The sequence below is a fragment of the Xylophilus ampelinus genome, from assembly GCF_003217575.1.
Taxonomy (GTDB): domain Bacteria; phylum Pseudomonadota; class Gammaproteobacteria; order Burkholderiales; family Burkholderiaceae_C; genus Xylophilus; species Xylophilus ampelinus.
Map to the genome: position 1 here is coordinate 1 of NZ_QJTC01000003.1, position 112037 is coordinate 112037.

Annotated in this window: 101 protein-coding genes and 2 tRNA genes (1 of these 103 running past the window's edge); 48 read left to right on the forward strand and 55 right to left on the reverse strand. The window is 69.2% G+C overall.

Features of this window, described 5'->3' with window-relative positions; all coding sequences use genetic code 11:
• Positions 1 to 25 precede the first annotated feature (25 nt).
• The 4 genes from DFQ15_RS02930 to DFQ15_RS02945 form a co-directional block, all read right to left on the reverse strand.
• Positions 26 to 226, reverse strand: a complete 201-nt coding sequence (locus tag DFQ15_RS02930) for a hypothetical protein (RefSeq protein ID WP_110464544.1) — start codon at positions 224 to 226, stop codon at positions 26 to 28.
• A 30-nt stretch (positions 227 to 256) separates the two neighbouring features.
• On the reverse strand, positions 257 to 766 hold the full coding sequence (locus tag DFQ15_RS02935; RefSeq protein WP_110464545.1) for a hypothetical protein: 510 nt from the start codon (positions 764 to 766) through the stop codon (positions 257 to 259).
• A 279-nt stretch (positions 767 to 1045) separates the two neighbouring features.
• Positions 1046 to 1122: transfer RNA gene (locus tag DFQ15_RS02940), tRNA-Pro, on the reverse strand.
• A 35-nt stretch (positions 1123 to 1157) separates the two neighbouring features.
• Complete coding sequence (locus DFQ15_RS02945; protein WP_110464740.1) at positions 1158 to 2087, reverse strand: polyprenyl synthetase family protein; 930 nt, start codon at positions 2085 to 2087, stop codon at positions 1158 to 1160.
• Between the two features lie 255 nt (positions 2088 to 2342).
• Between DFQ15_RS02945 and rplU the strand changes: the two genes are divergently transcribed.
• From rplU to proB, 4 genes are all read left to right on the forward strand, one after another.
• Complete coding sequence (gene rplU, locus DFQ15_RS02950) at positions 2343 to 2654, forward strand: 50S ribosomal protein L21 (protein WP_082448461.1); 312 nt, start codon at positions 2343 to 2345, stop codon at positions 2652 to 2654.
• A gap of 12 nt (positions 2655 to 2666) precedes the next feature.
• A complete protein-coding gene (gene rpmA / locus DFQ15_RS02955; protein WP_055840147.1) occupies positions 2667 to 2924 on the forward strand; it encodes a 50S ribosomal protein L27 in 258 nt (85 codons plus the stop codon).
• A gap of 111 nt (positions 2925 to 3035) precedes the next feature.
• Positions 3036 to 4133: an Obg family GTPase CgtA gene (cgtA, locus tag DFQ15_RS02960; RefSeq protein ID WP_110464546.1), complete on the forward strand. Its 1098-nt coding sequence runs from the start codon at positions 3036 to 3038 to the stop codon at positions 4131 to 4133.
• A 61-nt stretch (positions 4134 to 4194) separates the two neighbouring features.
• A complete protein-coding gene (gene proB, locus DFQ15_RS02965) occupies positions 4195 to 5346 on the forward strand; it encodes a glutamate 5-kinase (protein WP_110464547.1) in 1152 nt (383 codons plus the stop codon).
• 48 nt (positions 5347 to 5394) lie between these two features.
• On the opposite strand, the gene DFQ15_RS02970 is transcribed toward proB, so the two are convergent.
• Positions 5395 to 5931, reverse strand: a complete 537-nt coding sequence (locus DFQ15_RS02970) for a CNP1-like family protein (protein WP_110464548.1) — start codon at positions 5929 to 5931, stop codon at positions 5395 to 5397.
• Entirely contained in the window at positions 5918 to 6580 is a 663-nt protein-coding gene (locus DFQ15_RS02975; RefSeq protein WP_110464549.1) for an RNA pyrophosphohydrolase, read from the reverse strand. Before DFQ15_RS02975 ends, DFQ15_RS02970 begins: the two co-directional genes overlap by 14 nt.
• A 143-nt stretch (positions 6581 to 6723) precedes the next feature.
• On the opposite strand from DFQ15_RS02975, the gene DFQ15_RS02980 reads away from it, so the two are divergent.
• The 6 genes from DFQ15_RS02980 to DFQ15_RS03005 all read left to right on the forward strand — a co-directional run bounded on the left by DFQ15_RS02980 (position 6724) and on the right by DFQ15_RS03005 (position 15171).
• The gene (locus DFQ15_RS02980; RefSeq protein WP_110464550.1) at positions 6724 to 8469 is read left to right on the forward strand and encodes a proline--tRNA ligase; all 1746 of its coding nucleotides are present in this window, start codon (positions 6724 to 6726) and stop codon (positions 8467 to 8469) included.
• Positions 8466 to 9131, forward strand: a complete 666-nt coding sequence (locus tag DFQ15_RS02985; RefSeq protein ID WP_110464551.1) for a lytic transglycosylase domain-containing protein — start codon at positions 8466 to 8468, stop codon at positions 9129 to 9131. The genes DFQ15_RS02980 and DFQ15_RS02985 overlap by 4 nt, the downstream gene beginning before the upstream one ends.
• A 206-nt stretch (positions 9132 to 9337) precedes the next feature.
• Positions 9338 to 11575, forward strand: coding sequence for a putative bifunctional diguanylate cyclase/phosphodiesterase (locus DFQ15_RS02990; RefSeq protein WP_110464552.1), 2238 nt, complete (start codon positions 9338 to 9340; stop codon positions 11573 to 11575).
• A gap of 25 nt (positions 11576 to 11600) precedes the next feature.
• Positions 11601 to 13655, forward strand: coding sequence for a sensor histidine kinase (locus DFQ15_RS02995; protein ID WP_146228635.1), 2055 nt, complete (start codon positions 11601 to 11603; stop codon positions 13653 to 13655).
• 122 nt (positions 13656 to 13777) lie between these two features.
• Positions 13778 to 14056, forward strand: coding sequence for a hypothetical protein (locus DFQ15_RS03000; RefSeq protein WP_110464554.1), 279 nt, complete (start codon positions 13778 to 13780; stop codon positions 14054 to 14056).
• Positions 14057 to 14136: 80 nt separating this feature from the next.
• Positions 14137 to 15171, forward strand: coding sequence for a tRNA dihydrouridine synthase (locus DFQ15_RS03005; protein ID WP_233504244.1), 1035 nt, complete (start codon positions 14137 to 14139; stop codon positions 15169 to 15171).
• Between the two features lie 43 nt (positions 15172 to 15214).
• Here DFQ15_RS03005 and DFQ15_RS03010 read toward each other — a convergent pair whose 3' ends face one another.
• From DFQ15_RS03010 to hemA, 6 genes are all read right to left on the reverse strand, one after another.
• Positions 15215 to 16603 carry a hemolysin family protein gene (locus DFQ15_RS03010; protein WP_110464742.1) on the reverse strand — a complete coding sequence of 463 codons (1389 nt, stop codon included), beginning with the start codon at positions 16601 to 16603 and terminating at the stop codon, positions 15215 to 15217.
• Positions 16604 to 16777: 174 nt separating this feature from the next.
• Entirely contained in the window at positions 16778 to 17812 is a 1035-nt protein-coding gene (locus DFQ15_RS03015) for an AAA family ATPase (protein WP_110464555.1), read from the reverse strand.
• Between the two features lie 168 nt (positions 17813 to 17980).
• Entirely contained in the window at positions 17981 to 18307 is a 327-nt protein-coding gene (grxD, locus tag DFQ15_RS03020; protein ID WP_110464556.1) for a Grx4 family monothiol glutaredoxin, read from the reverse strand.
• Positions 18308 to 18368: 61 nt separating this feature from the next.
• Positions 18369 to 19241, reverse strand: a complete 873-nt coding sequence (prmC, locus tag DFQ15_RS03025; RefSeq protein ID WP_110464557.1) for a peptide chain release factor N(5)-glutamine methyltransferase — start codon at positions 19239 to 19241, stop codon at positions 18369 to 18371.
• An 87-nt stretch (positions 19242 to 19328) separates the two neighbouring features.
• On the reverse strand, positions 19329 to 20414 hold the full coding sequence (prfA, locus tag DFQ15_RS03030) for a peptide chain release factor 1 (RefSeq protein ID WP_110464558.1): 1086 nt from the start codon (positions 20412 to 20414) through the stop codon (positions 19329 to 19331).
• 128 nt (positions 20415 to 20542) lie between these two features.
• Positions 20543 to 21844, reverse strand: coding sequence for a glutamyl-tRNA reductase (gene hemA / locus DFQ15_RS03035; protein WP_110464559.1), 1302 nt, complete (start codon positions 21842 to 21844; stop codon positions 20543 to 20545).
• A 114-nt stretch (positions 21845 to 21958) separates the two neighbouring features.
• Between hemA and DFQ15_RS03040 the strand changes: the two genes are divergently transcribed.
• Positions 21959 to 22231, forward strand: coding sequence for a hypothetical protein (locus DFQ15_RS03040; RefSeq protein WP_055840478.1), 273 nt, complete (start codon positions 21959 to 21961; stop codon positions 22229 to 22231).
• Here DFQ15_RS03040 and ugpQ read toward each other — a convergent pair.
• From ugpQ to ugpB, 5 genes are all read right to left on the reverse strand, one after another.
• Entirely contained in the window at positions 22228 to 22995 is a 768-nt protein-coding gene (gene ugpQ, locus DFQ15_RS03045) for a glycerophosphodiester phosphodiesterase (protein WP_110464560.1), read from the reverse strand. The genes DFQ15_RS03040 and ugpQ overlap by 4 nt on opposite strands.
• Positions 22996 to 23000: 5 nt before the next feature.
• Positions 23001 to 24017, reverse strand: coding sequence for a sn-glycerol-3-phosphate import ATP-binding protein UgpC (locus DFQ15_RS03050; protein WP_110464561.1), 1017 nt, complete (start codon positions 24015 to 24017; stop codon positions 23001 to 23003).
• Between the two features lie 132 nt (positions 24018 to 24149).
• Positions 24150 to 25001 carry a sn-glycerol-3-phosphate ABC transporter permease UgpE gene (ugpE, locus tag DFQ15_RS03055; RefSeq protein ID WP_110464562.1) on the reverse strand — a complete coding sequence of 284 codons (852 nt, stop codon included), beginning with the start codon at positions 24999 to 25001 and terminating at the stop codon, positions 24150 to 24152.
• Positions 25001 to 25882 (reverse strand): sn-glycerol-3-phosphate ABC transporter permease UgpA, encoded by an 882-nt coding sequence (gene ugpA, locus DFQ15_RS03060; RefSeq protein WP_110464743.1) that lies wholly within the window; start codon positions 25880 to 25882, stop codon positions 25001 to 25003. The genes ugpE and ugpA overlap by 1 nt, the downstream gene beginning before the upstream one ends.
• A gap of 195 nt (positions 25883 to 26077) precedes the next feature.
• Positions 26078 to 27388, reverse strand: a complete 1311-nt coding sequence (gene ugpB / locus DFQ15_RS03065; protein WP_110464563.1) for a sn-glycerol-3-phosphate ABC transporter substrate-binding protein UgpB — start codon at positions 27386 to 27388, stop codon at positions 26078 to 26080.
• A gap of 262 nt (positions 27389 to 27650) precedes the next feature.
• Between ugpB and serA the strand changes: the two genes are divergently transcribed.
• The 12 genes from serA to aspS all read left to right on the forward strand — a co-directional run bounded on the left by serA (position 27651) and on the right by aspS (position 42787).
• Positions 27651 to 28880, forward strand: coding sequence for a phosphoglycerate dehydrogenase (gene serA, locus DFQ15_RS03070; RefSeq protein WP_110464564.1), 1230 nt, complete (start codon positions 27651 to 27653; stop codon positions 28878 to 28880).
• 154 nt (positions 28881 to 29034) lie between these two features.
• Positions 29035 to 32988: a DUF3683 domain-containing protein gene (locus DFQ15_RS03075; RefSeq protein WP_110464565.1), complete on the forward strand. Its 3954-nt coding sequence runs from the start codon at positions 29035 to 29037 to the stop codon at positions 32986 to 32988.
• 44 nt (positions 32989 to 33032) lie between these two features.
• A complete protein-coding gene (locus DFQ15_RS03080; RefSeq protein ID WP_110464566.1) occupies positions 33033 to 33494 on the forward strand; it encodes an HIT family protein in 462 nt (153 codons plus the stop codon).
• Between the two features lie 35 nt (positions 33495 to 33529).
• Positions 33530 to 33946, forward strand: a complete 417-nt coding sequence (locus DFQ15_RS03085) for a gamma-butyrobetaine hydroxylase-like domain-containing protein (protein ID WP_110464567.1) — start codon at positions 33530 to 33532, stop codon at positions 33944 to 33946.
• A 198-nt stretch (positions 33947 to 34144) separates the two neighbouring features.
• Complete coding sequence (gene ubiE / locus DFQ15_RS03090) at positions 34145 to 34876, forward strand: bifunctional demethylmenaquinone methyltransferase/2-methoxy-6-polyprenyl-1,4-benzoquinol methylase UbiE (RefSeq protein ID WP_110464568.1); 732 nt, start codon at positions 34145 to 34147, stop codon at positions 34874 to 34876.
• 82 nt (positions 34877 to 34958) lie between these two features.
• Positions 34959 to 36008: a Tim44 domain-containing protein gene (locus DFQ15_RS03095; RefSeq protein WP_110464744.1), complete on the forward strand. Its 1050-nt coding sequence runs from the start codon at positions 34959 to 34961 to the stop codon at positions 36006 to 36008.
• Positions 36009 to 36099: 91 nt separating this feature from the next.
• The gene (locus tag DFQ15_RS03100) at positions 36100 to 36675 is read left to right on the forward strand and encodes a ubiquinone biosynthesis accessory factor UbiJ (RefSeq protein ID WP_110464569.1); all 576 of its coding nucleotides are present in this window, start codon (positions 36100 to 36102) and stop codon (positions 36673 to 36675) included.
• Between the two features lie 18 nt (positions 36676 to 36693).
• Entirely contained in the window at positions 36694 to 38259 is a 1566-nt protein-coding gene (ubiB, locus tag DFQ15_RS03105) for a ubiquinone biosynthesis regulatory protein kinase UbiB (protein ID WP_110464570.1), read from the forward strand.
• Between the two features lie 78 nt (positions 38260 to 38337).
• Positions 38338 to 39783 carry a sodium:solute symporter family protein gene (locus DFQ15_RS03110; protein WP_110464571.1) on the forward strand — a complete coding sequence of 482 codons (1446 nt, stop codon included), beginning with the start codon at positions 38338 to 38340 and terminating at the stop codon, positions 39781 to 39783.
• A 119-nt stretch (positions 39784 to 39902) separates the two neighbouring features.
• A complete protein-coding gene (locus DFQ15_RS03115; RefSeq protein WP_110464572.1) occupies positions 39903 to 40283 on the forward strand; it encodes an FmdB family zinc ribbon protein in 381 nt (126 codons plus the stop codon).
• Positions 40284 to 40293: 10 nt separating this feature from the next.
• A complete protein-coding gene (locus DFQ15_RS03120; RefSeq protein WP_110464573.1) occupies positions 40294 to 40947 on the forward strand; it encodes a DUF502 domain-containing protein in 654 nt (217 codons plus the stop codon).
• Between the two features lies 1 nt (position 40948).
• Positions 40949 to 42787, forward strand: coding sequence for an aspartate--tRNA ligase (aspS, locus tag DFQ15_RS03125; RefSeq protein ID WP_110464574.1), 1839 nt, complete (start codon positions 40949 to 40951; stop codon positions 42785 to 42787).
• A gap of 88 nt (positions 42788 to 42875) precedes the next feature.
• Here aspS and DFQ15_RS03130 read toward each other — a convergent pair whose 3' ends face one another.
• A complete protein-coding gene (locus DFQ15_RS03130; protein WP_110464745.1) occupies positions 42876 to 44540 on the reverse strand; it encodes a tetratricopeptide repeat-containing response regulator in 1665 nt (554 codons plus the stop codon).
• Between the two features lie 124 nt (positions 44541 to 44664).
• On the opposite strand from DFQ15_RS03130, the gene folE reads away from it, so the two are divergent.
• The 3 genes from folE (at position 44665) to DFQ15_RS03145 (ending at position 46821) form a co-directional block, all read left to right on the forward strand.
• Positions 44665 to 45381 carry a GTP cyclohydrolase I gene (folE, locus tag DFQ15_RS03135; RefSeq protein ID WP_199399802.1) on the forward strand — a complete coding sequence of 239 codons (717 nt, stop codon included), beginning with the start codon at positions 44665 to 44667 and terminating at the stop codon, positions 45379 to 45381.
• 63 nt (positions 45382 to 45444) lie between these two features.
• Entirely contained in the window at positions 45445 to 45870 is a 426-nt protein-coding gene (locus DFQ15_RS03140; RefSeq protein WP_110464576.1) for a BLUF domain-containing protein, read from the forward strand.
• A 51-nt stretch (positions 45871 to 45921) separates the two neighbouring features.
• Entirely contained in the window at positions 45922 to 46821 is a 900-nt protein-coding gene (locus tag DFQ15_RS03145; protein WP_110464577.1) for a DUF429 domain-containing protein, read from the forward strand.
• 58 nt (positions 46822 to 46879) lie between these two features.
• Here the strand turns inward: DFQ15_RS03145 and DFQ15_RS03150 are convergent, their stop codons facing one another.
• Positions 46880 to 47668, reverse strand: coding sequence for an EAL domain-containing protein (locus tag DFQ15_RS03150; protein ID WP_110464578.1), 789 nt, complete (start codon positions 47666 to 47668; stop codon positions 46880 to 46882).
• Positions 47669 to 47813: 145 nt separating this feature from the next.
• On the opposite strand from DFQ15_RS03150, the gene DFQ15_RS03155 reads away from it, so the two are divergent.
• The 3 genes from DFQ15_RS03155 to DFQ15_RS03165 all read left to right on the forward strand — a co-directional run bounded on the left by DFQ15_RS03155 (position 47814) and on the right by DFQ15_RS03165 (position 50134).
• Positions 47814 to 48056 carry a hypothetical protein gene (locus DFQ15_RS03155; RefSeq protein WP_233504245.1) on the forward strand — a complete coding sequence of 81 codons (243 nt, stop codon included), beginning with the start codon at positions 47814 to 47816 and terminating at the stop codon, positions 48054 to 48056.
• 108 nt (positions 48057 to 48164) lie between these two features.
• On the forward strand, positions 48165 to 49385 hold the full coding sequence (locus DFQ15_RS17660; RefSeq protein ID WP_110464579.1) for a Yip1 family protein: 1221 nt from the start codon (positions 48165 to 48167) through the stop codon (positions 49383 to 49385).
• A 23-nt stretch (positions 49386 to 49408) separates the two neighbouring features.
• Complete coding sequence (locus tag DFQ15_RS03165; protein ID WP_259292606.1) at positions 49409 to 50134, forward strand: histidine phosphatase family protein; 726 nt, start codon at positions 49409 to 49411, stop codon at positions 50132 to 50134.
• On the opposite strand, the gene DFQ15_RS03170 is transcribed toward DFQ15_RS03165, so the two are convergent.
• Positions 50038 to 51438, reverse strand: a complete 1401-nt coding sequence (locus DFQ15_RS03170) for a tetratricopeptide repeat protein (RefSeq protein WP_110464580.1) — start codon at positions 51436 to 51438, stop codon at positions 50038 to 50040. The genes DFQ15_RS03165 and DFQ15_RS03170 overlap by 97 nt on opposite strands.
• 231 nt (positions 51439 to 51669) lie before the next feature.
• On the opposite strand from DFQ15_RS03170, the gene DFQ15_RS03175 reads away from it, so the two are divergent.
• The gene (locus DFQ15_RS03175) at positions 51670 to 52029 is read left to right on the forward strand and encodes an RNA recognition motif domain-containing protein (protein ID WP_110464581.1); all 360 of its coding nucleotides are present in this window, start codon (positions 51670 to 51672) and stop codon (positions 52027 to 52029) included.
• A 98-nt stretch (positions 52030 to 52127) separates the two neighbouring features.
• Here DFQ15_RS03175 and DFQ15_RS03180 read toward each other — a convergent pair whose 3' ends face one another.
• The 5 genes from DFQ15_RS03180 to DFQ15_RS03200 all read right to left on the reverse strand — a co-directional run bounded on the left by DFQ15_RS03180 (position 52128) and on the right by DFQ15_RS03200 (position 57485).
• Complete coding sequence (locus tag DFQ15_RS03180) at positions 52128 to 53618, reverse strand: ABC transporter substrate-binding protein (protein WP_110464582.1); 1491 nt, start codon at positions 53616 to 53618, stop codon at positions 52128 to 52130.
• Positions 53619 to 53682: 64 nt separating this feature from the next.
• Positions 53683 to 54567 carry an ATP-binding cassette domain-containing protein gene (locus DFQ15_RS03185; RefSeq protein WP_110464583.1) on the reverse strand — a complete coding sequence of 295 codons (885 nt, stop codon included), beginning with the start codon at positions 54565 to 54567 and terminating at the stop codon, positions 53683 to 53685.
• A gap of 9 nt (positions 54568 to 54576) precedes the next feature.
• Positions 54577 to 55566 (reverse strand): ABC transporter ATP-binding protein, encoded by a 990-nt coding sequence (locus DFQ15_RS03190; protein WP_110464748.1) that lies wholly within the window; start codon positions 55564 to 55566, stop codon positions 54577 to 54579.
• A 109-nt stretch (positions 55567 to 55675) separates the two neighbouring features.
• Positions 55676 to 56542 carry an ABC transporter permease gene (locus tag DFQ15_RS03195; RefSeq protein ID WP_110464584.1) on the reverse strand — a complete coding sequence of 289 codons (867 nt, stop codon included), beginning with the start codon at positions 56540 to 56542 and terminating at the stop codon, positions 55676 to 55678.
• Positions 56535 to 57485 (reverse strand): ABC transporter permease, encoded by a 951-nt coding sequence (locus tag DFQ15_RS03200; RefSeq protein WP_110464585.1) that lies wholly within the window; start codon positions 57483 to 57485, stop codon positions 56535 to 56537. The genes DFQ15_RS03195 and DFQ15_RS03200 overlap by 8 nt, the downstream gene beginning before the upstream one ends.
• A 198-nt stretch (positions 57486 to 57683) precedes the next feature.
• Between DFQ15_RS03200 and DFQ15_RS03205 the strand changes: the two genes are divergently transcribed.
• Positions 57684 to 57941, forward strand: a complete 258-nt coding sequence (locus tag DFQ15_RS03205) for a YfhL family 4Fe-4S dicluster ferredoxin (protein WP_110464586.1) — start codon at positions 57684 to 57686, stop codon at positions 57939 to 57941.
• Between the two features lie 201 nt (positions 57942 to 58142).
• On the opposite strand, the gene DFQ15_RS17665 is transcribed toward DFQ15_RS03205, so the two are convergent.
• The 14 genes from DFQ15_RS17665 to DFQ15_RS03270 form a co-directional block, all read right to left on the reverse strand.
• Positions 58143 to 58283, reverse strand: coding sequence for a hypothetical protein (locus DFQ15_RS17665; RefSeq protein WP_233504246.1), 141 nt, complete (start codon positions 58281 to 58283; stop codon positions 58143 to 58145).
• Positions 58229 to 59575, reverse strand: a complete 1347-nt coding sequence (locus DFQ15_RS03210) for an ABC transporter ATP-binding protein (RefSeq protein ID WP_233504247.1) — start codon at positions 59573 to 59575, stop codon at positions 58229 to 58231. Before DFQ15_RS03210 ends, DFQ15_RS17665 begins: the two co-directional genes overlap by 55 nt.
• Positions 59576 to 59624: 49 nt before the next feature.
• A complete protein-coding gene (locus tag DFQ15_RS03215) occupies positions 59625 to 60464 on the reverse strand; it encodes an ABC transporter permease (RefSeq protein ID WP_110464587.1) in 840 nt (279 codons plus the stop codon).
• A 127-nt stretch (positions 60465 to 60591) separates the two neighbouring features.
• Positions 60592 to 61557 (reverse strand): ABC transporter permease, encoded by a 966-nt coding sequence (locus tag DFQ15_RS03220; protein ID WP_110464588.1) that lies wholly within the window; start codon positions 61555 to 61557, stop codon positions 60592 to 60594.
• Positions 61558 to 61735: 178 nt separating this feature from the next.
• The gene (locus DFQ15_RS03225; protein ID WP_110464589.1) at positions 61736 to 63283 is read right to left on the reverse strand and encodes an ABC transporter substrate-binding protein; all 1548 of its coding nucleotides are present in this window, start codon (positions 63281 to 63283) and stop codon (positions 61736 to 61738) included.
• A gap of 250 nt (positions 63284 to 63533) precedes the next feature.
• Positions 63534 to 65687, reverse strand: a complete 2154-nt coding sequence (locus DFQ15_RS03230; protein ID WP_110464590.1) for a TonB-dependent siderophore receptor — start codon at positions 65685 to 65687, stop codon at positions 63534 to 63536.
• A gap of 113 nt (positions 65688 to 65800) precedes the next feature.
• Positions 65801 to 66157 carry a hypothetical protein gene (locus tag DFQ15_RS03235; RefSeq protein WP_110464591.1) on the reverse strand — a complete coding sequence of 119 codons (357 nt, stop codon included), beginning with the start codon at positions 66155 to 66157 and terminating at the stop codon, positions 65801 to 65803.
• Positions 66158 to 66243: 86 nt separating this feature from the next.
• Entirely contained in the window at positions 66244 to 66852 is a 609-nt protein-coding gene (gene pth, locus DFQ15_RS03240; RefSeq protein ID WP_110464592.1) for an aminoacyl-tRNA hydrolase, read from the reverse strand.
• A 144-nt stretch (positions 66853 to 66996) separates the two neighbouring features.
• The gene (locus DFQ15_RS03245) at positions 66997 to 67653 is read right to left on the reverse strand and encodes a 50S ribosomal protein L25/general stress protein Ctc (protein WP_110464593.1); all 657 of its coding nucleotides are present in this window, start codon (positions 67651 to 67653) and stop codon (positions 66997 to 66999) included.
• 91 nt (positions 67654 to 67744) lie between these two features.
• A complete protein-coding gene (locus tag DFQ15_RS03250) occupies positions 67745 to 68725 on the reverse strand; it encodes a ribose-phosphate pyrophosphokinase (RefSeq protein WP_110464594.1) in 981 nt (326 codons plus the stop codon).
• A gap of 59 nt (positions 68726 to 68784) precedes the next feature.
• A tRNA-Gln gene (locus tag DFQ15_RS03255) sits at positions 68785 to 68861 on the reverse strand.
• Between the two features lie 25 nt (positions 68862 to 68886).
• Entirely contained in the window at positions 68887 to 69750 is an 864-nt protein-coding gene (gene ispE, locus DFQ15_RS03260; RefSeq protein WP_110464595.1) for a 4-(cytidine 5'-diphospho)-2-C-methyl-D-erythritol kinase, read from the reverse strand.
• 14 nt (positions 69751 to 69764) lie between these two features.
• Positions 69765 to 70139: a lipoprotein insertase outer membrane protein LolB gene (locus DFQ15_RS03265; RefSeq protein ID WP_158528997.1), complete on the reverse strand. Its 375-nt coding sequence runs from the start codon at positions 70137 to 70139 to the stop codon at positions 69765 to 69767.
• 131 nt (positions 70140 to 70270) lie between these two features.
• Positions 70271 to 72046 carry a tetratricopeptide repeat protein gene (locus tag DFQ15_RS03270; RefSeq protein WP_233504248.1) on the reverse strand — a complete coding sequence of 592 codons (1776 nt, stop codon included), beginning with the start codon at positions 72044 to 72046 and terminating at the stop codon, positions 70271 to 70273.
• A 168-nt stretch (positions 72047 to 72214) separates the two neighbouring features.
• On the opposite strand from DFQ15_RS03270, the gene mutM reads away from it, so the two are divergent.
• Genes mutM through mutY form a run of 3 tightly spaced genes read left to right on the forward strand, consistent with a single transcriptional unit; the run spans position 72215 to position 76090 of the window.
• A complete protein-coding gene (gene mutM, locus DFQ15_RS03275; RefSeq protein WP_110464598.1) occupies positions 72215 to 73030 on the forward strand; it encodes a bifunctional DNA-formamidopyrimidine glycosylase/DNA-(apurinic or apyrimidinic site) lyase in 816 nt (271 codons plus the stop codon).
• Positions 73031 to 73082: 52 nt separating this feature from the next.
• On the forward strand, positions 73083 to 75038 hold the full coding sequence (locus DFQ15_RS03280; protein WP_146228636.1) for a dynamin family protein: 1956 nt from the start codon (positions 73083 to 73085) through the stop codon (positions 75036 to 75038).
• Positions 75035 to 76090: an A/G-specific adenine glycosylase gene (gene mutY / locus DFQ15_RS03285; RefSeq protein WP_110464600.1), complete on the forward strand. Its 1056-nt coding sequence runs from the start codon at positions 75035 to 75037 to the stop codon at positions 76088 to 76090. The genes DFQ15_RS03280 and mutY overlap by 4 nt, the downstream gene beginning before the upstream one ends.
• A gap of 41 nt (positions 76091 to 76131) precedes the next feature.
• On the opposite strand, the gene rapZ is transcribed toward mutY, so the two are convergent.
• The 3 genes from rapZ to DFQ15_RS03300 all read right to left on the reverse strand — a co-directional run bounded on the left by rapZ (position 76132) and on the right by DFQ15_RS03300 (position 79660).
• Positions 76132 to 76992: an RNase adapter RapZ gene (gene rapZ, locus DFQ15_RS03290; RefSeq protein ID WP_110464749.1), complete on the reverse strand. Its 861-nt coding sequence runs from the start codon at positions 76990 to 76992 to the stop codon at positions 76132 to 76134.
• Between the two features lie 77 nt (positions 76993 to 77069).
• On the reverse strand, positions 77070 to 78764 hold the full coding sequence (recN, locus tag DFQ15_RS03295) for a DNA repair protein RecN (RefSeq protein WP_110464601.1): 1695 nt from the start codon (positions 78762 to 78764) through the stop codon (positions 77070 to 77072).
• A 2-nt stretch (positions 78765 to 78766) separates the two neighbouring features.
• The gene (locus tag DFQ15_RS03300; protein ID WP_110464602.1) at positions 78767 to 79660 is read right to left on the reverse strand and encodes an NAD kinase; all 894 of its coding nucleotides are present in this window, start codon (positions 79658 to 79660) and stop codon (positions 78767 to 78769) included.
• 106 nt (positions 79661 to 79766) lie between these two features.
• Between DFQ15_RS03300 and hrcA the strand changes: the two genes are divergently transcribed.
• From hrcA to ntrC, 11 genes are all read left to right on the forward strand, one after another.
• Positions 79767 to 80771 carry a heat-inducible transcriptional repressor HrcA gene (hrcA, locus tag DFQ15_RS03305; protein ID WP_110464603.1) on the forward strand — a complete coding sequence of 335 codons (1005 nt, stop codon included), beginning with the start codon at positions 79767 to 79769 and terminating at the stop codon, positions 80769 to 80771.
• Between the two features lie 59 nt (positions 80772 to 80830).
• Complete coding sequence (locus tag DFQ15_RS03310) at positions 80831 to 81586, forward strand: 16S rRNA pseudouridine(516) synthase (protein ID WP_110464604.1); 756 nt, start codon at positions 80831 to 80833, stop codon at positions 81584 to 81586.
• A gap of 267 nt (positions 81587 to 81853) precedes the next feature.
• Complete coding sequence (locus tag DFQ15_RS03315; protein ID WP_233504258.1) at positions 81854 to 82768, forward strand: YncE family protein; 915 nt, start codon at positions 81854 to 81856, stop codon at positions 82766 to 82768.
• Positions 82755 to 83597, forward strand: a complete 843-nt coding sequence (locus DFQ15_RS03320) for a polysaccharide deacetylase family protein (protein WP_110464605.1) — start codon at positions 82755 to 82757, stop codon at positions 83595 to 83597. Before DFQ15_RS03315 ends, DFQ15_RS03320 begins: the two co-directional genes overlap by 14 nt.
• A gap of 53 nt (positions 83598 to 83650) precedes the next feature.
• On the forward strand, positions 83651 to 84679 hold the full coding sequence (locus DFQ15_RS03325) for a sterol desaturase family protein (protein ID WP_110464606.1): 1029 nt from the start codon (positions 83651 to 83653) through the stop codon (positions 84677 to 84679).
• A gap of 85 nt (positions 84680 to 84764) precedes the next feature.
• Positions 84765 to 85658: an EI24 domain-containing protein gene (locus DFQ15_RS03330; RefSeq protein WP_110464607.1), complete on the forward strand. Its 894-nt coding sequence runs from the start codon at positions 84765 to 84767 to the stop codon at positions 85656 to 85658.
• Between the two features lie 19 nt (positions 85659 to 85677).
• Entirely contained in the window at positions 85678 to 86499 is an 822-nt protein-coding gene (locus tag DFQ15_RS03335) for a competence/damage-inducible protein A (RefSeq protein WP_233504259.1), read from the forward strand.
• Between the two features lie 224 nt (positions 86500 to 86723).
• A complete protein-coding gene (gene glnA, locus DFQ15_RS03340; RefSeq protein WP_110464609.1) occupies positions 86724 to 88139 on the forward strand; it encodes a type I glutamate--ammonia ligase in 1416 nt (471 codons plus the stop codon).
• Positions 88140 to 88305: 166 nt separating this feature from the next.
• Positions 88306 to 88821, forward strand: coding sequence for a hypothetical protein (locus DFQ15_RS03345; protein ID WP_110464610.1), 516 nt, complete (start codon positions 88306 to 88308; stop codon positions 88819 to 88821).
• Positions 88818 to 89909 (forward strand): nitrogen regulation protein NR(II), encoded by a 1092-nt coding sequence (gene glnL / locus DFQ15_RS03350; protein WP_110464611.1) that lies wholly within the window; start codon positions 88818 to 88820, stop codon positions 89907 to 89909. The genes DFQ15_RS03345 and glnL overlap by 4 nt, the downstream gene beginning before the upstream one ends.
• 37 nt (positions 89910 to 89946) lie before the next feature.
• The gene (gene ntrC / locus DFQ15_RS03355; RefSeq protein WP_110464612.1) at positions 89947 to 91527 is read left to right on the forward strand and encodes a nitrogen regulation protein NR(I); all 1581 of its coding nucleotides are present in this window, start codon (positions 89947 to 89949) and stop codon (positions 91525 to 91527) included.
• A gap of 137 nt (positions 91528 to 91664) precedes the next feature.
• Here ntrC and xth read toward each other — a convergent pair whose 3' ends face one another.
• The 3 genes from xth to xopN all read right to left on the reverse strand — a co-directional run bounded on the left by xth (position 91665) and on the right by xopN (position 95603).
• Positions 91665 to 92438, reverse strand: coding sequence for an exodeoxyribonuclease III (gene xth / locus DFQ15_RS03360; RefSeq protein WP_110464613.1), 774 nt, complete (start codon positions 92436 to 92438; stop codon positions 91665 to 91667).
• Between the two features lie 315 nt (positions 92439 to 92753).
• Positions 92754 to 93395 carry a TetR/AcrR family transcriptional regulator gene (locus tag DFQ15_RS03365; protein ID WP_110464614.1) on the reverse strand — a complete coding sequence of 214 codons (642 nt, stop codon included), beginning with the start codon at positions 93393 to 93395 and terminating at the stop codon, positions 92754 to 92756.
• A gap of 45 nt (positions 93396 to 93440) precedes the next feature.
• Positions 93441 to 95603: a type III secretion system effector XopN gene (gene xopN, locus DFQ15_RS03370; protein ID WP_110464615.1), complete on the reverse strand. Its 2163-nt coding sequence runs from the start codon at positions 95601 to 95603 to the stop codon at positions 93441 to 93443.
• 402 nt (positions 95604 to 96005) lie between these two features.
• On the opposite strand from xopN, the gene DFQ15_RS03375 reads away from it, so the two are divergent.
• Positions 96006 to 98501, forward strand: a complete 2496-nt coding sequence (locus DFQ15_RS03375; protein ID WP_110464616.1) for a DEAD/DEAH box helicase — start codon at positions 96006 to 96008, stop codon at positions 98499 to 98501.
• A gap of 246 nt (positions 98502 to 98747) precedes the next feature.
• On the forward strand, positions 98748 to 100874 hold the full coding sequence (locus DFQ15_RS03380) for a LamG-like jellyroll fold domain-containing protein (protein WP_110464617.1): 2127 nt from the start codon (positions 98748 to 98750) through the stop codon (positions 100872 to 100874).
• Between the two features lie 75 nt (positions 100875 to 100949).
• Here DFQ15_RS03380 and DFQ15_RS03385 read toward each other — a convergent pair whose 3' ends face one another.
• The 4 genes from DFQ15_RS03385 to ppsR form a co-directional block, all read right to left on the reverse strand.
• Positions 100950 to 101432, reverse strand: coding sequence for a dihydrofolate reductase (locus DFQ15_RS03385; protein ID WP_110464618.1), 483 nt, complete (start codon positions 101430 to 101432; stop codon positions 100950 to 100952).
• The gene (locus tag DFQ15_RS03390; protein ID WP_110464619.1) at positions 101429 to 102286 is read right to left on the reverse strand and encodes a thymidylate synthase; all 858 of its coding nucleotides are present in this window, start codon (positions 102284 to 102286) and stop codon (positions 101429 to 101431) included. Before DFQ15_RS03390 ends, DFQ15_RS03385 begins: the two co-directional genes overlap by 4 nt.
• Before the next feature lie 76 nt (positions 102287 to 102362).
• The gene (locus tag DFQ15_RS03395) at positions 102363 to 102641 is read right to left on the reverse strand and encodes a DUF2798 domain-containing protein (protein ID WP_110464620.1); all 279 of its coding nucleotides are present in this window, start codon (positions 102639 to 102641) and stop codon (positions 102363 to 102365) included.
• 114 nt (positions 102642 to 102755) lie between these two features.
• Entirely contained in the window at positions 102756 to 103577 is an 822-nt protein-coding gene (ppsR, locus tag DFQ15_RS03400) for a posphoenolpyruvate synthetase regulatory kinase/phosphorylase PpsR (protein WP_110464621.1), read from the reverse strand.
• A 301-nt stretch (positions 103578 to 103878) separates the two neighbouring features.
• On the opposite strand from ppsR, the gene ppsA reads away from it, so the two are divergent.
• Positions 103879 to 106290 carry a phosphoenolpyruvate synthase gene (ppsA, locus tag DFQ15_RS03405; protein WP_110464622.1) on the forward strand — a complete coding sequence of 804 codons (2412 nt, stop codon included), beginning with the start codon at positions 103879 to 103881 and terminating at the stop codon, positions 106288 to 106290.
• 98 nt (positions 106291 to 106388) lie between these two features.
• Here ppsA and DFQ15_RS03410 read toward each other — a convergent pair whose 3' ends face one another.
• The 6 genes from DFQ15_RS03410 to DFQ15_RS03435 form a co-directional block, all read right to left on the reverse strand.
• Positions 106389 to 106748, reverse strand: coding sequence for an FKBP-type peptidyl-prolyl cis-trans isomerase (locus DFQ15_RS03410; RefSeq protein WP_110464623.1), 360 nt, complete (start codon positions 106746 to 106748; stop codon positions 106389 to 106391).
• Between the two features lie 138 nt (positions 106749 to 106886).
• The gene (locus DFQ15_RS03415) at positions 106887 to 107198 is read right to left on the reverse strand and encodes a winged helix-turn-helix transcriptional regulator (RefSeq protein ID WP_110464624.1); all 312 of its coding nucleotides are present in this window, start codon (positions 107196 to 107198) and stop codon (positions 106887 to 106889) included.
• A 159-nt stretch (positions 107199 to 107357) separates the two neighbouring features.
• Complete coding sequence (locus DFQ15_RS03420) at positions 107358 to 108332, reverse strand: Bug family tripartite tricarboxylate transporter substrate binding protein (RefSeq protein WP_110464625.1); 975 nt, start codon at positions 108330 to 108332, stop codon at positions 107358 to 107360.
• A gap of 41 nt (positions 108333 to 108373) precedes the next feature.
• The gene (locus tag DFQ15_RS03425; RefSeq protein ID WP_110464626.1) at positions 108374 to 110047 is read right to left on the reverse strand and encodes a UxaA family hydrolase; all 1674 of its coding nucleotides are present in this window, start codon (positions 110045 to 110047) and stop codon (positions 108374 to 108376) included.
• A 38-nt stretch (positions 110048 to 110085) separates the two neighbouring features.
• Positions 110086 to 111219 (reverse strand): lactonase family protein, encoded by a 1134-nt coding sequence (locus DFQ15_RS03430; RefSeq protein ID WP_110464627.1) that lies wholly within the window; start codon positions 111217 to 111219, stop codon positions 110086 to 110088.
• A gap of 28 nt (positions 111220 to 111247) precedes the next feature.
• Positions 111248 to 112037, reverse strand: the 3' portion of a protein-coding gene (locus tag DFQ15_RS03435) for a TRAP transporter large permease (protein ID WP_110464628.1). 506 nt of this gene lie beyond the right edge of the window; only the last 790 of its 1296 coding nucleotides appear in the window; its start codon lies off the right edge, out of view; the stop codon is at positions 111248 to 111250.

Below are 112037 nucleotides of genomic sequence, written 5' to 3' on the forward strand. Positions count from 1 at the left end.
CTGCTCGGCCGCTTCGGGCTACGCCCTACGCGTCCGAGCAGCGCAATGAAGAAGACCCGGGTGGGTCAGATTTACTTCGGCGATTCGACGGGAAGTGGGTCAGATTTAAATCGGCGTTGACAGACTCGATTGCCGCCCACAACGACGGGTACTCCCCACGGTGCTCCTGCACCATCCTCACCGCACGCTCACGGACCTCGGGCGAGAACTTGTTCGACTTGTTCATGGCTTCATCTTCTCAAGAGTTTAAGCCTCCTCAAAACTCGGGGCGGTTCACCACAACATCAAGTCGGTCGGTGATGCAGCTCTCAATGTCGACGGTCGTGATGTCGGCGAGCGGCTTGTGAATCCAAGTCAGCTCGTCGCTGCTTTTGCGCATCTGAAACTTGCGCTCGCGCACCGGTCGGTCGCGGCGATGCAGTTCTTGGTAGTACTCCTCAACCAGGGGCACTCCAGCGGGTCCGCTGTCGGCCAGCCAGCCTTCAATGGAGTAGGCCAGCACTTGGCGGCTCTTGTGTCGGGGCGCCTCGTCCAGCAGGTAGCGCACCATGAGCTGTGCGAGCGTGACCTTGTGCGAGATGGTGTAGTCCGTGAACAAGCCTCGGCTGCGTTCTTCCGTGGTGCGCCGGACGTAGCCCTCCGCCTCCTTGCGGCTGTTGAAGGTGATGCTCAGTGGCTTGTGGCCCTTCTCGCGGATGCGGACCAGCCAACTGTCTTCAAGCTGCTCCACGCGCGGCTTGAGGTGCTGCGCGCGCAGTTCGACCATGCAGGCCTAGACGGCATCGAGCTTGTTGAAGGGGAAGAGAGCCGTGAGGTCGTCGCGGTTCTTGACGCTGACGCAGTAGCGGCTGCGGTTCGTGATGTCTGCCAAGGAAGTGCTCCTGTTGAGGGAGACTCCTGTAGCGAGCAGATTGGGTCTCTTGCCTTGGCCTATATCTGTTCCACCAAGTCTGTTCTTGTGGAACAGATTTGGAACAGCGCCATCCAGAAACGACAAAGCCGCGTTACCGCGGCCTGTGCATGTCCTTGATTTTCAAGGAAATTCTGGTCGGGGTGAGAGGATTCGAACCTCCGGCCTCTACGTCCCGAACGTAGCGCTCTACCAGGCTAAGCTACACCCCGAAATATGCGGCAGGGCACCCGGAGTACCAGGGATCTCAGGCGCGCCGCGTCAGCAGTTGCGCGGCCAATTGTAATAGGCCGCGGGTGCAGGCGTTGGCGGGCAGCACGGCGATCGCGTCGATCGCGCGTTGCGCCTCGGCGGCCGCTGCGTCGCGGGTGGCGTCGAGGGCGCCGGTCTCGCGGACGATGTCCACGATGCGGCCCATGTCGGCCAGGTTGCCGGTCTCGATCGCCTCGCGGATCACGCGGGTCTGCGCTTCCGAGGCCCGTTGCATGGCCACGATCAGCGGCAGGGTGACCTTGCCTTCGCGCAGATCGTCGCCCAGATTCTTGCCCATCTCCTGGGTGTCGCCGTCGTAGTCGAGCAGGTCGTCGATTACCTGGAAAGCGGTGCCGAGCGCCTGGCCGTAGGTGGCGCAGGCGGCCTCGATCCCGGGGGGCGCGCCGGCCAGCAGCGCGCCGATGCGGGCGCTGGCCTCGAACAGCTTGGCGGTCTTGGAACGTATCACGCGCAGATAGCCGGCCTGGTCGAGGCCCGCGTCGTGCATGTTCATCAGCTGCAGCACTTCGCCCTCGGCGATGATGTTGGTGGCTTCGGCCAGCGTCTCCATGATCCGCATGTCGCCCGCCTCGACCATCATCTGGAAGGCGCGTGAATAGAGAAAGTCGCCGACCAGAACGCTCGCGGGGTTGCCGAAGATCTCGTTGGCGGTGGCGCGGCCGCGGCGCAGGGTCGAGTCGTCCACCACGTCGTCGTGCAGCAGCGTGGCGGTGTGGATGAATTCCACCACCGCGGCCAAGTCGAAGCGCCGCGGGTCGTCGCAACCGAGCGCGCCGCAGGCGAGCAGCAGCAGCGCGGGCCGCAGGCGCTTGCCGCCGCCCGCGATGATGTAGCGCGCCACCTCGCCGACCAGCGGCACGCCGGAATCGAGCCGGGTGTTGATGGCGACATCCACGACGCGCATGTCGTCGGCGACGAGGGCGATCGTGTCGGCCGTCGTGGCGGCGGGGGCGGAGAGGGCGGCGATGGGTGTCAAGGGAGGCGGGTCCGGGCGCTGGCGGAAAAGCTGGCGGATTATAGGAATGGTGCCGGTCCGCGCAGGCGCAGCGAGGCTCCGTTGCGCGAAAAATAGGCAGGTCCGATCGCAACTGCTATAATTATGGGCTCTGCGGAAATCCGTCTGCGGAACTCAGCTCTTCGAGAGTACCAAGAGGTTTACATGTACGCGGTCATAAAAACCGGTGGCAAGCAGTATCGCGTTGCTTCCGGCGAAAAAATCAAAGTAGAACAGATTGCTGCGGACGTAGGCCAGGAAATCGTGATCGACCAGGTTCTGGCCGTCGGAAACGGCGCTGAACTCAAGGTCGGAACGCCCCTGGTGTCCGGCGCAACCGTGACAGTCACCGTACTGTCCCACGGCAAGCACGACAAGGTTCGCATCTTCAAGATGCGCCGTCGCAAGCATTATCAGAAACGTCAAGGCCATCGCCAGCAGTTCACCGAACTGCAAATCGGCGCGATCGCCGGTTAAGGAGCACAGGTCATGGCACAGAAAAAAGGCGGCGGCTCTACGCGAAACGGGCGCGATTCCAAGCCCAAGATGCTCGGCGTGAAGGCTTTCGGCGGTGAACTCATCACCGCCGGCTCGATCATCGTGCGCCAGCGCGGTACGCGCTTCCATGCCGGCGCCAATGCCGGCGTGGGCAAGGACCACACCATCTTCGCGCTCGTCGACGGCCACGTGTCGTTCGGTGTGAAGGGCCCGCTGAACAAGCAGGTGATCAACGTCACGCCAGCGTAAGCTTCGTTTCGACGTCCTCAGAAGCCCCGCTCGACGGGGCTTCTTGTTTTCCGGATCTGTGGCTCGCCCCGAGGCGCCCGCCGGCTCCGCTCCTTTGTAGACTGCAGCACCATGAAATTCGTTGACGAAGCCTTTATAGATGTGGCCGCTGGCGACGGAGGCAACGGTTGCGTGTCGTTCCGGCACGAGAAGTACAAGGAGTTCGGCGGCCCCAACGGTGGCGACGGCGGGCGGGGCGGGCATGTGTACGCGGTGGCCGACCCGAACCTCAACACTTTGGTCGACTTCCGCTATTCGCGGCGGCACGACGCCAAGCGCGGCCAGCACGGCATGGGCTCGGACATGTTCGGCGCCGCGGGCGACGACATCACCCTGAAGATGCCGGTCGGCACCATCGTCACCGACGCCGAGACCGGCGACGTGCTCTACGAACTGCTGGTGCCCGGCGAGACCATCACCATCGCCAAGGGCGGCGACGGCGGCTTCGGCAACATGCGCTTCAAGAGCGCGATCAACCGCGCGCCGCGGCAGAAGACGCCGGGCTGGCCCGGCGACAAGAAGAGCCTGAAGCTCGAACTGAAGGTGCTGGCCGACGTCGGCCTGCTCGGCATGCCCAACGCCGGCAAGTCGACCCTGATCGCCGCCATCTCCAACGCCCGGCCGAAGATCGCCGACTATCCCTTCACCACCCTGCACCCCAACCTGGGCGTGGTGCGGGTCGCGCCCGAGCAGAGCTTCGTCGTGGCCGACATCCCGGGCCTGATCGAAGGCGCGTCCGAAGGCGCCGGCCTGGGCCACCTGTTCCTGCGCCACCTGCAGCGCACCCGGCTTCTGCTGCACGTGGTCGATTTCGCGCCGTTCGACGACACGGTGGACCCGGTCGCCCAGGCCAAGGCCATCGTCGGCGAGCTGAAGAAGTACGACACCGCCCTGTACGAGAAGCCGCGCTGGCTGGTGCTCAACAAGCTCGACATGGTGCAGGACGATGCGCGGGCGGCGCTGGTGAAGGATTTCGTCAAGCGCTACAAATGGAAGGGGCCGGTCTTCGAGATCTCGGCCCTGACCCGCGAAGGCTGCGAGCCGCTGATCAAGGCGATCTACCGCCACGTGAAGGCCGAGCAGATCGCCAGCCAGCCGCCGGCCGAGGTCGATCCGCGCTTCGCCGATGCGCCGGCCGCCGCCGCGCCCGGCACCGACAGCGCAGACTGATATCCATATGCTACAAAAATAATAGCTAACAGCCGGCGAACGGCAAGGGCTGCAGGCAACCATGACGAACGAAAGTGCATCGAACCCGCTGCGCACCGCCCGGCGCATCGTGGTCAAGGTCGGCTCCAGCCTGGTGACCAACGAGGGCCGCGGGCTCGACGAGGCGGCCATCGGCGAATGGTGCCGGCAACTGGCGGCGCTGGTTCGCGGCGGCGACGGCATGCCGAAGCGCGAGGTCATCATGGTGTCGAGCGGCGCCATCGCCGAGGGCATGAAGCGGCTCGGCTGGGCGACCCGCCCGCATGCGGTGCACCAGCTGCAGGCCGCCGCCGCCGTGGGCCAGATGGGCCTGGCCCAGATGTACGAGACCAAACTGCGCGAGAAGGGCGTCGGCAGCGCCCAGGTGCTTCTGACCCACGGCGACCTGGCCGACCGCGAGCGCTACCTCAACGCTCGCTCGACCCTGCTGACGCTGCTGCAGCTGGGCGTGGTGCCAGTGATCAACGAGAACGACACCGTCGTCAACGACGAGATCAAGTTCGGCGACAACGACACGCTCGGCGCGCTGGTGGCCAATCTGGTCGAGGCCGACGTGCTGGTGATCCTCACCGACCAGAAGGGCCTCTTCACCGCCGATCCGCGCAAGGACCCGGCCGCCACCTTCGTGCACGAGGCCCGCGCCGGCGACCCGGCGCTGGAGGCGATGGCCGGCGGCGCCGGCAGTACGCTGGGCCGCGGCGGCATGCTGACCAAGATCCTCGCGGCCAAGCGGGCGGCCGGCTCGGGCGCTTCCACCGTCATCGCCTGGGGCCGGGAGCCCGACGCGCTGCTGCGGCTGGTGGCTGGCGAATCGATCGGCACCCGGCTGGTAGCGCAGACGCAAAAACAGCAGGCGCGCAAGCAGTGGATCGCCGACCACCTGCAACTGCGCGGTGCGGTGACGGTCGATACCGGCGCCGTCGCCAAGCTGCGCGACGAAGGCAAGAGCCTGCTGCCGATCGGCATGGTGGCGGTGGAGGGCGAGTTCTCGCGCGGCGACGTGATAGCGGTGCGCGACGCGGCCGGCTCGGAAATCGCACGCGGCCTGGCCAACTACGCGAGCGCCGAGGCACGGCTGCTGTGCCGCAAGGCGTCGTCCGAGATCGAGAAGCTGCTGGGCTATGCGGCGGAGCCCGAGATGCTGCACCGGGACAACCTGATCCTCACCCGTTGATTCCACCCGGCCACCGCCTCTGCGCGGCGGGCCGGCATCAGGCGCCGTTCAGGGCGTGCCGCGGTTCGGGTCGCCGCGCATGTCGAGCAGGATCTGCTGCGGGCTGAGGTTGGCCGATGCGTCCTTGCAGACGCCCGCCTTGGCGATCGCCAGCGAGGTTCGGGCACGCGGCTCGTACAGCGATACCCAGGTCGGCGTTTCCTGCGGCTGCCACTCGCCCTCGGCGTAGTGGCGGGCGTACAGCTTGACCTCGGCGGTGCTGCAGCGGATGCCTTCGTAGGTCGCGTTCACCGCGGTGCCGGCCAGGCTGCGGGCGACGGATACATAGCGGACGATGCCGTCGCTCAGGATGCTGATCGAGGCCGGGTCCACCCCGATCGCCACGGCCGACTGGGCGGGCGCGACGACCTGCACCAGCTTGTCGGTGCGCAGGGCGGGAAGCGAGGGCGGGGGAAGCTCGACCCGGCCGCCTTCCGGCTCGCCGATCCCCAGCAGGCCGGCCGACGCGGGTGCGGCCGCGGCCAGGGCCAGCAGTGCGCCGGCGGCGGCTGCACAGGCACGACGCCCGAAACTACGATCCGGCATGCGGACCCTCCTTGTCTGCCACTGCCGAGGCCGTGGCCATCGAGGGATCGGGTTCGAAAGTGGCGCCCGGCGGCAGCTCGAAAGGTGCCGCACCGGTGAAGCCCGCGTGCATGCCGCCGCCGTCGTGCTCGCGCATCGGCCGCATGCTGCTGCGCAGGAAGCGGTTGCGCTGCTCGTAGCGGGGCAGGAAGCGGGAAAGCTCGGTCAGCGCCATCTCGTAGACGCCGCGCTTGAACTCCACCACCACGTCCAGCGGCACCCAGTAGTCGTTCCAGCGCCAGGCGTCGAACTCGGGGTGATTGGTGGCGCGCAGGTTCAGGTCCCAGTCGTGGCCGGTGAGCTGCAACAGGAACCAGATCTGCTTCTGGCCTTTGTAATGTCCGCGCGCGTCCCGGCGGATGTACCGGTCGGGCACCTCGTAGCGCAACCAGTCGCGGGTTCGGGCCATGATGCGCACGTGCTCCGGCTGCAGACCTACCTCTTCGTGTAGTTCCCGGAACATCGCCTGCTCGGGCGTTTCGCCCCGGTCGATGCCCCCTTGCGGGAATTGCCAGCTGTGGGTCCGGATGCGCTTGCCCCAGAAAACCTGGTTCTTCTGGTTGAGCAGGATGATGCCGACGTTGGGTCTGAACCCGTCCCTGTCGAGCATAATCAAACCCCAATTTTTTAAACTGAGTCCATTATGCACGCCGCTCCCGGCGCGACAAGGACCCGACCCCCGGCACCCGCGGATTCGCTCCGTTCGGGCCGCCCGGACAGACCTTCCCACCCCGTGTTCCGAGTGCGCCGCCCATGAAAGCTTCCCAGTTCTTCGTCTCCACCCAGAAGGAGGCCCCCGCCGATGCCGAGGTCGCCAGCCACCGGCTGATGATGCGCGCCGGCCTGATCAAGAAGCTGGGCGCCGGCATCTACAGCTACATGCCGATGGGCCTGCGGGTGATCCGCAAGGTCGAGGCGATCGTGCGCGAGGAGATGAACCGCGCCGGCGCGGTCGAGGTCGCCATGCCGGTGGTCCAGCCCGCCGAACTCTGGCAGGAGACCGGTCGCTTCGACAAGATGGGCCCCGAGCTGCTGCGCATCCGCGACCGCCACGGCCGCGACTTCGTGGTGCAGCCCACCAGCGAGGAAGTGGTGACCGACATCGCCCGCCAGGAGCTGCGCAGCTACAAGCAGCTGCCGAAGAATTTCTACCAGATCCAGACCAAGTTCCGCGACGAGCGCCGCCCGCGCTTCGGCCTGATGCGCGGCCGCGAGTTCACGATGAAGGACGCCTACAGCTTCGACCGCAGCCCCGAGGCGGCCCAGGCGAGCTACGAGGCGATGTTGGATGCCTACCGCCGCATCTTCGACCGCTTCGGCCTGCGCTACCGCGCCGTGGCCGCCGACAGCGGCGCCATCGGCGGCGACCTGAGCCAGGAATTCCAGGTGATCGCCGCCACCGGCGAGGACGCGATCGTCTACTGCCCGGGCAGCGACTACGCCGCCAACATGGAAAAGGCCGAGGCGCTGGCGCCGGCCGGCGCGCGTCCCGCCGCTGGTCAGGCATTGACCCACACGCCCACCCCCGGCAAGAGCACCTGCGCCGACGTGGCCGCGCTGCTGGGCGTGCCGCTCGCGACCACCGTCAAGTCGCTGGTCCTGGCCACCGACACCACCGACGAGCAGGGCGAGATCGTCCAGAGCCAGGTCTGGCTGCTGCTGCTGCGCGGCGACCACGACATGAACGAAGTCAAGGTCGGCAAGGTGCCGGGGCTGGACGCGGGCTTCCGCTTCGCGACGGTGCCCGAGATCGAGGCGCACTTCGGCTGCAAGCCCGGCTACCTCGGGCCGCTGAACCTGGTGCGGCCGGTCCGGCTGGTCGCCGACCGCGAAGTGGCCGCCATGGCCGACTGGATCTGCGGCGCCAACCAGCAGGGCGTGCACCTGACCGGCGTCAACTGGGGCCGCGACCTGCCCGAGCCCGATCTGGTGGCCGACATCCGCGACGTGGTGGCGGGCGATCCCTCGCCCGACGGCCGGGGCGTGTTGGCGATCGAGCGCGGCATCGAGGTCGGCCATGTGTTCTTCCTCGGCACCAAGTACAGCGCCGCGATGAACGCCACCTTCCTCGACGAGACCGGCAAGCCCCGGCACTTCGAGATGGGCTGCTACGGCATCGGCATCACCCGGCTGCCGGCCGCAGCGATCGAGCAGAACCACGACGAGCGCGGCATCCTGTGGCCCGACGCGATCGCCCCTTTCACCGCCGTGGTCTGCCCGATCGGCATGGACCGCAGCGAGGCGGTGAAGACGGCCGCGCTGCAGCTGCACGCCGACCTGCAGGCCGCCGGCGTCGACGTGCTGCTGGACGACCGCGGCGAGCGCCCCGGCGCGATGTTCGCCGACTGGGAACTGATCGGCGTGCCGCACCGTGTGGTGCTCTCCGACCGGGGCCTCAAGGAGGGTCAGGTCGAGTATCAGCACCGCCGCGACACCGCCGCGACCACCGTCGCCCTGTCGGACATCCTGGCCCACGTGAAGGGCCGCCTGTCGGCATGAGCGCTCAGGTACGTCCGCCACCGGCTGCGGGCGATTTCTCACGCCGAAAGTGGCTGTTGTCGGTGCCCGCTGCCGGCCTCATGCTATCTTTTTCGCAGCAAGTCGCGGCGGGCTCGCAGCTGGAAGAGCCGCTGGCCGATGCGGTGCGCACCGCGCTCAGTTCGGCCATCGCCCAGCAGGCGCCGCCGGTGCCGGAATTTCCCACCACCGTCGCCCGCATGGCCTACCTGCGCTGGCTGGCGGCGATGGCCGAGCGGCTGCACAAGCGGGTGCCCGACCGCGACACCCGGGTCGAATTCCTGCGCACCGTCTGGTACGAGGCGGGGCGCGCGGGCCTCGACGTGTCGCTGGTGCTGGGCCTGGTGCAGGTGGAGAGCGCGTTCCGCAAGTACGCCGTTTCCAGCGTCGGCGCCCGGGGCTACATGCAGGTGATGCCCTTCTGGACCCGCACAATCGGCGACGGCGACGCCGGCCGGCTGTTCCACATGCAGACCAACCTGCGCTTCGGCTGCGTGATCCTGCGCCACTATCTGGAGCGGGAGCGGGGCGACGCCTTCATGGCGCTCGGCCGCTACAACGGCAGCCGCGGGCGGGCGCCGTACCCGAACGCGGTGTTCGGCGCGCAGCGCAACTGGACCTTCGCCGACCCGGGCGCGGGCTAGATCCAGGCGTCCGGGCGCCTGGGCGGCGGAGGCGCCGCCCTCCGTGCCGACGCCGCCTCGTCACGACCGTCCGATACCGCCGGCACCGCCTTCCAGCCGCCTGTCGGGGATATCCGCTCTTGCGAAAGCCGGCTTGCTTTACAGTGGCGCCCAAAGCGCATCACAATGTAACAGGACTGCACGCCGCAGTCCGTCAAGGAAGCGGGATGGCCCAGGTAGACGATGAATTCGTGTTTGCACCGGAATCCGAAGGCGCGCCTGCGGCCGCTGACACGACCGCCGGCACCGGCCTCACGGTGCTCACCGTCGACGACGACCGGCAGTTCCAACATGCGCTGCACCAGGCCCTGACCGGTTTTCGCTACCAAGATGCGCCGGTCCAGCTCAAGAGCGCCCACTCCGCCGCCGAAGCCGCCCGCTACCTCACCGCCCATCCCGACGTCGCGGTGGTGTTCCTCGACGTGGTGATGGAGACCGACGACGCCGGCCTGCGGCTGGTGCGCAGCGTGCGCGAGCTGCTCGGCAATTCCGAGGTTCGGATCGTGCTGCTCACCGGCCAGCCGGGCATGAGCAACTTCAAGGACTCGATCGACCGGCTCGACATCAACGACTACTGGCTCAAGACCGAGCTGACCCACGAGCGGCTGCACGGCATCCTGGCCGGCAACCTGCGCGCCTGGGAGCAGATCCATGCGCTCAACCGGGCGCGTCAGGGGCTGCAGACCATCGTCGAGGCCAGCAACTTGCTCAACCGCGCCCGCAACCTGCAGGAGTTCTCGGCCCATGTGATCCGGGAGCTGTCGCGGCTGCTGGGTCTGGCGCCCGAGAGCGTCGTCTGCGTGCAGGAGACCGGCCGCGGCGGCGAAGGCGATCCGGGCCGCGCGATGGTGGTCGGCGCCGCCGGCCGCTTCGAGCCCGAGGTATCGCGCCAGTTGCACAGTTTCGCCGACGAGGGCATCCGCGAGTTGCTGGTCCGGAGCCTGTCGCGCCAGCAGCCGATCGAGACCGACACCAGCCAGGTGCTTTTCTTTCCCGGCACCCCCAAGAGCCCGCGCGCCGCGGTGTACCTGGCCACCCGCCGCCCGCTCGACGAGACCGAGCGCGAACTGCTCGGCGTGTTCTGCACCAACATCCAGTCGGGGCTGATCAACGTGTCGCTCACCAGCCGGCTCAACCGGATGGCGCTGGAGGACAGCCTTCTGTCGCTGCCCAACGGCAATGCGCTGATGCGCTGCATCGACACCATCCTCGACATGCACGCGCCGCGCGACCGGGCGCTGCTGCTGATCGACCTGAACCAGTATTCGCAGGGCTGCCTGGCCCTCGGTATCGACCAAGGCGACCTGATGCTCAAGCGCATGGCGGCCCGGCTCGCCAACGTGTTCCCGCCGCCCTGCCTGGTGGCGCGGCTGCACGACGACACCTTCGGCATCGTCGGCCCCGGCACGATGGTGGACGAGGTCCATATCGACGCGCTTGAGACGGCCGACCCGAGCGACGAGGACTTGCCGCCCTTCATCGGCGTCTGCGCGGCGCGGATGGACCTCGACAGCTTCCGCGGCAGCGGCCGGGGCGCGATGGCCGCCGCCATGCTGCTGCTGCGCCGCGCACGGTCGCAGGGGCTGCGGCGGCTGGTCGAGTACGCGCCCGGCATGGAGCGCGAGAACGACCAGCACTTCACCCTGTCGCGCCAGCTCTACCACGGCCTGCGCGAGCACCAGTTGCGCATCGAGCTGCAGCCGCAGATCGCGCTGGCGACCGGAGCCATCGTCGGTGCCGAGGCGCTCGCCCGCTGGACCCTGCCCGACGGCACGCCGATCGCGCCCAACGACTTCGTGCCGGTCGCCGAGGCCAGCGGCCTGGTGGTGCATCTGGGCCGGCAGGTGATCGAGCTGGCCTGCCGTGCGCTGGTGCGACTGGCCGAGGCGGGATTTCCGCAGATCTCGGTGGCGGTGAACGTCTCGCCGCATCAGCTGGCGCGCCGTACGTTCGTGGCCGAGCTGATGGCCGCGCTGGAGCGCTACGACATCGCGCCCTCGCGGCTCGATCTGGAGATCACCGAGTCGGCCATGATGGGCGACCACCAAGCCAACATCGCGGTGCTGCACGAACTGCGCGACCGGGGATTCATGGTGGCGGTGGACGATTTCGGCACCGGCCATTCGTCGCTCGCCTACCTGCAGGACCTGCCGCTCGGCATGCTGAAGGTCGACCGCAGCTTCATCCAGGACATCGGCGTGCCCGGTGCCTCGGCCCGCCGTGCGCCGATCGCCGGGCTGGTGGTCGACCTGGGTGCCCACCTGGGCCTGAAGGTGCTGGCCGAGGGCGTCGAGAACGCCGCCCAGGCCGACTGGCTGCGGGCCCGCGGCTGCTCGCTGGCGCAGGGCTATTTCTTCGCCCGACCCGAGCCGCTGGAGGCGTTCATCACGCGGCTCCGGGCCTAGCGCCGCGACACCGCGTGGCCGCCCGATGACGTCGCATCCCCACCCCCCCCGGCTCGCCGCCGTACCGGTGACCGCCATGGACACGCCGGCACTGCCACTGCCCGCCACCGCGCCGCTGCAGGACATGCTGCGGCCGCGGCGCCATCCGCTGCGGCGGCACCTGCGGCTGGCGCTCCTGCTGCTGCCCTGGCTGCTGGCGATGGGGCTGGGCTTTCCGCTGCTGTGGCAGCAGATGCGCCAGACGTTCGACAGCCCGGTGCAGCGGGCGCGCGACCTGGCGCTGTTCCAGGCCGCCAGCGTGGCCGGACGGGTGATCGACAGCCTGCGCAACGACGTGCGTTTCCTGGAGGCCGTCTCCACGCTCGACGAGGCTGCCGCCGCACTCTCGTCGGATTCCGACACCGCGCGGCTGATGCTGGCCTTCGCGCGGGGCGCGCCGTCGTACGACCACCTGCGGCTGGTCGACGCGGACGGGCGCGAACGGCTGCAGGTCGCCTACACCGCCGGCCCGTCGCCCGGCCTCTATGCCGCGCGGGGCATGGTGGCCGAGCGCAAGCGCACCCTGGCGCCTCCCGACCGGCTGCAGAACGCGCGCAATCACATCGACTTCGACCGGGTGTCGCACCTGCCTCAGGGCGAGGTGTACCTCTCGGGTCTCGAGCTGCGGCCGTCGGCCGACGGCCGGCCGCCGCAGCCGGTGCTGCGCGCCACCGCGGCCCGGTTCGACGGCGCGACCCTGCGCGGGGCGGTGTCGCTCGAGCTGCTGGCCAACGATCTGCTGGAGCGGATCGTGGCGCTCGGCCGGTCGCACCATGTGGAGCTGCTCGTGGCGCATCCCGACGGCCGCTGGATCCGCGGGCCGGCGGCCGGGCGCGACTGGTCGGACACCGTGGCCGCGACCGACCCCGGTCTGTGGGCGGCGATGCAGGCGCAGGCGGACGGCCTCTACCGTGGCGCCGAGAGCGGCGGAGAATGGACCTTCCGCCGCATCGGCCTGGCGCGCGAGCTGGGCGCCGCCGCACCGCCCGGGCGCGCGTCGCCCGGGCCCGGGCTGCTGCTGGCGGCGCGGGCGGACCGACAGTCGGCCGCCTGGGCCCGCTGGCGCTGGCAGCTGCCGCTGGCGGCCTGCATGGCGGCCGCCTTGTTCGCGGCGGTGGTGCTCAGCGCCCAGCTGCTGCGCAGCCTGCGGGCCGATGCCCGCCACACCCGGGCGCTGCACGAGGCCAACCGGGCCCTCACCATCGCCAACGACAACCTGCGCAGCGTGCAGGGCGACCTGGCCCGCGCCGCCCGGCTGTCCTCTCTCGGGCTGATGGTGGCCGGCGTGGCGCACGAGCTGAACAACCCGCTCGGCAGCGCCACCCTGGCACTCAGCACCGCCCGGCAGGAGCTGGACATGCTCGCCGCGCGGCTGCGGCAGGGCCTGCGCCGCTCCGACCTGGACCGCTACGTCGCGATGAGCGACGGCGCGATGCAGACCGTGGCCGATGCGGTGCGCCGCGCCGCCGGCTTGGTGCAGCGCTTCAAGCAGGTGGCGGTCGACCGGACCAGCATGCAGCGCAGGGTGTTCGACCTGGGGCAGATCGTGCTCGATGCGGACCCGCGGCTGCGCCACTGGCCCGCCGACGGCACCGTCGACCTGCGACTGCTGCTGCCGCCCGGCCTGGAGATGGACAGCTACCCCGGCCCGCTGGAGCAGGCGGTGTCGAACCTGCTCGACAACGCGGTGCTGCACGCCTTCGGCGCGCAGGCCGCCGGCGCCATCGTGGTCGAGGTGGCGGCGGACGGGCCCGACCATGTCCTGGTCCGGGTGGCCGACGACGGCGTCGGCATTCCGGCGGCCGACCTGCCGCAGGTGTTCGAGCCGTTCTTCACTACCCGGCGCCATGCCGGCGGCACCGGCCTGGGCCTGCACATCGTCCACCAGATCGTGGCCGACGTGCTGGGCGGCACGCTGTGGGCCGAGAGCCCGGTGCCCGCCGGCGTGCCGGTGCCCGGCCGCGGCACCGTCTTCACCCTGCGATTGCCGCGCCGGGCGCCGGAGCGGCCGGAGGCGGCGGTGCCGGTCGCGGACGGTTGACGCTGCTCGACAGGCGGCAGGGCACGGGCGCTGGGAGCGGGCTCCGGCACAGGCTGTCACAGCCGCAGCAAGCCGTCGCCGCAGACTGGTGGTCCGATCCGTACCTGCGCCCGTCCACCGCCATGACCAGCACCTCGACCTTCGCATCGTCCTGCTCTTCTTCTGCTAAAAAATCCGGCGCCAAGCCGAAGAAGGGGCTCTACGCCAACATCCGGGCCAAGCGCCGCCGCATCGCCGCCGGTAGCGGCGAGACGATGCGCGAGCCGCACTCCGAAGGCGCCCCGACCGACGCGTCGTTCCGCGACTCGGCCAGGACCGCCAAGAAGCCCAAGACCACCCGCCACCACCGCGGCCGCCGGGCCAAGGCCCGCGCCGGCCGCAGCCGCAGCCGTTCGCGATAAAAAAAGGGCTGAAGCCTTCGTCCCGCGCCGACCACATGCTATTAATTTAGTAGCACTGGGTCCGGCACAATAGCGGCCCGATGATGCTGCCGACGCCGACACCCGCCCCGATACTGCTGGCCCCGATGGAGGGGCTGCTCGATTTCCTGCTGCGCGACATGCTGACCCGGGTGGGCGGTATCGACCGCTGCGTGTCGGAGTTCATCCGCGTCTCCGACACGGTGCTGCCCGACCGCGTTTTCCGCCGCTACGTGCCCGAGCTGCGCAACGGCAGCCGTACCCCCGCCGGCGTGCCGGTGCGGCCGCAGCTGCTCGGCTCCGACCCGGCCTGCATGGCCGCCAACGCGGCCGCCCTGTCGCGGCTGGCGCCGGCGGGCATCGACCTCAACTTCGGCTGCCCGGCGGCGATCGTCAACCGCCACGGCGGCGGCGCCGCGCTGCTCGACACGCCGGAGCTGCTGCACGCCATCGTCTCGGCGGTGCGCAGGGCGGTGCCCGCCCACATCCCCGTCTCGGCCAAGATGCGGCTGGGCGTGCGCGACGGCAACGGCGCGGTCGAATGCGCCCTGGCGCTGGCCGAGGCGGGCGCCTGCGAACTGGTGGTGCATGCCCGCACCAAGACCGACGGCTACCGGCCGCCGGCCTACTGGGAGCGCATCCCGGCGATCCGCGCGGCGGTGGCGATACCGGTGGTCGCCAACGGCGAGATCTGGACGGTGGAGGACGCGCTGCGCTGCCGCGACCGGTCGGGCGGCACCGCGCTGATGCTGGGCCGCGGCATCGTCGCCGACCCGGGCCTGGCCTGGGCGATCCGCGCGGCCGACGGCGAGCCCGGCACGCCGCCCCCGGTCGGCTGGCCGCGGGTGCGGCTGCAGGTCGCGGCCTTCTGGATCCGGATCAGCGCCTGCTTTCCGGGCCGGCAGCGGGTGGGTCGTCTCAAGCAGTGGCTCAACCTGCTGCGCCGTCGCTTTCCCGAGGCCGAGGCGGCCTTCCAGACGGTGCGCACGATGACCGAGCCCGAGCAGGTGAATGCGTGGATGGCGGCATTGCATGCCGGCGATGCGGTGCCGGCGGTGCCGCCGCCGCGGGCGGAAGCGCCGGTCGCCCTGGCCTGAGCCGTCCGACGGATGCGGCGGGCCGGGCGTCGCCGCCCGCGCCTCAGCCCGGCGGCAGCGCTTGCGCCGTCCGTGCCGCAGCGGTGCTTCCGGTGCCGGTCGCCGCGCCCGCACCGGTGCCTATGCCGGTGCCGGTGCCGGTGCCGGCGCGCGACACCAGCACCTGGTCGATGCGGTAGCTGTCGACGTCCATCACCTCGAACTTGTAGCCGCCCCAGCTGACGCTGTCGGTGCGGCGCGGCACCCGGCGCAGCATCACCATCAGGAAGCCGGCCAGCGTCTCGTAGTCGTCGGGGTGGGGCAGGTCGTCCACCAGGCCGAGCGCGTGGCGCACGTCCTGGATCGGGGTGACGCCGTCGATCAGCCACGAGTCGGCGTCGCGGCGCACGATCTGCTCTTCGTCGAGCGGCGAGATCAGGTCGCCCATCACCGTGCTCATCACGTCGTTGAGCGTCACCACGCCCACCACCAGGCTGTACTCGTTGACGATGACCGCGAAATCCTCGCCCACCAGCCGGAACTGGTCGAGCACCTCGGCGAGCGACAGCCGGTCGGGCACGATCAGCGCCTTGTGCACCAGGCCGGCGTCTGCGAAGTTGATCGGCAGGTTGTTGAGCGCCCGCTGGAACAGGTCCTTGGCATCGACATAACCCAGCACATGGTCGATGTCGCCGTCGCAGACCGGATAGGTCGAGAACGGCTCGGCCGCGATCCGGGCGCGGATCACCGGGTCGGGGTCGTCGCGCAGGAAGTAGGCGATACGGTCGCGCTGGGTCATGGCGCTGGCGACGGTGCGGGTGTCGAGCGAGAAGACATTGGCGATCACCTGCTGCTCGCTGGCCAGCAGCACGCCGGCCAGGGCGCCGGCCTCGGTCATCGCCAGGATGTCCTGCGAGGTGATCCGGTCGTCGCGCTGCGCCGGCAGGCCGAAGAGGCGGAACAGCCCGTCGGCCAGCTGGCCGTAGACCCAGACCACCGGGCGGAAGATGCGCATCAGCAGCAGCATCGGCTTGACCACCCGCACCGCGATCCGCTCGGGGTCGCCCATGCCCATGCGTTTGGGCACCAGGTCGGCGAAGAGGATGAAGAGCGAGGTCACCAGCACGAAGGAGCCCAGGAAGCCCCAGGTGGCCGCCCGCGGCGCGGTGAAGGGCCAGAGCGCGAAGGCCGATTCGAAGAACGGGCTGAGCGCGCCTTCGCCCACGATGCCGCCCAGGATCGCGATCGCGTTCTGCCCGACCTGCACCACGGTGAAGTAGGGGCCGGGCAGCTCCTGCAGCCGCATCACCCGCTCGGCCCGCGCCTCGCCCTCGTCGGCCAGCTGGCGCAGCCGCAACCGGCGCGAGGCGGCCAGCGAGATTTCGGCGACCGAGAAGAATGCGCTGGCGGCGATCAGGCAGACGATGAGGAGCAGGCTGGTGGAGAGTGTCATGGGCAGCCGCATTGTCTCCCGCCGTGCAATCCGCCGGAACCGGCCCGTAATCGCAACGGGCTGTCCCCGCCGGCCCCGGCCGCCGGGCCGTCCCAAGGCCCGGGGCAGCCTCCCCCGCGGGGGTGGCGTTACACGGCGCGGCAGCGCCGTGAAAAGCCGGGGGGGCCTCAGCTACTACTGCATGAAGCCGATGCGGCTGCGGCCGTGGCCCGCGCGCGGCAGGTCGTCGGCCCGCAGCTCGGCCCGCGCATCGAGCCGGGCGTTGCCGAAGGCCACCATCAGCGCCCGGCGCATCTCGCGCGGGGCCAGCGGCACCAGCCGGTCGAGCACGTCGTCGTGCGGCGTCTCGCCGAAGCGGCTGCCCCAGTCGTGCTCGGCGCGGATCGACTGGTAGAGCCGCAGCGCGATGTGGCGCGCCTGGGCGGGCGAGGGCGGCTGCACCTCGAAGACGTTCATCCGGTTGAGGATCGGGTCGGGGATGCCGCGCGGATCGTTGGCGGTGGTGATCCAGACCACTTGGCTGGCGTCGATCGGCACCTCGGCGAACTCGTCGACGAAGGCGCCCGCCGTGTCGTGCTCCAGCAGGCCGTAGAGGGCGCCCAGCGGGTCGTACTGCGCGTCGCAGTTGGCCTTGTCGATCTCGTCGACCACGATCACCGGGTTGGCGTAGGCGCCCTCGACCAGCGCCTCGAACACCTTGCCCGGCCGCGCGCCCTTCCACTGCGAGGCCGAGCCCGACAGCAGCCAGCCGGCGGTCATCGAGCCCATGGGCACCAGGTTCATGCCGGTGCCGATCAGATCGGCCAGGTGCTTGGCGAAATGGGTCTTGCCGATGCCGGGCGGGCCGAGCAGCAGCATCGGCGTGACCTCCAGCCCGTCGCGGCTGTCCTGGCTGAGGGCGACATGGCGGCGCACGTCGTCGAGCACCTCGGTGAAGTTGGGCAGCGCATCGTAGAGCGAGGCCATGCCGGGCACGCCGGAGGGCTTGACCTGGAAGCGCTCGGGGCCGCGCTCGAGCATGCGCTCGTAGGTGCCGCGCAGGCTCTCGTGCTCGCGGCCGTCGCCGGCGGCGGCCTGGAGCTTACCCAGCCGGCGCTCCACGTCGGACGGGTCGAACACGCTGCGGACCTGGGCGATCGGCAGCCGGAAGGGGGGCGGGCACTCGGAAGAACGGGAGGTCTGCGCGACGACGAGACTGCGGGATTCCATAGGACCACTCCTTGGTGTCGGTGACGCAATCATTGCAGCACACACCGTGCCAGCCGTCCACGCGCGCAACCTTGTCCGAGCGCCCGAAAAGCAAGGGCGCGGTCGCCCTGATCGGGGGACCGCGCCGTGTGAGGGGGCCAAGCGCCGGCTGCCCGGGCCGGCGGGGCGTCAGGCGGCCGGGCCGGAGATGACCTTCTGCAGCTCGCCCGATTCGTACATCTCCATCATGATGTCCGAGCCGCCGATGAACTCGCCCTTGACGTAGAGCTGCGGGATCGTCGGCCACTGGCTGTATTCCTTGATGCCCTGGCGGATGCCGTCGTCTTCCAGCACGTTGACCGTCTTGAGCGACCTGGTGTCGACGCCGCAGGCCTTCAGCACCTGGATCGCGCGGCCGGAAAAGCCGCACATCGGGAAGCTGGCGTTGCCCTTCATGAAGAGCAGCACTTCGTTGGATTTGACGAGGTCGTCGATGCGTTTCTGGGCGTCACTCATGGGGTTTCTCCGGATGGATGCGCCAACGGGCGCGGCAGGTCGTGCAAAAAAGGATGCGCGATTATCCGTGCGATGGCCAAAGCCCGCCGGTGCACCGGGCGATGCCGGCCAGATCGCTGCGGCTTTGCACCTGTGCGAAGCCGGCCGCGCGCAGCAGGGCCTGCACCGCGTCGGCCTGGTCCCAGCCGTGCTCCAGCAGCAGCCAGCCGCCGGGCCGCAGGTGGGCCGGGGCGCCCGCGACCAGGGTGCGCAGGTCCGACAGGCCGTCGGCGCCGGCCACCAGGGCGGCTGTGGGTTCGTGCAGCAATGCCGCCAGGTGCGGATCGCCGGCCGCGATGTAGGGCGGGTTGGAGACGAGCAGGTCGAAGCGGCGGCCGGCCACGCCGGAGAACCAGTCGCTGTGCAGGAATTCGACCGCCAGGCCCAGCCGCCGGGCATTGCCGCCGGCGACGGCCAGCGCATCGGGGCTGGCGTCGAGCGCGGTCACCCGGGCAGCCGGCCCGGCACCGGGCCGGGCGGTCGCATGCGCCAGGGCCAGCGCGATGGCGCCGCTGCCGGTGCCCAGGTCCAGCACTTCGGCGGCGTCGGTGCGGGCCGCACCCGCCAGCACGTCGAGCGCCCAGACGACCAGCGTCTCGGTATCCGGCCGGGGCACCAGCACCCGGGCATCGACGGCCAGCGGCAGGCCGAAGAACTCCTTCTCGCCGACCAGGTAGGCGACCGGCAGGCCCGCCCGGCGGCCGGCGCAGAGCGCGTCGAACGCGCCTTGCGCCGCGGGCGGCAGCGGATCGGTGTCGTGCGCCAGCAGCCAGGCCCGGTCGTGCGCCGAGCGGGCCAGGGCGTGCAGCAGCAGCAACTGGGCGTCGAGCCGGTCCAGGCCCGCGGTGGCGGCGGCATGCAGTGCCTGGGCGATGTCGTAGGGTTTGCTATGCATTTGGTATCTAGATGTCGGCGTGGATCGCCGGCTGCAGGCCGTTTCGACCATTAAAAGCGGGCTGGAGCGTATCGTGGCGCACGGGCCTCAGCCCTTCTGGCCTTCCAGTTCTTCCAGCTGCTCGGCCTCGCGCGCCTGCTGCAGGCCGTCGAGCACCTCGCCCAGGTCGCCTTCCATCACCATCAGCAGCTTGTAGAGCGTCAGGTTGATGCGGTGGTCGGTGAGCCGGCCCTGGGGGAAGTTGTAGGTGCGGATCCGGTCGCTGCGGTCGCCGCTGCCGATCAGGCCCTTGCGCATCGCGGCCTCCTTGGCGGCGCGTTCGCCGCGGTCCTTTTCCTGCAGTCGGGCCTGCAGCACCTGCAGCGCCTTGGCCTTGTTGCCGTGCTGGCTGCGGCCGTCCTGGCACTCGGCGACGATGCCGGTGGGGATGTGGACCACCCGCACCGCCGAATCGGTCTTGTTGATGTGCTGGCCGCCGGCGCCGCTGGCGCGGAAGGTGTCGATCCGCAGGTCGGCCGGGTTGAGGGTGATCGCCTGGTGCTCGTCGGGCTCGGGCATCACGGCGACGGTGCAGGCGCTGGTGTGGATCCGGCCTTGGGTTTCGGTGGCGGGCACCCGTTGCACCCGGTGGCCGCCCGATTCGAAGCGCAGCCGGCCGAAGGCGCCGTCGCCGACGATGCGGAACACGATTTCCTTGTAGCCGCCCAGCTCGCTCTCGTTGGCGCTCACCACCTCGCAGCGCCAGCCGGCGCGCTCGCAGTAGCGGGTGTACATCCGCGCCAGGTCGCCGGCGAAGAGGGCCGATTCGTCGCCGCCCGCGCCGGCACGGATTTCGACGAATGCGTTGCGCACGTCGTCCGGGTCCTTGGGCAGCAGCAGGCGCTGCAGCTCTTCCTCCAGCCGGGGCAGCTCGGCCTCGGTGGCGGCGATCTCCTCCTGCGCCATCTCGGCCATGTCGGGGTCGGCCAGCATCTCGCGGGCGCCTTGTAGGTCGGCCTCGCACTGGCGGTAGCGGGCGTAGCGGCCGGCCACCTGGGTCACCTCGGCATGCTCCCGGGAGAGGCCGCGGTACTGCTCCATGTCGGCCATGATGTCCTCGCGCGAGAGCAGGAAGTCGAGTTCCTCGAGGCGGACGGCGTAGCGGTCGAGCTGGTGGCGCAGGAATGTTTTCACGGGGCGAAAGAAGGGTGCGGGAGGGGCGGGAATCGGGTGGGAGGGCTCAGGCGCCGGTAAGACAGCGGCGCGGCACGGACCACGCGGGGCGGCGTGGCGACGCGACGCCACGGCAGCGGCGAGCGCCGCTAACGTTCCTTGCGGCCGTCGCCGCGCAGGAAGAGGCGCGAGACGGTCCGGGCGGTCTGCTCGCGCTGGGCCGCATCGCCGGCGTGCAGTTCGGCCATCGCGCCGTGCAGCATCTTCTGGGTGAGGCCGCGGGAGAGGGCTTCGAGCACCGTGTCGACGTCGTCGCCGCGGGCCAGCAGCTTGCGCGCCCGGGCGATCTCGGCGCTGCGCCATTCGCCGGCCTGGGCGTGCAGCTGGCGGATCAGGGGCACCGCGCCGTGCACCGGGTCGCGCTGGTCCATCCAGTGCATGAAGTCGAGCACGCCGGCGTCGATGATCGTCTCGGCCTGGGCCACCGCGGCCTGGCGGCTGGCCTGGGCGGTCTGCACCACGCTGGCCAGGTCGTCCACCGTGTAGAGGTACACGTCCTCGAGCGCCTTGACCTCGGGCTCGATGTCGCGCGGCACGGCCAAATCGACCATGAACATCGGCCGGTGCTTGCGGCGCTTCAAGGCCCGCTCCACCGCGCCCAGGCCGATGATCGGCAGGGTGCTGGCGGTGCAGCTCACCACCGCGTCGAACTCGTGCATCCGCTCGGGCAGGTCGGCCAGGCGCATCACCTCGCCGCCGAAGCGGCCGGCCAGGGCCTGGCCACGCTCCAGCGTGCGGTTGGCGACGGCGATGCCCTGGGGGTTGCGGGCCGCGAAGTGGGTCGCGGCCAGCTCGATCATCTCGCCGGCGCCGACGAACAGCACCCGGATCTCCGACAGGTCCTCGAAGAGCTGGCCGGCCAGGCGCACGGCCGCGGCCGCCATGCTGATCGACTGGGTGCCGATCTCGGTCGAGCTGCGCACTTCCTTGGCGACCGAGAAGGAGCGCTGGAACAGCTGGTTGAGCGTGCTGCCGAGGGCGCCGGCGTCTTCCGCGGCGCGCACCGCGTCCTTCATCTGGCCGAGGATCTGCGCCTCGCCCAGCACCATCGAATCGAGGCCGCTGGCGACGCGGAACGCGTGCCGCGCCACGGTGTCGCCCTGCAGGGTGTAGGAGTGGGACTGGAGCAGGGCGTCCGGCACGCCGCCGGTCCTGGCCAGCCAGCCGAGCGTGTGGTCGAGGGCGGGACGCGCGCCGGCGCAGTAGATCTCGGTGCGGTTGCAGGTGGAGATGATGGCCGCTTCCACCTCGGGATGACGGCCGCCGCCGGTGGTGAAGGAGCCGCGCAAACCCTGCAGCGTCGGGGCGATCCGGTCGAGCGCGAACGCGAACCTGCCGCGCAGATCCAGGGGCGCGGTGGTGTGGTTGATGCCTAGAGCCCAGACTGCCATCCCCGGATTATAAAATTCATGGCTGTCCGCGACGCATAGCCCCTTTCTATCGGTATGAATGCGAAAGGTTATGTCTTCGCCGTCCCTTATGCGCCGCGCACCGACGCCTGCCCCATGTCCGCCGCCGACCTGCTGAACCACCTGCTGAATTTCGTCGCGCCCGCGTTCTGGACCGCCGCGCTGCTGGCCTTGTCCGCCCGCCTGGTGGTGCCCGGACCGCCCCGGGTGGCCTGGCCGTGGCGGCTGGCGCTGGACGCGGGCGTGGGGGTGCTGGTACTGGTGCTGGGCCTGGTGCTCACCGGGCACGACGGCGCCATGGCGACCTGGATCGCACTGGTACTGGCGATGGCCACCACCGAGTGGTGCCTGCGCCGCGCCTGGCGCTAGGCCGCCGGCGAGAAGAAATCGACGCGGTCGGTGATGATGCCGTCGGTGCCCAGGGCCAGCAGCCGCTGGGCCGCCCAGTCGTCGTTGACGGTGTAGGAGAGCGCGCGCAGGCCGGCCGCGTGCACCGCCTCGACGTTGCCGGCGTCCCACAGCGCGTGGTTGCAGACGATGGCCACGCATTCCAGCGCCACCGCTTCTTCCAGCCAGCCGTCGCGCAGGCTGTCGAGCAGCAGGCCGCGGGGCAGGGCCGGTGCCGCGGCCCGCGCCCCTTCGAGCGATTCGGGTTGGAACGAGGTCAGCAGCGGCGGCACGGTCGCCTGCTGCCAGAGCCGCGCGGCGTGGGCGGCCACCACCTCGCCGGTGTGGCGCTCGGTGCCGGGGGTGGGCTTGATCTCGATGTTGAGCAGCCAGCCGTTGCGCAGGCAGTAGCGGGCGATGTTCTCGAAGCTGGGCAGCGGCTCGCCGGCATGGCCGCGCGAATGCCAGCCGCCGGCATCCAGCCGGGCCAGCGACGCCCACGGCTGGTGGCCGGCGGTGCCGTGGCCGCTGGTGGTGCGCTCCAGCGTGGCGTCGTGCAGCAGAAAGGGCACGCCGTCGGCGCTCAGCTTCACGTCGCATTCGAACATGCGGTAGCCGTGCCGCGCGCCGAGGCGGAAGGCGGCCAGCGTGTTCTCGGGCGCCAGCCTGCCGGCGCCGCGGTGGGCGATCCAGCGGGGGTAGGGCCAGGCATCGGCGATGCCGGACGGGGGCGCGGCGTCTGCCATGGCGGTCAGATCCGCTTGCCGGAGGTGGCGTCGAACCAGTGCAGCCGCTCGGGCCGGGCCACCACGTGCAGGGTGCTGCCGGGCGCGGGGGCGTGCTTGCCTTCCTCGGCGCGCACGATCAGCGCGTCCTCGCCCAGGTGGCAGTACACCAGCCGCTCGGCGCCGAGCAGCTCGACGTTGTCGACCTGCAGCGCCCAGGTACCGGGCGTGCCGGCCGGGACGATGTCCAGGTGCTCGGGCCGCACGCCCAGCACGGTGCCGGGCCGGGCCTCGGCCGCGTGCTCGAGCAGGTTCATCGGCGGCGATCCGATGAAGCTGGCCACGAAGGTGGAGGCGGGCCGGTGGTAGACCTCTTCGGGCGTGCCGAACTGCTCCATGACGCCGCCGTTCATCACGATCATCCGCTGGGCCAGCGTCATCGCCTCGACCTGGTCGTGTGTGACGAACAGGCTTGTGATGCCCAGCTCGCGGCGGAGCTTCTGGATCTCCAGACGGGTCTGGGCGCGCAGCTTGGCGTCGAGGTTGGAGAGCGGCTCGTCGAACAGGAACACCTGCGGCTGGCGCACGATGGCACGGCCCATGGCCACACGCTGGCGCTGGCCGCCGGAGAGTTCGCGGGGCTTGCGCTCCAGCAGGTGGCCCAGCTCCAGGATCTTGGCGGCCTTGTCGACCCGGGCCTTGATCTCTTCGAGCGGCACCTTCGCGATCTTCAGGCCGTAGGCCATGTTCTGGAACACGCTCATGTGCGGGTAGAGCGCGTAGTTCTGGAACACCATCGCGATGTCGCGCTCGGCCGGCTCCAGGTCGTTGACCACCCGGCCACCGATCGAGATGGTGCCGCCGCTGATCTCTTCCAGGCCCGCCACCATGCGCAGCAGGGTCGATTTGCCGCAGCCCGAGGGGCCCACGATCACGATGAACTCGCCGTCGGCCACTTCGGCGTTCACGCCGTGGATGACCTGGTTGGCCTTGGGACCGATGCCGTAGCGCTTGACGACGTCTTTCAGGGAAATGGCTGCCATATCGTTCTCAGTTGTACTTTGCAATCGCGACGGTTCCCGTCCAGGAACACCGCGGATCCGGCTTTGCCGGGCCGCAGGTGTTGCCCCCCGAAGAGGGGGTTGGCGGCCACACGCAGTGGGCAAGCCTGGGGGTCATTTCTCGGTATCCACCAGGCCCTTGACGAACCATTTCTGCATGAGGATCACCACCAGCGCGGGCGGCAGCATCGCGAGCAACGCGGTCGCCATCACGATGTTCCATTCGTTCTGGCCGTCGCCGCCGGCGATCATCCGCTTGATGCCGATCACCACCGGGTACATGTCCTCGGTGGTGGTGGCCAGCAGCGGCCAGAGGTACTGGTTCCAGCCGTAGATGAACTGGATCACGAACAGCGCCGCGATCGAGGTCTTCGACAGCGGCACCAGCACGTCCTTGAAGAAGCGCATCGGCCCGGCGCCGTCCATGCGGGCGGCCTCCACCAGCTCGTCGGGCACCGTCAAGAAGAACTGCCGGAACAAGAAGGTGGCGGTGGCCGAGGCGATCAGCGGCACGGTGAGGCCGGCGTAGGTGTTGAGCATGCCCAGGTCCGACACCACCTGGTAGGTGGGCCCGATCCGCACCTCGACCGGCAGCATCAGGGTGACGAAGATCATCCAGAAGCAGAGCTGCTTGAACGGGAACCTGAAGTACACCACCGCGAAGGCGGAGAGCAGCGAGATCGCGATCTTGCCGAAGGTGATGACCAGGGCCGACACCAGGCTGACCCACATCATGCGGGCCACCGGCGCGGTGGAGCCGGCGCCGGCGCCGCCGCCGAAGAGCGCCGCCTTGTAGGTCTCCCAGAAATGGGTGCCGGGCAGCAGCGGCATGGGTGCCTGCACGATCTCCTGCGCCGAATGGGTGGAGGCGACGAAGGCCAGGTAGAGCGGAAAGGCGACGATGAGGACGCCCAGTACCATCACCACGTGGGCGAGGAGGCCGAGGGTGGGGCTGCGTTCGACCATCAGTAGTTCACCTTCTTCTCGACATAACGGAACTGCACCACCGTCAGCACGACGACGATCAGCATCAGCACCACCGACTGCGCGGCCGAGCCGCCGAGGTCCATCGCCTTGAAGCCGTCGTAGTAGACCTTGTAGACCAGGATCGCGGTGTCCTTGCCCGGCCCGCCCTGGGTGGCGGCGTCTACGATCGCGAAGGTGTCGAAGAAGGCGTAGACCACGTTGATCACCAGCAGGAAGAAGGTGGTCGGCGAGAGCAGCGGGAACTGGATCGACCAGAACCGGCGCCACGGGCCGGCCCCGTCGATCGCGGCGGCCTCGATCAGCGACTTGGGAATCGACTGCAGGCCCGCCAGGAAGAACAGGAAGTTGTAGGAGATCTGCTTCCACACCGCGGCCATGACGATCAGCGTCATCGCGTGCGTGCCGTTGAGCAGATGATTCCAGTCGATGCCCAGGCGGCCCAGCGCGTAGGCCACCACGCCCAGCGAGGGCGAGAACATGAAGACCCACAGCACCGCGGCGACGGCCGGCGCCACCGCGTACGGCAGGATCAGAAGGGTGCGGTAGATCATCGCGCCGCGGACGATGCGGTCGGCGAAGATCGCCAGCATCAGCGACAGCGCCAGTCCGATGCCGGCCACCAGCACCGAGAAGAGCGCGGTGGTCTTGAACGACTCGACATAGGTGGCGTCGGCGAACAGCCGGCGGAAGTTGTCGAGGCCCACCCATTCGGTGGCCATGCCGAACGCGTCCTGCGATTGCAGCGACTGCAGCAGCGCCTTGCCCGCCGGCCAAAAGAAGAAAACGCAGATGATCGCCATCTGCGGTGCCAGCAGCGCCCACGGCAACCACGGCGATCGGAACAGAACACGTTTTTCCATGGCATTCGAAGTGAAAGCCGCCGCACCCGACAGGCGCGGCGGCAAAGTACGCAAGGCCCCGGAAGGGCCCGTCGCCCGAAATCAGCAACGGCCCGAAAGCCAGCAGGTCATCCGTGGAACGGGCTCCGCCCGGCCACCGGGTGCACCCCCCTTCGCGCAGCAGAAGGGGGGAGGCGGCACAGCCGCCCGGGAGGATCAGCTCTTGTTCGCTTTCTGGAAGCGCTCCAGCTGTTCGTTGCCGCGCTTGACGATCGCGTCCAGCGCTTCCTTGGCGGTCTTCTTGCCGTTCCAGACCTGCTCGAGTTCCTCGTCCTCGATCGCACGGATCTGGACATAGTTGCCCAGGCGGATGCCGCGGCTCTTGTCGGTCACTTTGCGGATCATCTGGGTCACCGCGACGTCGGTGCCCGGGTTCTGCTTGTAGAAGCCCGATTCCTCGGTCAGCTTGTAGGCCGCGGTGGTGACCGGCAGGTAGCCGGTCCGCTTGTGGCTGTCCGACTGCACTTGCGGCGTGGAGATGAACGAGAAGAACTCGGCGATGCCCTTGTACTCCTCGGCCTTCTTGCCCGACATGACCCAGAGGCTCGCGCCGCCGATCACGGTGTTCTGCGGTGCGCCTTCGACGTCGGGGTAATAGGGCAGCGGTGCCAGGCCGTAGGCGAACCTGGCGTTCTTGGCAACGTTGCCGTAGAAGCCCGACGAGGTGGCGATCATGGCGCACTCGCCCGAGACGAAGCTGGCCTCGGGCACGTTGCCGCGGCCCTTGTAGATGAACAGGCCCTGCTTGACCATGTTGGCCAGGTTCTCGATGTGGCGCAGGTGCAGCGGCGAGTCGACCTTCAGGCGGGTGTCGAGGCCCTGCAGGCCGTTCGACTTGCTGGAGAACTCGACGTTGTGCCAGGCGGAGAAGCTCTCCAGCTGGGTCCAGTTCTGCCAGGCGGTGGTGAACGGGCACTTGTTGCCCGACGCTTTCAGCTTGGCGGCCGCGGCGACCACTTCGGGCCAAGTGGCGGGTGCCTTGTCGGTCGGCAGGCCGGCCGCCTTGAAGGCGTCCTTGTTGAAGTAGAAGATGGTGGTGGAGCTGTTGAACGGGAAGCTCAGCATCTGGCCGTTCGGGGCGGTGTAGTAGCCCGCCACCGCGGGCACATACGCCGAGGTATCGAATTTCTTGCCCGCGTCCTGCATCACCTTGGTGATGGGCACCGCGACGCCCTTGCTGGCCATCATCGTGGCGGTGCCCACTTCGAACACCTGCAGGATGTGCGGCGCGTTGCCGGCACGGAAGGCTGCCACCGCCGCGGTCATCGACTCGTCGTACTGGCCCTTGTAGGTGGGCACGATTTTGTAGTCTTTCTGGCTTTCGTTGAACCGGCGTGCCAGATCGTTGACCCACTCGCCGTTGACCGCCGTCATCGAGTGCCACCACTGGATCTCGGTCTGCGCGATGGCCGGAACGGCCAAGGTCGCGCCCAATACGGCCGCCAGCGCGAGGCGTGCGAATGTCATGAAATAACTCCTGGAATATAGGGACGAGCAGGGCTGCATGCTCGTCGCCGCATGCGGTATCTGTGTATCATTTTGATCACGAAAATAACCGGACGAAAGCGGGGAAACCCTTTCGGGCGGCTGTGGCGGGGGGCGGGCCGGCGGGTGCGCGTGCGGCCCTGCCGTCGCCGCGGGCAAGAGGCCGGTGCAGGCATTGCTGCAATGCACCATGCTAGCATTTGAATACGCCTTCAGACCGAACCGGGACCCGCTCCCGCGCGCCATGACCAAGACCTCCCTGGACAAAAGCAAGATCAGATTCCTGTTGCTGGAGGGCATCCATCCGTCCGCGGTCGAGGTGCTGCGGCAGGCGGGCTACACCAATATCGAAGCGCTGCCCGGCGCCCTGAGCGACGCCGAGCTGAAGGCCAAGATCGCCGACGTGCACTTCCTCGGCATCCGCTCGCGCACCCAGCTGACGGCCGAGGTGTTCGCCGAGGCGCACAAGCTCAATGCGGTGGGATGCTTCTGCATCGGCACCAACCAGGTCGACCTGGACGCGGCATTGGAGCGCGGCATCACCGTCTTCAACGCGCCGTACTCCAACACCCGCTCGGTGGCCGAGCTGGTGCTGGCCGAGGCGATCCTGCTGCTGCGCGGCGTGCCCGAGAAGAGCGCTGTGGCGCACCGCGGCGGCTGGCTCAAGTCGGCCGACAACTCCTTCGAAATCCGCGGCAAGACGCTGGGCATCGTCGGCTACGGCTCGATCGGCACCCAGCTGTCGGTGCTGGCCGAGGGCCTGGGCATGCAGGTCGCGTTCTACGACACGGTGACCAAGCTGCCGCTGGGCAATGCCCGCCAGGTGCCGACGCTGCACGGCCTGCTGGGCCAGGCCGACATCGTCAGCCTGCACGTGCCCGAGACGCCCGAGACGCAGTGGATGATCGGTGCCGCCGAGATCGCCGCGATGAAGCCCGGCGCGATCCTGATCAACGCCGCCCGCGGCACGGTCGTCGAGATCGAGGCGCTGGCCGATGCGCTCAAGGCCCGCAAACTGCTGGGCGCCGCGATCGACGTGTTCCCGGTGGAGCCGCGCAGCAACAAGGACGAGTTCCAGTCGCCGCTGCGCGGGCTCGACAACGTGATCCTCACCCCCCACGTCGGCGGCTCCACCATGGAGGCGCAGGCCAACATCGGCCTGGAAGTGGCCGAGAAGCTGGTGCGCTACAGCGACACCGGCGCCACCACCTCGTCGGTCAACTTCCCCGCGGTAGCGCTGCCCACCCACGCCGGCAAGCACCGGCTGCTGCACATCCACCGCAACGTGCCGGGCGTGCTATCGCAGATCAACACCATCTTCTCCGACAACCAGATCAACATCGCCGCCCAGTTCCTGCAGACCAACGCCAAGATCGGCTATGTGGTGATCGACGTCGACGCCGCCTCGTCCGACCTGGCGCAGCGCAAGCTCGGCGAGGTGCCGGGCACCCTGCGCAGTCGGGTGCTGTTCTAGCCCCTGTGGCACGGGGAGCGACGGGCGCCTCGGGCGACTGTTCTTTTTCCGCAGCACCCGGGAATTCGGTGCAGCGCCGGCCCGCCGGTACCCGAGTGGATAAAATCGCCGCCCCAAGGCCCATGGGCGACCCCGCCCGACCCAGGTATCCCCGATGAATGCTCCCACCGCCCTGGCGGCCCTCCTCGCACAGGCCGAAGGGCCTGCGCGGCTGCGCGAGATCCCGTACAACTACACCTCGTTCTCCGACCGCGAGATCGTCATCCGCCTGCTGGGCGCGCGCGCGTGGGACATGCTGGAGCAGCTGCGCGGCGAGCGCGGCACCGGCCGCTCCGCTCGCATGCTCTACGAAGTGCTCGGCGACATCTGGGTGGTGCAGCGCAACCCCTACCTGCAGGACGACCTTCTCGACAACCCCAAGCGCCGCCGCCAGCTGGTCGAGGCCCTGCGGCATCGCCTCTCGGAAGTCGGGAAGCGCCGCACGCCGAACGCCGATGCGAAGCGCGACGCGGTGGTGGTCGAGCTGCTGGGGCTGGTGGACGGTGCGATCCGCGCCTTCGGCGCCGACTTCGACGCTGTCGCCGCCCTGCGCCGCGAGGCCCGGCGCGGCCTGGGCCGGCTGACCGCCAAGGACAACATCAAGTTCGACGGCCTCTCCCGCGTGGCCCACGTCACCGACGCCACCGATTGGCGGGTCGAATACCCGTTCGTGGTGCTGACGCCCGACACCGAGGCGGAGATGGCCGGCTTGGTCAAGGGCTGCATCGACCTGGGCCTGACCATCATTCCGCGTGGCGGCGGCACCGGCTACACCGGCGGCGCGATCCCGCTGACCTGGAAGAGCGCGGTGATCAACACCGAAAAGCTCGAGCAGATGACCGAGGTCGAGCTGCGGCAGCTGCCCGGCGTGGACCACCCGGTGCCCACCATCTGGACGGGCGCCGGCGTGGTGACGCAGCGGGTGTCGGACGCGGCCGAGCGCGGCGGCTACGTCTTCGCGGTCGATCCCACCTCGGCCGAGGCGTCCTGCGTCGGCGGCAACATCGCGATGAACGCCGGCGGCAAGAAGGCGGTGCTATGGGGCACCGCGCTCGACAACCTGGCCTCGTGGCGCATGGTGACGCCCGACGCGCAGTGGTTGGAAGTGACCCGCATCGGCCACAACCTGGGCAAGATCCACGACGCCGAGACGGCGAGCTTCGAGCTGCAGTACTTCGAGGCCGACGGCAGGACGCCGATCCGCACCGAGCGGCTCGACATCCCCGGCAAGACCTTCCGCAAGGAAGGCCTCGGCAAGGACGTGACCGACAAGTTCCTCTCGGGCCTGCCCGGCATCCAGAAGGAGGGCTGCGACGGCCTGATCACCAGCGCCCGCTGGATCGTGCACCGCATGCCGCCGCACACCCGCACCGTCTGCCTGGAGTTCTTCGGCAACGCCCGGGACGCGGTGCCCAGCATCGTCGAGATCAAGGACTTCATGTTCTCCCTGCAGAAGCGTTCGGGCGAGCAAGGAGAAGGATCGGCTCACTCGCCGGTCCTGCTGGCCGGCCTGGAGCACCTGGACGACCGCTACCTGAAGGCCGTCGGCTACGCCACCAAGTCGAAGAAGCACGGCGCCGGCGGATCGTCGGTGCCGAAGATGGTGCTGTTCGGCGACATCAGCGGCGACGATGCCGACGCGGTGGCCCGCGTCACCAGCGAGGTGGTGCGCATCGCCAACTCGCGCAGCGGCGAAGGTTTCGTCGCGATCAGCCCCGAGGCGCGCAAGAAGTTCTGGCTCGACAGAAAGCGCACCGCCGCCATCAGCAAGCACACCAACGCCTTCAAGATCAACGAGGACGTGGTGATCCCGCTGCCGCGGATGGCCGAGTACACCGACGGCATCGAGCGTATCAACATCGAGCTGAGCCTGCGCAACAAGTTGAAGCTCTGCGACGCGCTGGAGGACTTCTTCGCGCGCGGCAACCTGCCGCTGGGCAAGAGCGACGACGCCGGCGACATCCCGGCTGCCGAGATGCTGGAAGACCGGGTGGCGCAGGCGCTGGCGCTGGTCGCCGGGGTGCGCGCCCGGTGGCGGGGCTGGCTGCACGACGTGGCCACCCTGTTCCCGCAGCTGCAGGACCACACGCTGCGCGCCAGCTGGAAGACGCAGATCCGCCAGCCGCTGCAGACGATCTTCGGCGGTGCCGAGTTCCAGCCGCTGATCGACGAGGTCAACGCGATCCACCAGCGGGTGCTGAAGGGTCGGGTCTGGGTGGCCCTGCACATGCATGCCGGCGACGGCAACGTGCACACCAACCTGCCGGTCAACAGCGACGACTACGACATGCTGCAGACGGCGCACGAGGCGGTCGCCCGCATTATGGTGCTGGCCCGCAGCCTCGACGGGGTGATCTCGGGCGAGCACGGCATCGGCATCACCAAGCTCGAATTCCTGACCGACGAGGAGCTGCGGCCGTTCACCGACTACAAGCGCCGCGTCGACCCCGAAGGCCGCTTCAACAAGGGCAAGCTGCTACGAAATAAAGAGCAGGAGGTCGGCGCGGATCGCCGGCTACAGCCCGATTCGGCCCACAATTTCGGCCTGCATGCCGACCTGACCAACGCCTACACGCCGAGTTTCGGCCTGATGGGCCACGAGTCGCTGATCATGCGGCAGAGCGACATCGGCGCCATCGCCGATTCGGTCAAGGACTGCCTGCGCTGCGGCAAGTGCAAGCCGGTCTGCGCCACCCACGTGCCGCGCGCCAACCTGCTCTACAGCCCGCGCAACAAGATACTCGCCACCTCGCTGCTGGTCGAGGCCTTTCTGTACGAGGAGCAGACCCGCCGCGGCGTCAGCATTCAGCACTGGCAGGAGTTCGAGGACGTGGCCGACCACTGCACCGTGTGCCACAAGTGCCTGACGCCCTGCCCGGTGGACATCGATTTCGGCGACGTGTCGATGAACATGCGCAACCTGCTGCGCAAGATGGGCCGGAAGAGCTTTCGGCCCGGCAACGCGGCTGCGATGTTCTTCCTGAACGCCACCGACCCGCAGACCATCAAGCTGATGCGCGGTGCGATGGTCGGCGTCGGCTTCAAGGCGCAGCGCGCGGCGCACAAGCTGCTGGGCGGCCTGGCGCGCAGGCAGACCGCGCACCCGCCGGCCACGGTCGGCCGGGCACCGCTCAAGGAGCAGGTGATCCACTTCGTCAACAAGAAGATGCCGGGCGGCCTGCCGAAGAAGACCGCGCGCGCGCTGCTCGACATCGAGGACCGCGACTACGTGCCGATCATCCGCGACCCGAAGGCGACCACCACCGAGAGCGAGGCCGTCTTCTACTTCCCCGGCTGCGGCTCCGAGCGGCTGTTCAGCCAGGTCGGCCTGGCGACGCAGGCGATGCTCTGGCACGCCGGCGTTCAGACGGTGCTGCCGCCGGGTTACCTGTGCTGCGGCTATCCGCAGAAGGGCAGCGGCCAGTTCGACGCGGCCGACAAGATCATCACCGACAACCGGGTGCTGTTCCACCGGGTGGCCAACACCCTCAACTACCTCGACATCAAGACGGTGGTGGTGAGCTGCGGCACCTGCTACGACCAGCTGCAGGGCTACCAGTTCGACAAGATCTTCCCCGGTTGCCGGATCATAGACATCCACGAGTTCCTGCTGGAGAAGGGCCTGAAGCTCGACGCCGGCGGCGCCTACCTCTACCACGATCCCTGCCACACGCCGATGAAGCTGCAGGAGCCGATGAAGACGGTCAAGGCGCTGCTGGGCGACAACGTGCTGAAGAGCGAGCGCTGCTGCGGCGAATCGGGCACGCTGGGCGTGACCCGGCCCGACATCTCCACCCAGGTCCGCTTCCGCAAGGAGGAGGAACTGAAGAAAGGGGAGGCCGCGCTGCGCGCCAAGGCCGACCTGCCGGCCACCTCCGACGTCAAGATCCTCACCAGCTGCCCGAGCTGCCTGCAGGGCCTCAAGCGCTACGGCGACGACCTGAACAACGGCCTGCTCGAGGCCGACTACATCGTGGTCGAGATGGCCCGCCACATCCTCGGCGAGGACTGGATGCCGGAGTACGTGGCGGCCGCCAACAACGGCGGCATCGAGCGGGTGCTGGTGTAGCGGTTCGGCACGCGACTCTTGCGCCGCGGGCCAATAATCTCGGCATGTCCTTGCAATCGATTCCCCGCGTCGCCGGCTGCGTGCTGTGCGACGGCGATGGCGGCGCGCTCGTCTGGCGCGGCCCGCATTTCCGCGTGGTCCGTGCCGACGAGGCGGGCTTTCCCGCCTTCTACCGTCTGGTCTGGACGCGGCACGTGGCCGAGTTGTCCGACCTGTCGGTGGAAGACCGTTTCCTGTGCATGGAAGCGGTGGCCGCGATCGAGCAGGTGCTGCGCCGCGAACTGCGGCCCGAAAAGATCAACCTGGCCGCGTTCGGCAACCTGGTGCCGCACCTGCACTGGCACATCGTCGCCCGGTTCGAGGACGACAGCCACTTTCCCGCGCCGGTCTGGGCGCAGGCCGTGCGGCCGCGCGACACGGCCCACGAGAACGCGCTGTCGCGGCGCATGCCGGCGATAGACGCGGCCATCGCCGCGCGGCTCGACGCGGGCCCGGCCGCGGCATGACCGGCCGCCCCTTCTTCTAAAACAGGAGCAACCCCATGGCTGGATTGACACCGGGCGGCGCGACGCCCGAAGCCCTCACGCTGCACGGCGCGTCGCGGGTGCTCGAAGTCACCTTCTCCGACGGCGCCCGGTTCCGGCTGCCGTTCGAATTGCTGCGCATCCTCTCCCCCTCGGCCGAGGTGCAGGGGCACGGGCCCGGCCAGGAAACGCTGCAGACCGGCAAGCGCGACGTCGGCATCGTGGCGCTGGAGCCGGTCGGCAACTACGCGGTCAAGCCCGTCTTCAGCGACGGCCACGACACCGGCATCTACACCTGGGCCTACCTCTACGAGCTGGGCGCCGGGCAGGCCGAGCACTGGTCTCGCTACGAGAAACGCCTGGCCGAAGCGGGCCGCGGACGCGACGACCCGATGCCGTCGCGCGGCGTCGCGGGCTGCTCCAGCCACGGCTAGCCGGCACCCGGCGGCGTGCGCACGCCCCGTGGCCGCGCGGGCGACCGCAGATAGTTTGCTATTTTTTTGATAGCTATAGGCTGGCGATCCGCGCCGGCTGCAGCCCTGTTTGGTTTTGATTTGTCCGCGCCGAAGCCCCGCCACGAACGCGGGGCTCTGCAGGGCGCGGGCCCTTTTCACCACTAGCATCTACTCCCTATGAGCACCACCCATTTCGGATACCGGTCGGTCGAAGAGAAAGACAAGGCACGCGAAGTGCGCAAGGTCTTCGATTCCGTCGCGCCCAAGTACGACGTGATGAACGACCTGATGTCCGCCGGGCTGCACCGCGCCTGGAAGGCCTACACCGTCATGGTGGCCAACGTGCAGGAGGGCCAGCAGGTGCTCGACATCGCCGGCGGCACCGGCGACCTGGCATTGGCCTTCGCCAAGAAGGCCGGCCCGCGCGGCTGCGTGGTGCATACCGACATCAACGCCGCCATGCTCTCCACCGGGCGCGACCGCCTGCTGGACCTGGGCGTGGTGCTGCCGACCACCGTCTGCGACGCCGAGCAGCTGCCCTTCGCCGACAACCGTTTCGACCTCGTCAGCGTGGCCTTCGGCCTGCGCAACATGACACACAAGGACGTGGCGCTGGCCGAGATGTGCCGCGTGCTGCGGCCCGGCGGCAAGCTGCTGGTGCTGGAGTTCTCGCAGGTCGCCCGCCCGCTGGCGAAGGCCTACGACTGGTATTCGTTCAAGGTGCTGCCGCGCATCGGCCAGCTGGTGGCGGGCGATGCGTCCAGCTACCGCTACCTCGCCGAGTCGATCCGGATGCATCCGGGCCAGCGGGAGCTGAAGACCCTGATGCAGAAAAGCGGATTCGGCCATGTGGACTACCACAACATGACCGGCGGCATCGCGGCCCTGCATGTTGGAATCAAGTGCTGAACGAACGGTGCGGGTCCCTGTCAATTTCGACCGGTGCCCCCAGATACGGTATCGGGTTTTGGTCTACAAGAAGGAGCGCGACATGATGAAGGTCTGGTCTGCAGTGCTGGTGGTGGTGCTGATGGTGGGAAGTTTCGATGCCGAGGCGCGCCGCTTGGGTGGCGGTGGCTCGGTCGGCCGCCAGTCGAACAGCGTGACCCAGCGCGAAGCCGCACCGCGCCAGGCGCCCGCCAATCCGCAATACAGCGGCAACGCCGCGGCCGCTCCGGCCGCAGCGGGTGCCGCCGCGGCACCGGCCGCCGCGGCGGCGCGCAAGCCGTGGGCCGGCATGCTGGGCGGCTTGGCCGCGGGCCTGGGCCTCGCATGGCTGGCCAGCTCGCTCGGCCTGGGTGGCGCGTTCGGCAACATCCTGATGTTCGCGCTGCTGGCCTTCGCGACCATCGCCCTCGTCGGCTTCGTCATGCGCCGTCGCAACGGCGGCAATGCAGGCCCGTCGGCTTCGCCTTTCGCTTTCCAGGGAGCCGGCAACGGCAACGGCAACGGACCGAGGCCCGAGACTCCCGCGCAGTACAACCCGGCCAAGGTGGGTAACGACGCCTCCGCGCGCCCCTGGGAAAACCAGGCGACGGCGTTCGACGCACGTCCCGCGGGCGGTGCCGAATCCGGCTCGATGATCGGCTCGGCGCTCGGCGGCGCGGCGGCCGCCAGCGGCACCTCGGCCCTGGCCGGCACGCAGGCCTGGGGCGTGCCCGCTGGTTTCGACACGCCCGGCTTCCTGGCCGCCGCCAAGCGCAACTTCGTGACGCTGCAGGACGCCTGGGACCGTGCGGATATCGAGGCCCTGCGCTCGATGATGACCAACAACATGGTCAACGAGATCCGCACGCAGTTGTCCGAGCGCGAGCGCCACCTGGGCGGCCGTGCCAACAAGACCGAAGTCGTGGTGCTCGAGGCGCAGCTGCTGGGCATCGAGGAAGAGGCCGACGGCTACCTCGCCAGCGTCGAGTTCTCCGGCATGATTCGCGAAGAGCCGTCTTCCGGCCCGAGCCCCTTCCGCGAAGTCTGGAACATGGCCAAGCCGAAGGACGGCAGCGCCGGCTGGCTGGTGGCGGGCGTGCAGGCACTGCAGTAAGGCGCAGCCGACGCGGCCGCCGGATGCGACATGCCCCCTGGAATGAAGGGCATGCCGGGTCGGGCGGCCCGATCAGGGAATAATGGGGACTATGGCAACACCACAGTCCCCATTTCCTTTTCTGGACGGTCTCCTGGCGCGCGTCGGAGGCCGTCTGCAGCCGCCGCACTGGCTGGTGGACGAACTGCAGCACCGCGCGGTTCTGTTCGTGAACCACGTGCTCCAGCAGGAGCCCGAAGCCACCGCCCGCCTGGGCCGCCAGAAGGGCCGCGTGGCCCTGGTGCAGTGGCGCGGCTTCAACCTGCGGCTCCTGATCACGCCGGCCGGCCTGCTCGACCGGGCCGATCCGGTGGCGCCGCCCGACCTGACCCTCACCGTCACCGAGGAATCGCCCTTCGACCTGGTGCAGGCGGTGGTCAAGGGCCAGAAGCCCGGCGTGCGGATCGAGGGCGACGTGCAACTGGCCGCCGACATCAACTGGGTGGTCGACAACGTGCGCTGGGACGTCGAGGACGACCTGGCCCGCTTCGTGGGCGACGTGCCGGCCCACAACCTGGTGCGCGGCGCCTCGCGGGTGGCGCAGGCCCTGCGCCAGTTCGTCGCCGGCCGCGGGCCGGCCGCATCCTCGCCGGCCGGCGGCACGCCCGGTTCTTCCGCTTCTTCCTGACCTGGCACCGCTTCTCCCATGACCCGTTTTTACCGGGGTGCCTACATCCTGTGGATCGCCCTGCGTTACGGCCTGGACGAACTGGTACTCACCAACTTCCGGCAACCCTGGCTGCAGCGGCTGACCCGCATCATCACCATCGGCCGCAAGCTCGACGCGCCGCGCGGCCAGCGGCTGCGCGAGGCGCTGGAACACCTGGGGCCGATCTTCGTGAAGTTCGGCCAGGTGCTCTCCACCCGGCGCGACCTGATGCCACCCGACATCGCCGACGAATTGGCCCGGCTGCAGGACCGGGTGCCGCCGTTCGATCTCGACGTGGCGATCGGCACGATCGAACGGGCGTTCCGCAAGCCGGTCGGCACGGTGTTCACCTCGTTCGACCGCATCCCGGTCGCCAGCGCCTCGATCGCGCAGGTGCACTTCGCGGTGCTGCGCGACCGCAACGGACAGGAGCGCGAGGTGGCGGTCAAGGTGCGCCGTCCGGGCATGCTGGCGGTGATCGAGAAGGACCTGGCGCTGATGGCGATGATGGCGCGCTGGGTCGAGAGCCTGTCGGCCGACGGCAAGCGGCTCAAGCCGCGCGAGGTGGTGGGTGAGTTCAGCAAGTACCTCCACGACGAGCTGGATTTCGTGCGCGAGGCGTCCAACGCCGCCCAGCTGCGCCGCAACATGGCCGGCGTGGAACTGGTGCTGATCCCCGAGATCTTCTGGGATTTCTGCCACCCCGACGTGATGGTGATGGAGCGCATGCAGGGCGTGCCGATCAACCAGATCGACCGGCTGCGCGCGGCGGGCGTCGACATCCCGAAGCTGGCGCGCGACGGCGTCACCATCTTCTTCACCCAGGTGTTCCGCGACGGCTTCTTCCACGCCGACATGCACCCCGGCAACATCCAGGTGAGCCTGGAGCCGAAGTCCTTCGGCAGCTACGTGCTGCTGGATTTCGGCATCGTCGGCACGCTGACCGAGTTCGACAAGGAATACCTGGCGCAGAACTTCACCGCGTTCTTCCGCCGCGACTACAAGCGGGTGGCCGAGCTGCACGTGGAGTCGGGCTGGGTGCCGGCCGACACCCGGATCGACGAGCTGGAGTCCTCGATCCGCGCGGTCTGCGAGCCGTATTTCGACCGGCCGCTGCGCGAGATTTCGCTCGGCATGGTGCTGATGCGGCTGTTCCAGACCTCGCGCCGCTTCCATGTCGAAATCCAGCCGCAGCTGGTGCTGCTGCAGAAGACGCTGCTCAACATCGAAGGCCTGGGCCGCCAGCTCGATCCCGAGCTGGATCTCTGGAGCACCGCGCGGCCCTTCCTCGAGAAGTGGATGATCGACCAGATCGGCCCGAAGAAGCTCTTCAAGCAGCTGCGCGACCATGCGCCGCGCTACGCCAAGCTGCTGCCCGAGCTGCCGCGGCTGGTCTACGAGTACCTGCAGCACCGGCCGTCCGACTCCCGGCGCGACATGGAGGAACTGGTGCGCGAGCAGAAGCGCACCAACCGCCTGCTGCAGAGCCTGCTCTACGGCGGCCTGGGCTTCCTGCTGGGGCTGATCGTGATGCAGGTGCTGGTGCGGGTCCGGATGTTCTGATCCGGGCCGTCCCGCGGGGCATGCGCGGGCATGGCGCGTGCTTGTAGATAATCCCGTTCTTTTTTCCGAGGTCGCGCCGTGCTGCTGACGCTTGTGTTTGCCTACCTGGTCGTCAGGATCGGCATCGGCCTTCTGGCCGCCCGGCGCGTCAAGAATACCGCCGATTTCGCGATCGCCGGCCGCAACCTGCCGCTGGTGATGATCGTCACCACCACATTCGCCACCTGGTTCGGGTCGGAGACGGTGCTGGGCATCCCGGCCAAGTTCATCGAGGGCGGCCTGGGCAACGTGGTGGAAGACCCGTTCGGCGCGGGCACCTGCCTGATCCTGGTGGGGCTCTTCTTCGCGGCGCGGCTCTACCGGATGACGCTGCTGACCATCAGCGACTACTACCGCGAGCGCTACGGCCGCGCGGTGGAGGTGGTGTGCTCCCTCATCATCATGCTGAGCTACCTGGGCTGGGTATCGGCGCAGGTGACCGCGCTGGGGCTGGTGTTCAACGTGCTCTCGGCCGGCGCCATTCCGGTTCCGGCGGGCATGGTGATCGGCGTGGTGTCGATCCTGGCCTATACCCTCTTCGGCGGCATGTGGTCGGTGGCGGTGACCGACTTCATCCAGATGATCATCCTGGTCGGCGGGCTGGCGATCCTGGCGGTGTTCGCGGGCCGCATGGCCGGCGGTGCCGACAAGGTGGTGCAGTTCGCCCTGAGCCGTGAGCTGTTCAACTTCTGGCCGGAGCCGAAGTTCCACGACATCGTGTTCTTCATCGCCGCGGCGATCACGATGATGCTCGGCTCGATCCCGCAACAGGACGTGTTCCAGCGGGTCATGTCGGCCAACAGCCTGCATGCGGCCACGCGCGGCCCGGTGATCGGCGGCATCTGCTACATCCTGTTCGCCTTCGTGCCGATGTTCCTCGTCGCCAGTGCGCTGCTGATCATGCCGGAGCAGGCCCGGGCGCTGCTCAAGGAGGATCCGCAGAAGGTGCTGCCCACCCTGGTGCTGGAGCGCATGCCCTTCGTGATGCAGGTGCTGTTCTTCGGCGCGCTGCTGTCGGCCATCAAGTCGACCGCGTCCGCCACCCTGCTGGCGCCCAGCGTCACCTTCACCGAGAACATCTGGCGCCAGTTCCGGCCCGGCCGCTCCGACAAGGACAACCTGCGCACGATGCGGATCACCGTGCTGGTCTTCAGCGCCTGCGTGCTGGCCTACGCCATCGCGATGCAGGGCACCTCGATCTACGAGATGGTGTCGGGTGCCTACCAGGTGACCCTTGTAGGCGCCTTCGTACCGCTGGCCTGCGGCCTCTATTGGAAGCCGGCCACGACACAGGGCGCGCTGCTGTCGATCGGCTGCGGCATCGCGACCTGGCTGGTGCTGATGGCCACGCCCTGGGGCCAGGTCTTTCCGGCGCAGCTGGGCGGCGTGCTGGCGGCGTTCGCCGGCATGCTGCTCGGCTCGCTGGCCCCGCAGGCGGTGCGCAACGCCCACGGCACCCACCAGGCGGTGGCGGGCCTGGACTGAGCGGCGCACGCCGCGCGGGGCGGTGCGACCGGGCGGCGCAGGGGCCGCGGCCTATAATCGAAAGTTTTTTCGGGCTCCACCGGCCCCGCCTTCGTCGTATTTTTCCGCTATCCAACGCCATGCCTTTCTACGCCTACAAATGCGAGTCCTGCGGTTTCGCCAAGGATGTCCTGCAGAAGATGTCGGATGCTCCGCTCACGCTGTGCCCGTCTTGCGGTGCCGACGCGTTCCGCAAGCAGGTGACGGCCGCGGGCTTCCAGCTCAAGGGCTCCGGCTGGTACGTGACCGATTTCCGCAGCGGCAACGGCGGCGGCAAGGAAGCGGCGAAGGAGGGCGGCGGCAAGGAATCGGGCGATGCTTCCGCCGCGCCCGCCGCACCCGCCGCACCCGCCGCACCGGCGGCCAAGGCCGATGCTTCTTCGGCCGCCAGCCCGGCTCCCGCGCCGGCCCCCGCACCGAGCGGTGGCGGAAGCAGCAGCGGCGGCGGCAGTGGCGACTGAGGGCAGGCCGGTGACGGCACTGCGCCGATGGCTCTTCGCCGGATTGCTGGTCATCGTTCCGCTGGCGATCACCGTCTGGGTGCTCGACTGGATCGTGGGCACGCTCGACCAGACACTGCTGATCCTGCCGGCCGCCTGGCACCCCGATCGGTTGCTGGGCATACACATTCCCGGCTTCGGCGTGGTGCTGACGCTGGTGATCCTGCTGGTGGTGGGGGCCGTCACCAGAAACTTCGTCGGCAAGAAGCTGGTGCAGTGGGGCGATGCGGTGCTGGTGCGGATCCCGGTGGTGCGCTCGATCTATTCCAGCGTCAAGCAGGTGTCGGACACGCTGTTCTCGGAAGGCGGCAACGCGTTCCGCACGGCGGTGCTGCTGCAGTGGCCGCGCGACGGCGTCTGGACGGTCGGCTTCGTCACCGGGTCGCCCGGCGGCGACGTGGCCACCTACCTGCGCGAGGACTACCTGAGCGTCTACGTGCCGACCACACCCAACCCCACCGGCGGCTATTTCGTGATGCTGCGCCGCGCCGACTGCATCGAACTCGACATGAGCGTCGACGAGGCGCTCAAGTACATCGTCTCCATGGGCGTGGTCGTGCCCGTCGGACCATCGCAACCCCAACAGGGCGCCCACGCGGCGCCCCCCAGCTTACGGAATCACTGACATGGCTATGCGTTCCCATTACTGCGGTCTCGTGACCGAAGCCCTGATGGGCGAAACCGTCACCCTGTGCGGGTGGGTCAACCGCCGCCGCGACCATGGCGGCGTGATCTTCGTCGACCTGCGCGACCGCGAGGGCTACGTGCAGGTGGTCTGCGACCCCGACCGCGACGACATGTTCAAGGTGGCCGAGGACGTGCGCAACGAGTTCTGCGTGCAGATCAAGGGCCTGGTGCGCGCGCGTCCCGAAGGCACCGTCAACGACAACCTCAAGAGCGGCAAGATCGAGGTGCTGTGCCACGAGCTGAACGTGCTCAACCCGTCGGTCACCCCGCCGTTCCAGATCGACGACGACAACCTGTCGGAGACCACCCGCCTCACGCACCGGGTGCTGGACCTGCGCCGCCCGTATATGCAGAACAACCTGATGCTGCGCTACAAGGTGGCGATGGAGGTGCGCAAGTTCCTCGACGCCAACGGCTTCATCGACATCGAGACGCCGATGCTCACCAAGTCGACGCCCGAAGGCGCGCGCGACTACCTGGTGCCGAGCCGGGTGCACGACGGCCAGTTCTTCGCGCTGCCGCAGTCGCCGCAGCTCTTCAAGCAGCTGCTGATGGTCTCGGGCTTCGACCGCTACTACCAGATCACCAAGTGCTTCCGCGACGAGGACCTGCGCGCCGACCGCCAGCCCGAGTTCACCCAGATCGATATCGAGACCTCGTTCCTGACCGAGGAGGACATCCGCGAGATGTTCCAGGGCATGATCAAGACGGTGTTCCAGAACACGCTGGGCGTGGACCTGGGCGAGTTCCCGGTCATGACCTATCAGAACGCCGCCTACCGCTACGGCTCCGACAAGCCCGACCTGCGGGTGAACCTCGAGTTCACCGAGCTGACCGAGGTGATGAAGGACGTCGACTTCAAGGTGTTCTCGGGCGCCGCCAACATGAAGGGCGGCCGCGTGGTGGCCCTGCGCGTGCCCGGCGGCGCGCGCGAGACCGGCGGCCTCTCGCGCGGCGAGATCGACGGCTACACCGAGTTCGTGAAGATCTACGGCGCCAAGGGCCTGGCCTACATCAAGGTCAACGAACGGGCCAAGGGGCCGGACCTGGAAGGGCCCTCGCGGTGGCCGGGCCTGCAGTCGCCGATCGTCAAGAACATCCACGACGCGGCCATCGCCGAGATCCTGAAGCGCACCGGCGCGCAGGACGGCGATCTGCTGTTCTTCGGCGCCGACAAGGAAAAGATCGTCAACGACGCGATCGGCGCCCTGCGCATCAAGATCGGCCACAGCGAGTTCGGCAAGAAGACCGGCCTGTTCGAGAACAAGTGGGCGCCGCTGTGGGTGGTCGACTTCCCGATGTTCGAGTACGACGAGCAATCGCAGCGCTACACCGCGGTGCACCACCCCTTCACCGCACCCAAGGACGGCCACGAGGACTGGATGGTCACCGCGCCCGAGAAGTGCATCTCGAAGGGCTACGACATGGTGCTCAACGGCTGGGAGATGGGTGGCGGATCGGTCCGTATCCACCGTGCCGATGTGCAGCAGAAGGTGTTCGACGCGCTCAAGATCTCGCCCGAGGAAGCGCAGCAGAAGTTCGGCTTCCTGCTGGACGCGCTGCAGTACGGCGCGCCCCCGCACGGCGGCCTGGCCTTCGGCCTCGACCGCATCGTCACGCTGATGACCGGCGCCGAATCGATCCGCGACGTGATCGCCTTCCCGAAGACCCAGCGCGCCCAGTGCCTGCTCACCCAGGCACCGAGCCCGGTCGACGAGAAGCAGTTGCGCGAACTGCACATCCGTCTGCGGAATCCGGATGCGGTCAAGGCCGGCTGAGGCCGGTCGTTCGCCCTCGAACGCCGAGGCGATCACGATGCTGCCGCGCTTCGCCGCAGCGTGAAACGCAGGCTCTTCTACCGACCCGTCAGCCGGCGTTGGCCAGTGCCTCGGCGGGCGGCGCCACCCGCAGGTTGAGTCCGCCGGGCTGGCGGTGCTTGTCCTGCGTGAGGGCCGCGCGGCGCGGCTGCGATCCGCAGGCGTCGCGCAGGCGGGCGATGCGCACGTGCAGGCCGGCCGCGCCCTCGATGCGGGCGCCGTGGCGGGTCAACATCTGCTGCGCGACGTCCACCAGCTTGGCGTTGAGGGTGGCCTCGCCGTCCGCCAGCAGGCCCAGCACCGCGCCGCCCGGGTCGCCCGCCAGGCTCAGGGCGACCGAGGTCTCGGCCATCTTGTTGATCCGCGCGTGGCTGGTCCGCAGCATCTCCACATGCGGTGCGTGCGCCACGCACGCCCTGGCCAGCAGCTCGCCCAGGCCGCGGGAGCTGGCGTAGCGCAGGCCCAGCGTCTGGATCCAGGTCTCGCTGTCGCCCAATTCGATCGAGGTGGCCGCCAGCACCGACAGCAGCCCGCCGAGGTTGCAGGCCGCCTCGAAATCGAAGGAGGCGTCGAGGATCGTGCCGGCGAAGCTGCGCACCGAGGCCACCGCGGTCGCGAACTGCCGCAACTGGATCATGCGCAGCGTGGCGACCACGTCGGTGAAGCGCAGCAGCCGCGCATCCTCGGGTGCGCGCTCCAGCAGGCGCTGGAAATCGGCGGTGCAGCGGTCGAGCGTCTTGCGGTCGCCGTTCTGGAACGAGGCGAAGGCCAGCAGCACCAGCGACTGCGCGTCGAACATCTTCGAGTCGGCCCCCAGCATCGCGGCGCGCGCCAGGACGCGCGCGGCGGTGGCCCGGTCGCCCATGTAGTACGCCATCATCCCGTGCTTCTGCAGCCGCACCACCGAGCCCGGGGTGAGTTCGGCGGCCATGCGGTAGGTCTCGAGCGCCTCGTCGAACTTGCCCAGCTCGACCTGGGCGCTGCCCATCACGTCGTAGGCGTCGGCGAAGCCGCTGTCCTCGCCGACCAGCCGCTCCAGCGTGCTCATCGCCTTGGCGGTGTGGCCGGCCTCGATGTGCACCCGCGCCACGCCCAGCTTGGCCCATGGCAGCGCCTTGGCGGCGATGACCGCCTCGCACAGGATGCGGGCTTCGTCGAGGCGGTTCAGGCGCAGCAGCAGCTCGGTGCCGATGCGTGCGGCGTACAGCCAGTAGGGCGCGCGCTTCTCGAAACGCTCCAGGCAGAGCTGGGCGGCCTCGTCGAAGCGCTGCGCCTCGATGGCCGAGAAGATCGACTTCAGGTGGGCCTTTCGCAGCCGCGCGATCTGCAGCCGGTCGAAGAGGGCCGAGGCGGTGAAGGGCTTGAGCAGGTAGCCGTCGAGCGCCGATTCTGCGGCCTCGGACACGATGGCGTACGAGGCCTCGCTGGTCACCATGAAGAACACGGTGGAGAAGGGCAGCAGCTGGGCGCGACGCAGGTCGTCGAGCAGGTCCTGGCCCGAATACGAGGCGTCGGCGAAATTCTGTTCGCAGAGCACGAAATCGAACTGCGCGTGTTCGAGCCGCGACCGGGCCTCCAGCACGCGGGTGCATTGCATCACCTTGCCCACGCCGTATTCGCGCAGCTGCGCCACCAGGATGCTGCGCGAGGTGGGATTGCCGTCGACGACCAGTGCCCGACATGTGGAAATCTTCTGCAGGACGGGAGCGGTCATCTGGGACATGCCTTGTGGTTGGGCGGCCTGGGAAGGAGGGCGATGTCGATGCCCGCGCGCAGTGTAGGCGGCATTCGGGCGTCGCTGCTACTATCTTCGGATGTTGAAGAAAGCCGCTGAACCCATGGATCCCCTTGTTCCGCCGCCGCGCGATTCCGACGAAGGCACGCCGGTGTCGGTCAAGATCCGCGAGCGGCTCGCCGTGGCCCGGCAGCGGTTCAACGCCAACGACAACATCGCCGCCTTCATCGAACCCGGCGAGCTGGAGAGGCTGCTCGACGAGGTCGAGGAGAAGATGCACGGCGTGCTCGACAGCATGGTGATCGACACCCAGACCGACCACAACACCCGCAACACCGCGCGGCGCATGGCCAAGATGTATCTCAACGAAGTGTTCCGCGGCCGCTATGTCGAGGCGCCGCCGATCACAGAGTTCCCCAATGCCGAGCGGCTCAACGAGCTGATGATCGTCGGCCCGATCACGGTGCGCAGCGCCTGCAGCCACCACTTTTGCCCGGTGATCGGCAAGATCTGGATCGGGGTGCTGCCCAACGAACACACCAACGTCATCGGTCTGTCGAAGTACGCCCGGCTGGTGGACTGGGTGATGGGCCGGCCGCAGATTCAGGAAGAGGCGGTGGTGCAGCTGGCAGACCTGATCATGGACAAGACACAACCCGACGGCCTGGCCATCGTGATGGAGGCCAGCCACTTCTGCATGTCCTGGCGCGGCGTCAAGGAGATGGACAGCAAGATGATCAATTCGGTCATGCGCGGCGCCCTCCTGAAGGACGCGACCCTGCGCCGCGAATTCCTCTCGCTCATTCCGCGGCAGAACTGACATGGCCGCCGTCCTTCGCCCGTACTGCTCGATGCCCGCCGCCGGCGGCAAGGAAGACCGACCATGCTGGTACGCCTGATCTACGCCAGTCGCGCGGTCGACAACTCGCCCGCGGCGATCGACGCGATACTCGCCAAGTCGCGCGAGCACAACCCGGTCTCGGGCATCACCGGCATCCTCTGCTACGGCCGCGGCATCTTCCTGCAGGCGATCGAGGGCGGCCGCGCCGCGGTCAGCGAGCTCTACGGCACCTTGCTGCGCGACCCGCGCCACGAAGACGTGCAGCTGCTGCTGTTCGAGGACATCGCCGAGCGCCGTTTCGGCGGATGGACGATGGGCCAGGTCAACCTGTCGCGGCTCAACGCTTCCCTCGTGCTGAAGTATTCCGAGCGGCCCGAGCTCGATCCTTACGCCGTGCCGGGTCGCGCCTCGCTCGCACTGCTCGAAGAATTGACGGTAACCGCGTCGATCGTCGGCCGCCACTGCTGATGCCGCCTCGGCCCGCGGCCGGCGTCGTCGCGCTCGGATGGGGCTGACCCGATGCTCCCCGCACACCCGACACCGTCCGTTCCCGCCGCTCCGGCCCCCTGGCTCTTCGGCTGCGATTTCTCCAGCAGCCCCAGCCGCCGCAAGCCGATCGTGGTGGCGCTCGGCCGGCTGGCGGGGCCGCGGGTGCAGCTGCTGGAGCTGCGCCGCTTCGACACGCTGGTCGACTGGGCGGCCTGGCTGGCCACGCCGGGCGCTACCTGGGTCGGCGGGTTCGATCTGCCGTTCGGCCTGCCGCGCGAACTGGTCGAGACGCTCGGCTGGCCGACCGAATGGGGCGCCTGCATCGACCACTACGCTGGTCTGACCCGCGACGAGATCCGCACCCGCTTCGCCGCCTTCTGCGATGCGCGGCCGGTGGGCGGCAAGTTCGCCCACCGCGCCACCGACGGGCCGGCCGTCTCCAGCCCGTCGATGAAATGGGTCAATCCGCCGGTCGCCTTCATGCTGCACGCCGGCGTGCCGCTGCTGCGCGCGGCCGGCGCCTGGCTGGCCGGTGTCGGCGCGGAGCCGGACGGCACCGAAAGCCGCGTCGCGCTGGAGGCCTACCCCGGCTTGCAGGCCCGCGAGGTGCTGGGCCGGCGCAGCTACAAAAGCGACGACCGCGTCAGGCAGACGTCCGACCGGCTGATCGCCCGCAAGGACCTGCTGGCGGCCCTGGAGCAGGGCCGCGCCCCCGGCGGGCCGCTGCGCATCGGTCTGCGCCTGAAGCTCAGCCCCCTGCAACACGACCTGCTGGTGGCCGACGCCAGCGGCGACGCGCTGGACGCGGTGCTCTGCCTGCTGCAGGCCGGCTGGGCGCTGCAGCAGCACCAGGCCGGCGCGCCGCGCTACGGGCTGCCGGGGGGCGTCGATCCGCTCGAAGGCTGGATCGTCACCGCCCGACAGATTTGAAGAAAAAGTAGCTGTAGCCGGCGAACGGCAACGATCTCTAGCTATCGAATTGATAGCATCAAGCTTTGCCGAGAGCGCCGGACCAGTCCACCGGCGGCAGCGCGGCCAGCGCGGGCCGGGCGAACACGTAGCCCTGGAACAGCGTCACGCCCATGTCGCGTAGCACCTTCACCTCGTCCGGTTGCTCCACCCCCTCGGCGATCACCCGGCTGCCAAGGCCGTGGCAGATGGCCAGCAGGCCCTGGGCGATGGTGCGGCGCCGGGCGTCCAGGTGGATGTTGCGCAGCAGGTGCATGTCGATCTTGATGACGTCGGGCGCGAAATCGACCAGCAGGCCGAAGTTGGAGAACCCGGCGCCGAAGTCGTCGATCGCGGTGATGAAGCCGCGCTTGCGGTACTCGCTGAAGATCGAAACCAGATGCGGCACGTCGCTCGTCCGCTCGTCCTCGGTCAGCTCGAACATGATCCGCTCCAGCGGAAAGCGGCATTTCTCGGCGGTGGCCAGCGTCAGGCGGATGCAGGCTTCGGCCCGGTAGACCGCATTGGGCAGGAAGTTGATACTCAGCATCGACTGCAGGCCGAGCGTGCTGGCCAGCTCGATCGCCCTGACCCGGCAGGCCTGGTCGAAGGCGTACCGGTTGCGCGGCCCTACCTGCGACAGGATGCTGCTCGCGTCCTCGCCCTGCAGGCCGCGCACCAACGCCTCGTAGCCGAAGACGGTGCGCTGCGCCACGTCGACTATCGGCTGGAACGCCATCGTGAAGTCGAATCCCGGATGACTCTCGCCGCTGCGGCAACCTTCGCATCCAGGGGCGACAGCGGGTGGCACAGGGCTGGAAGACGTCATGGCAGAGGTCCAATGGTGTTTCAAAACCGCGGGCAGGGGACGCAATGTCTGCAATGTGTCGGCAGGCGCCGGCAGCACGTGATCGGCAGCGGAAGGCCGCAGGGCGCTAGCATGCTCTCTCCAGCCGCTTTATATCTTGATGCTCATGTCCGTGCTACCGGCCGCCTTCGCCCTCCCGGTCCGGGGGTCATACCGGGCCGCGGGACTGCTGGCCCTGGCGTGCGCCACGGCCGCGGTCGGCGCGCCGGCGCCCTGGTACCAGTGGCGCAGCCTGCAGAACGGCACTCGGGTCTGCGCGCAGACCTCGCCCGGCAGCGGCTGGACGCGGGTCGGCGGGCCGTTCCGCGATGTGAACTGCAGCCTGCCGCTGCGGGTGATCGGGCTGTGAGCTACGCCGGGCGCGCGGGCCGGCCGCCGCTGTCGTGCAGGGCATAGACTGCGGGCCGGCGCTGGAGGCAGGCGCCCGACACACTCGACCCCAGACGGAGATCAACGCATGGACCTCGTGCAGCGCGTGCAGGACATCCTGCTCAAGCCTCAGCAGACCTGGCCGGTCATCGACGCCGAGCCGGCCACGCCCCGCGGCCTCTACACCCGGTACCTGATGCTGCTCGCGCTGGTGCCGGCGGTGGCGCGTTTCATCGGCACCTCGCTGGTCGGCTTCGAGATGGTGGGCGTGTCGGTGCGGGTGCCGCTGCTGGCCGGCATCGTCGGGATGGTCGTCGGCTACCTGCGGACGCTGGCGACCGTGTTCTTGGTGGCGCTGGTGGTCGATGCGCTGGCGCCCGGCTTCGGCGGCAACAGGAGCCGGATCGGCGCGCTCAAGCTGGTGGTCTACGCCAGCACGGCGGCGCTGCTGGGCGGCATCTTCAGCCTGTTGCCGGCGCTGTCGGTGCTGGGCATCGTGGCGGCGCTCTACACGATCTACCTGCTCTACACCGGCCTGCCGGTGATGATGAAGTGCCCGCCCGAGAAGGCCGGCGGCTACACCGCGGTGGTCGCGATCTGCAGCATCGTGGCCGCGGTGCTCGTCTCGTGGATCGCCGGCCTGGCGATGCCCGCCGGGCTGGTGGCCGCGGGCGCGACCGGCCAGCGGGTCATGCTGCGCGGCATGGAGGGCGCGGTCATGATCGACACGGCCAGGATGGAAGAAGCCGCCCGCCGCATGGAAGAGGCCGGCAAGAGAATGGAGGCCGCGCAGGCATCGGGCGACAGCGCCGCGGCCGGCAGGGCCGCCGGCGAGATGATGGGCGCGCTGGCCGGTGGCACCGGCCCGGTGATCCCGGCCGACCAGTTGCGTGCCGTGCTGCCCGAGACCGCCGACGGTCTGCCGCGCGAATCGATCGAGGCGCAGAGCGCCGCCGCGATGGGCCTGGGCGGCAGCACCGCCCGCGCGGTCTACCGTAAGGACGACCGCAACGTCGAACTCTCGATCACCGATGCCGGCGCCGCCGCCGTCATCGGCATGGCGTGGTCGCGGATGACGCTCGACCGCGAGACGGCCGACAGCGTCGAGAAGGTCTACCGCGACGGCAAGCGCACCGTTCGGGAGGACTACCGCAAGGACAAGTCCCACGGCGAGTACACGGTGATGCTCGAGAACGGCATCGTCGTGCAGGGCGCGGCCGACAACGTCGAGATCGACGACCTGCGCAAGGCGGTCAAGGCGATCGACATGGGCCGCCTGGAGTCGATGCAGCGCCCGCCCAAGTCCTGACAGGTCCCGGATACGCCGACACCTTGCCCACCGACCTGATCCTGATCCGCCACGGCGAGACCGACTGGAACCGCGCGATGCGGTTCCAGGGCCATTCCGACGTGCCGCTGAACGCCGTCGGCCTGGCCCAGGCCGAGCGCCTGGCCGACCGGCTGGCGCACGAGGCGATCGACCATGCGGTGGCGAGCGACCTGCTGCGCACCCGCCAGACCGCGGCGCCCGCGGTGGCGCGGCTCGGCCTGTCGTTGCAAACCGATGCCGGCCTGCGCGAGCAGTTCTTCGGCGAGGCCGAAGGCCTGACCGCCGCCGAGCTGCGCGAGACGATGCCCGCCTCGTGGCTGCGCTGGCTGGATTTCCAGGCCGACCGCAGCCTGCCGGGCGGCGAGAGTACGCGCCAGTTCCACGCCCGCAGCATCGCCGCGCTGCGCGGCGTGGCGGCGGCGCATGTCGGCAAGACCGTGTTGGTAGTGAGCCACGGCGGCGTGCTCGACATGGTGTTTCGCACCGCGCAGGCACTGAGCCTGGACGGCCCGCGGATGGCCGAGATTCCGAACGCCGGCTTCAACCGGGTGCGCGTCGACGAACGTGGCGCGATCGAGATCCAGGCCTGGGCCGAGGTCGGCCACCTGGAAGGCCTGCCGGCACAGCCTGTCTACGAGCAGACGCGGTTGGCCCGCGAGCGCGAGGCCGCCGCGGCCGCGGCCGCCCGCGCCGACAGTCTGTCGGCCGGCAATCCCAGCGCCGAATAGAGGCCCTGCGCCTGCCGCGCCAGTCGGCGCGATTCGGGCCGCGCATTGCACTGCGGCTGCAGCAGATGCAGGGCCTCGGCCGCCTGGCCGCTGCGCTGCAGCGCATCGAGGTGCAGCTGCGCGAACAGGTCGCGCTGCGCGTGGCTGCCGCCGATCTCCACCAGCACCGGCAGCGCGGCGCCGAGTGTCTGCGCCGCGTCGGCGAAGCGGCCCTGCGCATGGGCGACGCAGCCGCGGGCCGCCGGCACCGCCGCACGCTTCCATGCCGCACGGTCGGCTGCCGGGCCGTGCTCCGCGTGCTGCGCGATGCGGTCGAGCAGCAGGGCGGCCTCGGGCCGGCCGGCACGCGCCAAGCCGTAGAGGTACTGCAGGTCGAGGAAGGGCAGCACCTGGTCGTGGGTGCGCGCCGCCAGCCTGTCGGCCACGTCCTGCCAGCGCGCGCCCACGCCGGCACCGGCCATCTCCAGCCGGGCCAGCAGCGACACCGCGCCCACCTGGTCCTGCGAATAGTCGGGCGCCACGCCCCAGACCTGCGTGTCGTAGACCGCCAGCGCTTCGTCCAGCCGGTCGAGCTCGATCAAGAACAGCGCCAGATGCCACCAGTTGTGGGTCACCATGAAGGAGTTGAGGCCGGTCCAGGTGGCGCTGACCGCCTGCATGAAATCCAGCCCCTCGGCGATCCGGCCTTCGGTCAGCATCACATGGCCGAGCGCATGGTGGGCCCACGGCTCCTTCCAGCGCAAGGCGATCGCCTGGCGGGCGGCTGCCTCGGCCTCGGGCATGAAATGGCATTGTTCCCAGCCGAAGGCGGCCATGCCGTGGGCATAGGGAACATCGGCCGACGCGGGCAACGCGGCCAGCGCCAGCCGCAGCATCGCCGGCGCATCGCCGCGGTTGAACGCGTGGTACTGGCCCAGCTTGAGCGACGCCAAGTCGCGCGGATGCTCGGTCGCCTGCTCCTGGTGCAGCGCGATCGCCCGCAGCACGTCGCCGCCGACCCAGGCGGCGACGGCCGCGACGAAGCGGCGCTCCCGCGCGGTGGCGCCGGCGCAACCCGCTTGCGCCCGGGCGACGAAGGGCCGCGCCGCCGCGGCACCGCCGCGCGACTCGGAGAACATGTGCAGCGTGGCGCAGTAGGCCTGCACCAGCGGACTGGTGTCGCCGGCTGCGGACATCACCTCGGCCGCACGGGATTCGCAGGCGACGAAGCCTTCCACGAAGGCATCGACGGCGGCGAGCGAGGACGGGTCGTGCAGCGTGAGCGGGTTGCCCAGGCTGTCGGTCGGCAGGAGGGGAAGCGGCATTCGGCGATTGTGCGGCGAGCGAGGTCCGCGGTTTCCAGGCCCGCCGAGACGCGGATAAATGTAACGATTTCGCTGGCGCGCGAAAACGAATCCGGTTCATAATCGCATGGAGTTTGTGCAGCTTCGCTGTGCAGGCGTCCTTCGGTGATTGGTCAGTTTCGCGCTTCAGCTTTAATTTGTTTGTCGTGATTTGGGACTCCATCGCTTTCTCTGGTTCTTTTTGGAGTCCTCATGGGCAAAAAACTCTACGTAGGCAATCTGTCCTACAGCATCCGCGACAACGATCTGCAACAAGCGTTTGGCGAGTACGGCACCGTGGCCAGCGCCAAGGTCATGATGGAACGTGACACAGACCGTTCGAAGGGTTTCGGCTTCGTCGAAATGGGTACCGAGGCAGAAGCCCTGGCCGCCATCGAAGGCATGAACGGCCATGCACTCGACGGCCGCGCCCTGACGGTCAACGAAGCACGTCCAATGGAGCCACGAGCTCCTGGCGGCGGCGGCGGTCGTGGCGGCTACGGTGGTGGTGGCGGTGGTTACGGCGGCGGTGGTGGCGGTTACGGCGGTGGCGGTGGCCGCAGCGGTTACTGAGTTGCTTCTGCAGAATGAAAAAGGCTCCTTCGGGAGCCTTTTTCATTGGTACGGGTGACAGGCGACGGGCTCATGGGCAAGCGCCCCAGGACCTCCGTTCAACCCCAGGCCATCGCGCCGAGGTCGTTCACGAAGATCGGCATGTCCTTCCAGAAGCCCTTCAGGTTCTTGTGCGCCACGGTGATCCACTGCGGCTGGTACAGGAAGACGTTGGCCGCGTCCTGCGCCAGCAGCCGCTGGGCGTCGCCCAGCAGGCGGGCCCGCTCGGCGCTGTCGCCGGTGCTGCGGATCTTGTCGTAGAGCGCGTCGAACGCGGGCGACCGGTAACCCCAGTAGTAGTCGGCCTTGGCGTAGTTGCCCAGGTCGAACGGCTCCACGTGCGAAATGATCGACAGGTCGTAGTTCTTGTTGCCGTAGGTGCCGCTGAGCCACTGCGCCCATTCCACGTTCTGCAGCCTGGCGACGATGCCGATCCTGGTCAGCTGCGCCACCAGCACCTCGCCGCCCTGGCGGGCGTAGGGCGTGGGCGGCAGCGTCACCGTCAGCTCCAGCGGGGTCTTCACCCCGGCCTCGGCCAGCAACGCCCTGGCCTTTTCCACATCGAACGGGTTGATGCCGGTGGTGTCCACGTACCCCGGCGCGCCGGGCACGTAATGGCTGCCGATCGGCACGCCGTAGCCGTCGGCCGCGCCTTCGATCATCGCCTTGCGGTCGATGGCGGCGCAGATCGCGCGCCGCACCCGCACGTCGTCGAGCGGTTTGTGTCGGTGGTTGATGGCCACGATGGTCTTCGCGCGCGAGCCGCCCACCACCACCTGGAAGCGCGGGTTGCCCTTGAACTGCGGCACGCTGCGCGGTGCGAAGCGCGCGAAGATGTCCACGTCGCCCGCCTGCAGCGCCGCGCCCTGGGCCGCCGGGTCGCCGATGAAGCGGAAGGTGGCCTTCTTCAGCGGAATCGCCGCCGCGTTGCGGTAGCCGTCCCAGGCCTCCAGCACCAGCGAGGCGCCGCGGTTGTAGCTGCCTAAGCGGTACGGCCCGGTGCCCACCGGCCGGGTCGCGTTGCCGTCGGCGCTCTTGGGTTCCACGATGATCGCGGTGGCCTGGCCCAGCAGGAACGGAAAGTCGGGATCGACCTCGCTCTTGGTCAGCACCACGGTGTGCTCGTCGACCGCCTGCACCTTCAGGTCTGCGAAGCTGCGCTTGTCCTTGTTGGTGCTTTTCTCGTACGCGGCGCGCTCGAAGCTGAACTTGACCGCCTGCGCATCGAAGGGCTCGCCGTTGTGGAACTTGACGCCGCGCCGCAGCCGGAAGGTGAGCGTCTTCAGGTCGGGCGATACCTCGTAGCGCTCGGCCAGCAGCGGCGTCACGCTGCCGTCGGCGTTGATTTTGGTGAGTGTCTCGTAGATGTTGTAGAGCGTGACCTCGGCGATGGACGACGCGGCGGCGGCCGTCGGGTCCAGGCCCGCCGGCTCCAGGGTCATACCGAGCACGATCGCGTTCTTGCGGGGCTGGGCGATGGCGGCGGCGGGCAGCACCAGCGGTGCTGCGGCGAGTGCGCTGGAGGCTAGGACGGTACGGCGATTCGGCATGGCAGGCTCCGGACAGTGGCGGGGAAGGAAGAGGGATAAGCGGTACGGCGGTCGGTGCGGCCGTTCAGCGCGGCCCGGCGCGCGGCACCGCGGCCAGCAGCGCCTGGGTGTAGGGATGGGCCGGCGCGGTGAACAGCTGCCGCGGCGTGCCGCGCTCGACCACCCGGCCCTGGAGCAGTACCACGACCTCGTCGCACAGGTGGTTGACCACCGCCAGATCGTGGCTGATCAGCAGGTAGGCGATGCCGAACTGCCGCTGCAGGTCCTGCATCAGGTTGAGCACCTGGGCCTGCACCGACACATCGAGCGCGCTGACCGGCTCGTCGGCCACGATCAGTTTCGGCCGGGTGACGAGGGCCCGGGCGATCGCGATCCGCTGGCGTTGGCCGCCCGAGAACTCGTGCGGGTATTTGTCGAGGTCACTGGCGCGCAGGCCGACGGCGGCCAGCGCCTCGGCCACCCGTGCCCGCCGGTCGGCGCGGCTGCCGGCGGCGGCCCCGTCCAGCGCGGCCAGCGGCTCGGCGACGATGCGCGCCACCGTCTGGCGCGGGTCGAGCGAGCCGTACGGGTCCTGGAACACCATCTGGATATCGCGGCGGGCGGCGCGCAGCGCCTCGCGCGGCAGCCGGTGCAGGTCCTGGCCCAGCAGCCGCACGCTGCCGGCGGTGGGCGCATCCAGCGCCATGACGATGCGGGCCAGGGTCGACTTGCCCGAGCCCGATTCGCCGACGATGCCCAGGCTCTGCCCTGCCTCGATCCGCAGGCTGACGCCGTCGAGCGCCCGCACCTTCGCCGCCGGCTTGAACAACGAGGTGCGCGGCAGGGCGTAGTCGCGGACGATGCCGGTCACCTCCAGCAGCCAAGCCTGTGCGCCCGAGTTCGAAGAAAGAGTGGCTGTGGCCGGCTCCCCATGCCGACTAGTAGCTATGATTTTTGTAGCATCTTCCATCGAGACCCTTCAGACGCTGCCGGCCGCAGCCGCGATCTCCCGCAGCCGGATGCAGCGGACCGCATGGGTGCGCGAGAGCCAGACCGGCGGCGGCCGCACCGTGTGGCAATCGGCCACCGTATGGGCGCAGCGGCCGGCGAACGGGCAGCCGGCGGGCAGGTCGACCAGCTCGGCCACGCTGCCGGCGATGGTGGGCAGGCGGGTGCCGCGCGGCGCGCCGGGCAGCGGGCGGGCCGCGAACAGGCCGCGGGTGTAGGGATGCGCCCGGCGGGCGAACACCTCGGCGGTGCTGCCGCTCTCGACCACGCTGCCGCCGTACATCACCAGCACCCGCTGCACGCTCTGGGCGATCACGCCCAGGTGGTGCGAGATCAAAATCAGCCCCATGCCGCGCTCGGCGACCATCGAGCGGATCAGGTCGAGGATTTGCCGCTGCAGCGTCACGTCGAGCGCGGTGGTCGGCTCGTCGGCGATCAGCAGATCGGGGCCGCAGACCAGTGCCATCGCGATGCAGATCCGCTGGCGCTGCCCGCCCGAGAACTGGTGCGGGTAGGCGCCCAGCTTGGCCGCCGCGTCCGGGATGCCGACGCGCTCCAGCAGCGCCAGCGCCTGCCGGCGGGCATCGGCTTTCGACAGGCCGCGGTGCAGCCGCAGCGGCTCGGCCACCTGCCGACCGATCGGCTGCAGCGGGTTGAGCGCGGTCATGGGCTCCTGGAACACCATGCCGATACGGTTGCCGCGGATCGAGCACATCGAGCGGTCGCTGCGGCCGACCAGTTCGCGCTCGTCGAAATGGATGCTGCCCGAGACCTCCGCACTGGCGGGCAGCAGGCCCATCAGCGCCTGCACCGTCAGCGACTTGCCGCAGCCCGATTCGCCGACGATGCCCAGCGTCTCGCCGCGCGCCAGGGTGAAGCCGATGCCGCGCACCGCATCGGCCGGGCCGCGCGGCGTCTGCAGCCGGATGCGCAGGTCTTCGACGTGGAGCAACTTCGTCATGCGGATGTCCGTTTCTTCTCGCAGGAACACCGCGGAACCGGCTCCGCCGGGCCGCTGGTGTTGCCCCCTGCAAGGGGGTGGGCGGACCGCGCAGCGGGTAGCCTGGGGGTCATCGTGAAAGCCTCGGGTCGAGCAGGTCGCGCAGGCCGTCGCCGAGCAGGTTCAGGCCCAGCACGGCAAAAGCGATGGCCGCGCCCGGCCACACGGCCAGCAGCGGCGCCTGGAACATCAGCGTCTGCGCCTCGCCGAGCATGCGGCCCCACGACGGCTGCGGCGGCTGGGTGCCCAGGCCCAGGTAGGAGAGGGCCGCCTCGGCCAGGATCGCGATCGCGAAGCGGATGGTGACCTGCACGATCAGCGTGGCCGAGATGTTGGGCAGCACATGCTCCCAGGTGATCGCCCACGGCCCTTTTCCGCAGGCCCGCGCGGCGGCCACGTAGTCGCGCGACCAGACGGTCGCGGCCGAGGCGCGGGTGATGCGGGCGAAGGTGGGGATGTTGTAGATGCCGATCGCGACGATGGCGTCGACCATGCCCGGCCCGAAGACTGCGGTCATCATGATCGCCGACAGGATGGCCGGGAAGGCCAGCGAGAAATCCGCGAGCCGCATGATGGTTTCCTCCACCCAGCCGCGCCGCGCCGCGGCCAGCAGCCCCAGCGCGGTGCCGACCGACAGGCCGATGCCCACCGCCACCAGGCCCACCAGGATCGACGCCCGCGCGCCCACCAGCAGCAGCGACGCGACGTCGCGGCCGAAGGCGTCGGTACCCAGCCAGTGCGAGATCGAGGGCGGCTGCAGCTTGGCGGCCAGGTCCATCTCGTAGACGGGCCACGGCGTCCAGGCATACGACACGGCGGCGGCCAGCACAAGCAGCAGCGTCAGCGCCGCGCCGATCGCGAAGCCGGGGTGGCGCAGCGCGCGCGGCCAGAAACCCGGCGGGCGCGTCTGCACAAGGGGGGCGGCGGCGCTAGACATCGCGGGGCTCCAGGCGCGGATCAATCACCGCGTACAGCACGTCGACCACGAAGTTGACGACCACCACCATCGCGACCAGCAGCATCACGCAGTTGCGCACCACCACCAGGTCGCGGTTGCTGATCGCCTGGAAGACGAGGCGGCCCAGGCCGGGCAGGAAGAAGACGTTTTCGACCACGATGGTGCCGGCCAGCAGCTCGGTGAACTGCATGCCCATGACGGTGACGACCGGCACCATCGCGTTGCGCAGCACATGGCGCCAGAGCACCGCCCGTTGCGACACGCCCTTGGCACGGGCGGTGCGCACGAAATCCTCGCGCATCACCTCCAGCACGGCCGAGCGGGCGACGCGCGCCAGGATCGCGGCCTGCACCACCGCCAGCGACAGCGCCGGCAGCAGCAGGGCCTTCAGGCCGGACAGCACGCCTTCGCCCCAGCCGTCGAAGCCGCCGGCCGAGAACCACTGCAGCTTCACCGAGAACAGCACGATCAGCAGGATCGCGAACCAGAAGTTGGGAATGGCGATGCCGACCTGCGCGATGCCCATCAGACCCACGTCGCCCAGCCGGTTGTGGCGGGCCGCGGCGGTCACGCCCACCAGCAGTGCCAGCACGGTGGTGAGCGCCATCGCCAGCAGGGCGAGCGGCACGGTGAGCGCCAGGCGCTCCAGGATCAGGTCCCATACCGGCGAGCCGTAGCTGGCGCTGTCGCCCAGCTGCCCGTTGGCCAGGCCGCCGATCCAGTGCCGGTACCGGGTCCAGGCGGGCTGGTCGAGGCCCAGCTTGGCGGAAAGCGCCGCCACCGCCTCGGGCGCGGCATCGGGGCCCATCAGCACCTGCGCGGCATTGCCGGGCAGGATGTCCAGCACCGCGAACACCACGACCGACGCCGCCGCCAGTGTGAGCAGCAGGGCCAGGAAGCGCTTGGCAAGGAACACACTCATCGTGGGCGGGGCGCAGGTTCGGCAGCGCGGGGCTGCGGCCGTGGTGGGGTCCGGTGCATTATGGGGGCGGGTTTTGGTGGTATGCGCGCTTGCGGGAAGCGCAGAGTCCCGACGGTGCCGGGGTTACCGGGCGGGGCGGATAATCGGCCGCATGCGCTGCCGCCCCGTCCTTCGTTCCTGCCCTGTCGGAGGTGACGCATGGCGCTGATGATCACCGACGAGTGCATCAACTGCGACGTCTGCGAGCCCGAGTGTCCGAACGACGCGATCCACCCCGGCGAGCTGATCTACGAGATCGACCCGAACCGCTGCACCGAGTGCGTCGGCCACTTCGACGAGCCGCAGTGCGTGCAGATCTGCCCGGTGGCCTGCATCCCGAAGGATCCGGCGCATGCGGAAGGGCACGACACGCTGTACCAGAAGTACATCCGACTGCAGGTGGTGCCGGCGGGGTGAGTTCCGGGTAGTGGCGTGCGGGGGGTGTCGCGCTTGGCCGGACCTGGTCGGCGGGGCACTCCCCTCCGCGAATGTCCCCGCCTTCGGCTCCTCCTTTATTTCGCTGCGGGGAGCGCCCCACCGACCAGGTCCTGCGGTGTGTGAGGACCGGGGCTGCGGGCGTCAATGTCTTCCGCAAAAGCGCCGATGCTTCGAGCGTGTTCAGGCTGTGATGGTCGTGTGCGCCGTCTGTTCCCGCAGGTGTACGAAATGCGAGCCTACGGCCGCGGCCATGTCGACGTCGTGCGTCACCAGCACCAGGGCGGCGCCGGTGTCGTCCACCGCGTCCAGCAGCGTGGCCATCGCGTCCTGCCGGGTGATCGGATCGGGTCGAGGCGCGAGGTGGGCTCGTCGGCGAAGAGCAGGGCGGGCTGCACCGCCAGCGCGCGGGCCAGGGCGATGCGCTGCAGTTCGCCGCCGGAGACTGCCGAGGGCATGCGGGCCAGCACGCCGTCGGGCAGGCGCAGTCGCCGCAGGCGCTCCTGCACCGTGGCCCACGGCCGGCCGTGCAACCGGGCCACGTCGCGAAGCGAGCGCTCCAGGCTGGCATGCGGCGCGAAGGAGGCGATCGGGTCCTGGTAGAGCTTCTGCAGGGCGTGGGCACGCAGTTGCGGCGCCCGGCGCACCCGGCCCGTATCGGGCGGCAGCAGGCCCAGCAGCAGGTTGCCGAGCGTGCTCTTGCCGGTGCCGCTCGGACCCTGCACCACCCAGCGCTGACCGGCGTGGATCTTCATGTCGATGCCCTCGAACAGACTTCGGCCGCCGAGTTGCTTGGCAATGCCGTCGGCTTCCAGCACCAAGGCGCCGGTGGCCGGTTCGGCGCGCCTGGGCCAGCGGGCCGGGTCGGCGGCCAGCAGGCGGCGGGTGAAGTCGTGGCGGGGGGCGGCCAGCACGGCGGCGGCGTCGCCTTGCTCGATCGCCTCGCCGCCCTGCAGCACGATCACCTGGCCGCCGAGGGCGCGGGCGACCTGGATGTCGTGGGTGATGGTGACGACGCAGCCGCCCGCCCGCCGCACAGACTGCAGCAGCGCCACGGTGCGGGCACGCCAGTGCGCATCCAGTCCCTTGGTAGGCTCGTCGGCCAGCAGCACCCGGGCGCCGCCGGCCAGGGCGATGGTGGCCGCCGCGCGCTGGGCCATGCCGCCGGAAATCTGCCAAGGGTAGCGCTGGCCGGCCGCCGACAGGCCTGCACCCGCCAGGCCTTGCCGGGCGGCGGCGTCGGCGGCGTCGGAATCGGCGCCGCGGACCAGCGCGTGCACTTCGGCCAGCTGCGGCGCGATGCGGCCCAGCGGATCGAGCGCCAGCGCCGGCTCCTGCGGCAACAGGCCCAGGGTGCGGCCCCAGGCGGGGCGGCGTGCGGCGGCGTCCGCCGCGTGGGTGGTGCGGCCGTCCAGCGTGACGCTGCCGCCGGCGCGCAGGGCGGCGGGGAGGATGCCGACGACGGCCTGGGCCAGCAGCGATTTGCCGGCGCCGCTTTCGCCCAGCACCGTGAGCGATTCGCCGGCGTGCAGCGTGAACGACACGCCGCGCAGCAGGGTGTGGGCGCCGACATGGACCGACAGGCCGTCGGCCGCGAGAAGCACGGTGCCGGTCATGCGGGACTCCTGTGGCAGCGCTTCGGCGGGTGGAGTCTGGCGGTCGCCTTCATGTCGAAGCCTCCCGTTCGCCGGCCAGCAACAGCATCCCGAGCACCAGGAGCGTCAGCAGCGCGACCGGCGCGGCGATGAGCCAGGGCGCCTCCTCGTAGTGGGGCAGGGCCTCGGTCATCATCAGGCCCAGCTCGGCTGTCGGCGGCTGCAGGCCCACGCCGATGAAGCCGAGCGCGGCCAGCGCCAGCACCGCCTGCGCCGCGCTGAAGGCCAGCAAAGTGCCCAGCACCGGGGCCAGTGCCGGCAGCAGGTGGCGCCGCACCAAGTACACCGGGCCGAAGCCCAGCAGACGCGAGGCCTGCACCGCATCGCCCGCCAGCACCGGCCGTGCCACCGCCCGGCCGACCCGGAAATACTCCACCCAGAGCGACAGCGACAGGCCCAGGTACAGCGCCCAGTGCCGGCCCGGCGCCAGGCCCGCGAACAGCAGCACCAGCAGCAGGCCGGGCACCGACAGGACGGCATCCGAGAGCATCACCAGCGCCCGCTCCACCGCGCCGCCGCGCCAGGCGGCCAGCAGTCCCAGCAGCACGCCGGGCACCGCCGCGGTGACGACGGCCAGTAGCGCCAGGCCGAGCGAGAGTTGCGCCGCATGGGCCAGCCGCGCGACCACGCTGCGGCCGAAGACATCGGTGCCCAGCCATTGGGCCGCGCCGGGCGGCGCCAGGCTGTTGTTCAAGTCCTGGGCTGCTGGATCGGTGCCGACCACGGCCGGCCCGAAGGCGGCGAAGCAGGCCAGCGCCAGCATCACCGCCAGGCCGGCGCGCGCACGGCCTCGGCGGCGGGCGGGCGGCATGGTCGACTGCGCGGCGGGGGTGTCGAACACGGCGCTCATGGCAATACCTTCGTGCTGCGCACCGCGGTGCGCGCTTGTCGGGGGCGGCCCGGCACGGTGTTCATGGGAAGTACCTTCGTGCTTCGCACTGCGGTGCGAGCTTGTTGTGGGCGGCCCGGCACTGCGCTCATCGTGCATCCTCCAGCCGGCGGCGCGGGTCGAGCGCCAGGCAGGCGGCATCGACCAGCAGGTTGAAGACGACGAAGAGCAGACCCATGCAGAGCGCGGTGCCCTGGACCATCGGCACGTCGCGGCCGAAGATCGCATGCACCAGCGCAAGGCCGATGCCGGGCCAGGCGAAGAGGCTCTCGACCACCACAGCGCCTTCCACCAGAAACACCGCATGCACGCCCAGGTAGGCGACGACCGGCACCGCGGCGCTGCGCAGGGCGCGCCGCAGCAGCGCCTGGGTGTCGCCCAGACCCTTGGTGCGGGCGAACGCGTAGGCGGGCGATTGCAGCGCGTCGCGCAAGGCCTGCCGGGTGACGCGGGCCAGGCCGGCGGCCAGGCCCAGCGCCAGGGTGAGCGCGGGCAGCAGCAGGCTGCCGGCGTAGTCGTCGCCGGCCACCGGCAGGGCGCCCATCCGCACCGCGACCAGCAGCATCAGCAGCACCGCCAGCAGGAAGGGCGGCATCGCCCGCAGCAGAACCGCCAGCGCCAGCGTGGCGCGGTCGATGCGGCCACCGGCATGCAGGCCGGCCCAGGCGCCCAGCGGCAGGCCGATGGCCATCGCCAGCAGCAGCGCGGCCACGCCCAGGTCGAGGGTGGCGCCCAGCTGCGCGCGCACCTCGTGCCAGACCGGATCGCCGCTGACCAGGGAGCGGCCCAGGTCCAGGCGGGCCAGCGTGCCCCACCAGTGGGCCAGGGCCTGCCACAGCGGCCGGTCGAGGCCCAGCTCGGCGCGCACCGCGTTCGCGGCGGCGTTGCCGACCAGGTCGTAGCCGTAGCGGCTTGCCGCGACGCGCATCGCCACGTCGCCGGGCAGAGCGCGCGCCATGAAGAAGCACACGGTGCCGACCAGCAGCGCCAGCGCCACCACTTGCACCGCGCGGCGGGCCAGCAGCGCCGCCCAGGGGGAGCGTAGCGGGGTCATCGTTTCACCTCTCTGCGCAAAAGGGGCCTGCCGCGCCCGACGGAGTCGGCAGGCCGATTGCTATAATTTTCATAGCATGTGGTCGGCGTGCGGCGGCGGCTATAGGCATTTCTCGTTCGAAATTTTGCATGGGGACCCGGGCCAGAGTGCTGCAAGGCGACCGGGCGCACCTGCAGGCTCACGCGCGCCATGTCATCTCGGTCAGGCGGTAGGAGCGCTCCAGCGGGTCCAGGCGCACGCCGACCACCCGGGGGCTGACGGCCACCTGCTGCCGGTACCAGACGACCGGGATCACCGGCAGCTCGGTCTGCAGCACCTCGGCGATCCGGCCGCGCAGGGCGGCGGCGCGGGCCGCGGTGGGGGTGCCGCGCGTCAGCTCTTCGAGCGCGGCCACCACCGCGTCGCTCTTCCACCCCATCGCGCCCCAGTCGCCGCCGCGCGGGCCGAAGTCCTGCGCCAGCGTGCCGCTGGGGTCGGGCACGGTTGCGTAGTTGCGGGCGCCCAGGCCCAGCTGCAGGCTGCCGTCGCGGTGGCCCAGCGGAATGTCGCCCGAATTGCCGATGGCGATCTGCACAGCGATGCCGGCCTGCCGCCACTGCTCCTGCAGCGCGGTGGCGAAGAGGGGCAGCTCGGGCCGGTCGACGAAGGTACGCAGCACCAGCCGCAGCGGCTGCCCTGCCGCGTTGCGCAGGCCGTCGGGCCAAGGGTGCCAGCCGGCCTGTCGCAGCAGCTGCGCCGCGACCTGCGGATCGTGGCGCAGCGGCGGCAGCGCGGCGTTGTGCCAGTCGCCCAGCGTCGGCGGAAAAAGCTGGGTCGCGGCCAGCTCGGGGTCGCGCAGCAGGGCGCGGGCGATGCCGGCGCGGTCGATCGACAGGCTCAGCGCCTGCCGCACCCGGAGGTCCCGCAGTGCCGGATCGGCGGCGTTGAGCTTGAGCACCGCGGTGCGCGGCAGCGTGACCGCCGCGATCGGCACCTTGCCGCGGCTGCGCAGGCGCTGCAGGCTCACCGGATCCAGCCCGTAGGCCAGGTCGGCCTGGCCGGCCTCAGCCATCAGCGCGCGGGTCTCGGCGCGGCCGGCGGCCAGGTAGCGCACCCGGGCGATGGCGGGGCGCGGGCCGTCGTAGCCTTCGAACACCGTGGTCTCGATGCGCTGCGGTGCCGACAACACCGCGATGCGGTAGGGCCCGCTGCCGACGATCCGCAGGACCCGGCCCTGCGCGTCGAACGCGGACGGCGCCAGCACCAGCGTGCTGCTGTGCGCCAGCAACGCCGGCAGCCGGCCGTGCGGCTCCGAGAGGGCGATCACCACCTCGCCGGGGCCATCGGCCTCCATCGACCGGATCGGCGCGCCGCTCAGCAGCGACGGCACCACCTGCGCCGTCCGCAGGCAGCGCACCACCGCCTCGGCCGTGACCGGCGTGTCGTCGTGGAACCGCGCGGCGGGCCGCAGCACGAAGCGCCAAGTGCGGCCGTCGGCCGATGTGCTCCAGCGCTCGGCCAGGGCCGGCGCGGGCGTGCCGTCGTCCAGCGCGCCCATCAGCGTCTCGGCCACCTGCAGGCGGGCGAACATGTAGCCGCTGGCCGCCGGCGCCAGCCCGCTCACCTCCCACGGGCCGACCAGCTGCAGCGGCGCAGGCTCGGCCGCTCGGGCGAACGCGGGAAGCGCACCGATCAGCGCGCCGCACTGCAGCAGGCGGCGCCGCTCAGGAATGAAATGCAGGGACATCGTTGATAAGACGCGAAGGACGGTTGTTCCCAGGGCTCCCGTGGATCCGGCTCCGCCGGTCCACCGGGCGCGCGCCCCTTCCCGCGCAGCGAGAGAAGGGGGGGGGGGCGGCGCAGCCGCTCCGGGGGGATGCACTTAGAGCGGCTAACACAACCCTTCTGGCGTCGTTGCCGCACCTTGTCGTACTACTCGTACTGTCTGCGATGCGGCGCCTAGCCAGAACCGCTTCGCTGGGTTGTGTTAGCCGCTCTTAAAACCTGACTTGCAGGCCCAGCGTCACCGCCCGGCCCATGCCGGGGGTCACCCAGACCCGGTTGTAGGAGCTGGGGTAGTAGCTGCGGTCGAAGACATTGTCCACATCCAGCGTGAGCCGCACGGCGGGCGTCAGGCGCCAGTAGGCGACGATCTTGGCGGTGGTGTAGTCCGGCAGGTCGAAGGCGGCGGTGCCGGCATTGGCCTGGGCCTGGGTGCGGGCCTCGCCCAGCCGCTTGCCGGTATGGGTGACGCCGCCGCCGATGCCGTAGCGCTGGCCGTTGGCTAAAGCGTTCTCGTACACCGCCAGGACGCTGCCGTTGACCTTGGGCACGTTGAGCAGGCGGCCGCCCACCTCCAGCGTGTTGTCGCGCGTCACCTCCACGTCGTTGACCACCAGGTTGGCGTTGATCCGCCACTGTCGGGTGACCTGGCCGGCGAAGTCGAATTCGGCACCGCGGCTGCGCACCTCGCCCGCCGCGACGGAGAAGCCGCCGTTGAACGGGTCGCTGGTCAGCACGTTGCGCTTGCGGATGTCGAACAGCGCGGCGGTCGCGCCGATGCTGTGGTCGGCGCTCTCCCATTTGGTGCCCAGCTCCAGCGCGCGGCCCTTCTCGGGACCGAAGGCGGCATTGGTGGCGCTGCTGCCGGCGTTGGGGCGGAACGATTGGCCGGCGTTGCCGTACACCGTCCACTGCGCCGTGGGCAGCCACGCCACGCCGATCCGCGGCGAGGTGGCCGACGGGTCCTGCGACGTGATGCCGCCGTTGCGGCGGTTTTCCAGGCTCTGGCGGTAGTGGTCGGACCGCAGGCCGGCGACGACGCGCCATGCGGGCGAGAGCTTGATCGCGTCCTGCAGGTAGAACGCGGTGTTGCGCTGGCGCTCGTAGGTGCTGGTGTTGGGCAGCGGCGTGGGCTGGGTCCGGCCGTAGACCGGATTGTTGATGTCGATGCCGTAGGGCGCCGCGGCGGTCGGGTTGACCCGCAGCATCAGCGTGTCCATATCGAAGCGGTAGGTCTCGACGCCGAAGAGCAGTTCGTGCTCCAGCGCGCCGGTCGCGATGTTGCCGATCAACTCGGCCTGCACCGCGGTGTCGTCGGAGCCGTAGTCGCGGTAGCGGCGCTGGCGGGTCAGGAGGCCGTCGGTGCGCAGCGCGGCGGCTTCGGTGGAGAAGCCCTTGATCCGGGTCTCGCGGTAGGACAGGCCCAGGCGGCTGCGCCACCGGGTGTTCCAGTCGTGCGACAGGATGAACTGGTGGGTCTGGTTGTCGACCGTCACGTCGCCGTCGGCCGGCTCGCCCAGGAAGCGTTCGCGCGGAATCGCGCCCAGCCGGTTGTCGACCGCCACCACGCCGCGGTCGAGCGGGGTGCTGTGGCGCAGGATCTCGCCGCTGTACTCCAATACCGTGGCATTGGTCAGCTTCCAGGTGAAGGCGGGCGCCACCACCCTGCGCTCGGAGCCGACGAAATCGCGGAAGCCGTCGCGGTCCTCCGCCGCCACGTTGAGCCGGTAGGCGAAGCGCTCGCCGATCGGGCCGGTGCTGTCGAAGGTGGCGCGCTTCAGGCCGAAGCTGCCGGCATAGGCCTCGACCGCGTTCGCGGCCTTCCAGAGCGGCTTCTTGGTGACGATGTTGAGCGTGCCGCCGGGCTCTGTGCTGCCGTAGAGGGCGGCGGCGGTGCCCTTCAGGAACTCGATCCGCTCCACGCCGGCCAGGTCGCGCGGCGCATTGAAGCCGCGGTTGGACGAAAAACCGTTCTGCAGCGTCGCCATGCCGGTGCTCTCGTTGCCGGGCAGGCCGCGGATCGCGATGTTGTCCCAGAGTCCGCCGAAGTTGTTCTGCCGCGAGACGCCGCCGACGTAGTCCAGCACGTCGTCGAGCCGGGTGGCGCCCAGGTCGTCGATCACCTGGCGGGTGACGATGCGCACCGACTGGGGCAGCTCGCGCAGCGGCAGGTCGGTCTTGGCACCGGCGGCTTCGTCGGCGTGGTAGGTGCCGGATTCGGTACGGCCGACCACGTCGGTCGTGGCGAGTGTGGGCGCGTCGGGGCTGCGGGAAGGTGCGTCCTGGGCGAAGGCTCCGGAAGCCCACAGGGCGGACACGGCGAGTGCCGCGGGCAGGCGGCCGATGGCGGGAGAGGAACGAGAGGGCATGGGAATCGACGACCGAAAGACAAGGTATCGCAAGCGCAGGGGCTGCGGTGCAAAAAACGGGTCGTGGGCGCAGCGCCCCGACCGGGAGCGGGGCGGCACCGGCGAGCCGCGGCCTATCCCGCCGCCGGCGGATCCCGTGCTGCGAACCTTGCGCGCCACGGCGCGGGCTGCGGCGCGTCTTCGCGCGCCGCCCAGTGCAGCGGCGCGGCCGGCAGGGCCACCGGTTCCCAGATCGTCGGCATCGTCACCGCGGGCAGGGCGCCGTGCGCCTGCAGCAGGCATGCGTTGCAGGCGACATGCGCGCCATCCGGTGCCGGATCGACGGGCATCTTGTCGGAGGCGGCGTGCGCGACCGCAACGAGCCCGCTTCCCGGCCCGCCGCCATGGGCGTGGCGGACCGCGCCGGCCGCGGCGTGGAAGCACGCCAGCAACAGCAGCAGCCAGAGGAGTACGGGGGATCGTGTGCGCATGGGGGAAACCGAGGCTGAGGATCATACAGTTGACACGCAGTTATCAGTTGAGCCTCGGCGCGGCGCGGGGAATGCCCGCGGCCGCATCAGACGCCTTCGGGGCGCGGCGGCTTGGGGCGCGGCGGCAGCGCGGTGTGGACCAGCATCGTCGCCTTGTCCATCTCGCCCGCCAGCAGCGCCGGCACCGCCTTCAGCGACCGGTCGATGCACTGGTCGATCGCGATGCGGTGGTCGAGCGAGGGCTTCTTCAGCACCCAGTGGATCACCTCGCCGCGGTCGCCCGGATGCCCGATGCCCAGGCGCAGCCGCCAGTAGTCGGGGCTGCCCAGCTGGGCGTGGATGTCGCGCAGGCCGTTGTGGCCGGCGTGGCTGCCGCCGAACTTGAGCTTTACCTGGCCCGGCACGATGTCGAGCTCGTCGTGCGCCACCAGGATCTCGGCCGGCGCGATCTTGAAGAAGCGGGCCAGCGCCGCGACCGACTTGCCCGACGCGTTCATGAAGGTGAGCGGCTCCAGCAGCCAGACCGTTTGCCCGGCGATGGTGGTGCGCGCCATCAGGCCCCAGTAGCCCTTCTCGACGTTGAGCTGCAGCTTCCACTCGCGTGCGAGCGCGTCGATCCACCAGAACCCTGCGTTGTGGCGGGTCGCCTCGTAGTCCGGACCCGGGTTGCCCAGGCCCACGAACAGTTTGATCATGGAGGTGAATTATCCGGAGTGCGGGTGGGGACCCCGGGTGCGGCCCGGCCGCGGCCGCGGCGCCGTACCACCCAAAGAAAAGGCCCGCCGAGGCGGGCCTTGGTGCGGCCTGGAAAACCGCGCCTTGCCGACGAGGGCGAAGGCCTACTTCTTCTTGCCGCCCTTGCCCTTTTCGGCAGGCGCGGCCGCAGCGGCGGCGGCCGCTGCAGCAGCGGCTTCTTCCGGCGTCGGCTCTTCTTCGGCGGCCGGCGGCACGGCCGAGGCCAGCACCGGGTTGACCTTGCCGTGGCTCACGAATTTCACGCCCTTCGGCAGCTTGATGTCGTTGATGTGCAGCGTGCCCATTTTGGTCATGCCGGACAGGTCGACTTCGATGAATTCCGGCAGGTCGGCCGGCAGACAGGTGACTTCCATTTCGGTCATCACGTGCGTGATCAGATTCTGGTCGACCTTCACTGCAGGGGACTCTTCCTCGCCCTTGTAGTGGACCGGGACCTTCATCGTCAGGCGGGTCTTGGCATCGACGCGCTGGAAGTCGACGTGCTGGACGAGCTGCTTGTACGGGTGGTACTGCACGTCGCGCAGCAGGACCTTGCTGGTGGCGCCGGCGAATTCCATCTCGAGGATGGAAGCGTGGAAGGCTTCCTTCTTCAGCGCATGCCACAGCGCATTGTGGTCGAGTTCGACCAGTTGCGGCTGGCTGTCGCCACCGTAGACGATACCGGGCGTCTTGCCCGAATTGCGGAGACGGCGGCTCGCACCCGTACCCTGCTTGGCGCGCTCATAAGCGACGAATTTCATAGCTAACTCCTGTGGAAGCCGACCGCGACCAGTGCGGCTCCTATTGCAAAAAAGGGCCCTTGGATAAGAACCCTGCGGCGTTCGCGGACGGTCAGAACAGGTTGTCCTGGTCCGAGAACAGACTCATCACCGATTCGCCCTTGGCGATGCGCTGGATCGTCTCGGCGATCAGCGGGGCCACGGACAGTTGGCGAATCTTGGTGCAGCCGCGCGCGTTGTCTGCGAGCGGGATGGTGTTGGTGACGACCACTTCGTCGAGGGCGGTGCCGCTGGCGATGCGCTCGAGCGCCGGACCCGAGAAGACAGGGTGGGTACAGTAGGCGTAGACCTTCTTGGCACCGCGTTCCTTCAGTACCTCGGCAGCCTTCAACAGCGTGCCGGCGGTATCGATCATGTCGTCCATGATCACGCAGTTGCGGCCGTCGATCTCGCCGATGACGTGCATCACTTCGCTCACGTTGGCCTTCGGCCGGCGCTTGTCGATGATGGCGAGGTCGCAGTTGAGTTGCTTGGCGAGCGCCCGGGCGCGGACCACGCCGCCGACGTCGGGCGAGACGACGATCAAGTCTTCGTAATTCTGTTGGCGCAGGTCGCCCAGCAGCACCGGCGACGCGTAGATGTTGTCGACCGGAATGTCGAAGAAGCCCTGGATCTGGTCGGCGTGCAGGTCCATCGTGAGGACGCGCGACACACCCACGGTCTGCAGCAGGTTGGCCACCACCTTGGCCGAGATCGGCACCCGCGACGAGCGCGGGCGACGGTCCTGGCGGGCATAGCCGAAATAGGGGATCACGGCGCTGATGCGTTCGGCCGACGAGCGCTTGAGCGCGTCGACCATCACCAGCAGTTCCATCAGGTTGTCGTTGGTGGGCGCGCAGGTGGACTGCACCACGAAAACGTCCCGGGCCCGCACGTTCTGATTGATCTCGACGGTGATCTCGCCGTCGGAGAACCGGCCGACCTGCGCACTGCCCAGCGTGATGCCGAGGTGGGAGGCGATTTCGGACGCCATGCCAGGGTTGGCGTTTCCCGTGAACACGAGGAAATCGGGGTGGTGGTTTTGAACCTGCATGGGCGATCCCGGCGACCTTGGAAAACTGCTGTGTGCGCCGGCGGCGTCACGGAGAAATTTGGCAGGGGAAGAAGGATTCGAACCTTCGCATGCTGGAATCAAAATCCAGTGCCTTAACCAGCTTGGCGATTCCCCTACACAGGTCTGCAGCGCATCGCTGCCTACCCTTTATTCTGGTTGGGTGCCCACCCCGCCAACGGATGGATACCCAGATTATTGCACTGCCGAATCTGCCAGCTGTCGGGTGCGCCGGTCAGATCCGCCTCGTGCGGCATCGGTGCGAACACGGCGCTTCCGGAGCCTGTCATCCGGGCACTGAGTCCGCGCGTGGCAAGCCAATCGATGGCCTGCCGGACGTCGGAGCATTGCGTCTCGGCAACAGGCTGGAGGTCGTTTCGGCCAAAACCGAAGTGCTCTGCAGCGAAGCCTGCGATTCTAGCACTAGGAGAATCGCGTTTGAGCCGGTCCGACAAAAAAATCGATTTCGTGTCGAGTCCGGCGGCGGGCTTGACCACCGCGAACCGTGCGGCGGGCAGCACCGCGTCGCCCTCCAGGGGCAGGATGCGCTCGCCGACACCCTCGACCCAGGCGTTGTGTCCGCGCAGGAAGAAGGGCACGTCGGCGCCGAGCCGCAGGCCCAGCGCTTCCAGCCGTTCCAGCGGCAGGTCGAGCGCCCACAGCCGGTTGAGAGCGAGCAGGCAACTGGCCGCGTCGGACGATCCGCCGCCCATGCCGGCCTGGGCGGGCACGTGCTTGGCGATGCCGATGTGGGCGCCGTCCGCGCCGCCGCCCGCCTGCTGCAGGAGGCGCGCGGCACGCAGCACCAGGTCGTCGGACGGCAGCGTCGCCGTAAGGTCCTCGCGGCTCAACTGTCCGTCGGTGCGCAACTCGAAATGCAGCACGTCGCACCAGTCGATCAGCATGAAGACCGACTGCAGCAGGTGGTATCCGTCGGCGCGCCGCCCGAGAATGTGCAGGAACAGGTTGAGCTTGGCCGGGGCCGGCACGTCGTAGAGGGCGCGCATGCGGCAGCGGGCTTTCAGCGCTCGAAGACGATGCGCAGCGTGGCGGCCGGCAGCGGGGCGTCGCGCCGCGCGGTGATGCGGCCGTCTTCGCGCTGGCGCAGGTCGGGCGTCCAGCCCGGCACCTGGCTCGGCGTGCCGGCCAGCCAGTCGAAGAGCGCGGCCACCGGGATCGGGGTGCCGGTGACCTGTGCCACCAGTGTGTCGAGCGAGCCGAAATTGCGCACGTCCTGGCCCGAGCGCAGCGTGGCGCTTCCCGGCGCCCACTCCAGCACTGCGACCGTTCCGCCCAGCGGTGTGAAGAGCGAGAGCTGGCCCGCGGCGGCGTTTCCCTGCAACTCGAAGGAGGCGGCGAACGACTGCGTGTCCCGCCCTTCGACTTGGAGTGCCATCCTGCCGCTCCAGAGGCGGTCTTCCGGCATTTTCGAGGCCCTGGCCGGCGCCATTCCCTGGCATCCAGCTATCGAAAAAATAGCACTGGCGGCAACGGCGCTCAGCCAGTGCCGGCGGCCGCGGCGGTGGGTCACGGCCTGGCGCGCAGGCGCTTGAGCGTCTGCGTCAGCGTGGGGTTGTCGGCGTTGAGCAGCAGGCCTTCGTTCCAGATCGCGTTGGCCTGCTCGCGCTGGCCCAGGCTCCAGAGCACTTCGCCCAGGTGGGCGGCGATCTCGGGGTCGGGCTTGGTCTTGTAGGCGCCCTGCAGCAGCCGTGCCGCTTCTTCCTTGTTGCCCACCCGGAATTCGACCCAGCCCAGGCTGTCGGTGATGAACGGGTCGTCGGGCACGAACGCCAGCGCCTTCTTGATCAGGTCGCGGGCTTCGGGCAGCCGCACGTTGCGCTCGGCGAGCGAATAGCCGAGCGCGTTGTAGGCGTGGTGGTAATCGGGCTGCTTCTGTATCAGCTGGCGCAGCAGCCGCTCCATCTCGTCGAACTGGCCGAGTTTCTCGGCGGTCATGGCCAGGTCGTAGAGCAGGTCGGCATCGTCGGGTGCGGCGGCGCTGGCCTCCTGCAGCAACTTGTAGGCCTCGTCTTCGCGCTTGAAGTCGCGCAGCAGCTGCACCTCGGCCATCAGCTTGCCGCGCTTGTCGGCGACCGAGCGCTCGGGCACCGCGCGGATCAGGGCGCGGCCCTCTTCCAGGCGCCCTTGCCGCGCCAGCAGAGACGCCTTACGCGATTGCACGCCCAGCAGGGCCTGCGGACTGTCGATCTTGTCGAGCCATGCGGCCGCGGCTTTCAGGTCGCCTCGCTTCTCGGCGATCTGCGCCATCACCAAATAGGCCTGCGCCAGGGAGCGCGCCTGGTCCTCGTCCGGCCGGGTGGGGGAGGTGCGGGACGCGACCAGGTCCAGGAAGGTCTTGATCGACTGCTCGGCCGCTGCGTACTGGCCGTCCTGGGCTTCCTGCGCGCCGCGCAGCAGCCAGCCTTCGGCGAAGTCGGCGTTCTCGACCGTGAGGGTCTGCAACTCGCGGGTGGCTTCGGCGTTGCGCTGCGCATCCGCCAGCGCGCGGGCATAGCCCAGCCGGATTTCGGGCTGCACCTTGCCGCTGGCGAGGTAGCGCTTGACGATCGGCTCGGCCAGCGGCTGCTTCGGGTCCATCAGCTCCAGCGCCAGGATCGCGGAGCCTTCGCCGGCGGGGTCGAGCACCTGGGCACGGCTGGCGGCGTCCAGCGTGCCGGCGGTGTCGCCGATCGCCAGCCGCATCCGGCCCACGGTGATCCAGGCGGAGGCGCCGTCTTCCGGACGCGCCGGTTTTGCCAGGTCGTCGGCCAGCACCCGTTCGACCACGGTGAGGGCGGCCCGCTTGTCGCCTACACGCGCGTAGAGCGGCGGAATGGCGGTGTAGGCCAGTGCGCGGGTGCGTGGCTCGGTCAAAGCCAGTTCGCGCGCCAGCGGAACGGCGGTTTCGCCGACACGGTTGAGGGCGACCAGGATCTGCAGCACGTAGCGGTTGGCTTCGCGCGAGGTGGGAAACGCCTCCTGCCAGGCCCGCGCGGCCATCAGCGCCGCGTCGCCCGAGCGGGCGCGCAGGGCCACGTCGGCCGCCCGGCGGTACAGGTCGGGGTCGTTGGCCTTGCGGGCGGCATCGAGCAGCAGGGCGAAGCCGGCGCTGCGGTCGCCGTCGGCCGAGTTGATCTCGCCCAGCAGCACCTCGTAGAACAGCTCGGCGTTGAGCATCGAGACATCCGCCGCATCGCTGTCGGGCGAGGGCTCTATCTTTTCCGCCTGGGTGGGGGGGACGGTGGGCTGCGGTTGTGCATGCAGGACCGGGGCTGCGGCGAAGGCCGCTAGCGCAGCGGCCAAGGCCGTTACGAGGCGTAGGGGATTCATCGACCCATAATAATTCAAGCCTTTGCGCCCGCACCGCGACGCTGCTCGGCGGTTTACCGGTCTTTACCGCAACCCGGCAGTTCACGGCGACTGCCTTCAACGTGCCGCTGCGCTGTCTTACGTCTTGCGCCTCACAAAACCATGCCCGAGTTACCCGAAGTCGAAGTCACGCGTTTGAGCTTTGCCGACCGTATCGCCGGCGGCCGGATTCTGGAGGCGCGGATCGGCAAGCCGTTGCGCTGGGCCCTGGGGCTGGACCCGGCCGTCCTGCAGGGGCGCGAGGTGGTCCGGGTGCGCCGTCGCGGCAAATATCTGCTGGTCGAACTCGATGCCGGCTTGCTGCTGCTGCACCTGGGCATGTCGGGCAGCCTGTCGTTCGCAGACACGCTGCCGCCGCGCGGGGTGCACGATCATTTCGAACTGGAAACGACTCGCGGCACCCTGCGGCTTCACGATCCGCGGCGTTTCGGCGCGGTGGTTTTCGCCGACGGCGAGCACGATCCGGTGGCGCACAAGCTGCTCGGGCGCCTGGGCATGGAGCCTCTGGGCGAAGGGTTCGACCCGGCGCACTTCTACCTGGGCCTGAAGCGCCGGCAATCGCCGATCAAGCAGGTGCTGCTGGCGGGCGAGCTGGTGGTGGGGGTGGGCAACATCTACGCGTCGGAGGTGCTTTTCCAGGCGGGCATCCGGCCGACGATGCCCGCCGCGCGCATCACCCGGCCACGGTCGCTGCGGCTCTGGACGGCGGTGCGGCAGGTGCTGGCCCGGGCGGTGGAGACGGGCGGCAGCACGCTGCGCGATTTCTCGAACGCCGACGGCCGGGCGGGGCATTTCCAGGTCGAGGCGATGGTGTACGCCCGGGAGGGCCTGCCGTGCCGCGTGTGCGGCACGCCGATCCGCAGCATCCGCCAGGGGCAGCGCTCGACATTTTTCTGTCCCGTCTGCCAAAAGCCCTGAGCCGGGCGGCGATGCTATATTGACCCGAAGAACCCCCCTCCCACGAAGCGCCTTGAACCCCTCCTCTTTAAAACAATTCGACCGGCACGGTGCGTGGCGGTCGGAGACGGCCCGCAAGCTGCGCGAGATGTCGTCCTGGCTCGTCTCGCACGAACTCGCCGACAAGGCCCTGTCGGGTCGGCTGGAACACATCGCCGCCGGGCTGGGCAGCGACCGGGTCGTGGTCGCCTTCGTCGCCGAATTCTCCCGCGGCAAGTCGGAGCTGATCAACGCGATCTTCTTCGCCCAGCACGGGCGCCGCATCGTGCCGGCCAGCGCCGGCCGTACCACCATGTGCCCCACCGAACTCGCCTACGACGCTGGCGAGGCCTGCTCGGTGCGGCTGCTGCCGATCGAGACGCGGCGCGAAGCCCGTGCGCTGGCCGACTGGCGTGCCACGCCCGAGGCCTGGACGCGGTTCCCGCTCGACCTGGGCAACCCGGCCCAGATGGCGCAGACGCTTGAGACGTTGTCGCAGGTGCGGCGGGTGTCGCCGGGCATGGCGCGGGACCTGGGTTTCTGGAACGACGACACGCCCGACGACAACCCGATGGTCGGCAGCGACGGCATGGTCGAGGTGCCGATGTGGCGCCACGCGCTGGTCAACATCGACCATCCGCTGCTGCGCCAGGGGCTGGTAGTGCTGGACACCCCGGGCCTGAACGCGGTCGGGGCGGAGCCGGAACTTACGGTCAACCTGCTGTCCGAGGCGCACGCTACCGTGTTCCTGTTGGCGGCCGATGCGGGCGTGACCCGCTCCGACCTGAGCCTGTGGCGCGAGCACCTGGCGCCGGCGGCAGGGCAGTCCGAGGTGCGGTCGCGGGTGGTGGTGCTCAACAAGATCGACGTGCTGTGGGACGGCATGCTCACCCCGCAGCAGATCCAGGCGCAGACCGACCGGCAGCGCACCGCCTCGGCCGCGTTGCTGGGCGTGCCGGTGGGTCGGGTGATCCCGGTATCGGCCCAGAAGGGTTTGCTGGCGCGGATCAACCACGACGCCGCGATGCTGCAGGCCAGCGGCCTGCCGATATTGGAGGATGTGCTGATCCACGGCATCGTCGACCGGCGCCACGCGATCCTGCGCGGCGCGGTGGCGGCGGCGGTGGTCCGTATGCGCTCGGACGCGGCCCGCACGCTCACCATGCGCCGCCGCGAGATCGACGACCAGATGCTGGAGCTGCGCAGCCTGCGCGGCAAGAACGCCAACGTGATCGCCGGCATGCGCACCCGGGTGGAGCAGGAGCAGCAGGAGTTCGACGCCAGCGACAAGCGGGTGCAGGCCCTGCGCATGGTGCACCGCCGGATGCGGCAGGAGGCGGTCGCGCTGCTGCGCGGCAAGACCCCGGCGCCCGAATTCGTCGCACTGCTGGCGGGCCTGGGTTCGGGCGTGATGAAGCTCAATGCCAAACGCGACTATCAGCAGGCGTTCGCGCAGATCGCGGAGCGGGTATCGCAGGCCCAGCGCATGGCGCTGGAGATCCACGCGATGCTGGAGGCGAGCTTCCGCCAGCTCAATGCCGAACACGGTTTCTCGCTGCAGGTGCCACCGCCGCCGGCGCTCGGCCCGCACGAACGCGAGCTGGCGGTGATCGGCGAGACGCACCTGCACTACGTCGGCGTCGGCAATGCGCTGCGCTTGGCACAGCCGGATTTCGCCGGGCGCCTGGTGCGCGCCCTGGCCAGCCGGGTGCAGGTGGTGCTGGACGACGCCGCGACCGAGCTGGAAGGCTGGAGCCGCGCCGCCGCCGCGCCGGTCGATTCGCAGCTGAAAGAGCGTCGCCAGGGCTTCGTGCGGCGCATCGAGGCGATCGACCGGATCCAGCATGCCGCATCGGGATTGGGCGAGCGGATGGCCGAGCTGGAGCAGCAGGTCGAGGATCTCGCCACGCTCGAAGCGTCGGTCGCGGCCTGGGCGCAGCATTTCGAGCCGCCCGTGGTCCACAGCCTGCCCGCGACGTCGGTGGCATGAGCGCCACGCGCCCGAGCATCGCCGTCCGCGTGACGGAGTGGCAGGCCACGCACGGCCGCCATGCGTTGCCCTGGCAGAACACCCGCGATCCGTACCGGGTGTGGTTGTCCGAGATCATGCTGCAGCAGACCCAGGTCGCGACCGTGCTGGATTACTTTCCCCGCTTCCTGGCGCGCCTGCCGAACGTGCAGGCCCTGGCCGCGGCGCCGGCCGACGAGGTGTTGGGACTGTGGAGCGGCCTGGGCTACTACAGCCGCGCCCGCAACCTGCACCGGTGCGCGCAGCAGGTGGTGGAGCGCTTCCGCGGCGACTTCCCTCGCAGCGCGGCGCTGCTGCAAACCCTGCCGGGCATCGGCCGGTCGACCGCGGCGGCGATCGCGTCGTTCTGTTTCGGCGAGCGGGTGGCGATCCTGGATGCCAACGTCAAGCGGGTGCTGACCCGGGTGCTGGGCTTTTCCGCCGATCTGGCGCGCCCGGCCAACGAGCGGCTGTTGTGGGGCCGGGTGACCGAACTGCTGCCTCAGGGGTCGCAGGCAGCGCTAGACGTCGACATGCCGCGCTACACCCAGGGCCTGATGGACCTGGGCGCCACCCTCTGCATGCCGCGCAAGCCCCTGTGCCTGCTGTGCCCGCTGCGGCAGGTTTGCGTGGCGCATGCCGAAGGCCGGGAGGAGGCCTACCCGGTGCGCACCCGCATGCTCAAGCGCGGCAGCGAATCCTGGTGGCTGTTGCTGGCGCGCGATGGCGCCGGACGGGTTTGGCTGGAACGCCGGCCCGACACCGGCATCTGGGCCGGGCTGCATTGCCTGCCGGTGTTCGCGCATCGGGACGGCGCAGACACGGTGCTGCGGGAAGCAGGCGCCGCAGAGCCGCACGAGCTGCCGGTTTTCCTGCATGTCCTGACGCACAAGGATCTGCATCTCCACCCGGTGGGAGCGGTGTTGCCGCCAGGCCGGGAGCCGCAGTCCGCGGGACGCTGGGCCACGCACGAAGAGTGGACGGCGCTGGGTTTGCCCGCGCCGGTGCGCAAGCTGCTCGACAGCATCGGCTGACCCCGCGCCACACCACCGTTGCCGTGGGTTCGGCCTGCCGGTCAGTTCTGCCCGTCCAGCTCCCGGTGACGCTTCAATGTTACCCAGCGGCCGGCGAACGACGCGGCCAGGCGCTCCACCAGATAGACGGACCGGTGCTGCCCGCCGGTGCAGCCGATGCCCACCGTCACGTAGCTGCGGTGGTCCTGGGCCAGCGTACCGAGCCAGCGGGCCAGGAACTGGCCGATGTCGTCGAACATGCGCTCGACCGCCGGCTCTTGCTCCAGGAAATCCGCGACCGGCGCGTCCCGGCCGGTGAGCGGCCGCAGGGCCGGCTCGTAGTGCGGATTGGGCAGCATCCGCACGTCGAAGACGAAGTCGGCATCGACCGGGATGCCGCGCTTGAAGGCGAAGGACTGGAACACGAGCAGCAGCGGGGTGGCAGGCGCCGCGATCAGCGATTTCACATAGCCCTGCAGCTGCGACGCCCGCATCAGGCTCGAATCGAGCACATGCGCTTCCTCGCGAAGATCGGCCAGCAGTTCGCGCTCGAGTTCGATCGCCTGGGTGAGGGCGCGCTGCCGGTCGGGCATGTTGTCGCTCGACAGCGGATGGCGCCGGCGCGTTTCCGAATAGCGGCGCACCAGCGTGTCGGTCTGCGCGTCGAGGAACAGCATTTGCAGTCGGATGCCCTGCGCCCGCAGCACCGCAAGCTGCTGCGGCAGGAGCGGCAACGATGCGGCACTGCGCACATCCATCGCGATGCCGACGCGGGCGGCGCCATGCCGCTGCTCCAACGCGACGAAGGACAGCAGCAGGTCGGGCGGCAGATTGTCGACGCAGTAGTAGCCCGCATCTTCCAGCGCGTGCAGCGCCACCGACTTGCCCGAGCCCGACATGCCGGTGATCAGCACGATGTCCATCGCGGCGGGAATGTCGGCGGTGACGCCGCCGACGGGGCCGCCGGGCGCATCCGGCCGGTCGTCGGGCAAGGGTTCGCTCACGCCGGCTCCCGCGCCGGCGTGGCCGGTGTGGCGGGCGGCATGTCGCGGCGTTCGAGCATTTCGCGTGCGTGGGCCATGCTGGTGACGGACTGGCGTTCGCCGCCCAGCATGCGCGAGACCTCGGCCACCCGGGCCTCGCCCTCGACCACGGCGACCGAGCTGCTGGTGGTGCCGTCGGCATCGCGCTGCTTGGCGACGACCAGGTGGTGATCGGCGCAAGAGGCGACCTGGGGCAGGTGGGTGACGGCCAGCACCTGGCGGTCGCGGCCCAGTTGCTGCATCAGCCGGCCGACCGTCTCGGCGACGGTGCCGCCGACGCCGGCATCCACCTCGTCGAAGATCAGGGTGTCGGCGCTGCCAAGCGCGCTGGTGGTCACGGCGATGGCCAGCGCCAGCCGCGACAGCTCGCCGCCCGACGCCACCTTGGCGACCGGCCGCGGCGTGCTGCCGGCATGGCCCGCCACCATGAAATGGACGTCCTCCAAGCCGTGGGCCGAGGCCTGTGCCGATTTCTGCAGCGCCACCTCGAAACGGCCGCCGTTCATGCCCAGGCCCTGCATCGCCTGCGTGATCTCGCGGGACAGCCGGGGTGCGGCGCGGGCCCGAGCCTTCGAGAGCGTGGCCGCCTCGGCCTGGAAGGCGGCCGCGGCGGTGCGCTCGGCCTTCTCCAGCGCGGCAAGATCCGCGGCAGCGTTGAGGCGGGCCAGCTCTTCGCGCCAGCCGGCCAGCAGCGCCGGCAGTTCCTCCGGCGGGCGGCGATAGCGGCGCGCCAGCGACATCCAGAGACCCATGCGCTCGTCGAGCGAGGCCAACTGCTGCGGATCGGGATCGGTCTTGCGCAGGTAGGCGTGCAGCGAATGGGCGGCGTCTTCGGCTTGCGCCAGGGCGGACGACAGCACGCCGCACAGCTCCGCGAACTCGGGCTCCAGGTGCTGCTGGTCCTGCAGCAGCGCCAGCGAGCGGGAGAGCGATTCGGTGGCGCCGCGCTCGTCCTCTTCCAATGCGGTCAGCGCGCCCTGCGCGCCGTCGATCAGGGCCTGGGCATGCGACAGGCGGGTGTGCTGCCCGTTGAGTTCGTCCCATTCGTCGGCCGCGGGCGCGAGTTTCTGCACCTCGCCGATCTGCCACGACAGGCGCTCGCGTTCGCGGTGCAGCGACTCCTGCGCGGTCCGGGCGTTTTCCAGTGCCTGGACCGCGCTGCGCCAGGTCTGCCAGAGGCCGGCGAGCGGCCGGGTGTCGGCGCCGGCGTAGGCGTCGAGCAGGCCGCGCACCGCATCGGGCCGGGTCAGGCTCTGCCAGGCGTGCTGGCCGTGGATGTCGAGCAGCTGTTCGCCCACCTCGCGCAGCTGGCCGGCGGTGGCCGGGCTGCCGTTGATCCAGGCGCGGCTCTTGCCCTGCGCGTCGATCGTGCGGCGCAGCAGCAGCGGGTCGTGCGGCTCGAAGCCGGCGGCGTCCAGCCAGGCCCCGAGCGCGGCGGGCGTGTCGAACTCGGTGCTGATCTCGGCCCGGGCGGCGCCTTCGCGTACCACCGACGCGTCGGCCCGGCTGCCGAGGGCCAGCTGCAGCGCATCGACCAGGATCGATTTGCCGGCGCCGGTTTCACCGGTGAGGGCGCTGAAGCCGCCCGACAGGTCCAGCTCCAGTGCCCGCACGATCACGAAATCGCGCAGCGAAATCCGTTTCAGGGCCATGCCTAACCGTTCCCCTCGTTCCAGTGCAGCTTGTTGCGCAGGGTGTCGAAGTAGTTCCAGCCGATCGGGTGCAGGAAGCGCACCTGGTCCTCCGAGCGGCGCACCACCACCCGGTCGCCGTGCAGCAGCGAGGCGAGCGACTGCATGTCGAAGTTGGCGCTGGCGTCGCGGCCGGCCACCAGTTCGATCACGATCTCGGCCCTGTCGGCCAGCACCAACGGCCGGTTCGACAGCGTGTGCGGCGCGATCGGCACCAGCACCCAGCCGGCGATCGACGGGTGCAGCACCGGGCCGCCGGCCGAGAGCGCGTAGGCGGTCGAGCCGGTGGGCGAGGCGATGATCAGGCCGTCGGCCCGGTGGCTGGCGACGAAATGCCCGTCGATCTCCACCCGCAGCTCGACCATGCCGGAGGTGGCGCCGCGGTTGACGACCACGTCGTTCATCGCCAGCGCATCGAAGACGCAGTGGCCGTCGCGCATCACCTGGGCATGGATCAGGCCGCGGCAGTCTTCCTCGAAATCCCCGGCGAGCATCGCAGGCAGGGACGCGGCGTAGTCGTCGAGGCGGATGTCGGTGATGAAGCCCAGGCGGCCCTGGTTGATGCCGATCACCGGGATGCCGTAGCGGGCGAGCTGCCGGGCGATGCCCAGCATGGTGCCGTCGCCGCCCACCACCAGGCCCAGGTCGCAGTGCGCGCCGATGCAGTCGGCCGGGTAGGCGGGGTAGGGCAGGCCGGTGCCGGTGGCGGTGTCCTGCTCCAGCACGATCTCGCAGCCCTGCCGGTCGAGAAAGGCGGCCACGCCGGCCATCGCCTCGCGCGCGGTGTCGACCGCGGCGCCGGTCAGGGGCACATGGTATTTGCCGATCAGGGCCACACGGCGGAAGCGCGAATTCATTCGCAAATTACATCACAGGAACCTCGCGCGGCCTGTATGTTTCTCCAGCGTCGGGCACAGGGTCGCGGAGCCTTCCCGGGGCGACGCGGGCCCTTAGAATGCGCCGATGCTCGATGACCGCGCCAAGTTGTTGCTCCGAGCGCTGGTAGAGCGCTACATCGCAGACGGCCTGCCGGTGGGTTCCCGCACCCTGTCGCGGGCCACCGGCATCGAACTCTCGCCCGCCACGGTGCGCAACGTGATGTCCGACCTGGAAGCGCTGGGCCTGATCGTCAGCCCCCACACCTCGGCCGGGCGCATCCCCACCGCACGCGGCTACCGCCTCTTCGTCGACACGATGCTCACCGCCGAGCGCAGCCCGCTCGACACCCCCGCGCTGATGCCCGACCAGCCGCAAAAGGTGATCGCCAACGCGGCCCACATCCTGTCGAACCTGTCGCAGTTCGTGGGCGTGGTGATGGCGCCGCGCCGCACCTCGGTGTTCCGGCACATCGAATTCCTGCGGCTTTCTGAGCGTCGCGTCCTCGTCATCATCGTCTCGCCTGAAGGCGATGTGCAGAACCGGGTGATCTTCACCGAGACCGACTTCACCCAGATCCAGCTGGTCGAGGCCTCCAACTTCCTCAACGCGCACTACGCCGGCCTGGCGATCGAGCAGGTGCGGGAGCGCCTGAAGACCGAGGTGCAGCGGCTGCAGGGCGAGATCGCCTCGCTGATGCAGGCGGCGGTCAGCGCCAGCTCCGACGCGCTGGCCCAGTCGCAGGACGAGGTGGTGATCTCGGGCGAGCGCAACCTGCTGGCCGTGACCGACTTCTCCAGCGACATGGGCCAGCTGCGCAGGGCTTTCGAGCTGTTCGAGCAGAAGACCCAGCTGATGCGCCTGCTGGAGGTCTCCAGCCAGGCGGCGGGCGTGCGGATATACATCGGCGGCGAGAGCCAGGTGGTGCCGATCGAGGAACTGTCGGTGGTCAGTGCGCCCTACAAGGTCGACGGCCAGATCGTCGGCACCCTGGGCGTCATCGGCCCGACGCGCATGCCCTACGACCGGATGATCCAGATCGTGGACATCACCTCGCGCATGGTCAGCAACGCACTCAGTCACCAGAAATAGCGACGGGCGCCGTCGCTCCGTGCGGCGGGCCGGCGCCGTCCTTGTCTTTCTTCTTTTCCATGCAGCTCCAAGACGTTCTTTTCAGCCAGGGCTTCGGTACCCGCCGCGTCTGCGCGGGCCTGGTCCAGCAGGGCCTGGTGCAGGTCGCGGCTGCGGGCAGTGCCGACTTCGCGGCATGCATCGACTCGACCGCGCATTTCGAGATGCAGGGCCTGCGGCTGCGGGTGCAGGGCACCGAATGGCAGGTGCACGAGAAGGCCTATCTGATGCTGCACAAGCCCGCCGGCACCGAGTGCTCGCAGAAGCCCTCGACCTACCCGAGCATCTACACGCTGCTGCCGTCGCCGCTGCGGTTACGCCCCACCAAGAGCGCGGTGCAGGGCGTACAGGCGGTCGGCCGGCTCGACCAGGACACTACAGGGCTGCTGCTGCTGTCGGACGACGGGCAGTTCATCCACCGCATGAGCTCGCCGAAGAAGCACCTGCCGAAGGTCTACGAGGTGACGGCCTGCCATCCCCTGCACCGGAGCCAGGTCGACCGGCTGCTGGCCGGCGTGGTGCTCGACGACGATCCCCGACCGGTCAAGGCCGCCGCCTGCGAGATCGTCGGCGAGCCGGGTGTCTCGCGCCACCTGCGCCTGACGCTGACCGAGGGCAAGTACCATCAGGTCAAGCGGATGATGGCCGCGGTGAGCAACCGCGTGGAAAGCCTGCACCGTTCGCGGATCGGCGGGCTGGAGCTGCCGGCCGATCTGGCGCCGGGCACCTGGCGCTGGCTGGGACCGGACGATATGGCGCTGCTGATCCCCCGCTGAGCGCGACCGCGGGGGCCGGCGGGGCTTGCGAGTCCGTTACCTTTTCAGGGACATTCGCCGAATGCCGCCCCGCTACACTTGCCGGTCAAGCGGAAGGTGGTTGGACTGATGTTTTGTGTTCGTATTCTGGCGCGCGCAGCGGTTGCGGCGGCGCTTTCGGCAGGCCTCTTGCCTTCCCTCGTGCAGGCCCAGCAGCCGAAGCCTGCACCGGTCCAGGTACCGGCAGCCCGCGCAACGGCTGCTGCCGCCGCGCCGACGTCAGGCGACATGGTGCTGCGGCACCCGGTCTTCGTGCTCAATTCGCTCGACGCCGACGTCAGCGTGATCGACCCGACCACCTGGACCGAGACGCAGCGCATTCCCACCGGCAAGGAGCCGCACCACCTCTACCTCACGCCCGACGAGAAGTCGCTGATCGTCGCCAATGCGCTGAGCGATTCGCTGACCTTCCTCGATCCGCGCACGGCCGAGGTCCAGCGCACGATCCGCGGCATCGTCGATCCGTACCAGCTGCAGTTCTCGCCCGACATGAAGTGGTTCGTGACCGCCGCCAACCGGCTGAACCATGTCGACATCTACCGCTGGGACGGTCGCGAGCCGGTGCTGGTCAAGCGCGTCTCCACCCCCAAGACACCGAGCCACTTGTGGATCGACAGCAAGAGCACGACCGTCTATTCGTCGATGCAGGACAGCGACGAGCTGGTCGCGATCGACATGGCGACGCAGGCGATCAAGTGGCGCACCCGCACCGGAGCGATGCCGGCGGACGTCTTCGTCACGCCCGACGACCGCACCCTGCTGCTGGGACTGACCGGCAGCGACGGTGTCGAGATCTTCGACGTGAGCGGGGCCGAACCACGCCGCACCGGCCAGATCGACACCGGCAAGGGTGCCCATGCGTTCCGCTCCGCCGGCGACGGCCGCCATGTGTACGTGAGCAACCGGGTGGCCAACACGATCAGCAAGATCGACTACCTCGCTCTGAAGACGGTGGCCAGCTATCCGGCACCGGGCGGCCCCGACTGCATGGATGTGTCGTCCGACGGCCGCTACCTGCTGGTCACCTCGCGCTGGGCCAAGAAGCTCACCGTCATCGACACCCATTCGCGCCAGGTGGTCCGGCAGGTGGTCGTGGGTCGCTCGCCGCACGGCGTGTGGACGCTGGACCATGCGCGCCGCTGATCTGGTCAGGCGCCATGCTACTAAATTAGTAGCTATAGGCCTATGTGCAACGCCTGCAAGCGCCACTTTCGGCGCCCAGAAAACGGCTGCGGCGCCTGTTTGCGAAAGGCCGGTCTACCTGACCTTCGACACCGGCCACATGGCGGTGGCCCCCCTGATCGCCGACGTGCTACGGCGCCACCAGGTGAAGGTGACTTTCTTCGCCGCCAACGAGCGTACCCAGGAAGGCGACGGCAGCCTGGGCGACCACTGGGCACCCTGGTGGAAGGCGCGCGCCGCCGAAGGCCACGCCTTCGCCTCGCACACCTACGACCATGCCTACTGGCGGGCCGACCTGCCGCCGACGGCGGGCGAGGCCGGCGCCCGCTTCCGCATCCGTCCTTCGGCCGGCCCGCAGGAAGGGCGCGACCTGACGATGGACGCCGCCGCGTACTGCGCCGAGATCAAGCGCTCCGAGACCCGCCTGCAGCAGATCACCGGCCAGGCGCCGCTGCCGCTGTTCCGCGCGCCGGGCGGCAAGACCTCGCCGGCCCTGCTGGCAGCTGCGCGGGGCTGCGGCTTCGCCCATGTAGGCTGGGCGCCGGCCGGTTTCCTGGGCGACGAACTGCCGAGCGACCGCTATCCCAACCAGGCCCTGCTGGCCAAGGCGCTGCGGGACATCCGCCCCGGCGACATCCTGCTGGCCCACCTGGGCATCTGGTCGCGCAAGGACGCCTGGGCGCCGGGCGTGCTGGAGCCGCTGATCACCGGCCTGCAGCAGAGGGGCTACTGCTTCGCGACGCTGCGCGACCATCCCGACTACCGCCAGTGGATCGCCCAGCACCGCTGAGCGGCCGCGGCCCGAACCCGGCGCCGTGCGCCACCGAGTAGAACCACCGAACCATGGACGCGATCACCGATCTTTTTTCCCTGGCCCAGCAATGGCTCTTCGAGGCCGCGGTGCAGCCGCTGCTCTTCTCCCTGCACATGGGCAACCTGCTGGAGGACGCTTACGACGCCACCGGCTGGCTGCTGGTCGGGCTGATGCAGCTGCTGGTGATGGTGGCGGTGATCGGCCCGCTGCAGCGCTGGCGCCCGGCCGAGCCGGTGCGCGACCGGGCGGCGATCCGGGTCGACATCCTCTACACCCTGATCCACCGGCTGGGCGTCTTTAGGGTGGCGCTGTTCTTCATGGCCGATCCGCTGTTCGACGAACTGTTCGGCCTGCTACGGGTGCAGGGCTGGAGTACCTTCCATGTCGACGAGGTATGGCCCGGCGTGACCGATCTGCCGCTGGCCAGCCTCGTGATCTACCTGGTGATATTCGACTTCCTGGAGTACTGGATCCACCGCGGCCAGCACCAGCTCAACTGGTGGTGGAATCTGCATGCGCTGCACCATTCGCAGCGGCAGATGACCATGTGGAGCGACAACCGCAACCACCTGCTGGATTCGCTGTTGCACGACTGCATCGTGGTGGTGGTGGCCCAGTTGATCGGCATCGCGCCGGGGCAGTTCATCGCGGTGGTGGCGATCATGCAACTGAGCGAGAACCTGCAGCACGCCAACCTGCGCGTCTGGTTCGGCAGCCTGGGCGAGCGGTTGTGGGTCAGCCCGCGCTTCCACCGCCGGCACCACAGCATCGGCGTCGGCCACGAATGGCCCGACGGCGTGCGGAACACCGCCGTGGAGGGCGGCCATGCCGGCGAGAGCGTGCCGAGCGTCGGTCCGCGCCTGGGCGGCTGCAACTTCGGCGTGCTGCTGCCGTGGTGGGACATGCTGTTCCGCACCTCGGACTTCGTGGTGCGCTACGACCCGACCGGCATCCGCGACCAGGTCGAGCCCGACGCGCAAGGCAAGGTGCGCGACTACGGCCACGGGTTCTGGTCGCAGCAGTGGCAGGGGCTGAAGCGGCTGGTGGGCCGCGCCTGACCTGCGCGCCGCCGTCGTGCCGGCCGGACGGCGGTCGCGCCACGCGCCGATACGGCGCGGCGGATCTGCCCGCTATGCTTGCGGGATGGCCCTGATCTTCGACTCCTTCTGGCGCGCCCTGGCGTACTGCTTTTATCCGCGGGTGATCGCGATGTCGCTGCTGCCGCTGGCGCTGATCGTCGCGGCCGTCGGCGGTCTGGGCTACCTGTACTGGGCGCCGGCCGTGGCCTGGACGCTGGACTGGCTGAGCACCGCCGACTGGCTGCAGGGCTTCTGGAGCTGGATGCAGGGCCTGCAGATGGGCGGCATGCAGTCGGCCCTGGCACCGGTGCTGGTGGTCCTGGTGGCAGTGCCGGTCATCGTGGTGGTGTCGATGCTGGTCGTCGCGCTGGTCATGACGCCGGCGCTGACCGGGCTGGTCGCCCGGCGGCGCTTTCCGGTGCTGGAGCGGCGCCATGGTGCTTCGTTGCTGCAGAGCGTCATTTGGTCGGCAGGCGCCAGCGCCATCGCGCTGGTGGCGCTGGTGCTGTCGGTTCCGCTGTGGCTCGTGCCTCCCCTGGTGCTGCTGATCCCGCCGCTGATCTGGGGCTGGCTCACCTACCGGGTGATGGCCTTCGACGCGCTGGCCACGCATGCCAGCACCTCCGAGCGCAGGACGCTGCTGCGGCGCCACGGCGGGCGGATGCTGATCATGGGCATCGTCTGCGGATACCTCGGCACTGCGCCAGGCCTGGTGTGGGCCGCCGGGGCCCTGTTCTTCGCCGCTTTCTTCCCGGTGCTGCTGTTGGTGGCGGTGTGGATCTACACGCTGATCTTCGCCTTCTCGTCGCTCTGGTTCCTGCACTTCGGCCTGTCGGCGCTGGAAGCGTTGCGGGCCGAGGCGGCGCCTTCGCCGGGTGCCGGCACGGACGGCCGCCAGGCGCTAGCATTGTCGGATGAGCCAGCCGACCATCCCCTACCTCATCGCACCCTCTCCTGACGCGTCGGCCCTGCCGGCGCTGGAAGGGGCACCGTCCTTCGGCCTGATCATCGTCGGCGACGAGATTCTTTCGGGCAAGCGCGCCGACAAGCACATGCCCAAGACGATCGAGCTGCTGGCCGCCCGCGGCCTGCATCTGGCCTGGGCCGACTACGTGGGCGACGTGCCCGACCGGCTGACCACCACGCTCGCGCGGGCGTTCGCGAGCCGCGACGTGGTCTTCAGCTGTGGCGGTATCGGCGCCACTCCCGACGACCACACCCGCCAGTGCGCGGCGCGCGCGCTCGGCGAGCCGCTCCAGCTGCACCCCGAGGCCGAGGCACTGATCCGCGAGCGGATGCAGGACACCGCACGCGAGCAGTGCGTGCCCTACGAGCCCGACCGTGCCGACAACGTGCATCGGCTCAACATGGGCGTGTTTCCGCAGCGTGCCCGGATCATCCCCAACCCGTACAACAAGATTCCCGGCTTCAGCTGCCACGGGCCGGCGGGCGGCACGGTGCACTTCGTGCCGGGCTTCCCGGTGATGGCCTGGCCGATGATCGAATGGGTGCTGGACCACCACTACGCCCACCTGGCGCACCAGAACCTGCAGCGCGAGCATTCGGTCGTGGTCTACGGCTCGATCGAGGCGACGCTGACGCCGCTGATGGAGCGCCTGGAGCACGAGCACGCTGGCATCCGCATCTTCAGCCTGCCGAGCGTCGACCATCCCGTGCACGGACGGCATATCGAACTGGGCGTGAAGGGGCAGGTGGCCTTGGTCGAGAAGGTCTTTCCGCTGCTGCTGGCCGAACTTCGATCCATGGACATCCCGCTGGGCCCCGAGCTGGTGCGTTAGCGGATCGAATGTAGTGCGTCGCGCATGGCGCCCGCGATCGGTGCGTTTTGGACGTCCCGCAATACGCGCCGGACAGAATTCCGCCCCAGATGCGGGACCGGCTCCGTGCGGAGGCAGAATGGAAGGCCGATGCAGCAGGCACCGATGCACCACGTTTGGCACAGAAACTGCATTCCCCCACCGCCGCACTTATTTCTCAACGCGCACATAACTGGAGAGCCCTGATGGCAAAGACCGTCGCAGACGTGATGAAGCTGGTGAAAGAAAACGAAGTCAAGTTTGTCGACTTCCGCTTCACCGACACCCGTGGCAAGGAACAGCACGTGACCGTGCCCGTTTCCCACTTCGACGAAGACAAGTTCACCTCGGGCCACGCATTCGACGGCTCCTCGATCGCAGGCTGGAAGGGCATCGAAGCCTCCGACATGCTGCTGATGCCGGACCCGGCTACGGCCAACATCGATCCGTTCTTCGAAGAACCCACCCTGTTCATCTCCTGCGACGTGCTGGAGCCGGGCGATGGAAAGGCCTACGACCGCGATCCGCGCTCGATCGCCAAGCGCGCGGAGGCCTACCTCAAGGCCTCCGGCCTGGGTGATACCGCCTTCTTCGGACCCGAGCCCGAATTCTTCATCTTCGACGGCATCCGCTGGAACACCGACGCGTCGGGCACCTTCTTCAAGATCGACGAATACGAGGCACCGTGGAACAGCGGTGCCAAGATCGAAGGCGGCAACAAGGGCCACCGTCCGACCACCAAGGGCGGTTACTTCCCGGTGCCACCGGTCGACAGCACGCAGGACATGCGCGCCGAGATGTCCCTGATCCTCGAATCCCTGGGCGTCCCGGTCGAAGTGTTCCACCACGAAGTGGCGGGCGCCGGCCAGAACGAGATCGGTACCAAGTTCAGCACGCTGGTGCAGCGTGCCGACTGGACCCAGCTGCTGAAGTACGTGGTCTGGAACGTGTCGCACGCCTATGGCAAGACGGCCACCTTCATGCCCAAGCCGATCGTCGGCGACAACGGCTCCGGCATGCACGTGCACCAGTCGATCTGGAAGGACGGCAAGAACCTCTTCGCCGGCGACGGCTACGCGGGTCTGTCGGAATTCGCGCTGCACTACATCGGCGGCATCATCAAGCACGCCCGTGCCCTGAACGCGATCACCAACCCCGGCACCAACAGCTACAAGCGCCTGGTGCCCGGCTTCGAAGCTCCGGTGAAGCTGGCCTACTCGGCCAAGAACCGCTCGGCCTCGATCCGCATCCCGTACGTCGCCAACCCGAAGGGCCGCCGCATCGAAGCGCGCTTCCCGGATCCGCTGGCCAACCCGTACCTGTGCTTCTCGGCCCTGATGATGGCAGGCCTCGACGGCGTCGAGAACAAGATCGATCCGGGCGAAGCCGCCACCAAGGATCTCTACCATCTGCCGCCGGAAGAAGACGCGCTGGTGCCGACCGTCTGCCACAGCCTCGACCAGGCGCTGGAATACCTGGACAAGGACCGTGCGTTCCTGACCAAGGGCGGCGTTTTCACGGATTCGATGCTCGACGCCTACATCGAGCTGAAGATGGGCGAAGTCACGCGTCTGCGCATGGCCACCCACCCGATCGAGTTCGACATGTACTACTCGCTGTAATCCTGCGCACCGCAGGGCTCCCCAGGGCGGCTTCGGCCGCCCTTTTTGTTGCGCGGCCGCCTATCGGCGCCATCCGTCGAATCCACGGGTTTTGGTGGACCGGCAAGGGATTTGCAGGATACTGAGGCCCCTCCCGGCCGGCTCCGTGCCCCTCACCCGACACCGCATGACAATCGCATTCATTCTTTCCGTGGCTGCCGCGGCCACGCTGCTGGCGGCCGCAACGCCCGCCACGGCCCAGGACCGCATTTATCGCTGCGGCAACGAATACACCAACAGCTCCGCGAGCGCCAAGCAGCGCGACTGCAAGCTGGTCGAGGGCGGTAACGTGACGGTGATCCAGGGCACCCGGCCGTCCGCCGCGCCGCAGGCCAGCGGTGGAGGGGGCGGCAACGTCGTCACCGCCCCGCCGTCGGCGCCCCGTATCGACACCGGCGAGCAGCGGGCGCGCGACTCCGACGCCCGCGCCATCCTCGAAGGCGAACTGCGCCGGGCCGAAGCCCGCCAGGCCGACCTGCTGCGCGAATACGCCAACGGCACGCCGGAACGCCTGCCCAACGAAACGGCCGACAACCAGAAATACCGCGACCGCGTGGCCGAGCTGAAGGCGAGCATCGCCCGCAACGACGGCGACATCGCCGGCATCAAGCGCGAGATCGCCCGCCTGCCCGCCTCCCGATGAGCCTGCGCATACCCGGTGGTCCCAAGCTGAGCTCGCGCGCCGCGCGGTACCGCGCCTTCGACCTGCTGGCCACGCTGGTGGCGGTGGTGCGGCCCGACGGCGCGGTGCTGTTCGCGAACTCGGCGCTGGAGGACGCGATCGGCACCTCGCGCCGGACGATCGAGGGCACCTCCTTCATCGACTTCTTCACCGAGCCCGATGCGCTGCGCAACGCGCTCGACGGTGCGCACGGCAACGTCTTCGCGGCGCTGCGCTACGAGGCCTGGGTCAAGCGTGCCAACCAGGAGTCGTTCCCGGTCCATGTGATCGTGGCGCAGACCGATCGGCGCGGCGAGATCGTGGTCGAGCTGCTGCCCCTGGAGCAACAGGTCAAGCAGGACCGGGAAGAGCGGCTGATCGACCAGGCCCAGGCCAACAAGGAACTGATCCGCAACCTGGCCCACGAGATCAAGAACCCGCTCGGCGGGATCCGCGGCGCGGCGCAGCTGCTGCAGATGGAGGTCGAATCGCGCGACCTGATCGAGTACACCCAGGTCATCATCCACGAGGCCGACCGACTGCAGACGCTGGTCGACCGGCTGCTAGCGCCGCACCGCCGGCCGCACGTGGTGGGCGACGTCAGTATCCACGAGGTCTGCGAGCGGGTGCGCTCCCTGATCGTGGCCGAGTTCCCGCGCGGCCTGCGGGTGGTGCGCGACTACGACACCTCAATCCCCGAGTTCCGCGGCGACCGCGAGCAGTTGATCCAGGCGGTGCTCAACATCACCCACAACGCGGCGCAGGCCCTGGCCGAGCGGATCGCCGAGGGCGACGGCCAGATCCTGCTGCGCACTAGGATCGCCCGGCAGGTCACTTTCGGCAAGCAGCGCTACCGACTGGCACTGGAATTGCATGTCATCGACAACGGGCCCGGCGTGCCGGACTCGATCAAGGACCGTATCTTCTACCCGCTCGTATCGGGGCGGGAAGGCGGTTCGGGGCTGGGGCTGACGTTGGCGCAAACCTTCGTTCAGCAGCACCACGGCCTGATCGAGTGCGACAGCGTTCCCGGCCGAACGGATTTCAAACTGTTGATTCCGTTGCCATGACATTCACCCCAAGCTGACTCTGAGGCGAGCGCAATTCATGAAGCCGATCTGGATAGTAGACGACGACCAATCCATCCGCTTCGTGCTGGAAAAGGCGCTTTTGCGCGAGGACCTGCCCACCCGCAGCTTCACCAACCCGCGCGAGGTGCTGGCCGCGCTGGAAGAGATCGGCGACGACGACACCGACAACCAGGGCCCGCAGATCCTGGTGAGCGACATCCGCATGCCTGGCGGCTCGGGCCTGGACCTGCTCGAGACGGTCAAGGTGCGCCACCCCGGCCTGCCGGTCATCATCATGACCGCGTTCTCCGACCTCGACAGCGCGGTGTCGGCCTTCCAGGGCGGCGCCTTCGAGTACCTGCCCAAGCCCTTCGACCTGCCCAAGGCGGTGGAACTGATCCGCCGCGCGGTGGAGGAAAGCCAGCGCGAGGAAGTGGCCGAGGAGCGCATGGCCGCCGCGCCCGAGATGCTGGGCCAGGCACCGGCGATGCAGGACGTATTCCGTGCGATCGGCCGTCTGAGCCAGAGCAACGTCACGGTGATGATCACCGGCGAATCGGGCTCGGGCAAGGAACTGGTGGCGCGTGCGCTGCACAAGCATTCGCCGCGCGCCAACGGTCCGTTCGTCGCGATCAACACCGCGGCCATTCCGAAGGACCTGCTCGAATCCGAACTCTTCGGCCACGAGCGCGGCGCCTTCACCGGCGCGCAGACGATGCGCCGCGGCCGCTTCGAGCAGGGCGACGGCGGCACCCTGTTCCTGGACGAGATCGGCGACATGCCCTTCGACCTGCAGACCCGCCTGCTGCGGGTGCTGTCGGACGGCCATTTCTACCGCGTCGGCGGCCACAGCGCGGTGAAGGCCAACGTGCGGGTGATCGCCGCCACCCACCAGGACCTGGAGCAGAGGGTGAAGGACGGTGCTTTCCGCGAGGATCTGTTCCACCGACTGAACGTGATCCGGCTGCGGCTGCCGGCCCTGCGCGAGCGCCGCGAAGACGTCTTCGCGCTCACCCGCCATTTCCTGCAGCAGAGCGCCAAGCAATTGGGTGTGGAGCCCAAACGCATCGCCGACGCGGCGCTGGCCCAGCTCAGCAACTTCAATTTCCCCGGCAACGTGCGCCAGCTGGAGAACATCTGCCACTGGCTGACGGTGATGGCGCCTTCGCAGGTCATCGAGCCGAAGGATCTGCCGCCCGAGGTGGCGATGGCCGAAGGCGCTGCGCCCTACGCGCCGCCACCTGCTGTCGCGCAGTCCGCACCGGCGGCGCTGCCGGTGGCCAGCCCGGCCCCGACGCACATACCGGTGTGGCCGCCGATCGCCGAATCGGTCTTCGGCGGCGCCCTCGCCACCGCATCGACCGCCGTGGCAACGGTATCCGCCACCGGCGACGCGCCATCGGCCGCGGGCTGGGAACAGGGCCTGGAGGCCGAAGCACTGGCGCTGCTGGGCGAAGGCCGCCACGACGTGTGGGACGCACTGACCCGGCGTTTCGAATCGCGCCTTATCCTGTCGGCGCTCGCCAGCACCCGTGGCCGCCGCATCGAGGCGGCACAGAAGCTGGGCATCGGGCGCAACACCATCACCCGCAAGATCCAGGAGCTGGGGCTGGAGTAGGGCGGCCGTCCCGTCGGGCCGGCGCCGGTCTCCGGGGGCTGCACCTCGGCCGCGCCGGGCCCGTCACCCTGGTTTCAAACAAATAGTGGCCGCAGCCGGCGTAAGACGTCGACTTCTAGCTATGGAAAATATAGCAATCAGATTTCCAGCACCACCGGCGTGTGGTCGCTCGGCTGCTTGTTCTTGCGCGGCGTCCGGTCGATGGTGCAGGCCTTCACCTGCGGCTTGAGCGCATCGCTCACCAGGATGTGGTCGATCCGCAGGCCGCGGTTCTTCTGGAAGCCGAGCATCCGGTAGTCCCACCACGAGAAGCTCTTGTCGGGCTGGTCGAACATGCGGAAGGCGTCGGTCAGGCCAAGGTCGAGCAGGGCACGGAAATGGGCGCGCTCCTCCACCGTGTGGTGGATCGTGTCGCGCAGGCCGTCGGGGTCGAAAGAATCGCGGTCTTCGGGCGCCACGTTGAAGTCGCCCAGCACCACCAGCCGCGGGTAGGCCGCGAGCTGCGCCTCGATCTGCGCGTTGAGCGCATCGAGCCACCGCATCTTGTAGGCGAACTTGTCGGAGCCCGGCTCCTGGCCGTTGACGAAGTAGCCGTTGACCACGCGCAGCGGGCCGTCGGCCGTCTCCACCGTGGCCGCGATCACCCGCGACTGGGGATCGTCGAAGCCGGTGATGTTGCGCTCCACCTCGGTCATCGGCGCCCGGCCGAGGATCGCCACGCCGTTGTAGGTCTTCTGGCCGAACACCGCGCTGTGGTAGCCCACGGCCTGCAGCGCATCGAGCGGAAACTTGTCGTCGGTGAGCTTGAGTTCCTGCAGGCACAGCACGTCGACCGGATTGACGGCCAGCCAGTCGAGCACCTGCGGCAGGCGGACAGTGAGGGAGTTGATGTTCCAGGTGGCGAGTTTCATGGGTGTCCGAAAGATGGGCGAATCCCGGTACCTCGGCGCGGGCGATCGGTACGGAGAGGGCGAATGCCGGGCAAAGCGACTCGTACCTATTTTGCCGGCCGCCCGTGATCGCGAGATGCGCAAAGTGTGCCGAGCGTCCTGCGTGTTTTCCGTGACGCTCAGGGAATCGGTTTTTGGACAGCGGATGGCGGGTCGACAGGCCTGCGAGGGCAAGGACCGCGGTCCGCTTGCGGTATCCATGCCGCGGCGCGTCCTGCACCTTGCCGCCGGGCCTCTCCCCGGCTTTGGCGGGCACGTCGAAGTGCATAACACGCCCTAGGCGTCGGGCGTCGGCCGTTGCGCGTGCGGCACGGCGGCCGGCGGCGACTCCACCTTCCCGATGCCGCCCAGGAAGAGGTCGGCCACGATCGGGCCCATCGCCGCATGGCTCAGGGCGCCGTCGGGCTTCATCCAGGTGAACATCCAGTTGACCATGCCGAACAGCAGCATCGTGAGCGGCTTGGCGAGCGGTGCGCTGGGTGCACCCGGCCGCACCCGGGCCACCGCCTCGGCAAAAGCGGCCACCACGCGGCGCTCCTTGCCCAGCACCCGCTCGCGGTCTTCGGGTTCCAGGAAGCGCGCGTCCTCGGTCAGTACCCGGTGCGCGTTCCGGGCGTTGGCATATTCCTCGACGATGCGGTGGATCAGCTGGCGCAGGCGCGCTTCGCTGCCCAGAGCCGGCGTGGCCTCGTCGTCCACCAGCGCGGCCAGCCGCGACACGTGGCCGTCGGCGATGCTCACCAGCAGGGTGTATTTGTCGCGGTAGTAGTGGTAGAGCGTGGCCTTCGAGAGTTCGCAGGCCTGCGCCACCTGGTTCATCGAGGTCGAGGGATAACCGTGCCTCGCGAAGAGGGCCGCGGCCCGCTCCAGGATCAGGGTGCGTTGCTCGTCGTAGCTGGCTGATCGTCCGCGCGGCATGTCGAAGATTCTCGGGGCAAAAGGAATGAGGAGTGCGATGGTGCATCAAGGCGCGGTGGGCTTCGGTCTTGGAATGTCTTTTATCTCGATCACCACGTGCGGTGACTGCGTGTGAGATGAAACTCCGGGACGCAGGCCGGCGACCGCCTCGGCCAGCGTGAGCGTGGGAGCCGCTTGCCTGCTCGATAAGGCGGCATCGGACAGCGCCAGCGACTTGGCGTTCTGGAGAAGTTGCGCGCTCTCACTGTCGTCCAGCACCACGTTGATGGCTTTGCTGGCCTGGGAGGCCCGGCGCTGGGCCATCGCTTCGATGGCACCCCCCGTGACCCCGCGGATGATCTGCCGGCCCAATCCGATATCGGTCTCGCCCTCGCGGCGGTTGTTCTTGACCGTGATGGCCGTGTGCTGATTCAGGGCGCCGACCGCCGCCATCGCTCCCGACATTGCCGCGATCCCGACGGTCTGCTGCACCGGTATCGCACGCGCTCCTCCCTGCGCGGCCGAGGTGGCCTTGCCCATCACCGAAGACGTCGCGCTGCCCAGCACTCCCAGGTGGAACATCTGGCCGATGCGCTGCGCGGTCTGTGCGGAGAATTCGCGCGAGGTGTACTTCTTGGCAATATCGCGGGCCAGTTGATCCGACAGTACGGAATTCTCGGCCCCGAGCAGCAAGGAAGCGGCCAGGCCGTCCGGGGCGAGTGCGTCCAGCCTGCCCTCGCGCAAGGCCCGGAAATCCTCGCGCAGAAGATTCAAGGTCTTCGCGGAACCGGTGCCGTGGCCGAGTTCCAGATCTACGTCGTCGGCATCCGCCGCAGCGTTCGGCGGCGCGGGTGCCGCCAGTTCGGCCGCCAGTGTTTTCTCCCTCGACTTCACTTCGGCGGTGACGCGTTTCACCAGGGCTTGCGTAGGGGACTGAATCAGTCGGCGCAGTTTGCCGGTATCGATGTCTTCTTCCCCGACCGGTTCGCCGCGCGCGAACTTCTGCTTGCCCGACACGGTGAAGATGTCGGCATACAGCAGGTTGAGCAGGTTGTTGCAGTCCTGTTTCGCCTGTTCGTCGAAGCCGGCCGCCACATGCTGCGCGGCTGTCATCAGCAACGCACCGGCGATCTGCGCTGTTTGCGAGACCGGGCCCATCGCGCCGGTCTTGCCGAGCAAGCCCAGCGTGCTCGCCAGTGGCGAACGCAAGGTGCGCGGGATGCTCTGCCAGCGATTGCCCTTCCACTGGCGATCGTGCGCGCCCTGGGTCATGACGAAATTCTGCTGGGCCTGGACAAGGCACGCTTCGGCTTCGAGCAGTGAGCCGGCAGCGGCGACGAGGCGGGTCTGCGCCTCTTCCGAGGGGACCGCTTCGGCGGCGTGCTGAAGTTCGCGGAACCGGGCGCAGCAAGCGTCGAATTCCTGGAGATGGTTTTCCAGGCTTTTAGCCAGATCCGGCAACCAATGCCGGTCGTTGATCTGTTGCTTGTCCGGCACGATGACATAGCCGCCGTGCTCGCGGATCGACTCGCACAGCGTGACCACCGCCGATTGCTGGGCCGCATTCATGGGGGCGGCGATGGCCGCCGTGGCAAAGCCGAAGCCCGCGCCTGCCCAGGGAATGCCGGTCGCGTAGAGGATCCAGGGCGAGGCGATGTACTGCATCGCGTTGTTCATGAAACTGCCGGTGGGATTCGGCAAGCCCGACAAGAGCGCCGAACGCCGCAGCTTGGAGACGTCGTGCTCGCCCAATCCCTGTGCCTGGTACCAAAGGGCCACATCCTTCGTGCCGATGCGGTTCGACAGGTCCGCATGGGTGGCCGCACGCCCCGGATCGCCTCGGGCGCCAGGCAGTTTCATCGGCCTGAACGCGTTGACGAGGTCCGCGGCCAGCCGGGGCTCCACCGGGCGCTGATTGTCCGCACTCAGCTGCTCGCCGAGCCGCGCCAGTGACGCTTCGGCAGGGCTCATCGAAGCCGCCGGCCGCGCGGCGTGCATGCGGAGGGTTTCCCGCTCCTCCGTCGGCTGCTGCGCGCGCACGGCCGGGCGAGCGGCCTCCGGACCGGGCAGGGGGGGCGGCCGCTGCAGAAGTCTCGACTCGCGACCGCATGCGGTCTCCGGGCTCGCGCGTCGGGAGGCGGAGGCCCCTGGTCCTGCGCTCTCCTGAATCTCCGAATTTGACACTGACGTAAAGCGGCCGACCGGTGGGTCGAATCCTGATATCTGCATGGGCTGTCTCCTTGTGTTGGAGCCATCGAGACTGAACCGCTTCGTGGGCCATCTTCAGGGGTGTGCGGAACTGATGTGCGTTCATCCGAACCGCCCCGTTCAGGGTTTTCGCTAGGCTGAAACCTGGTGCGGGCCAGGGAGCGGGTTGATGCCCCGGTCGTGGCTGGCGGCCGGTTCGGCCGAGCGGATGCTTCTGCTACTGAATTGATAGCTAATGGCCGGCGTATTACGCCGGCTGCAGACGCTTTTCCTATAGATTCTGCTGGCAGCGGCGCAGACAGTTCGCTACCCGGCGGGCGTCGCCTTCGGCGGTGGCTCGTTGTCGAGGTCGAAGGACTTCATGCACGCGCCTGCGGCCTGTCCGACGCCCAGGCCGCCTCCCCGTCGCCGCACAATTCCCCCATGCCCCCCACCGCCGCCGCCGTTCCTCACGCCCCATCCCCCGCCACCTTCCGCCCCCGGCTGACCCTGCGTACCCTCGGCCGCGGCGACGGCCTGCTGGGCATGGCGCCGTCCGAATCGCTCGCGCCGCGCGGCGACCCGGTCACGGTGGCGCAGGTCGACTGGACCTATTCGGCCCCGGGTGGGCTGCGGTGGTGGATGCCGGCGCCCCCCTCGGTCCTGGCGCCGCGGGCCGACGCGGCGCACGACGCCGCGCCCGTGATCCGCGACCGCAGCGGCGAGGCCGATGCCCGCGATCTGCTCGCAACGCTGGACCTGCTGCCGGTGCCGGCCGATGCGCTGCAGTGGCGCGCGCCCGAGGCCGCCACGGCCGCGCTGGGCGACGCGCCGCCGGTGCTGTGGACGCTGTCGCAGGAAGCGCACTTCGGCGATTTCTGGGCCGACCGGGTGCCGGAGCTGCAGGCGGCGGGCTGGTCGGTGGTGGTGGTGCCGGGCTTCGCGCACCAGAGCGTGCCGGTCGATGCCTGGCGGCTGCTGCTCGACCCGGTGACGGGCGAACCGCAGGGCCGCGAGCTTGTCGCACCGCTCGGCACCCGGCCGGCCCCTGTGGTGCCGGCGGGCGGGCTGGCGCTGCCGCGGCGCGAGGGCTCCTGGCTGCTGACGCTGGGCATCGAGGTGCAAGGCGAGATGCTCGACCTGGCGCCGCTGCTGGCCGACCTGCTGAAACGCGACGCCCGCTGGCGCGATGCCGCGGCGCTGGCCGCGATCGACGATGCGGCGCAGGTACGGCTGCGCGCGCCGGGCGGCCGGCGCATCGACGCCGAGGCGGCACCGCTCAAGGCGATCGTCGGCGCGATGCTCGACTTGCTGACCGACCCGCGCCGCGCGGCCGGGCCGCTGAAGCTGTCGCAGTGGGATGCCGAGCGGCTCGAATCGCTGCGCATCCACCTGGCCGCCAGCCAGGCGCACCGCGCCGGCGCGCAAGGCGCGTGGGCCTTGCAGGGCGCCGAGGGGCTGGAGGCACTGGCCGCCCGCCTGGCCCGCAGCGGGCCGCCGGCGCCGGTCGATGTGCCGGCCGGCCTGGGCGTGACATTGCGGCCCTACCAGCGCGAGGGCCTGGCCTGGCTGCAGTACCTGCGCGCCGAGGGCCTGGGCGGCATCCTGGCCGACGACATGGGCCTGGGCAAGACGGCGCAGGCCCTGGCCCACCTGCTGACCGAAAGGCAGCAGGGCCGGGCCGACCGGCCCTCGCTGGTGGTGGTGCCCACCTCGCTGGTCTTCAACTGGCAGGCCGAGGCGGCCCGCGTGGCGCCGCAGTTGAAGGTGCTGGCGCTGCAGGGGGCCGACCGGCACGCGGGCTTCGCGCGGATGGCGTCGCACGACCTGGTCGTCACCACCTACCCGCTGGCCTGGCGCGACCTCGACCGGCTGCGGCCCCAGCCCTGGCACCTGCTGGTGCTGGACGAGGCGCAGGTCGCCAAGAACGCCGCCAGCCGCGCGGCCCACGCCCTGCGCCGGCTGCAGGCCCGCCACCGGCTGTGTCTCATCGGCACGCCGCTGGAGAATCATTTGGGCGAGCTGTGGGCGCAGTTCGATTTCCTGATGCCGGGCTTCCTGGGCGATGCGCGCGGCTTCCAGCGCGTCTGGCGCAAGCCGATCGAGGTGGGCGGCGAGACCGCGCGGGCCGCGCTGCTGGCGCGCCGGGTGCGGCCCTTCGTCCTGCGCCGCCGCAAGGACACGGTCGCGACCGAGCTGCCGCCGGTCACCGAGGTGGTCGAGCGGGTGCCGCTGCTGGGCCTGCAGCGCGACCTGTACGAAAGCGTGCGCGTCGCGGCCGACAAGCAGGTGCGCCGGGTGCTGCAGCGCACCGGCTTCCAGGGCGCGCAGATCGCGGTGCTGGACGCCCTGCTCAAGCTGCGGCAGGTGTGCTGCGATCCGCATCTGCTGCGCGACACCGCCACGCCGCCCGGCATCGAGCGGGCCAAGATGGAGCGGCTGTGCGAGATGCTCACAGCGATGGTGGAGGCCGGCCGCACGGTGCTGGTCTTCTCGCAGTTCGCGACCATGCTGCGGCTGGTGGATGCGGCGCTGGAGCCGCTGGGCCTGCCGCGCCTGCTGCTCACCGGCAGCACGCCGCCGGCCGACCGCGGGGCGCTGGTGCAGCGCTTTCAGGCCGGCGCGGTGCCGATCCTGCTCGCCAGCCTGAGGGCCGGCGGCACCGGCCTGAACCTGACCGCGGCCGACACCGTGATCCACCTCGACCCATGGTGGAACCCCGCCGTCGAAGCCCAGGCCACCGCCCGCGCGCACCGCATCGGCCAGCAGCGGCCGGTCTTCGTCCACCGCTTGGTGGCCGAGGGCAGCATCGAAGAGCGGATGCTGGAGCTGCAGGCCCGCAAGGCGCTGCTGGCCGACGGGGTGCTGGGGCGGGACCTGGAGGCGGCGGTGAAGTTCGGCATGGGGGATCTGGAAGGATTGCTGGCGCCGCTGGATTGAAGGCGCTTTGGACGCATCGGGCCCGGTCGCTGTACATGTTCGCTACCCGTATCTCGCCAACAGGCTGCCTTCTGGTGAAATATGGCCGGGCATGAATAGTTGTATCCGCATATAAATGCGCTCAAGCTGTCGTCATCACATCGCTTCATGGGCCTTTCGGAGGCGATTTTGTTTTGTCATGCGGATGTCAATGGCTCGTCATGCAAGGTCCATAACGTCGCGGGTTTCCAACCCCGACTGCTTTCCATGGCCTCTACCCCCTCACTTCCCGATCGTGTACCCGCCCCCGATTCAGCAGCCGAGGCGCGCGCCTCTGCAGCTTCGTTCGCACCGCGCCGCAGCATGCTCAAGCTGGGTGCCTCCACGCTTTTTGGATTCGGAGCCGGAGCGGCGTTGACCGCCTGCGGTGGCGGGGGTGACGACCCGTCGGCCAATGCCAAGCCTGCACCGGCACCGGAACCGGCGGCCAGCACGGCCATCTCCAGCTTCGCGGTCGCGGTGCTGCCCGACACCCAGTTCTATTCGCGCTATGCCACCTCGGCAGAGAACAGCCAGTACGGGCGCCGCTTCGGCAGCGAGCCGTTCGCGACGCAGACGCAGTGGATCGCGGCCAACGCCCGGGCGCTCAACATCCAGTTCACGATCCATCTGGGCGATGTGGTCGATCAGGTGGGCAAGCCCGAGCAGTGGAAGGTGGCCGACGGCGCGATGCAGGTGCTGGAAGTGGCCAAGCGGCCCTACAGCGTGCTGGCCGGCAACCACGACGTACTCAACGATGTCGACTACGCCATCGACGCGGTCAACGGTACCGACGCGGGCCGTATCCTGGCCAACGAGCCCTACCTGCAGTGGTTCGGCACCGCGCGGGCGCAGCGCCAGTCGACCTTCGGCGGCCGCGACCCGAGCGGCTTCCACGAGTACCACGTGTTCGAGGCGCAGGGCCAGAAATTCATGGTGCTGTCGCTATCGTGGCGCATTTCGCCGGCGGCGATCACCTGGGCCCGCGAGGCCATCGCCCGCAACCCGACGCTGCCGGTCATCTTGGTGAACCACCAACTGCTCAACATCGCCACCGACGGTGTGAGTCCACTGGAAACCGACTACGGCAAGATGCTCTGGGAGCGGCTGATCCGCGACAACGATCAGATTTTCATGACCCTCAACGGGCACCACCACGGCGCAGCGCGTCTGACCAAGACCAACGACTTCGGCCGCGCGGTGGAGGAGATGGTGGTCGACTACCAGATGGCCTACCAGGGCGGCAACGGCCTGATGCGGCTCTACGAATTCGACCTGACCAACAAGCTGGTCAAGGTGCTGTCGTTCTCGCCCTGGGTGGTCCAGAAACCGGCCGACACGTTGACCGAGTTCGACCAGGCGGTGCTGAGCGCACCCAACGAGAACTTCTCCTTCGCGATGGATTTCGCGGCGCGTTTCTCCGGCTTCAACAAGACCTTCGCCGTCGGGCCGGCCACCGTGGCAGCGTCGCTGGTCACGCAAGCTCGCACGATGCTGCTGGCCAACTACAAAGAGCCGACCGTCGTCACGCCGCGCGCCGCCGCCGACAGCGAGGACTATCCGAAGGTCGCGGGCACGCTTGCGCACTGGCGCTTCTTCGGCGGTACCGCAGGGCAGGCGGTTGCGACCGGCACCACGATCGCCGACGTGACGGGTGCCAACCCGCTGCGGCGCGATGCGCTCGACCAGCTCGGCATCGTGGGCGCCACGCAGGACGACATCGTCTGGAGCACCGACCGCCACCGCCTCTCCGCCGCGCCCGGCTCGGTGCGCTTCCTCAATACCGACAAGAACGCGCCGCGCATGAGCTATTTCATGACCGACGCCACGGCGCCGATCAACGCGCAGAAGCTGGAGGCGGGCTACACCATCGAGGCTTTCGTCAAGATCGATGCCGCCTGGATGCGCGCGTCGCACCGCTGGATGAACATCATGACCCGCGATGGCATGCGCGGAAGCCTGGCCAACTTCGTGGGCGGCGATCCGGAAGCGCCACCGATGCTGTTCGCCATCTCTTCACTGCGCGAAGTGCAGTGGGAAGTGGTGCCGACGCAGAACGCGATCACCCCCAGCACCAACTGGTCGGGCGAAATCATCGCCGGTACCTGGGTGCATATCGCAATCGTCAACGACCCGGTGTCGCACGACACGACGATGTATGTAGAGGGCGCGCCGGTGCTGCGCAACGCCAGCAAGGTGACCGGCCTGGCCACCACCTCTGCCGGCGCGCCGTGGGTCGTGGGCGGTGGTTCTTTCAACGGACGGCGCGCCGACGGATTCTTCGGCCAGATCGGCGAGATCCGTGTGGTGTCGGCCGCGCTCCGGCCGCAGCAGTGGCTGACCGCCCGGCGATGACGCGGTGGTGACGTGCCGCACCGGCACGCCCCTCGGAACAAGCGTGCCGGTGCAGGCGACCGGCGCCTGGCTGGCTCAGCGCTCGTAGCGCACGAAGTCGAAGCGCAGGCCGCCCACCGTGGTGTGCGGCTCCCGCGCTGTCTCCCGCCACTCGGCACCCAGCGCAGGCGCCCACGCGTCGCCTTCGAAATCCTGCCCGATCTCGGTCACCTCGACCCGGTCGGCGCGGGGCAGGGCCAGGGCGTAGAGCTGGGCGCCGCCGATGATCCAGGCTTCCGGCATGTGCTCGCAAAACGATAGCGCATGGTCCAGGCTGTTCGCCGGCTGGGCGCCGGTTTCTTTCCAATTTTTCTGCCGGGTCACCACGATGTTGGTGCGGTCCGGCAGCGGTCGGAAGCGCGGCGGCAAAGAGTCCCAGGTGCGGCGGCCCATGATCACCGGATGGCCGCGGGTCAGCGCGCGGAAGTGCGCCAGGTCCTCCGGCAGGTGCCAGGGCAGGGTGCCGTCCTTGCCGATCACGCCGTTGGCGGCACGGGCGTAGACCAGGTGCAGCTTCATACCGCCACCGGCGCCTTGATGGCGGGGTGGCACCGGTAATCCAGCACCGCGAAATCCTCGAACCGGTAGTCGAAGATCGAATCGGGCCGGCGCTGGATCTGCAGCACCGGGTACGGGAAGGGATCGCGCGCGAGCTGCAGCGCCACCTGCTCCCGGTGGTTGCTGTAGATATGGCAGTCGCCGCCGGTCCAGACGAAATCGCCCACGTCCAGATCGCACTGCTGCGCCACCATGTGGGTCAGCAGCGCGTAGCTGGCGATGTTGAAGGGCACGCCCAGGAAGATGTCGGCGCTGCGCTGGTAGAGCTGGCAGCTGAGCGTGCCGCGCGCGCCGGGCGCCTGCGGCGGCGCCACGTAGAACTGGAAGAAGGCATGGCAGGGCATCAGCGCCATCTTGTCGAGGTCGGCCACGTTCCAGGCGCTGACGACGATGCGGCGGGAATCGGGGTTGCGCTTGAGCGTGTCGATCACCTGCGCGATCTGGTCGATGTGGCCGCCGTCGGGCGTCGGCCAGCTGCGCCACTGCACGCCGTAGACCGGGCCCAGGTCGCCGTCCTCGCGCGCCCATTCGTCCCAGATCGTCACGCCGCGCTCCTGCAGCCAGGTGTTGCTGCTGCTGCCGGTCAGGAACCAGAGCAGCTCCTGGATGATGGAGCGCAGGTGCACCTTCTTGGTCGTCACCAGCGGAAAGCCTTCGGACAGATCGAAGCGCATCTGGTAGCCGAAGACGCTGGTGGTGCCGGTGCCGGTGCGGTCGCCCTTCTGCACGCCGTGGGCCAGCACGTGGCGCACGAAATCCTCGTACTGGGTGCGCACCGGGCGCGGGGCGGGGGAGGGCGTTGCGGGCGAGGGCATGGTCGGTCGGCGGGCCGGTGGGAAGACAGCCGGCGATTCTAGGTGTGCAGCCGTTTCGTGGCTTGGCCCGAGGAGATCAGGGTCGGGAGTGCACCGTCGCCGCCACCAGCCGCACCACCAGGGGCCGCACGAACAGTACGCAGCAGAAGGCGGCCGGCATCGCCACCGCATAGGCGCGCAGCACCCGCAGCGGATAGGTGGCGTCGATGCCGCTGTTGGCGGCCACGATCACGCAGCACATCAGCAGCGCCATGATGGCCGCCATGTAGAAAGCGAACATGATCGGCGTGAGCCTGTGGTGCAGCTTGAAGCGGGTGCGCGGCGGCAACGGGGAGGTGGCAGGAGTGTCGGACATGGGCGGTGGTCGGGATCGAAAGTGCGGGAGATGCGCGGCCAGGCGGGGTGGGCCGACGCGGGCACGGGGCATGCCGGGTCGGGCTCTTTTCCCGTGGACGACCGGTTGCGCGGATCAGTACACCAGCCGCTCGGGCCGCAGCTCCTGCAGGATGGTGGTGGCGATCTCCTCGATCGACTTGGTGGTGGTGCTGAGCCAGCGGATGCCGCTGCGCCGCATCATCGCCTCGGCCTCGGCGATCTCGTGGCGGCAGTTGGCGAGCGCGGCGTACTTGGAGTCGGGCCGGCGCTCGTTGCGGATCTCCGACAGCCGCTCGGGCGAGATCGACAGGCCGAAGATCTTCTGGCGGTGCGGCACCAGGGCCGGCGGCAGCTGCTGGCGGTCGAAGTCCTCGGGGATCAGCGGGTAGTTGGCGGCTTTCAATCCGTACTGCATCGCCAGGTAGAGCGAGGTGGGCGTCTTGCCGCTGCGGCTCACCCCGACCAGGATCACATCGGCGCCCTGCAGGTCGCGGTTGCTCTGGCCGTCGTCGTGCGCCAGGCTGAAGTTGATCGCCTCGATCCGGTCGTTGTATTCCTTGCTCTTGCTCACGTCGCTGAAGCGGCCGACCCGGTGCAGCGACTTGATGCCCAGCTCTTTCTCGAGCGGCTGCACGAAGGTGCCGAACATGTCGAGCAGCATGCCCTTGCAGCCCTCCTGCACCACCCGCAGCACCTCCATGTTGACCAGGGTGGTGAAGACGATCGGCTTGCGCCCCTCCACCTCGGCCACGTGGTTGACCTGCCGCACCACCTGGAAGGCCTTGTCGACCGTGTCGATGAAGGGCAGCCGCACATGCCGTGGCTTGAACTCGAACTGCGACAGGATCGCGATGCCGAAGGCTTCGGCGGTGATGCCGGTGCCGTCGGAGATGAAGAAAACGGTGCGGGTGTGCATGGCGGGCGCTGGTGGTGCTGCGGTGGTGGCCAAGGCCGGGCGGCTGGCGCAGCCGCAAGAATAAGGGCAGGCCGGCCGCGCGGGGTGCCGAACGATCCGCACGGCGCTCCCGGCCGGGTTTGCCCGGGGCCTTGCAACAAAGCATGACCGGGGCCCCGCGGCCTAGAATGCCCGGCTATCCTGCCTATTTTTCACGCATGTTCTCCGACCCACCAGAACAAGACCAAAGTCCGTGCCCGGACATGCGTGCACGCCCGCCCACCCCCGGCGGCGCCCCGGTTTCAACTTCTGGAGCTTTCCCATGTCAGCACGCTTTGAGGCGACCGCCCTGGTCGTACCGTTCGAGAACCTGAGGATGACCGACGTCGAGTCGGTCGGCGGCAAGAACGCCTCCCTCGGCGAGATGATCTCCCAGCTGCCCGAGGGCGTGCGGGTGCCCACCGGCTTCGCCACCACGGCGCACGCCTTCCGCCAGTTCCTGGCCCACGAGGGCCTGGCCGACCGGATCAGCGCCAAGCTGGCCGCGCTCGACACCGAGGACGTGCGGGCGCTGGCCGCCGCCGGTGCCGAGATCCGCGGCTGGGTCGAGGCCCAGCCCTTCCCGGCCGACCTGCAGGCGGCCATCGGCGAGTCTTTCGCCGCGCTGTCGGCGGGCAACCCGGCCGCGTCGTTCGCGGTGCGCTCGTCGGCCACGGCGGAGGATTTGCCCGACGCTTCCTTCGCCGGCCAGCAGGAGACCTTCCTCAACGTGGTCGGCATCGACGACGTGCTGCACAAGATGCGGGAGGTGTTCGCCTCCCTCTACAACGACCGGGCGATCAGCTACCGGGTGCACAAGGGTTTCGCGCACGACATCGTGGCGCTGTCGGCAGGCGTGCAGCGCATGGTGCGCTCCGACCTGGGCGCGGCGGGCGTGATGTTCACCATCGACACCGAGTCGGGCTTCGACCAGGTCGTCTTCATCACCAGCAGCTACGGCCTGGGCGAGACGGTGGTGCAGGGCGCGGTGAACCCCGACGAGTTCTACGTGCACAAGCCGATGCTCCAGGCCGGCAAGCGGGCGGTGATCCGCCGCAACCTGGGCAGCAAGCTGATCCAGATGACCTTCGCCACGCCGCAAGAAAAGGCCGCCAGCGGCAAGCTGGTGAAGACCGTCGACGTGCCGACCGAGCAGCGCAACCGCTACTCGCTCACCGACGCCGACGTCGAACTGTTGGCGAAATACGCCCTGGTGATCGAGGAGCACTACGGCCGTCCGATGGACATCGAATGGGGCAAGGACGGCACCGACGGCCTGCTCTACATCCTGCAGGCCCGCCCCGAGACGGTGAAGAGTCAGCAGCGGGGCTTGGCCGAGCAGCGCTACAAACTGAAGGGCACCGGCACCGTGCTGGCCGAAGGCCGCGCCATCGGCCAGAAGATCGGCACCGGCCCGGTCCGGCTGGTCTACAACATCAGCGAGATGGACACCGTCCAGCCCGGCGACGTGCTGGTCACCGACATGACCGACCCGAACTGGGAGCCGGTGATGAAGCGCGCCTCGGCCATCGTCACCAACCGCGGCGGCCGCACCTGCCACGCGGCCATCATCGCGCGCGAGCTGGGCATTCCGGCGGTGGTCGGCTGTGGCGACGCGACCGAGCTGCTGAAGAACGGCACGCTGGTCACGGTGAGCTGCGCCGAGGGCGATACCGGCCTGATCTACGACGGTCTGATCGAGACCGAGGTGACCGAGGTCGAGCGCGGCGAGATGCCCGCGATCAAGACCAAGATCATGATGAACGTCGGCAACCCGCAATTGGCCTTCGACTTCTGCCAGCTGCCCAACGACGGCGTGGGCCTGGCGCGGCTGGAGTTCATCATCAACAACAACATCGGCGTGCATCCGAAGGCGATCCTCGACTACCCCAATGTCGATGCCGACCTGAAGAAGGCGGTCGAATCGGTGGCCCGCGGCCATGCGAGCCCCAAGGCGTTCTACGTCGACAAGGTGGCCGAGGGCGTGGCGACCATCGCCGCCGCCTTCTGGCCCAAGCCGGTGATCGTGCGCCTGTCGGACTTCAAGTCCAACGAGTACCGCAAGCTGATCGGCGGCAGCCGCTACGAGCCGGAGGAAGAGAACCCGATGCTGGGCTTCCGCGGCGCGGCGCGCTATGTGAGCACCGAGTTCCGCGAGGCCTTCGCTATGGAATGCGAGGCGATGCGCCGGGTGCGCAACGACATGGGCCTGACCAACGTGCAGGTGATGGTGCCCTTCGTGCGCACGCTGGGCCAGGCCGGCAAGGTCACCCAGCTGCTGGCCGAGCACGGCCTGCGCCGCGGCGAGGGCGGCGACGGCACGGCCGACTCCGCGCTCAAGGTCATCATGATGTGCGAGGTGCCGAGCAACGCGATCCTGGCCGAGCGCTTCCTGGAGTACTTCGACGGCTTCTCGATAGGCTCCAACGACCTGACCCAGCTCACCCTGGGCCTGGACCGCGATTCGGGCCTGGAACTGCTGGCCGCCGACTTCGACGAGCGCGACCCGGCGGTCCAGGCGATGCTGTCGAAGGCGATCGACGCCTGCAAGGCCGCCGGCAAGTACGTCGGCATCTGCGGCCAGGGCCCGAGCGACCACCCGGATTTCGCGCAGTGGCTGGCCGACGAGGGCATCGCCTCGATCTCGCTGAATCCCGACAGCGTGATCGAGACCTGGAAGCGGCTGGCGGGCTAGAGCTTTCCCTCGGGCGTGCCCGCTGCGAGCGGCGGGCCCCGCCCCCTCGTCGGGGGGGGCGGTACCGGCGGTCCGGCGGATGCCGGCGCCGGCCCGGCTCAGCGGCCGATCTTGATCAGCTCGACGTCGAATTTCAGCGTGGCGTTCGGCGGAATCACCCCGCCGGCGCCGCGGGCGCCGTAGCCCAGGTGGGCCGGGATCACCAGGGTGCGGTGGCCGCCGATCTTCATACCCTGCACTCCTTCGTCCCAGCCCTTGATGACCATGCCGGAACCGAGCGAGAAATCGAACGGGCTGTTGCGGTCGCGGCTGGAATCGAACTTGGCGCCCTGCACGCCGTCGTTGTAGAGCCAGCCGGTGTAGTGCACGCTGACGTTCTGGCCGGCCTTGGCTTCGTCGCCGGTGCCGGGCGTGGTGTCTTCGTATTGCAGTCCGGATGCGGTGGTCGTCATGGCCATGGTGATCTCCTTGGATGGGTGTTATGGGGGGGGAAGCAGCGCAGACCCGCGAAGGGCCTGCCACGGGCACGAAAGGGTGAGGGGCCTGCGGCGGCCGTGCGGTCGACGGGCGCCGCGGGGCCGGGCGGGCGCAGGGAATCAGCCCGCCTTGGGCGGCAGCGTATGCACCCAGCGGCCGGCGAAGGCGTGCAGGTCGCTCAGGCGCTTGAGCAGGTCCTTGCCCGCGTCGGTTGCGCCGTAGCCGTCGCCGCCGTGGTCGACCAGGCCGGCCTGGCGCAGCTCTTTCAAACGTGTGTTGAGCGTGTTCGGCGTGATGCCGCCGACGCTGTCCTGCAGCAGCCGGAAGGTCTGGCGGTGGCCGTCGCGCAATGCCCAGAGCACGCGCATCGCGTAGCGCGATTCGAGCAGGTCGAACAACTGGTGAACGGCGGCGTTTTCCTTGGGACTCATGCGCGAAAGCTCCTGTGGCGAAAGGCGGGTGTCGGTTGCGTGGGCAATATAGCCGACATTGGCGAATGCTACAAGTTTAATAGCTGGTGGCCGGCGTGAAAGAACGGCTGCAGCCTCTTTTCGTGCATGAAAACCGCTGGCGGACGGTGCCCGCGCCGGTCACTCGAGCTTGATGCCGGCGGCCTTGACCACCTGCGCCCACTTGTCGACTTCCTTCTTCTGGAACTCTCCGAACTGGGCCGGCGTCATCGGGTTGGACTGCATGCCCAGGCTCTTGAGCCGGTCCTGAATTTCGGGGGTGGCGAGGATCTTCAGGATCTCGGCGTTGAGCTTGTCGACGATCGGCTTGGGCGTGTTGGCCGGCGCGAAGATGCCCTGCCACGACAGCACCTCGAAGCCCGGCACCGTCTCGGCGACCGTCGGCACGTCGGGCATGGAGTCGAGCCGCTTGGCCGAGCTGACCGCCAGCGCACGCAGCTTGCCGCTCTGGATATGGGGGCCGGCCACCACGGTGGTGTCGAACATCATGTCGACCTGGCCGGCGATCACGTCCTGGATGGCGGGTCCGCTGCCCTTGTACGGCACGTGCACGAACTTCGTGCCCGACTGGAAGCCCAGCAGCTCCAGCGCCATGTGCTGCGAGGTGCCGTTGCCGGCCGAGGCAGAGGTGACCGTGCCGGGCTTGGCCTTGGCGGCGGCGATCACGTCCTTCAAGGTCTTGTACGGACTCTTCTCGCCCACCACCAGCACCACCGGGTTGGCACCGATCAGCACGATCGGGGTGAACGACTTGACCGGGTCGTAGCCCAGCTTGGGGTAGATGCTGACGTTGATCGCATGCGAGCTGACGGTGCCGCCCACGATGGTGTAGCCGTCGGCCGGCGTGCGCGCGCCCAGCTCGGAGCCTATGCTGCCGCCGGCGCCCGCGCGGTTGTCGACCACGAAGGTGGTGTTGAGCGCCGCGCCCAGCTTCTGGCCGATCAGCCGCGCCAGGATGTCGGTGGTGCCGCCGGCGGGGAAGGGCACGAGGTAGGTGACCGGCTTGGTCGGCCAGTTGTCCTGCGCGAAGGCCGCCGGGAAGGCGGCGACGAGCGCGGCGGCCGGGGCCGAATGGACGAAGGTTCTGCGTTGCATGGGGAAAGTCTCCTTTTTTCGACGTAAACGAAAGGCGCGGCTCAGGTGACCGGCGCGGGGTTGAACAAGACGAGCTGGTTGTGGAGCTTCCAGTGCTCGGCCCAGGTCTTCTTGCGGCCGCTGGCCACGTCCAGCATCAGCCGGAACATCTCCCAGCCCACGTCCTCGATGCTCTTGGCACCGGTGGCGATGGTGCCGGCGTCGATGTCCATCAGGTCGTGCCAGCGCCGCGCCAGGTCGCTGCGCGTCGCCACCTTGATGACCGGCACCTGGGCCAGCCCGTACGGCGTGCCGCGGCCGGTGGTGAACACGTGCAGGTTCATGCCGGCGGCCAGCTGCAGCGTGCCGCAGATGAAATCGCTCGCAGGCGTGGCGGTGTAGAGCAGGCCCTTCTGCCGGGCCTTCTCGCCGGGCGAGACCACGCCGGTGATCGGCGACGAGCCCGACTTGACGATCGAGCCCATCGCCTTCTCGACGATGTTCGACAGCCCGCCTTTCTTGTTGCCGGGCGTGGTGTTGGCGCTGCGATCGACCCGGCCCTTGTCCAGGTAGGCGTCGTACCACGCCATCTCGCGGATCATGGCCGCGGCCACTTCGGGGCTGCTGGCGCGCGAGGTGAGCTGGTCGATGCCGTCGCGCACCTCGGTCACCTCGGAGAACATCACCGTGGCGCCGGCGCGTACCAGCAGGTCGGTGCAGAAGCCGACGGCCGGGTTGGCGGTGACGCCGCTGAAGGCGTCGCTGCCGCCGCACTGCACGCCGACGACCAGCTCGCTGGCCGGCACCGTCTCGCGGGTGCGGGCGTCGAGCCGCTCCAGGTGCTCCTCGGCCTGCCGCATGATCGATTCGATCATCGACATGAAGCCGACGTGCGCATCGTCCTGCAGGCAGACCACGTCGAGCTTGGTCTCGGCGCTGGCGCCCACGTCGGCCACGTTGCGCTCGTCGGTACCTGCCTGCCCCCGCTCACCTGCGGAGGAGAGCACCCCCCGAGGGGGTGCGATGCCGCCTTGGGAGCGGCCCGGCGGCGGCATCATGGCGAAGCTGCCGGGTGGCAGCAGCCGCTCGGGCTGCAGCTTTTCGCAGCCCAGGCTCACCACCATCACCTCGCCGCCGAAGTTGGGGTTGAGGCTGATGTTGCGCAGCGTGCGGATCGGGATGATCGCGTCGGGCGCATCGATCGCCACGCCGCAGCCGTAGGTGTGCTCCAGCGCCACCACGTCGTCGACGTTGGGAAAGCGTGGCAGCAGCTCGGCCTTGATGCGCTGCACCGCGAAGTCGGTCACGCCGGCCACGCACTGCACCGTCTGGGTGATCGCCAGGATGTTGCGGGTGCCGACCGAGCCGTCGGCATTGCGGAAACCTTCGAAGGTGAAGCCTTCGAGCAGCGGCTGCGGTTCGGGCTTGACGGTGGCGATCGGCAGGCCTTCGAGCGAGAGCGCGTCGGGCATCTGCAGAAGCCGCTCGTGCACCCAGGTGCCGGCGGGCAGCGGCTGGATCGCGCGGCCGATGACCACGCCGTAGCGCAGCACCGCGCCGCCTTCGGCGATATCGACCAGCGACACCTTGTGGGCCTGGGGCACCCGGTCGCGCAGCACCAGGCCGTCGGCCAGCACGGTGCCGGCGGGCAGGCCGCCGTCGTTGGCGACGATGGCCACGTTGTCGGCCGCGTGCATGCGGATGGTGAGAGGGGCGGACGTGGGAAGCGCAGTCATTTTTTGGGGCGGCAGGAACGCGTGGGGCAGGAGGGATGTCAGGGCAGGTCGACGATCTCGACCCAGTTGGGATTCTTGCCCGCCGCCACCCGCGTGGGGGTGCCGGGCACACCGGTGGAAGGGTCTATCGGGTGCAGCGACACGCTGTGCGAATCCTGCCCCGCGGCCACCAGGAAGCGGCCCGACGAATCGACCGCGAAGCCGCGCGGCGTCTTCTCGGTCGGCACCTGGCCCAATGGCGTCAGCCGGCCGTCGGCGGCATCGACCCTGAAGCTGGAAATGGTGCTGGAGGTGCGCTCCGACGCGTACAGCGTGCGGCCGTCGGGCGACAGGTGCAGGTCGGCCGCCCAGGGCTTGCCGGTGAAGCCGGCCGGCAGGGCGGTGCTGCGCTGCACCGCGCGCAGCGTGCCGCGGGTGGCGTCGTACTCCATCGTGTGCAGCGCGGCGTCGAGCTCGTCGAGCAGGTACAGGTAGCGCTGCGACCGGTCCCAGACGAAGTGGCGCGGGCCGGATTTCTCGGGCGCGACGGTGGTCAGCGCCGGGTCGTTGGCGGTGAGGCGGCCGGTGGCGGCGTCGAACTTCCAGCTCGAGAGGTTGTCGCCGCCCAGGCTGGTGGCGAAGACATAGCGGTTGGCCGCGTCCGCATGGATCGCATGGGCGTTGGGCGCGGTGGGGAGGGTCTGCACCACCGGGCCGGGCAGGCCGTCGGCGCCTATGCCGTTGACGGTGATCTTGTGGCCGCCGTAGGAGGCGGCGAACAGCCAGCGGCCGGTGACGTCGGTGTCGATGTTGGCCATGCTGTCGGCCAGGGGCGCCTCGCCGCGTGGGGTCAGCGTGCCGGTGGCCGGGTCGATCGCCAGGCTCACCACCCGGTAGGGCTGCGAGCGCAGGGCGACGTACAGGGTGCGCTTGTCGGGCGACAGCGCCATCGGCATCGCCTGGCCGCCGAGGGGCACGGTCTGCAGCGGAAGCAGCACGCCGGCGGCACGGTCGAGCGTGTAGACCGACAGGTCCTGGCTGTCGGCGTTCGAGACGTAGACCCGGGTGCCGGTGACCGGCGCCGCCAGCGGGCCGGAGCCGCCGCCGGAGGCGAACAGTGCGGCACCGGCGATGGGCGCGAGGCACCAGGCGGCACGCCGGCGGATGGTGGTGGGAGCAGAACGAAGGGGCATGGGATATCTCCTGTCGGTACCGGTCGGATCACTTGACCGCCATGAACATGCCGGGCAGCCACATAGAGAACGCCGGCACGAAGGTGACCAGCAGCAGCGCGAAGACCAGCGCGCCGTAGAACGGCCAGATGGTGCGCATCACCTCGCCCACCGACACGCCGCCGATGGCGCAGCCGACGAACTGGGTGGTGCCGACCGGCGGCGTGTTCAGGCCCAGCGCGCAGTTGATCAGCAGCACGATGCCGAACTGCACCGAGCTCATGCCGTACTGCTGCGCGATCGGCAGGAAGATGGGCGTGCAGAGCAGGATGGTCGCGGCCATGTCCAGGAACGTGCCCAGCAGGAAAAGGATCACGTTGATCATCAGGAAGATCATCCACGGCGTGGTGGTGATCTGCGAGAGCATCTGCCCGGTGAGTTCGGCCACGCCGTAGAGGCTGATCAGGTAGCCGAAGGTGCTGGAGATGCCGATCAGCAGCAGCACCACGCCGGTCGTCTTCACCGCCTTGGCCGCGGCCTTGATGAAGTGCTCCCACTTCAGGGTGCGGTAGAGCAGCACGGTGAGCGCCAGCGCGTACAGCACCGCCACCGCGGCCGACTCGGTCGCGGTGAAGATGCCCGACAAAATGCCGCCCAGTATCAGCACCACCACGAACAGGCCGGGCAGGGCCGCGGCCAGCGAGCGGGCCACGATGTGCCAGCCCGGGAAGGTGCCGGCCGGGTAGCCGCGCTTGACCGCCACGAAGTAGGCCGCGGCCAGGTTGCTGACGGTGAGGATCGCGGCCGGCACCAGCGCCGCCAGGATCAGCGCCGCGATC

What these genes read in the sequence shown, in the direction of transcription:
- ubiB (WP_110464570.1), top strand. Translation starts at nt 36,694, where the DNA reads ATGACCCGTTTTTACCGGGGTGCCTACATCCTGTGGATCGCCCTGCGT.
- DFQ15_RS03010 (WP_110464742.1), bottom strand. Translation starts at nt 16,603, where the DNA reads ATGACACTCTCCACCAGCCTGCTCCTCATCGTCTGCCTGATCGCCGCC.
- DFQ15_RS03190 (WP_110464748.1), bottom strand. Translation starts at nt 55,566, where the DNA reads ATGACGAAGTTGCTCCACGTCGAAGACCTGCGCATCCGGCTGCAGACG.
- prmC (WP_110464557.1), bottom strand. Translation starts at nt 19,241, where the DNA reads ATGCATAGCAAACCCTACGACATCGCCCAGGCACTGCATGCCGCCGCC.
- DFQ15_RS03210 (WP_233504247.1), bottom strand. Translation starts at nt 59,575, where the DNA reads ATGACCGGCACCGTGCTTCTCGCGGCCGACGGCCTGTCGGTCCATGTC.
- DFQ15_RS03130 (WP_110464745.1), bottom strand. Translation starts at nt 44,540, where the DNA reads ATGACCGCTCCCGTCCTGCAGAAGATTTCCACATGTCGGGCACTGGTC.
- DFQ15_RS03300 (WP_110464602.1), bottom strand. Translation starts at nt 79,660, where the DNA reads ATGAATTCGCGCTTCCGCCGTGTGGCCCTGATCGGCAAATACCATGTG.
- DFQ15_RS03365 (WP_110464614.1), bottom strand. Translation starts at nt 93,395, where the DNA reads ATGCCGCGCGGACGATCAGCCAGCTACGACGAGCAACGCACCCTGATC.
- pth (WP_110464592.1), bottom strand. Translation starts at nt 66,852, where the DNA reads ATGATCAAACTGTTCGTGGGCCTGGGCAACCCGGGTCCGGACTACGAG.
- DFQ15_RS03375 (WP_110464616.1), top strand. Translation starts at nt 96,006, where the DNA reads ATGCCCCCCACCGCCGCCGCCGTTCCTCACGCCCCATCCCCCGCCACC.
- ntrC (WP_110464612.1), top strand. Translation starts at nt 89,947, where the DNA reads ATGAAGCCGATCTGGATAGTAGACGACGACCAATCCATCCGCTTCGTG.
- DFQ15_RS03040 (WP_055840478.1), top strand. Translation starts at nt 21,959, where the DNA reads ATGTCCGCCGCCGACCTGCTGAACCACCTGCTGAATTTCGTCGCGCCC.
- rpmA (WP_055840147.1), top strand. Translation starts at nt 2,667, where the DNA reads ATGGCACAGAAAAAAGGCGGCGGCTCTACGCGAAACGGGCGCGATTCC.
- hrcA (WP_110464603.1), top strand. Translation starts at nt 79,767, where the DNA reads ATGCTCGATGACCGCGCCAAGTTGTTGCTCCGAGCGCTGGTAGAGCGC.
- DFQ15_RS03150 (WP_110464578.1), bottom strand. Translation starts at nt 47,668, where the DNA reads ATGACGTCTTCCAGCCCTGTGCCACCCGCTGTCGCCCCTGGATGCGAA.
- DFQ15_RS17660 (WP_110464579.1), top strand. Translation starts at nt 48,165, where the DNA reads ATGGACCTCGTGCAGCGCGTGCAGGACATCCTGCTCAAGCCTCAGCAG.
- mutY (WP_110464600.1), top strand. Translation starts at nt 75,035, where the DNA reads ATGAGCGCCACGCGCCCGAGCATCGCCGTCCGCGTGACGGAGTGGCAG.
- DFQ15_RS03395 (WP_110464620.1), bottom strand. Translation starts at nt 102,641, where the DNA reads ATGTCCGACACTCCTGCCACCTCCCCGTTGCCGCCGCGCACCCGCTTC.
- DFQ15_RS03195 (WP_110464584.1), bottom strand. Translation starts at nt 56,542, where the DNA reads ATGTCTAGCGCCGCCGCCCCCCTTGTGCAGACGCGCCCGCCGGGTTTC.
- ppsA (WP_110464622.1), top strand. Translation starts at nt 103,879, where the DNA reads ATGTCAGCACGCTTTGAGGCGACCGCCCTGGTCGTACCGTTCGAGAAC.
- DFQ15_RS03315 (WP_233504258.1), top strand. Translation starts at nt 81,854, where the DNA reads ATGGTGCTGCGGCACCCGGTCTTCGTGCTCAATTCGCTCGACGCCGAC.
- DFQ15_RS03245 (WP_110464593.1), bottom strand. Translation starts at nt 67,653, where the DNA reads ATGAAATTCGTCGCTTATGAGCGCGCCAAGCAGGGTACGGGTGCGAGC.
- DFQ15_RS02980 (WP_110464550.1), top strand. Translation starts at nt 6,724, where the DNA reads ATGAAAGCTTCCCAGTTCTTCGTCTCCACCCAGAAGGAGGCCCCCGCC.
- hemA (WP_110464559.1), bottom strand. Translation starts at nt 21,844, where the DNA reads ATGGCAGTCTGGGCTCTAGGCATCAACCACACCACCGCGCCCCTGGAT.
- DFQ15_RS02935 (WP_110464545.1), bottom strand. Translation starts at nt 766, where the DNA reads ATGGTCGAACTGCGCGCGCAGCACCTCAAGCCGCGCGTGGAGCAGCTT.
- xth (WP_110464613.1), bottom strand. Translation starts at nt 92,438, where the DNA reads ATGAAACTCGCCACCTGGAACATCAACTCCCTCACTGTCCGCCTGCCG.
- DFQ15_RS03080 (WP_110464566.1), top strand. Translation starts at nt 33,033, where the DNA reads ATGTCCTTGCAATCGATTCCCCGCGTCGCCGGCTGCGTGCTGTGCGAC.
- cgtA (WP_110464546.1), top strand. Translation starts at nt 3,036, where the DNA reads ATGAAATTCGTTGACGAAGCCTTTATAGATGTGGCCGCTGGCGACGGA.
- DFQ15_RS17665 (WP_233504246.1), bottom strand. Translation starts at nt 58,283, where the DNA reads ATGGCCACGCTGCTGGACGCGGTGGACGACACCGGCGCCGCCCTGGTG.
- ugpE (WP_110464562.1), bottom strand. Translation starts at nt 25,001, where the DNA reads ATGGTCGAACGCAGCCCCACCCTCGGCCTCCTCGCCCACGTGGTGATG.
- DFQ15_RS03085 (WP_110464567.1), top strand. Translation starts at nt 33,530, where the DNA reads ATGGCTGGATTGACACCGGGCGGCGCGACGCCCGAAGCCCTCACGCTG.
- DFQ15_RS03235 (WP_110464591.1), bottom strand. Translation starts at nt 66,157, where the DNA reads ATGCGCACACGATCCCCCGTACTCCTCTGGCTGCTGCTGTTGCTGGCG.
- ugpA (WP_110464743.1), bottom strand. Translation starts at nt 25,882, where the DNA reads ATGGAAAAACGTGTTCTGTTCCGATCGCCGTGGTTGCCGTGGGCGCTG.
- xopN (WP_110464615.1), bottom strand. Translation starts at nt 95,603, where the DNA reads ATGCAGATATCAGGATTCGACCCACCGGTCGGCCGCTTTACGTCAGTG.
- DFQ15_RS03205 (WP_110464586.1), top strand. Translation starts at nt 57,684, where the DNA reads ATGGCGCTGATGATCACCGACGAGTGCATCAACTGCGACGTCTGCGAG.
- glnA (WP_110464609.1), top strand. Translation starts at nt 86,724, where the DNA reads ATGGCAAAGACCGTCGCAGACGTGATGAAGCTGGTGAAAGAAAACGAA.
- DFQ15_RS03250 (WP_110464594.1), bottom strand. Translation starts at nt 68,725, where the DNA reads ATGCAGGTTCAAAACCACCACCCCGATTTCCTCGTGTTCACGGGAAAC.
- DFQ15_RS02945 (WP_110464740.1), bottom strand. Translation starts at nt 2,087, where the DNA reads ATGCGCGTCGTGGATGTCGCCATCAACACCCGGCTCGATTCCGGCGTG.
- DFQ15_RS02975 (WP_110464549.1), bottom strand. Translation starts at nt 6,580, where the DNA reads ATGCTCGACAGGGACGGGTTCAGACCCAACGTCGGCATCATCCTGCTC.
- DFQ15_RS03385 (WP_110464618.1), bottom strand. Translation starts at nt 101,432, where the DNA reads ATGAAGCTGCACCTGGTCTACGCCCGTGCCGCCAACGGCGTGATCGGC.
- DFQ15_RS03310 (WP_110464604.1), top strand. Translation starts at nt 80,831, where the DNA reads ATGCAGCTCCAAGACGTTCTTTTCAGCCAGGGCTTCGGTACCCGCCGC.
- ppsR (WP_110464621.1), bottom strand. Translation starts at nt 103,577, where the DNA reads ATGCACACCCGCACCGTTTTCTTCATCTCCGACGGCACCGGCATCACC.
- DFQ15_RS03140 (WP_110464576.1), top strand. Translation starts at nt 45,445, where the DNA reads ATGCTGGTACGCCTGATCTACGCCAGTCGCGCGGTCGACAACTCGCCC.
- DFQ15_RS02995 (WP_146228635.1), top strand. Translation starts at nt 11,601, where the DNA reads ATGACGTCGCATCCCCACCCCCCCCGGCTCGCCGCCGTACCGGTGACC.
- DFQ15_RS03180 (WP_110464582.1), bottom strand. Translation starts at nt 53,618, where the DNA reads ATGCCGAATCGCCGTACCGTCCTAGCCTCCAGCGCACTCGCCGCAGCA.
- DFQ15_RS03000 (WP_110464554.1), top strand. Translation starts at nt 13,778, where the DNA reads ATGACCAGCACCTCGACCTTCGCATCGTCCTGCTCTTCTTCTGCTAAA.
- ugpQ (WP_110464560.1), bottom strand. Translation starts at nt 22,995, where the DNA reads ATGGCAGACGCCGCGCCCCCGTCCGGCATCGCCGATGCCTGGCCCTAC.
- DFQ15_RS03425 (WP_110464626.1), bottom strand. Translation starts at nt 110,047, where the DNA reads ATGACTGCGCTTCCCACGTCCGCCCCTCTCACCATCCGCATGCACGCG.
- DFQ15_RS03050 (WP_110464561.1), bottom strand. Translation starts at nt 24,017, where the DNA reads ATGGCAGCCATTTCCCTGAAAGACGTCGTCAAGCGCTACGGCATCGGT.
- folE (WP_199399802.1), top strand. Translation starts at nt 44,665, where the DNA reads ATGGATCCCCTTGTTCCGCCGCCGCGCGATTCCGACGAAGGCACGCCG.
- DFQ15_RS03145 (WP_110464577.1), top strand. Translation starts at nt 45,922, where the DNA reads ATGCTCCCCGCACACCCGACACCGTCCGTTCCCGCCGCTCCGGCCCCC.
- rplU (WP_082448461.1), top strand. Translation starts at nt 2,343, where the DNA reads ATGTACGCGGTCATAAAAACCGGTGGCAAGCAGTATCGCGTTGCTTCC.
- DFQ15_RS03325 (WP_110464606.1), top strand. Translation starts at nt 83,651, where the DNA reads ATGGACGCGATCACCGATCTTTTTTCCCTGGCCCAGCAATGGCTCTTC.
- DFQ15_RS03230 (WP_110464590.1), bottom strand. Translation starts at nt 65,687, where the DNA reads ATGCCCTCTCGTTCCTCTCCCGCCATCGGCCGCCTGCCCGCGGCACTC.
- glnL (WP_110464611.1), top strand. Translation starts at nt 88,818, where the DNA reads ATGAGCCTGCGCATACCCGGTGGTCCCAAGCTGAGCTCGCGCGCCGCG.
- DFQ15_RS03225 (WP_110464589.1), bottom strand. Translation starts at nt 63,283, where the DNA reads ATGTCCCTGCATTTCATTCCTGAGCGGCGCCGCCTGCTGCAGTGCGGC.
- DFQ15_RS02970 (WP_110464548.1), bottom strand. Translation starts at nt 5,931, where the DNA reads ATGCCGGATCGTAGTTTCGGGCGTCGTGCCTGTGCAGCCGCCGCCGGC.
- DFQ15_RS03415 (WP_110464624.1), bottom strand. Translation starts at nt 107,198, where the DNA reads ATGAGTCCCAAGGAAAACGCCGCCGTTCACCAGTTGTTCGACCTGCTC.
- DFQ15_RS03075 (WP_110464565.1), top strand. Translation starts at nt 29,035, where the DNA reads ATGAATGCTCCCACCGCCCTGGCGGCCCTCCTCGCACAGGCCGAAGGG.
- DFQ15_RS03200 (WP_110464585.1), bottom strand. Translation starts at nt 57,485, where the DNA reads ATGAGTGTGTTCCTTGCCAAGCGCTTCCTGGCCCTGCTGCTCACACTG.
- ubiE (WP_110464568.1), top strand. Translation starts at nt 34,145, where the DNA reads ATGAGCACCACCCATTTCGGATACCGGTCGGTCGAAGAGAAAGACAAG.
- aspS (WP_110464574.1), top strand. Translation starts at nt 40,949, where the DNA reads ATGGCTATGCGTTCCCATTACTGCGGTCTCGTGACCGAAGCCCTGATG.
- ugpB (WP_110464563.1), bottom strand. Translation starts at nt 27,388, where the DNA reads ATGACATTCGCACGCCTCGCGCTGGCGGCCGTATTGGGCGCGACCTTG.
- DFQ15_RS03265 (WP_158528997.1), bottom strand. Translation starts at nt 70,139, where the DNA reads ATGGCACTCCAAGTCGAAGGGCGGGACACGCAGTCGTTCGCCGCCTCC.
- DFQ15_RS03410 (WP_110464623.1), bottom strand. Translation starts at nt 106,748, where the DNA reads ATGGCCATGACGACCACCGCATCCGGACTGCAATACGAAGACACCACG.
- DFQ15_RS03005 (WP_233504244.1), top strand. Translation starts at nt 14,137, where the DNA reads ATGATGCTGCCGACGCCGACACCCGCCCCGATACTGCTGGCCCCGATG.
- DFQ15_RS03155 (WP_233504245.1), top strand. Translation starts at nt 47,814, where the DNA reads ATGTCCGTGCTACCGGCCGCCTTCGCCCTCCCGGTCCGGGGGTCATAC.
- DFQ15_RS03170 (WP_110464580.1), bottom strand. Translation starts at nt 51,438, where the DNA reads ATGCCGCTTCCCCTCCTGCCGACCGACAGCCTGGGCAACCCGCTCACG.
- DFQ15_RS03015 (WP_110464555.1), bottom strand. Translation starts at nt 17,812, where the DNA reads ATGGAATCCCGCAGTCTCGTCGTCGCGCAGACCTCCCGTTCTTCCGAG.
- DFQ15_RS03115 (WP_110464572.1), top strand. Translation starts at nt 39,903, where the DNA reads ATGCCTTTCTACGCCTACAAATGCGAGTCCTGCGGTTTCGCCAAGGAT.
- DFQ15_RS03420 (WP_110464625.1), bottom strand. Translation starts at nt 108,332, where the DNA reads ATGCAACGCAGAACCTTCGTCCATTCGGCCCCGGCCGCCGCGCTCGTC.
- DFQ15_RS03220 (WP_110464588.1), bottom strand. Translation starts at nt 61,557, where the DNA reads ATGACCCCGCTACGCTCCCCCTGGGCGGCGCTGCTGGCCCGCCGCGCG.
- DFQ15_RS03330 (WP_110464607.1), top strand. Translation starts at nt 84,765, where the DNA reads ATGGCCCTGATCTTCGACTCCTTCTGGCGCGCCCTGGCGTACTGCTTT.
- rapZ (WP_110464749.1), bottom strand. Translation starts at nt 76,992, where the DNA reads ATGGACATCGTGCTGATCACCGGCATGTCGGGCTCGGGCAAGTCGGTG.
- DFQ15_RS03175 (WP_110464581.1), top strand. Translation starts at nt 51,670, where the DNA reads ATGGGCAAAAAACTCTACGTAGGCAATCTGTCCTACAGCATCCGCGAC.
- DFQ15_RS03380 (WP_110464617.1), top strand. Translation starts at nt 98,748, where the DNA reads ATGGCCTCTACCCCCTCACTTCCCGATCGTGTACCCGCCCCCGATTCA.
- DFQ15_RS03320 (WP_110464605.1), top strand. Translation starts at nt 82,755, where the DNA reads ATGCGCGCCGCTGATCTGGTCAGGCGCCATGCTACTAAATTAGTAGCT.
- mutM (WP_110464598.1), top strand. Translation starts at nt 72,215, where the DNA reads ATGCCCGAGTTACCCGAAGTCGAAGTCACGCGTTTGAGCTTTGCCGAC.
- DFQ15_RS02985 (WP_110464551.1), top strand. Translation starts at nt 8,466, where the DNA reads ATGAGCGCTCAGGTACGTCCGCCACCGGCTGCGGGCGATTTCTCACGC.
- DFQ15_RS03095 (WP_110464744.1), top strand. Translation starts at nt 34,959, where the DNA reads ATGATGAAGGTCTGGTCTGCAGTGCTGGTGGTGGTGCTGATGGTGGGA.
- DFQ15_RS03100 (WP_110464569.1), top strand. Translation starts at nt 36,100, where the DNA reads ATGGCAACACCACAGTCCCCATTTCCTTTTCTGGACGGTCTCCTGGCG.
- serA (WP_110464564.1), top strand. Translation starts at nt 27,651, where the DNA reads ATGACCAAGACCTCCCTGGACAAAAGCAAGATCAGATTCCTGTTGCTG.
- DFQ15_RS03215 (WP_110464587.1), bottom strand. Translation starts at nt 60,464, where the DNA reads ATGAGCGCCGTGTTCGACACCCCCGCCGCGCAGTCGACCATGCCGCCC.
- grxD (WP_110464556.1), bottom strand. Translation starts at nt 18,307, where the DNA reads ATGAGTGACGCCCAGAAACGCATCGACGACCTCGTCAAATCCAACGAA.
- DFQ15_RS03185 (WP_110464583.1), bottom strand. Translation starts at nt 54,567, where the DNA reads ATGGAAGATGCTACAAAAATCATAGCTACTAGTCGGCATGGGGAGCCG.
- proB (WP_110464547.1), top strand. Translation starts at nt 4,195, where the DNA reads ATGACGAACGAAAGTGCATCGAACCCGCTGCGCACCGCCCGGCGCATC.
- recN (WP_110464601.1), bottom strand. Translation starts at nt 78,764, where the DNA reads ATGGCCCTGAAACGGATTTCGCTGCGCGATTTCGTGATCGTGCGGGCA.
- DFQ15_RS03390 (WP_110464619.1), bottom strand. Translation starts at nt 102,286, where the DNA reads ATGCCCTCGCCCGCAACGCCCTCCCCCGCCCCGCGCCCGGTGCGCACC.
- DFQ15_RS03345 (WP_110464610.1), top strand. Translation starts at nt 88,306, where the DNA reads ATGACAATCGCATTCATTCTTTCCGTGGCTGCCGCGGCCACGCTGCTG.
- DFQ15_RS03430 (WP_110464627.1), bottom strand. Translation starts at nt 111,219, where the DNA reads ATGCCCCTTCGTTCTGCTCCCACCACCATCCGCCGGCGTGCCGCCTGG.
- ispE (WP_110464595.1), bottom strand. Translation starts at nt 69,750, where the DNA reads ATGCGCGCCCTCTACGACGTGCCGGCCCCGGCCAAGCTCAACCTGTTC.
- DFQ15_RS02930 (WP_110464544.1), bottom strand. Translation starts at nt 226, where the DNA reads ATGAACAAGTCGAACAAGTTCTCGCCCGAGGTCCGTGAGCGTGCGGTG.
- DFQ15_RS02990 (WP_110464552.1), top strand. Translation starts at nt 9,338, where the DNA reads ATGGCCCAGGTAGACGATGAATTCGTGTTTGCACCGGAATCCGAAGGC.